We start from the raw sequence: 111,383 nt of genomic DNA, 5'->3' as shown, positions 1-111,383 counted from the left end.
GGATCGAGACCCAGTGCGACGGGCCAGTCACGGCGCACAAGCGGCTCTAATCCGGGTCGACCGAGCGGATCAGCTTGCGCTCTAGCACCCGCAGAACGGCGCGCAGGTCGTGCCCGCGTTTCAGGATGCGCCCGTCCATGCCCATCACCGAATACATCCCTTGCTTTGAACGCAGCCGGGGGTGTTTTTCAACACGATAGATCGGGTGCTCGGCGGTACGCCGGAAGATCGAGAATATGGCAACGTCGCGCAGATTTGATATTCCGTAGTCACGCCATTCTCCGGCGGCGACCATCCGTCCATAGACGGAGAGAATCTGTGACATCTCTTGCCGGTTGAAGGCCACCGGCATCTGGACCGGACTTGCAGGGTTCCGGCTGGGAGGCTGCATGTTCATGACTTCAGCCTTGCCGGAAAATGCGATCAGATCAAGCCTGTCACGACATGGTGTGGTATTTTTGAACCGCCCGTCAGGGCCGGCGCCCGACCTGGCGGCAGATCAGGATCACCGGCAGCAGCCCCACGGCCAGGATCACCAGCGACGGAACGGCCGCGCCCTCCAACCGTTCGTCCGAGGCCAGCCGATAGGCCTGAACCGCCAGCGTGTCAAAGTTGAAGGGCCGCATGATCAGCGTGGCCGGCAGTTCCTTCATCACGTCCACGAACACGATCAGCAGCGCCGTCAGCAGCGAGGGTGTGAGGATCGGCAGATGCACCCGCCGCAACGTGCCCAATGGCGTCTGCCCCAAAGATCGGGCAGCGGCATCCATGTTGGCATGCACCGTGCTCTGCCCACTTTCATAGGCACTCAGCGCGGCGGCCAAAAAACGCACCATGTAGGCCGCCACCAACAGCCAGATCGAGCCGGTGACCAGCAACCCGGTCGACACGCCGAAGGTCTGCCGCATCCTGGCGTCCAGCGCATTGTCGAACCCGGCAAAGGGTACGATCAGCCCGACCGCGATCACGCCGCCTGGCACGGCATAGCCCAACCGCGCCACATAAGCCGCCATGGCCGAAGCGCGCCCGGGTCTCAGCCGTTGGAAGAACCCGACGCAGACCGCGGCGCAGACGGTGATCACCGCCGCCGTTCCTGCCAGCGTCAGAGAGTTCCGAATGAACCCGAGATAGCGGGCCGAAAGCAGGTTCTGCTCGGACTCCAATCCCATCTGAGTCAGCACGATCACCGGAAGCAGAAAGCCGAACAAAACCGGAATGGCGCACATAACCCATGCCGCCACAGCCTGCCAACCGCTCAGCTGTGCAGCGGGCAATGCCGCATGGCGTTTGCCGGGTTGGTAGTATTTGGCCTTGCCCCGTTGGGTGCGCTCGGTCACGGCCATGACCAGCGCAAAGGCCAGAAGGCACAGCGCCAGCTGCGCCGCCGCGGCGCGATCGGCCATGGAAAACCAGCTGGTGTAGATGCCGGTGGCAAAGGTCTGAACCCCGAAATAGGCGACGGTGCCGAAATCGGCGATGGTTTCCATCACTGCCAGCAGCACGCCACCGGCAATCGCGGGCCGCGCCATCGGCAGCGAGACCCGCCAAAAGGCCGACCACGGGCTGCTGCCCAGCGCCCGCGCCGCCAGAAAGGCGGTGGCGCTTTGCTGCAGAAAGGCCGCGCGCGCCAACAGATAGACATAGGGGTACAGCACCAGGATCAGCATCACCGCCGCGCCCTCGGTCGAGCGGATCTCGGGGAACCAATAGTCGCGCGGGCCCCAGCCGGTCACCTGGCGCAGCGTGGTCTGAACGATGCCGGGATGATCGAGGATGAAGGTATAGGCATAGGCCAGCACATAGGCCGGAAAGGCCAGCGGCAGCACCAATGCCACCTCGAACAGGCGTACGCCGGGAAAACGGGTCATGGTGACCAGCCACGCGGCCCCGACCCCGATGGCGAAAGTTCCCACAGAAACCAATGAGACCAGGATCAGCGTGGTGGCCGCATAGCCGGGCAGGACCGTGTCCAGCAGATGCCGGATCGTGTCAGTGCCGCCGGTGACGGCCGCCAGCACCACGGCGACCATCGGTAACAGGCAGGCCGCCGCCACCAGATAGGCCAAGGCCCCGACGAACCGGGTGCCAAGGGCCCCGCGGTTGCGCGATCCATGTTCTGAGAATTCGATCTGGGCCATGGCCTCGGGTCGGCAAAGGTTGCGGTTCCCCTTTAATCGACCAAAAAACTCGGAAACGCCAGTGGGCAGGCACAGGATTCTGCGGCGCATTTGGCCGCAGAACCCCGGGCCGGATCAGTCGTAGACGCGCTGATCCTCGATCACCAGCCCGTCCTTGGGCAGCGAACCGGGCGGCACCACCTGAACCGTGCCCTTCAGCTTCAGGACCTCGGCCACCGACTTGGCATAGGTGCCATCATCGCCGCCGGGGCTTTCGATCTGCACGGTCATCGTGTCCATCTCGCCCTGCCGGGCAGCGATGACGCGGGCCTTGACGATCTCGTCATGCTTGGCGACCAGCGCGGCCACCTGTTCGGGGCGCACGAACATGCCCTTGATCTTGGTGGTCTGGTCGGCACGCCCCATCCAGCCCTTGATGCGCAGGTTGGTGCGGCCGCAGGGCGACTGCCCAGGCAGCACCGCCGACAGATCACCGGTGGCAAAGCGGATCAGCGGATAGTCGGGGTTGAGGGAGGTCACCACGACTTCGCCGACCTCGCCTTCCGCCACCGGTGTTCCGGTGCCGGGGGTCACGATTTCGACGATGACATGCTCGTCGATGATCATGCCCTCCATCGCGGCGCTTTCATAGGCGATGTTACCCAGATCGGCCGTGGCATAGCATTGCAGGCAGGAAATTCCGCGATCGGCATAGGCCTGGCGCAGGCTGGGGAACAGTGCCCCGCCGCCCACGACCGCCTTCGAGAAGTTCAGAACGACGCCCATCTCGTCGGCCTTGTCCAGGATCACCTTCAGGTAATCGGGCGTACCGGCATAGGCAGTGCAGCCCACGTCGCGGGCGGCGGTGACCTGAAGTTCGGTCTGGCCGGTGCCCGCGGGCAGCACGGCGGCGCCCACGGCACGCGCGCCGTTCTCAAAGATCATGCCCGCCGGTGTCAGGTGATAGCCAAAGCAGTTCTGCACGATATCGCCCTGGCCCACGCCCGCCGCATGCAGGAACCGGCCCATGCGCCACCAGTCGTGATCGACTCCGCCGGGTTCATAGATCGGCCCGGGTGACTGGAACACATGGGCAAAGCCATGCGCGGGTTTGACCGTAAAGCCGCCAAAGGGCGGGTGCTGACCCTGCGCTTTGGTCAGGTCGGACTTGCGCAGAACCGGCAGCTTGGGCAGATCCGCGATGGTCTGGATCGCGTCCAGATCGACATCGGCGAAATGGGCCGCGAAACCGGGCGCGGATTTCGCCCGCGCCAGCTGTTCGCGCAGACCAGTCGATTGCTCGGCAGCGCGCTGATCGGCCGAACGGGTTTCCAGAGCGTCGTAGAATGTCATCGCCAGATCCTCCATCCGCTCACAGCCACCTCTTGCGGCGACGATAGGACCGCACGTCGCGGAAGCTCTTGCGGCCTTCGTCGGACATGCCGAGGTAGAATTCCTTGACGTCCGGGTTCTCGCGCAGTTCGGCGGCTGGGCCGTCCATCACCACGCGCCCCGATTCCAGGATATATCCGTAATGGGCAAAGCGCAGCGCCACGTTGGTGTTCTGTTCGGCCAGCAGGAAAGACACGCCTTCCTGTTCGTTCAGGTCCTTCACGATGGTGAAGATCTCCTCGACCAGCTGCGGCGCAAGGCCCATCGAGGGCTCGTCCAGCAGGATCGTCTCGGGGCGGCTCATCAGCGCGCGGCCCATGGCGACCATCTGCTGTTCCCCGCCCGAGGTATAGCCTGCCTGGCTTCGGCGGCGCTCTTTCAAGCGGGGGAAATAGTTGTAGACCAGTTCAAGGTCCTGCTGGATGGCGGCCTTGCCGTCCTTGCGGGTATAGGCCCCGGTCAGCAGGTTTTCCTCGACGGTCAGATGTTCGAAACAGTGGCGGCCTTCCATCACCTGGATGACGCCCTTCTGCACCAGGTCGGCCGGATCGCTCTCGTGCACGTTCTGGCCGCGATACTTGATCGAGCCCTTGGTGACCTCGCCGCGTTCGGAATGCAGCAGGTTCGACACCGCCTTGAGCGTCGTCGTCTTGCCGGCCCCGTTGCCGCCCAGCAGCGCGGTGATCCCGCCCTTGGGCACGGTCAGGCTGACGCCCTTCAGCACGAGGATCACGTGGTTGTAGATCACCTCGATATTGTTGACCTCAAGCAGGGTTTCCGCCTGCACGTCAGTGGTTTGTGCCGCATCCAGCATCAGCGCGTGTCCTCATGCCTGCCCCGTTCGGGGCTTGTCCGGTTCGGGACGGCGGTCAGCCGCCGCCCCGGTGTTCGTGCCGCTTAGTTGCAGCCCTGTTCGATGTTGTTCTCAGCCGCGTATGCGCTCGAGTCTTCCTCGATCAGCGGGCCGATCACGTCCGTATCGGTAGCCTTGAACTCCGAAATCAGAGTCCAGGTCTTGCTGTCTGCATCCCACTGGGTCACGCCCACAAGGGCATCCCCGCCGTGGTTTTCACAGCTGACCGAGAAGGTCGGACCAAAGTTCGGCAGGCCCAGTTCGGCCATCTTCGCTTCGGTCATCTCAAGTGCTTCCATACCGTCGCGCATGTCGCCCGAGGTGATGTCAGCCTTGCCCGAGATTTCCTGTGCCTTCTTGGCGGCTTCGGCTGCCAGCATCGCAGCATAGAGGCCGCGGTTGTACAGGACCGTACCGACCTGATCACCGGCACCGGCGGCCTTGCCAGCGTCGATGACGTATTTCTGCAGGTCGTCATACAGCGGATAGTCCGAGCCGACGTTGTGGAAGGTCAGCGCCTTGTAGCCATTCGCGGCCGCACCGGCGGGCATCACGTCATGTTCAGCGCCCGACCACCAGATGCCGATGAAGTTCTCCATCGGGAACCGGATGTTCGCGGCTTCCTGGATGGCCACCTGGTTCATCACGCCCCAGCCCCACATCAGGACATAATCGGGACGATCGCGGCGGATCTGCAGCCACTGTGATTTCTGCTCCTGGCCGGGGTGGTCGACCGGCAGGGCCACCAGCTCGAAGCCGTGCTTCTTGGACAGCTCTTCCAGCGTGCGGATCGGCTCCTTGCCATAGGCCGAGTTGTGATAGACCAGCGCAATCTTCTTGCCGCTCAGATCACCGCCGTTTTCCTCGAGCAGATAGTTGATCGCACCCGAGGCACCGTCCCAGTAGTTGGCCGGGTAGTTGAACGTGTGGCTGAACACCTTGCCGTTCTTGGCCGAGGTGCGGCCATATCCCATCGTGTGCATCGGGATGTCGTCAGCCGTGGTTTTCGGGATCAGCTGATAGGTGATGCCGGTCGACAGCGGCTGATACACCAGCGCACCTTCGCCCTTGGTCGATTCATAGCATTCCACACCCTTCTCGGTGTTGTAGCCAGTTTCGCACTCGATGACCTTGGCCGGAACACCACCGATGCCGCCGTCCCGCTCGTTGAGCAGAGTGAAATAGTCCGCGTAGCCATCCGCGAAGGGGATGCCGCCCGCGGCGTAAGGCCCGGTGCGGTAGCTGAGCGACGGGAACACGAGGTCGGCCATTGCCGGACCTGCGGCCATCAGCGCACCCAGCGCCATTGTTGCCAGTTTCTTGTTCATCGGGTGTCTCCTCCCTTGGTTTGTCCGATGTTGGTTCGGGCTTTGCGCCCCTTTCTTGATTGGGCCAGTCCCTAGTGCGGGAAAGGCCAGAGTCTCAGTTTCTCCTTGGCGACGCGCCACAGCTGCGCCAGACCGTGCGGTTCTAGGATCAGGAACAGGATGATCAGCCCGCCCACGATCACCAGCTGCAGATGCGCGACGATATCGGTGGGCCAGCCCAGCATGTCCGCGCCCACGACCTTGAGCACAACCGGCAACAGGACCAGGAAGGCCGCGCCGGCAAAGGATCCGAAGATCGAGCCCAACCCGCCGATGATGACCATGAACAGCACCAGGAAGGATTTCTGGATGCCGAAGGCCTCTCCCACCTCGACCGCGCCCAGGTAGATGGCGAAGAACAGCGCGCCCGACACGCCCACGAAGAACGAGCTGACGGCAAAGGCGCTGAGCTTGGCGCGCAGCGGGTTCACACCGATGATTTCCGCGGCGATATCCATGTCGCGGATCGCCATCCAGGTGCGCCCGGTGGTGCCGCGGGTCAGGTTGCGGGCGATGATCGCGCAGGCGGTCAGGAAGATCAGGCAGAACAGATAGGTCGCCCAGGCCGGCGCGTTGGGGCCTGTGATGATGATGCCGAACACGTCACGTTCCGGCGCGTTGATCTGCCCCGAGGCCGAATAGTTGTAGAACCACGGCACCCGGTTGAACAGCCACACCAGGAAGAACTGCGCCGCCAGCGTCGCCACCGCCAGGTAGAACCCCTTGATCCGCAGGCTGGGCAGGCCGAACAGCACGCCCACGATGGCGGTGATGCCGCCGGCCAGGATCACATGGATGAACATCGACACGTCTGGAAAGGCGGTCATCAGCTTGTAGCAGGCATAGGCGCCCACGGCCATGAACCCCCCGGTACCCAGGGAAACCTGCCCGCAATACCCCACAAGGATGTTCAGGCCGATCGCCGCAATCGCATAGATCAGGAAGGGCAGCAGCAGCGCGTTGGCCCAATAGTCGTTGATGATGAACGGGATGATCCCGAACGCCACCACCAGCACCACATAATACCGATACCGGTCGAACTTGATCGGGAAAGTCTGGTTGTCGTCCCTGTAGGAGGTCTTGAAGTCTCCGGCCTCACGATAGAACATGTCTTACTTTCCCCATTGTTCCTGCGCCCGGTTGCGGGCTTCGGCGTCCAGTTGGTTGGACCGTTTGGCATATCCGCTCGCCTCTGAGGCGCGCACCAGTTTCATGTAGGCCAGAACACCCATCACCAGCCCGACAAAGGCCAATAGCGCGGCCACGGTCAGCTGATTGGCGGTCAGATCGTTCGAGGTCAGGGCGATGTACCCAAAGGCCCAGAACCCCGCCCACGCGATCACGTTGATGATGGCGATCAGCTTGGTCATGGCCTACACCCTCTCGATGATCTTCTCGCCGAACAGGCCCTGCGGCCGGAACACAAGGAAGATCAGCGCCAGAACATAGGCAAACCAGTTCTCGGTCGCGCCACCCACCAGCGGGCCCACGGCGAACTCGAACAGCTTCTCGCCCACGCCGATGATCAGCCCGCCGACGATGGCACCGGGGATCGAGGTAAACCCGCCCAGCATCAGCACCGGCAGCGCCTTGAGCGCGATCAGCGACAGCGAGAACTGCACGCCCGATTTGGTGCCCCACATGATGCCCGCGACCAGCGCCACGAACCCCGCCACCGACCAGACCATGATCCAGATGAAGTTCAGCGAGATGCCCACCGACAGCGCGGCCTGGTGGTCGTCGGCCACGGCCCGCATGGCGCGGCCCTGTTTGGTGTACTGGCTGAACGCGACCAATGCCGCCACCAGAAGCGCCGCGATGACCGTCGCCACGATGTCCAGGTTGTCGATGAAGAAGCCGTAGCCGAAGATGTTGTAGGTGGTCTCGTCGATCCACAGGTTGATGCCCTGCGGAAGACCCACGTCCAGCGTCTTGATCTCGGATCCCCACATCAGGTCGGCCACGCCTTCCAGGAAATAGGCCAGGCCGATCGTGGCCATGAACAAGATGATTGGCTCCTGCCCCACAAGGTGGCGCATGACAAAGCGCTGCACCGCCCAGGCCAGCAGGACCATCACGCCCATCGTCAGCAGAATGGCCAGCAGCGCCGGCACATTCCAGCCGAAGTAGTGAATATGCGTACCGAAGATCGCGTTGATCAGATGGGAGAACGGCACTTGCCCGTTCATGATCCCCACCAGCGTCATCGCCGCAAACAGGGCCATAACCCCTTGGGCATAATTGAAGATCCCCGACGCCTTGTAGATCAGCACAAAGCCCAGCGCGACCAGCGCATACAGCACCCCGGCCATGAGGCCGTTCAGAAAGACCTCCATCGCGAAAATCAACTGATCAGGCATATGCGCCTCCCCTCAATTCTGTGCGGAGCTCAGTCATGGCTGACCCCCAGATAGGCGTCGATGACTTCCTGGTTGTTGCGCACCTCGTCGGGCGTGCCGTCCCCGATCTTCTTGCCGTAATCCATCACGACCACGCGGTCGCTCAGGTCCATCACCACGCCCATGTCATGTTCGATCAGGGCGATGGTCGTGCCGAACTCGTCGTTCACATCCAGGATAAAGCGGCTCATGTCCTCTTTTTCTTCGACGTTCATGCCGGCCATCGGCTCGTCCAGCAGCAGCAGCTTGGGTTCGGCGGCCAGCGCGCGGGCCAGTTCGACGCGCTTCTTCAGGCCATAGGGCAGCCGCGCCACAGGCGTCTTGCGGATGTGCTGGATTTCCAGAAAGTCGATGATCTTCTCGACCGCCTCGCGGTTTTCCACCTCTTCCGCCTCGGCCTTGCCGCGCCAGATCGCCTGCTGCAGAATGTTTGTCTTCATGAAGTTCAGGCGGCCGGTCATCACGTTGTCCAGAACGCTCATGCCTTCGAACAGGGCGATGTTCTGAAAGGTCCGCGCGATGCCCTGTCGGGCCACCTCATAGGGTTTCATCTGCGGGCGTTTCGCCCCGTGGAACCAGACCTCGCCCTCCTGCGGGATGTAGAAGCCGGAAATCACGTTCAGCATCGAGGACTTGCCGGCACCGTTGGGCCCGATGATCGCGCGGATCTCGCCCTGGCGGATGTCGAACGAGATGTCCTTAATCGCCACCACGCCGCCGAACCGCAGGGTGATGTTCTTCATCTCCATCACCACGCCGCCGATCTTGCGGCCATCCTCAGTGACATATCCGTCGTCGGATGCATCCAGCATCGTCTACTCCTCAAACTGCGGGTGAACGGGACGGCGGGCGGGGCGATGGCCGCAGGCCGAGCGGCGCACGACCGGCCTCATTCCGCGGCCACCTTCTGATGCGACACCGGCACGACCGGCACGTCGACGATCTGCAACGTGGCGCTGATCGATCCCTTGCGCCCGTCCTCATAGGTCACCTCGGTCGTGGTCGAGACCGTCTCGGACCCGTCATAAAGCGCGGCGATGATGTCGGCGTATTTGTCCTCGACGAACTTGCGGCGCACCTTTCGGGTGCGGGTGATCTCGCCATCGTCGGGGTCCAGTTCCTTGTGCAGCACCACGAACCGGTGCACCTGGCAGCCTGACAGCATCTCGTCGGCGGCAACCGACTTGTTGACCTCTTCCACATGGCTGCGGATCGTCTCCAGCACCCGCGGATGGCCCGCCAGTTCCTGGTACGAGGCATAGGCGATGTTGTTGCGCTCGGCCCAGTTGCCCACCGCCGTCAGGTCGATGTTGATGAAGGCCACGCAGCGTTCGCGGCCATTGCCGAACAGCACCACTTCGAGGATGTCGGGATAGAACTTCAGCTTGTTCTCGACATATTTCGGCGCGAACATCGAGCCGTCAGCCATCTTGCCCACGTCCTTGGCGCGGTCGATGATCCGCAGATGGCCGCTGCTTTCCTCGATGAACCCCGCGTCGCCCGTGGCTACCCAGCCCTCGGGGTCCTTGGTCGAGGCGGTGGATTCGGGGTTCTTGAAGTATTCAACGAACACGCCGGGCGAGCGATAGAAGATCTCGCCATTCTCGGCGATCTTCAGCTCGACATCGGGCGCAGGCACACCGACGGTATCGGCGCGCACCTCGCCGTCGGGCTGGACGGTGATAAACACCGTCGCCTCGGTCTGACCATAAAGCTGCTTCAGGTTGATCCCCAGCGAGCGGTAGAAATCGAAAATTTCGGGCCCGATCGCCTCGCCCGCGGTGTATCCGACACGGAAACGGCCATAGCCCAGCGTGTCTTTGAGCGGTCCGTAAACCAGCACATTTCCGATCGCGTATTTCAGGCGATCCATTAGTCCGACCGGGTGGCCGTCCAGGATGCGCCCGCCGACCTTTTTGGCGTGATCCATGAAATAGCGGAACATCCGCTGCTTCATCGGGCTGGCATCCTCCATCCGGATCATCACGTTGGTCAGCTGGGTCTCAAACACGCGCGGCGGCGCGAAGAAATAGGTCGGCCCGATCTCGCGCAGGTCGGTCATCATCGTGTCAGCGCTTTCGGGGCAGTTCACGCAGAACCCGCACCAATAGGCCTGACCGACCGAAAAGATGAAATCGCCCACCCAGGCCATCGGCAGATAGGACAGGATATCCTCGTTCCGGGTCAGGTGGTCAAACTCGGCCGAGTTCTTTGCGCTTTCGATCACGTTGCGGTTCGACAGAACCACGCCCTTGGGCTTGCCCGTGGTGCCCGAGGTGTAGAGCATCACGCAGGTGTCGTCATAGGTGATCTCGGCGATGCGGCGGTCCAGCTCGGCATCGAACCGGTGGTGCCCGGCGCGCCCCTCAGCCATGATGTCGCTCAGCGCGTTCATCTGGCTGTGGTCGTATTTCCGCATGCCGCGCTTGTCGGTGTACAGGATGTGCTTGACCTGGTGCAGGTCCTGCTGGATCTCGATGACCTTGTCGACCTGTTCTTGGTCGCCGCAGACCACGTATTTCGCGCCGCAGTGTTCCAGCACATAGGCCATCTCTTCTGCAACCGAGTCCTGATACAGCGGCACCGGCACCGCGCCCACCATCTGGGCCGCGACCATCGACCAGTAATGCGCCGGGCGGTTGCGCCCGATCACGGCGATATGGTCGCCCTTTTCAACGCCAAGCTCCAGGAACCCCAGCGCCAGCGCACGGATCTCGGCGGCCGTTTCCGCCCAGGTCCAGCACTGCCAGATCCCGAATTCCTTTTCGCGGTAGGCCGGGGCATCCCCGAACTGCGTCGCATTGCGGTGTAGCAGCGCCGGAAGGGAGTGCATCCCCTCGGCGCCCGACTGCGTCTGAGCCAATTCTATCTCTCCTCCCCATCCGGCCCCGGGTTGGGCCGGAACGACGTCGCCGGGTCAGACCCGCGCGCCGCTGCCCCGATTAAGGACAAGGAGGACGATCAGCGTCAACTTTTTCGTGATGTTTTCTCAATTCTTACGAATTGTAACAGGGATGCCGGGGTGATGTTCCGATTTGTACGTCTTGTACAAATCGGAACATCACGCTTCAAAAAAGAGCGGCGTGGGTTTGCATTCTGCTTCTACGCCGAAACGCTAAAGAGAATATGATAACGGTCGTATATGCAGAGCGTGATAAATGGCAGCTTCGAGCTCGAAGCTGACGTTTGTCCTCGGCGACCCAAAGTAGCAGTGTTTGCGATCGTACGTTTCCAATATAAAGTTGCTGGATGCTCATTCAAAAGTGGGTGTTGAGCGGCGAAAAAGTGATCGAAAGGTACGGACCTTGGCCTTTTCTAATGATCTGATACCCGTATTCTTGCTGTGTGTCGCATGCTTCACCCTCGTCACAACTTTGCTGTACCGCCTGATGTACGCCGTGATACACAACCGAATTGCCGACGAACACATCAAGATTCTTGATTGGGGCGCATTCAGAATATCAGTGATACACTCGCTGTTGCTGACACTTGGCTTTAGCGTAACTCGAGACGACTTCACCGAATTGAGATCTGTTGCCAACCAGCAGGCCATAGAAATAGAGCGAATTTATAAAGGCTTGGGTTGGTCGAGCGACCCGGAAGCTGCGATCATAAGAGCCAAAGTGGCGGAACTGGCAAACGTCTTAGTCAATGAGGAATGGCCCCTTCTCAGGAAAGGCGAGCTTTCGTTGGCAGCAGACGCGCTAATGCGTGAGATCGGTACTGGCTTGATACATCTGCGGTCAAACGCAAACGAACCGATTGCAGAAGACCTTCTTACCAGTCATCTGGTTGTGCAAGAGACCCGTGCCACTCTCAGTTTGAATGTCCTGTCTGGCCCAACCCGGCTATTCTGGACGATCGCTTCAGTCGGTTTTGTTTTTACTGCGATTTGTTTGCTAGCATACCCCTTGAGTAGTGCTTCTACGGCGGTGATGGCGATGTTTGCGGCATTGAACGGAGCAGTGCTTTTTGGAATCGTCGTTATGGGGAATCCATTCGAGCGGATTGTTAAAGTCACACCAGTTTCACTTGAAAAGGTGATCGAAAGATCATTTTGAGGGTTAGCCTGAACACAGCTTAGATAACCGCGTAGGGCGGTTTCGTTTGTTGTTTTTGGGCGGCTCAAGCCGCTTGCCGCGAATGTCGAGTTCGTCCCGCATACAAGACATCCAGACCTATCAACTCGAACGTCCTTGGCTTTGCGCCCTACAACCAATCCCGCAAAATCGGGATCAGTGGAACATCTGCCGCCGGCATCGGATAGTTGCGCAGATCGTTCGCGCGCACCCATTTCAGCGCCTGACCTTCTTTCGACTGCGGAATGCCCTGCCATTTGCGACAGGCAAACAGCGGCATCAGCAGATGGAAATCGTCATAGCTGTGGCTGGCAAAGGTCAGCGGCGCCAGGCACGAGGCCCAGGTGTCGATGCCAAGTTCCTCGTGCAATTCGCGGATCAGGGCGGCCTCGGGGGTTTCGCCCGGCTCGATCTTGCCGCCGGGAAATTCCCACAGCCCAGCCATGGCCTTGCCCTCCGGGCGCTGCGCCAGCAACACCCGCCCATCCACGTCGATCAAGGCGACGGCAGAGACGAGAACCGTTTTCATGGTCTCAATCCCGGACGCAAAACCGGGCTCCACTTTTGCTGGAATTGCTTTGATGTCACGACCGGTAATCCGCGTTGATCTCGATATACCCGTGGGTCAGATCGCAGGTCCAGACGGTGGCCTTACCCTCGCCCAGCCCCAGATCGACGGCGATCACCAGTTCCTGGCCCTTCATGTAGGCGGCGGCGTCTTCCTCGCGATAGGTCGGGCTGACCCAGCCTTTTTCGGCCACGAGAATATCGCCGAAGGAAATGCTGAGCGTGTCGCGGTCAGCTGCCGCGCCGGATTTGCCGATCGCCATGACGACGCGGCCCCAGTTCGGGTCCTCGCCGGCGATGGCGGTTTTCACGAGCGGTGAATTGGCGATGGCCATGCCGTGCACCTTGGCATCGGCGTCCGAGGCGGCGCCGGTCACGCGGATCTCGACGAATTTGGTGGCGCCTTCGCCGTCCTTCACCACCTGATGCGCCAGATCCAGCATCACCGATTCCAACGCCCGCGCGAAATCGGCATTGCCGGTAGCCTCCACGCCCGACGCGCCGGTCGCGCACAGCAGCAGGCTGTCCGAGGTCGAGGTGTCGCTGTCCACGGTGATGCAGTTGAAGGTCCGGTCGGTCTGCTCGGACAGCATCCGTTGCAACGCCGATTGGTCGATCTTCGCGTCGGTGAAGATATAAACCAGCATCGTCGCCATGTCGGGCGCGATCATGCCCGACCCTTTGGCAATCCCTGCAATAGAGACTGTTTTGCCGTCAATCTCGACCTGCGCACTGGCGCCTTTGGGGAAGGTGTCGGTGGTCATGATCGCCCGCGCGGCCTCTTCCAAGGCGTCGGCGCGCAGGCCGGCGGTCAGTTCGTCCAGCCCGGCCACGATCCGGTCATGCGGCAGCGGCTCGCCGATCACCCCGGTGGACGAGGTGAACACGCGGTTCTGCGCCACACCGGTCGCCTGCGCCACGGCTGCAGTGATCTGCTCGACTGAGGCCTGCCCGTACTGCCCGGTAAAGGCATTGGCGTTGCCCGAGTTCACCAGGATCGCCGCCGGCCCGTCGCTGGGCCCACCGATCTTGTCCTGGCAATCCAGCACCGGCGCCGCACGTGTGGCCGAACGGGTGAACACACCGGCCACCGCGGTGCCCGGGTCGAGCACCGCCAGCATCACGTCGGTGCGGCCCTGATACCGCACCCCGGCGGCGACGGTGGCGAACCGCACACCGTCGATGACCGGCAGATCAGGAAAGGCCGCAGGGGCCAGCGGAGACACCTTGGTGATCTTGGCCACTGGGATTTACTCCTGAACCAGGTCCAGCTTGCGGACCACATCCGGGGTCAGGCCCTCGACCTCGGGGCGCTCGACGCTGCCGGCTTGGGTCAGTTCGTCGATCTTGGCCTGAATGGCCTCCTGACGAACGGACTGGGCCAGTTCATCCCGCACCGCCGCAAACTCGGGCGCTTCGGATTTGCGTTTGTCGTTCAGGATCACGACATGCCACCCGAACTGGGTCTGCACCGGGTCCGAGACCTGGCCTTTTTCCAGCCCGATCACGGCCTGTTCGAACTCGGGCACCATCTGACCCTTGCCGAACCAGCCCAACGCGCCGCCATTGGGACCGGACGGGCCGGTGGATTTCTCCTTGGCCAGCTCGGCAAAATCGGCCCCGTCATCCAGTTGCGCCTTGATCTCTTTGGCCTCGTCCTCGGTCGCAACAAGGATGTGGCTGGCGTTGAACTCGTCCTCGCCTTGGAAGTCCGCGAACTGCGCGTCATAGGCGGCCTGGATCGCGTCGTCGGTCACCTGGGCATCGGTGATCTGGTTCACCGTCTGCACCGCCTTCAGCGAGCGCTCTTCGTTGGTCAGCATCAGAGCGTTCAGGCGGGTCAGCTCGTCCTGCTCCTGGCTGAGCAATTGTTGCTGGATCAGCTGCTCGACGATGAACTGGTACAGGACCTCGTCTTCCAACTGCTGATATTGCGGCGGCAGGCCAGCCGCAGTGGCAATCACGTGACCCAAAGTGATCTCGTCGCCGTTGACGCGCGCCACAACCGTATCGGCAGAGGGTTCGGTTTCAGCGGCGACAGGCAGGGCCATCATGGCCGCAAGAGCCAGCGATGGCAGAAAAGTGAGACCTTTGGGCATGAATTCATCCTATATTCTGGCCGCGACAGGGCGTGGCGTTGACACTCTGGAACCTGCCGCTTACATCGCTTGCAGCCTTTGACAGGACCATCTTTTCCTCCCAGCTATCTATGGGTTGCGCGCAAGGTGGGCAAGCCTGTCGCAACCAAGACAAGAAAAGATCCGCTGGAGTGAACATGCTGGGACTCGGTACGCTTGCCAAAAAGGTGTTCGGAACACCGAACGACCGCAAGATCAAGGCAACCCGCCCGCTGGTCGAAAAGATCAACGCGCTGGAGCCGGAGTTCGAAAAACTCTCGGATGACGATCTGAAAGCCAAGACCGAAGAGCTGCGCAAGCGGGCCAACGAGGGCGAGGGCCTGGATGACCTGCTGCCCGAGGCTTTCGCCAACGTTCGTGAGGGCGCCAAGCGCGCGCTGGGTCTGCGGGCCTTTGACGTGCAGCTCATGGGCGGCATCTTCCTGCATCAGGGCAATATCGCCGAGATGAAAACCGGCGAAGGCAAGACCCTGGTCGCCACCTTTCCCGCCTATCTGAACGCACTGACCGGAAAGGGCGTGCATGTCGTCACGGTCAACGAATATCTGGCAAAGCGTGACGCCGAATGGATGAGCAACGTGTTCGGCGCGTTGGGTATGACCACCGGCGTGATCTGGTCGGGCCAGCCCGATGCCGAGAAAAAAGCGGCCTATGCATGTGACATCACCTATGCCACCAACAACGAGCTGGGCTTCGACTATCTGCGCGACAACATGAAGGCGGATCTGAACGAGGTCTACCAGAAGCACCACAATTTCGCGATCGTGGACGAGGTCGACTCGATTCTGATCGACGAGGCGCGCACGCCGCTGATCATCTCGGGTCCATCTCAGGACCGGTCCGATCTGTACACGGCCATTGACGGTCTGATCCCGTCCCTGCAGGACGATCACTATACGATCGACGAGAAGTCCCGCAGCGTGACCTTCACCGATGAAGGCAACGAGTTCCTTGAAGAGCAGCTGCACGCCAGCGGCCTGCTGCCCGAGGGCCAGTCGCTGTACGACCCTGAAAGCACCACGGTGGTGCACCACGTCAACCAGGGCCTGCGTGCGCACAAGCTGTTCCAGCGGGACAAGGACTACATCGTCCGCGATGGAAACGTGGTTCTGATCGACGAATTCACCGGGCGCATGATGCCGGGCCGCCGTCTGTCCGAAGGCCTGCACCAAGCGATCGAAGCCAAGGAAGGCGCGCCGATCCAGCCCGAAAACGTGACTTTGGCCAGCGTGACTTTCCAGAACTATTTCCGCCTCTATGACAAGCTGGCCGGCATGACCGGTACCGCCCTGACGGAGGCCGAGGAATTCGCCGAGATCTACGGCCTGGGCGTGGTCGAAGTGCCGACCAACAAGCCGATCGCCCGCGCCGACGAGGACGATCAGGTCTATCGCACCGCGGCCGAGAAATACGCGGCCATGATCGAAGAGATCAAGAAAGCAAATGCCAAGGGCCAGCCGGTTCTGGTGGGCACCACCTCGATCGAGAAGTCCGAGATGCTCAGCGAGATGCTGACCAAGGAAGGCATCAAGCACAATGTCCTGAACGCGCGCCAGCACGAGCAGGAGGCCCAGATCGTGGCCGAGGCCGGACGTCTGGGCGCGGTAACCATCGCCACCAACATGGCCGGCCGCGGCACCGACATCCAGCTGGGCGGCAACGTGGAAATGAGCGTCATGCAGGCGCTGGCCGAGAACCCCGACGCCGACCCGGCCGAACTGCGCGCCCGGGAAGAGGCGCGCCATGCGGAAGAAAAGCAAAAGGTGCTTGAGGCTGGCGGTCTGTTCGTTCTGGCCTCGGAACGCCACGAAAGCCGCCGCATCGACAATCAGCTGCGCGGCCGTTCGGGCCGTCAGGGCGACCCGGGCCGCACCGTGTTCTTCCTCAGCCTGGAAGACGACCTGATGCGCATCTTCGGCTCGGAACGGCTGGACAAGGTTCTGACCACCCTGGGCATGAAAGAAGGCGAAGCGATCGTCCACCCTTGGGTGAACAAATCGCTCGAACGCGCGCAGGCCAAGGTCGAAGGCCGCAACTTCGACATGCGCAAGAACGTTCTCAAGTTCGACGACGTGATGAACGATCAGCGCAAGGTGATCTTCAACCAGCGACGCGAAATCATGTCGACCGACGATCTGTCCGAAATCGTTTCGGACATGCGCGAACAGGTCATCGACGATCTGATCGACCAGTACATGCCGCCCAAAACCTACGCCGACCAGTGGGACACCGACGGGCTGCACGCGACCCTCAAGGAAAAGCTGAACATTGATGTTCCGGTGCAAGAGTGGGCAGCCGAGGATGGGGTCGATGACGACGTGGTTCGCGAGCGCCTGATCAAGGCCACCGACGAGATGATGGCCCAGAAGGCCGCCGCCTTCGGCCCCGAGAACATGCGCAACATCGAAAAGCAGGTGCTGCTGCAGACCATCGACAGCAAGTGGCGCGAGCACTTGCTGACCCTGGAACATCTGCGCTCGGTCGTGGGCTTCCGCGGCTACGCCCAGCGCGATCCGCTGAACGAATACAAGACCGAAAGCTTCCAGCTGTTCGAGAACATGCTCGACAGCCTGCGTGAAACGGTTACCCAGCAACTGGCCCGCGTCCGCCCGCTGACCGAAGAAGAGCAGCGCGAGATGCTGGCACAGATGCAGGCGCAGCAGGCACAGATCAAGAAAGCCGCCGAACAGGCCGAAGCGGTAGCCGAGGCGCAGGCCTCGGGCGATGCGCGGCCCGGCTTTGTCGAGGACGACCCGTCAACCTGGGGTAATCCGTCGCGCAACGATCCCTGCCCCTGCGGATCCGGCAAGAAATTCAAGCACTGCCATGGTCGGCTTGCCTGATCCGGTCAGATTCCCGACATAATGAGTCCGCGTCGCGGCCACATATTGGCCGCGATTGTTAAGCAGTCTCCGACTCGCTCCTTCAACTGGGGAGGGTGTCTTGTTTGTAATACGGAACTACGTGACCACAGGTGGCACGGTCGCATGCGCCTTGGCCATCGGCTACCTGATGCAGAACGGACCGGCCTCGCAGCCGGACGTGCAGGAAACACGTCAAGCGATGATCCAGCCGTCTGGAGAAGGCACCGTGATTGCCGGGTTGGAAGGTATCGTTCTGACTTCGGCGTCGCCGAATGCGTCCACGGCCCCCGAACCCTCGGCCAAGGCTCCGCCCCGGGCTGAGCCTGCCGTTCCTCAGGCGCAGGTCAACTGCGATCTCCGGGCCCGCGCAATGGCGGCCCCCAACGCGACAGCACGTTTGACCCTGAAGGCCCCCTGCAACCCCGATGAAACCGTCGAGCTGCACCACAGCGGCATGACGTTCAGCGCCCGAACCGACAAGGACGGCCGTCTGGACCTGTCCATTCCCGCCCTGTCGGAATATGCCATTTTCCTGATCTCGTTCAAAAACCAGCGCGGCACTGTCGCCACCACTCACATTCCTGATTTTTCAGACTATGACCGGGTTGCGCTGCAATGGACGGGGGACACCGATTTGCAACTGCACGCGTTGGAGTTCGGTGCATCCTACGGCGAGGCCGGGCATGTCTGGTCGAACGCCAGCGGTTCCGGCACCGGGCAGGTTGTCCACTTTGGCATGGCCGGCGAGCGCAATGTCGAGATCTATTCGATCCCTCGCAACGCAGCCGACGCAAATGGCACCGTCGCCCTGAGCATCGAGGCCGAAGTGACTCCCCGGAATTGTGGGCAGGACCTGGATCTGCAAGCGCTCGAGTTGCTGGACGATCAAGGGCTGCGGTCGCGAGAGTTGTCGATCACCCTCCCGGCCTGCGACAGCGGACAGGACTTTCTGGTGTTGAATAATCTGTTCCAAGACCTGACAATCGCCGCAAAGTAACGGCAGGCAGGTCTACAGGTCTTTATGAAGTATCTTCACGCGACGATGACGGTGTTGTCGTTGATGGCTGGCGCTTCAGGCGCCCTCGCTCAGGACATCACGCTGACCTCGCATGACGGCAAGGTCGAGATCACCGGGAACCTGTTGGGGTTTGATGGTGAGTTCTACCGTGTGGACACCCAGTTCGGCGAACTGACGGTGGATGGATCCGGCGTCACCTGCGACGGTCCGGCTTGCCCCAACCTGATCGATTTTGTGGCCGAAGTGAACTTCTCTGGCGCATCGGTGATGGCCGAATCCCTACTTCCGGCGTTGATCGAAGGCTTTGCGCAACGAGAAAACCTGAACGTGCTAAGCGAAGGCACGGACCCTGCGCAGCTTGTCTTTGCCCTGACGCAGCCGGATCGGACCGCCCCTTTGGCGCGGTTTTTCCTGCGCGTTTCGGACACCGACCGCGGTTTTGCCGATCTGACCGCCGATCAGGCAGACATTGCTTTGGCGATGCGCGAAATCCGCCCGCAGGAGGCCGCGGCGGCGCAGGAAAACGGTCTGGGCGACCTGTCCCGACCGCGCCGGTCGCGGGTGGTGGCTCTTGGCGCGCTGGTGCCGGTGGTCTCATTGGACAATCCGATCCAGCAGATCTCGGTTTCGGACCTGGCGCGGGTCATAAATGGCGAGGTCGCCAACTGGGCACAGCTCGGTGGCCCGGATGCCCCCATCGCCGTTCATCTGCCGGATGTGACAACCGGTGTTGGTCAGGCCGTGCAAGACCAGGTGATGCAGCCAGCCGGTGTGCAGGCGCATGAGGACGTGATCCGCCACACCCGCAGCGCGGAACTGGCAGCAGCGGTTGCGCGCGATCCGTTCGCACTCGGTATCGTCAGCCACGCTGACCCGCAAAACGTGCGCAATCTGCCGCTGGCCGGCGGATGCGGTCACGCATTGCGCGCCACGCGCGCCGCCATCAAGACCGAGGACTATCCGCTGACCCTGCCGATGTTCCTGTATCTTCCACAGCGGCGCCTCCCGAAGATCGCCCGCCAGTTTCTGGCGTATGTCCAAAGCCCCGAGGCACAGATGGTCATCCGGCAAGCCGGTTTCGTCGACCAGTCCCACGAACTGGTACGTCTTGGGCTTCAGGGCGACCGGTTGGCCAACGCCATCACCTCGGGTGGGTCCGAGGTGGGTCTGGAAGAACTGCAACGGATGATCGAAACTTTGCGCCCGCTGTCGCGCCTGTCGGTGTCTTTCCGGTTCGAGCCGGGATCGTCGCGGCCAGACGCGCAGTCGCGATCGAACATCCTGCAAATGGCGCAGGCGCTTGAATCGGGCCAGTATGACGGGCGCAAACTGGTCTTCGTCGGTTTCAGTGACGGAGACGGTGCTGCGGAAACCAATGCCCGCATCGCCTTGCGGCGCGCACAGACAGTGCGGAACGCGATCCTTGCCGCGATCGAAACCGCCGTCCCCGAAACCGTCGAGATCGCCGTCGAAGGTTTCGGTGAAGCCATGCCCATGGCCTGCGACGACACGGAATGGGGCCGCAAGGCCAACCGTCGTGTCGAAGTCTGGGTGCGCTAGCGGTCAGAGATGACCTTCCGAGCGGAAGCTCAGCTCGGTCGATTTGCCGATGATCAGGTGGTCGTGCAAGGTCAGCCCCAGTGCGGCGCAGGCATCGTTGATGCGGTTGGTCATGTCGATATCCGACTGCGACGGGGTTGGATCACCCGACGGATGATTGTGCACCAGGATCAGCGCCGAGGCGTTCAGTTCCAGCGCGCGTTTGGCGACCTCGCGCGGGTAGACGGGTACGTGATCGACGGTGCCCTTGGCCTGCTCCTCATCCGCGATGAGCACGTTCTTGCGGTCCAGGAAGAACACGCGGAACTGCTCGATCTCGCGATGCGCCATGGTGGTGTGGCAATAATCCAGCAACGCGTCCCAGCTGGAAATCACATGCCGCTGCATCACCCGGGCGCGGGCCATGCGATGGGCGCAGGCCTCGAGGATCTTGAGGTCGGTGATGACCGTATCGCCCACGCCCTTGATCTGACGCAGGCGTTCCACAGGGGCGGTCAGCACCCGGTTGAAATCGCCGAATGTATCCAGCAGCAGCCGCGCCAGCGGTTTCACGTCCTGCCGGGGGATCGAGCGGAACAGGACCAGTTCCAGCAACTCGTAATCCGGCATCGCCCCGGCGCCGCCCGACATGAACCGTTCACGCAGGCGCTTGCGGTGGTCCTTGATATACGAGGGCAGCCGACCCGTGGGCAGCGGCGTCACCGGCGCTTCGTCAGTTTCGAACAGCGATGGGGCTTCGGCAAAAGCGTCCTTGGTCATGCGCCCATGATTGCCCCAGAATCGGTTTCCGAATGGTTAACGCGCCTCACCGGCCATGCGGGCCGTGGCGCGGCGCACGGCCAGATGCAGCAGGATCGAGAACACCCCCAGCGTCAGCATCGCAGCGAACATCAGGTCGGTCTTGGCGCGACCATTGGCCAGCAGCATCAGGTATCCCAGCCCCTGCGACGAGCCGACCCATTCGCCGATCACCGCCCCGATCGGGGCATAGACCGCCGCCAGCCGCATCCCCGAAGCCAGCGAGGGTAGCGCCGCCGGGATGCGGATATGCCACAACACGCTGCGCGGGCTGGCCTGCATGGTGCGGGCCAAGTCCAGATAGCCGGACGGCGTGCGCATCAGCCCGTCGAAAAACGACGAGGTGATGGGGAAATAGATGATCAGCACCGCCATCGCGACCTTGGACCACAGCCCATAGCCCAGCCACAGGGTCAGCAACGGTGCCAACGCAAAGACCGGCAGCGCCTGGGTGAACACCAGCATCGGCTGCACCAGCACCCGCGCGGCGCGGGAATTGGCCAGCTGCAGCGCGGTGACGACGCCCAGCACGGTGCCGCAGGCCAAACCGATCAGCACCTCGATTGCAGTGATCCAGGTGTGTTCGGCGATCAGCCAGCGGTTCTGCCACCAGGTCTCGGCCACCAATGCCGGGCCGGGCAGGATAAACTTCGGCAGGCCGGTCAGGGTGACGATCGCCTGCCAAATGGCCAGCGCAAACAACGTCGCGGCAAGGGCCGAGAGCGTCTTCATGCCACCTCCTCGCGCAGCAGTTTCAGCAGCGCCCCCTGCGTTTCCAGCGTCTCGAGATCGTCCACCTTCCGCGGGGCCGGTGCATGGGGCGGTTGGCATGGGGTCAGGCCGTGGCGCGTCATCACCATGATCGACTGACCAAGACGCGCGGCCTCGGCCGGATCGTGGGTGACCAGCAGCACGGTGCGACCCTGCAACGCTTCGGCGGCCAGGTCCTGCATGTCTGCACGGGTGCGCGCATCCAGCGCCGAGAACGGCTCGTCCAGCAGGATGATCGGCTTGTCTTCCATCAGGGTCCGGGCCAATGCCACCCGCTGACGCTGCCCGCCCGACAGTTCCGAGGGCTTCTTGGCCATGTGATCCTGCAGCCGCATCCGTTCGATCAACCGGGCGCGGCGGTCCTGATCGACCCGTTCGCCGCGCAGCCGCGCGCCCAGCGCCACGTTTTGCGCGACCGTGGCCCAAGGCAGCAGCAGATCATCCTGCGCCATGTAGGCCACACGCTCGGCCACCGGCAGCCCGTCGCTGGCGCGGATCTCGCCGGTGAACTCTGCCCTCGTCGCCAACCCGGCGATCAGGCGCAGAACCGTGGTCTTGCCGACCCCCGATCCGCCCAGCAGACAGGTCCACTGCCCGGCCTTCAGCGACAGGGTCAGCGGCGCGAACAGAGGCGCGCCGTCGATACTAGCCTGTCCGCTGATGGTCAGATCGGGGGGCGGGGTCATGGGGTCAGACCCATCTGCCAGAAATTCACCTCGAGCTCAGTCGCGGTGCGGAAGGTCTGGCACAGACGATCCCAACGCGGTGTGGTACGGAAATCCGCCCCAAGTCGCCGTATCAGAGCCGAATCCAGCAGTTCACCCACAGCCTGACAGGCTTCCTGATATTCACTGCTGGAATAGGCGTCGATCCAATCGCGATAGGTGTCCGAGGTGGCCTCGGACGGCAGCCGTGTGCCGATTTCCCCGTATCCCATCACGCAGGGCGCCAGCGCCGCCAGCAGATCCAGCAGATCACCGCTGTAGCCGGCCTCGAGTACATAGCGTGTATAGGCCAGGTTCTCGGGGCGTTCGGGCGTGGCGAACAGCTCGTCCTGGCTGATGCCCTCGGCCTCGCAAATGCCGATATGCAACTTCATCTCTTCGCTGATCAGACCGTTCACCGTGCGCGACGCGGCCAGCATCTCGGCATGGGTTTCCGATTTTACCACCGCCAGCGCCCAGGCGCGCGAGAAATGGATCAGGAACACGTAATCCTGCCGCAAATAATGCAGAAACGCCTCGCGCGGCAAGGTGCCGTCCTTCAGCCCCTCGACAAAGGCGTGGCGGGTATAGTCCCGCCACGGCCCCTGCGCCGCATCGCGCATCAGTGCGAAGGCTTTGCCATAGTCGCTCATTGCGCGGTCACGTCGATGGTGATGTCGCTGACCGGGTTGATGCTGTCGATCATGCCGGAGTCTTTCAGAAAGGCCTCGAACCGGGCATAGCGGCCGGCGTCAAAGCCTGCAGGGCGCAGCGCGAAACGCGGCAGCGTGTCGACCCAGGCGCGGGCGTTCAACTCGTCCTGCAGCTCGGGCGAGGTGGCGGCGAAGATCTCCCAGCTTTTTTCCGGATTGTTAACGATATACTGCGTGGCCTTCTCGGTGGCGGCCAGGAAGCGGGCAATCATGTCCTTGTCCATCGTTTCGGGGTTGGCCACATAGATCAGCTCGTCATAGGGCGGCACGCCTTCTTCCTCGATGTAGAAGCAGCGGCCCGGAACGCCTTCGATATCCATCTGGTTCAGTTCGAAATTACGGAAGGCGCCGATCACGGCGTCCACTTGCCCCGTCATCAGCGACGGCGACAGCGAGAAGTTTACGTTGATCATCTCGATATCGTCCAGCGACACGCCATGCGCGTTCAGCATCGCGGTCAGGATCGCCTCTTCGACGCCGGCGACCGAAAAGCCGATCTTCTTGCCCTTGAGGTCGGCCAGCGTCTTGATCGGGCCGTCCTCCAGCACCAGCAGGCAGTTCAGCGGCGTGGCGACCAGTGTGCCGACCCGTTTCAGCGGCAGGCCCTCGTGGATCTGCAGATGCAGCTGCGGCTGGTAGGACACGGCCAGATCGGCTTGACCAGCGGCCACAAGGCGCGGCGGAGCCGACGGATCGGCAGGCGGGACGATTTCGACCTCAAGTCCCTGTTCGGCGAAATAGCCGTTTTCCTGCGCCACGATGATCGGCCCGTGGTCGGGGTTCACGAACCAATCCAGCAGGACGGTCATCTTGTCCTGCGCCCAGGCGGGCGCGGCGGCCAGCAGGGCAAGGGCGGTGATCAGTTTCTTCATGGTCTGCGTTTCCTTTTGCTTCACGACGTTGCGGCGGCGACCAGAACGATCGGGCCGCGCCAATGGGGGTGCAATTCCTCGGCCGCACGCCAGGCACGCAGCCCGGTGGCGCAGCAGAGGGCCAGCAATTTTCCTTTGTTAGGGTCTGCTTTCAGCGCCTCGACCGTCAGGCGGCGGGCGTTGGGGTGGATCGGCTTGGGCGCCTCCTCGACGCTGCGCAGATCGACAACCAGGTCGTTCGGGGTCAGTTGCGAGGGGGCAACAAAGGGGAAATGGCCGTCCGGTTCCGGCGCGGTGTCAAAGCGGAAGCCGCTGCTGGTGCAACTGCGCCCGTCCACCTGCACCATCTGGCCCAGCGGCGAGGGATCGAGGCCCAGGATCACGCCCAGCGCCATCTGCGCCTGCATCGCGCCGATCATCGCCACGACCGGACCCAGCACCCCGGCGGTGGCGCAGCTGGCCCCGCTGTCGGGCGCATCGGGGAATACAGCGCGCAGAGACGGCGCGCCGCCGCAGAACCCGCCGACATAACCCGACAGACCCAGGACCGAGGCGCTGATCAGCGGTTTACCCTGCGCCAGGCAGGTATCCGACAGCGTATAGCTGGCCGCATAGCTGTCGGCGCAGTCCAGAACCAGGTCGACCTCGGCCACCAGATCAGCAGCATTTGCCGGTGTTAGAGCCTGTTTTCGCGCTTCAACGGTGATCTCACCATTCAGCGCCCGGCAGCGTTCGGCGGCGGCTTCGGCCTTGGAGCGGCTGCAATCGGCCTCGCCGAACAACGTCTGGCGGTGCAGGTTCGACAGGTCCACCGTATCGGGGTCGACGATAGTTAGATGCCCCACCCCGGCCCCGGCCAGCAGCGGCAGCGCGGGCGCGGCCAGCCCCCCGGCGCCCACCACCAGAACCCGCGCGCGGGCAAGGCGGTTCTGCCCTTCGGCCCCGACCTCGGGCAGGATCATCTGGCGGGCATAGCGGCTCATCGCGTGACCTCGAGCCACTGGCGCACCCTGCCTTCGGGGTCGGCGTTCAGGGTGATGTCGGTCACGACCGAGACGATGTCGGCCCCGGCCTGAAACACGCCCGGCGCGCGCTCGACGCTCATGCCGCCGATGCCGACAAGGGGGATGTCGCCCACGCGTCGTTTCCACTCGGTCACGCGCGGCAGGCCCTGTTGGTGCCATTTCATCTTTTTCAGGATGGTCGGATAGACCGGCCCCAGGGCCACATAGTCCGGATCCATCGACAGCACGCGTTCAAGCTCGTCATCGTCATGGGTGGACACGCCCAGTTTCAGCCCGGCCTTGCGGATGGCGGGCAGGTCGGCGTCGTCCAGATCCTCCTGCCCCAGATGAATCCAGTCACATCCCGCGTCGATGGCCGCCTGCCAATAGTCGTTCACCACCAGCACCGCGCCGTGGTCCCGGCACAGGGCCTGCGCGGCGGCGATTTCCGTGCGCACCACCGCGTCGGGCTGATCCTTGATCCGCAGCTGCACCAGCTTCACACCCAGCGGCAGCATCCGCCGCAGCCAGTCGCTATGATCGAAGATCGGATAGAAGCGGTCGAGCGTCATGACAAAAAGGCCTTTCCGATCACCGGGGTCGAGGGTTCGGCCATGTCGCGCGGCTCGATCGGGTCGGCCTGATGCGCCAGTTGCCCGGCCTGCACCGCCAGCGCCATGGCCTGCGCCATCGCCACCGGATCGCCCGCGCGGGCGACGGCGGTGTTCAGCAGAACCGCGTCATAGCCCAGCTCCATCGCGTGGGCGGCGTGGCTGGGCAGACCGATGCCCGCATCCACCACCAGCGGCACGTCGGGAAACTCGGCCCGCATCGCGCGCAGGGCGTATTCGTTGTTCAGGCCCCGCCCCGACCCGATCGGCGCGCCCCAGGGCATCAGCACCTGGCACCCGGCGGCCAGCAGGCGTTCGGCCACGATCAGGTCTTCGGTGGTGTAGGGGAACACCTGAAACCCTTCGTCGGTCAGAATGCGCGCGGCCTCGACCAGTTGGAACACGTCGGGCTGCAGGCTGTCGGTGTGGCCGATCAGTTCCAACTTGATCCACGGCGTGTCGAACACCTCGCGCGCCATGTGGGCGGTGGTGACGGCTTCTTTGACCGTGTGGCAGCCGGCGGTGTTGGGCAGGATCAGCACGCCCAGATCGCGGATCATCGACCAGAAGGCCTGACCTGCTCCGCCCGCGCCTTCGCGCCGCAGCGAGACAGTGGCGACACCCGCGACGCTGGCCCGGAACGCCTGTTCCAGGATCGCCGGGCTGGGATATTGCGCGGTGCCCAACATCAGCGGGTTGGGCAGTTCGGTGCCGTAAAACGTCTTCATCTTCATCCCCCCTGCATCGGTGCGACGACCTCAACCCGGTCGCCCTCGGCCAGTTTATGCGCGATGCGCAGGCTTGAGGGCACGAATTCCTCGTTCACCGCGGTGGCGACGCGGCCGGAAAAGCCGCATTCGGCCAGCAATTCGCCAAGGGTTTCGGCGCGCACCTCGCGCGGCTCGCCGTTAAGCACGATCTTCATCGACCATCTCCGAATGTGTGTTGTTCAGCGCCAGATCGGCCACGCCCCGGGCCAGCGCCGGGGCCAGCAGGTAGCCGTGGCGATACAACCCGTTGGCATAGATCGTCCGCCCCAGCCGGCGGATCCGCGGCAGGTTGTCGGGAAAGGCCGGGCGCAGATCGACGCCGATCTCCAGCACTTCGGCCTCGCCAAAGGCCGGGTTCAGCGCATAGGCCGCACTGAGCAGCTCCAGCATCGAGCGCGCGGTGATCCGGCTGCTGTCCTCGGATTCGATCATCGTGGCGCCCAGCATGTAGATGCCCTCGCCCCGCGGTACGACATAGAGCGGCATCCGGGGATGCAACAGCCGCACGGGCCGGGTCAGGGTCACGTCGGGGCAGCGGATCACCAGCATTTCCCCCTTCACACCGCGCAAATCATGCAGGATGTCGCGCGCGTGCAGGCCCCGGCAGTCGATGGCGTTGTCCAGCCGCGACGGGGCCAGCTTGCGGTGGAATTCGACCCCTTTGTCCTGCAGGCCGCGATAGAGGTCCTGCAATGCCCGGCGAGGGTCCAGATGGGCCTCGTCGGCGAAGAACAGGCCTTGGGAAAACCCGTGCAGATCAGGCTCTAATTTGGCGATTTTCGCGTGATCGACCTGCGTGAATCCCTCGGTCCGGCGGGCAAAGCGGCGCAGGTCGGGCAGGTCGCGCGTGTTGGCCACGACCAGCGTTCCCTGCCGCGCGACCGGGATGCGGGCCGCCCACCAGTCGATCGCCTGCTGCCCCAGCCTCAGCACCGGTTCCTCGGCATTTTCATATTCGCACCACGGCGCCAGCATGCCGCCGGCCCACCAGGAACACCCATGCGCACCGGGCGGCCCGCCCGGATCGAACACCTGTACCTGCGCGCCCCGCGCCACCAGTTCCGAGGCCACGGCCAAGCCGGCGACGCCGGCACCTATGACCGACCAAACCGTCACGCCGGCCATACCCGGTGGAAGTGATGTACCGGCCCGTGGCCCGAGCCGACCTGCAACTCATCCGCGCGGGTGATCGCGCCTTGCAGGTAGTCATGCGCCTGCGCCACCGCATCGACCAGAGGCAGCCCCTTGGCCAGACCGGCCGCGACGGCCGAGGACAGGGTGCATCCGGTGCCGTGGGTGTTGCGCGTGTCCTGACGGGGCGCGGTAAATTCACCGATTACGCCGTTCTGATCGATCAGCAGATCATGGCAGGTATCGCCCTTGCCGTGTCCGCCTTTCATCAGGACGGCCCCAGCCCCCAGGGTGCACAGGTCATGGCCCTGCGCGACCATCTCCTCGGGCGTTTCGGCGACCAACCGGTCCAGCAGACAGGCGGCCTCGGGCAGGTTCGGGGTCAGGACGGTGGCGCGGGGCAGCAGCACCTCGCGCAACGTTTGCACCGCCTCGCGCGCCAGCAGGGCATCGCCCGATTTGGCGATCATCACCGGGTCCAGCACGATGGGCCCGGCAAAGCCGGACAGGCCGTCGGCGACGGTTTGGATGATCTCGGGCGTGGCCAACATGCCGATCTTGACCGCGCGCACGTCCAGATCGGACAGAACCGCGTCGATCTGCGCGGCAATCACGTCCAGCGGGATACCATGCACAGCGGTGACCGCCTGCGTGTTCTGGGCGGTGACCGCGGTGATGACACTGGCACCGAACACACCCAGCGCCGACATCGCTTTGAGATCGGCCTGAATACCGGCCCCTCCGCCGCTGTCGGATCCTGCGATGGTCAAAGCGATATGCGCCATGTCGCTCCCTTCTTGCATGTGGGGCAACGCGGGCATGGAAAACGTCTGAGTGTTTTAGACCGTTCCCTCCGCCGGTATTGCCCGGATCAGGTTCGATGGGTTGGCTCGCGCCTCTCAGCCCCGGTTCCGGGGCACCCCAACGGTTGGCGCGGACATTCTCAAGGCTGAGGCCGAGAATCAAGGGCCAATTCCGCGCAGTTTCGGGCCAATCTGGACTTAGAAAACAAAAAAGCCGGCGATGATACGCCGGCCTTTCGGGGTCTGGAACGCTGGGATCAGCTTTGCATCCTTTCCCAGAAGGATTTAACGGACGAGAAAAAGCTTTTCGATTCCGGGTGGTTGTCCTCTCCCAGATCGTCGAACTCCTGCAGCAGCTCTTTTTGCCTCGCGGTCAGGTTGACCGGAGTCTCGACCGCAAGCTCGATGAACATGTCACCGATACCGCCGCCCCGCAGCGCAGGCATACCCTTGCCGCGCAGGCGCATCTGCCGGCCCGACTGGCTGCCGGCCGGAATCTGCACCCGGCCGCGGCCACCGTCGATGGTGGGCACTTCTATCGAGCCGCCCAGCGCCGCCTTCGCCATGCTGACAGGCACGCGGCAATACAGGTTCGGGCCATCCCGTTCGAACAGCTTGTGCTGCGTCACCTCGACAAAGATGTAGAGATCACCCGGAGGACCGCCGCGCATTCCGGCCTCGCCCTCGCCAGCCAAACGGATACGGGTGCCGGTTTCGACGCCTGCCGGAATGTTGACCGACAGCGCGCGCTCCTTCTCGACCCGGCCCGAGCCGTGGCAGGATTTGCAGGGGTTTTTGATGATTTGCCCCAGACCCGCACAGGTCGGGCAGCTGCGCTCGACAGTGAAAAAGCCCTGTTGTGCGCGCACCTTGCCCATGCCGGAACAGGTCGGGCAGGTGGTTGGTTCAACTCCGCCCTCGGCGCCGGTGCCCTCGCAGGACGAGCAGGCCACCGCGGTCGGCACGTTGATGGTTTTCTGCAGGCCGGAATAGGCCTCTTCCAGCGAAACCCTCAGGTTGTAGCGCAGGTCCGAGCCGCGAGCGGCACGGCGACCGCCGCCGCCACGCTGTCCCCCCATGAAATCGCCGAACAGGTCATCGAACACATCGGAAAACGCGCTGGAGAAATCGCCCGATCCAAAGCCGCCACCACGCTGGCCGCCGCCCATGCCATTCTCGAACGCAGCATGGCCGAACCGGTCATACGCGGCCTTTTTGTCAGCGTCGCGCAGAACGTCATAGGCCTCGTTGGCCTCTTTGAAAAGGGCCTCGGCATCCGGGTTGTCTTTGTTGCGATCGGGGTGCAGCTCTTTCGCCTTCCGGCGAAAAGCTTTCTTGATCTCATCCGCCGAAGCACCCTTGGACACGCCGAGCACTTCGTAATAGTCGCGTTTTGACATCGGTATTTCCTTCTGCCTCAACGTAAACGGGCCGGCCCGGCATCCGGACCGGCCCGAATTGGCCCGGTTACCCGTTAGTTGCGCTTGTCATCGTCCAGGTCTTCGAACTCGGCATCGACGATGTCGTCATCGCCGGGACCCGCATCCGCGGCTGCCGGTTCGTCGCTGGCCTCTTCGGACTGCGCCTTGTAGATCGCCTCGCCCAGTTTCATGGCCGCTTCGGTCACGTTCTGGATGCCGGCCTTGATCTTGTCGGCATTGTCCGACTCGACCTCGTCCTTGAGGGCCGCCAGCGCCAGTTCGATGGCCTCGATGGTCGACGGATCGACCTTGTCGCCATGCTCCTCGATCGATTTCTCGGTCGCGTGGATCAGGCTTTCGGCCTGGTTCTTGGCTTCGACCAGCTCCTTGCGCTTGCGGTCGGCTTCGGCGTTTTCCTCGGCGTCCTTGACCATCTTTTCGATGTCTTCTTCCGACAGTCCGCCCGAGGCCTGGATCGTGATCTTCTGTTCCTTGCCGGTGCCTTTGTCCTTGGCCGAAACCGAGACAATGCCGTTGGCGTCGATGTCGAAGGTCACCTCGATCTGAGGCATGCCGCGCGGGGCCGGCGGGATGTCTTCAAGGTTGAACTGGCCCAGGATCTTGTTGTCCGCAGCCATTTCACGCTCACCCTGGAACACCCGGATGGTCACGGCGTTCTGGTTGTCCTCGGCGGTCGAGAAGACCTGGGACTTCTTGGTCGGGATCGTGGTGTTGCGGTCGATCAGGCGGGTGAACACTCCGCCCAGGGTTTCGATGCCCAGCGACAGCGGGGTCACGTCCAGCAGAACCACGTCCTTGACGTCGCCTTGCAGAACACCGGCCTGGATCGCAGCACCCATGGCCACGACTTCGTCCGGGTTCACGCCTTTGTGCGGCTCCTTGCCGAAGAACTTGGTCACCTCTTCGATGACTTTCGGCATCCGGGTCATACCACCAACCAGAACAACCTCATCCACGTCGCTGGCCGAGATGCCGGCGTCTTTCAGAGCGGCCTGGCAGGGCTTCAGCGACTTCTTGATCAGGTCGCCGACCAGCGATTCCAGCTTGGCACGGGTCAGCTTCATGACCATATGCAGCGGCTGACCGTTCGCGCCCATCGAGATGAACGGTTGGTTGATCTCGGTCTGGGTGGTCGAGCTAAGCTCGATCTTGGCCTTCTCTGCGGCTTCCTTCAGACGCTGCAGCGCCATCTTGTCCTGGCTCAGGTCGACGCCGTGTTCCTTTTTGAACTCGTCGGCCAGGTAGTTGACGATGCGCATGTCAAAGTCTTCACCACCCAGGAAGGTGTCACCATTGGTCGACTTGACCTCGAACAGGCCGTCGTCGATTTCCAGGATGGTCACGTCGAAGGTACCACCGCCAAGGTCATAGACCGCGATGGTCTGGCTGTCCTGCTTGTCCAGGCCATAGGCCAGCGCGGCGGCAGTCGGTTCGTTGATGATCCGCAGCACTTCCAGTCCGGCGATCTTGCCTGCGTCCTTGGTGGCCTGACGCTGAGCGTCGTTGAAATAGGCCGGAACGGTGATCACGGCCTGCGTGACTTCTTCACCCAGATAGCTTTCAGCGGTTTCTTTCATCTTGCCGAGGATGAAGGCCGAGATCTGGCTTGGGGAGTATTTCTGCCCGCGGGCCTCGACCCAAGCGTCGCCGTTGCCGCCATCGACGATGGCGTAGGGCACCATTTTCTTGTCCTTCTGGACTTCTGCGTCATCCACACGACGCCCGATCAGGCGCTTGACGCCAAAAATCGTGTTGTCGGGGTTGGTGACCGCCTGGCGTTTCGCCGGCTGCCCGACCAGTCGCTCGTCTTCGGTGAAGGCGACGATCGAGGGCGTAGTCCGCGCCCCTTCCGCGTTTTCGATGACCTTCGGCTGCGCGCCGTCCATGATCGCTACGCACGAGTTGGTGGTCCCGAGGTCAATCCCGATTACTTTTCCCATTTTTCGATCCCTTTCTTTTCAAGGCGATGTCCCGAGGCCGGAACCCGTTACGGCATCCCTGCCCCGATCTGCTGGGCGCGACAGGTCTACACCATCGCGCGTCCCGGCGTATATAAGGGCGAGGCCTGAGGCCTGCAAGCGTTGTGAAATGCAGGTTTTCGGGAATCTTGGGCCTTTTTTGGCAAGGATTTCGAAAGGAATGAGGTTTCTGTCATGACGCGCCTGAATTTACGGGGGTTCGACATCCGAAAAGGCCATCTGGACGGCGCTGCTCAGCGGCAGATCATCGAGCTACTGCGGCCGATTCTGAAAGCCGCTCCGCTGTTTCATCCCAGCACCGCTTCGGGGCGCAAAATGTCCGTTCGCATGACGTCTGCCGGAACCCTGGGCTGGGTGTCGGACGGGGCTGGATACCGGTACCAGGACGCGCACCCCAAGGGCATGGCGTGGCCTGCCATTCCGGACCCGATCCTGTCGATCTGGCGCGACCTTGCCGGAACCGATCGAGATCCCGATTGCTGTCTGATCAACTATTACGGCGAAGGCGCAAAGATGGGAATGCACCAGGACAAGGACGAGGCCGATTTCTCGTGGCCGGTCCTGTCGGTTTCGTTGGGCGATGACGCCTTGTTCCGGATCGGCAACACGACCCGCGGCGGCAAAACCGAGTCCGTCTGGCTGAGTTCCGGCGACGTGGTCGTCATGGGGGGTCCCGCCCGGTTGGCCTATCACGGTATCGACCGGATCCGCTTCGGCTCTTCGCGCCTGCTGCCCAAAGGGGGCCGGATCAACCTGACGCTGCGCGTGGCAACCTAACGGCGCGCATCCCAGCTTTTCGAGATGTGCTTGCGGGTAAAGAACTCTCCCAGCAACCCGATCATCATCAGGGCGATACCGACCCAAAGCGCATATTCCCAGCTGGAGTTGCGCGGAAAATAGTTGCGAAACACGAAACCGCGGCACTGATCGATCACGTGAAACAACGGGTTCCAGGCGAACATGGCCAGCATCCATCCGCCCAGCGCATTGCCCACGAACATCTTGCCCGAGAAGATCATGTTCATCCGGCGATAGACATTGCTGAGTATGGTGGAGGTCTGCGGCATCCATGGCTTGAGCGCCATGAAGACCAGACCGACCGCGCAGCCGGTGTACCAGGCAAGGATCAGCATCGCGAACGCGCCGCCCGGGTCCTGCATCTCGATCGGATTGACCGCGACGCTGTAGACGAACAGGATCACCAGGATTGAAACGACCTGCGTATACAAGGTCCCGAAGGCGGCGGCCAAAAGCAGAACCATCATGTTCATCGGCGAATGCAGCATCATGGGATTGTTGGTGCCTCCAAGCCCCGCGATCGCACCGACGGACTTGATGTGCGTCATGAAAAGAAAGATGCCGGACAGGATGTACAGGATGAACTCACCCCGGATCTTGGCCACCCGTCCGCCCAGAAACGACATGATGAAATAGAACACGGTCGCCATCAAAACGACCTGGACGATGTTCATCATGATGGCGATTACGGCATTGGAATGCTGCGAGCGGATGTTGCGGACCACGGCGTGAAACACCAGTTCCGCAAGGTTGAATGCCCCACCCACAAGGCTGCTGCTTCGCTTGTAATAGAACACTCGAACGCTCTTTCCCGGTTTTGTTCCGCCAGCGTGGCACGAATTCCTTGCCGTTCCGTATCCGGCACAGCATAAGTTCGTCAGGTTTTCGGATCAACAAACCATGGAAACGGAGCATTTTTGTGACCTATGACGACCTCATCCCCGTGATCAGACGCCTGACCCTCGAAGCGGGCGACAAGATCATGGAGATCTACGATGCCGATGATTTTGACGTGAAGGTCAAATCCGATTCCAGCCCCGTGACCGAAGCCGACGAAGCCGCCGATGCGCTGATCTCAGCCGGGCTGCGCGCGGCCTTTCCCGACATCCTGCTGGTGACCGAGGAACAGGCCGCATCGCACAGCCAGCAGGGCGACACCTTTCTGATCGTCGATCCGCTGGACGGCACCAAGGAATTCATCAACCGACGTGGCGATTTCACCGTGAACATCGCGCTGGTCGAAAACGGCGTGCCCACCCGCGGCGTGGTCTATGCCCCGGCCCGCGGGCGCATGTTCTATACCCTGGCCGATGGCCGATCGGTCGAAGAAACCGGCGCTCTGGACAAGGACAAACCGGGCGAGGTCACCCCGATTTCAGTCTCTGATCCGGACAATTCGGCGCTTTTGGTGGTGGCCTCGAAATCGCATCGCGATCAGGCCACGGATGACTACATCAACAAATACCAGGTCAAGGACAGCAAGTCGGCGGGCTCGTCGCTGAAATTCTGCCTTGTGGCCACGGGCGAGGCCGACGTCTACCCGCGTGTCGGCCGCACGATGGAGTGGGACACCGCCGCTGGCCACGCGGTGCTGGCGGGTGCCGGGGGCCATGTGGTTCGTTTTGACGACCACGCGCCGCTGACCTACGGCAAGGAAGGCTATGCCAACCCGTTCTTCATCGCCTATGCCCCCGGCGTCGAACTCAAGGAGGCCTGATGTCGGTTCTGATCGCGATCCCCGCCCGCTATGCCTCGACCCGCTATCCGGGCAAACCGCTGGTGTCACTGACCGGCGCAACGGGAAAGCCCATGACCCTGATCGAAAGGTCGTGGCGCGCGGCCATGTCGGTCTCAGACGTCGACCGGGTGGTGGTGGCCACCGATGACGACCGCATCCGCGCTGCGGCCGAGGGCTTTGGCGCCGAGGTGGTGATGACCTCAGAAAGCTGCGCCAACGGCACCGAACGCTGCGCCGAGGCGCATGACAGGCTGGGCGGCGGGTACGAGATCGTGGTCAACCTGCAGGGCGACGCCCCCCTGACCCCGCATTGGTTCATCGAAGATCTGGTCAAGGGCCTGCGCGCCGCGCCCGAGGCCGGCGTGGCCACGCCGGTCCTGCGGTGCGACGGCGAGGCGCTGAACGGGCTACTGAACGACCGCAGGCATGGCCGGGTCGGCGGCACCACCGCCGTCTTCGCGTCCGATCACAGCGCGCTCTATTTCTCGAAGGAAGTGATCCCCTTCACCGCCGACACCTATGCCGGGTCGGATCCGACGCCGGTGTTCCACCATGTGGGCGTCTACGCCTACCGCCCCGACGCGCTGGCCGCCTATCCGGGCTGGCCGGTCGGGCCGCTGGAGCAACTCGAGGGGCTGGAACAGCTGCGATTCATGGAAAACGGGCGCAAGGTTCTGTGTGTCGAGGTCGAGGCCAAAGGCCGTCAGTTCTGGGAGTTGAACAATCCGCAGGACGTGGCCAAGATCGAAAGCATGATGGCCGCGATGGGGTTGGAATAGGCGCAAATTCCCCGTTCCGCGCGGGCAGCCTGGCAGCTACCCCATGACGGGCAGACATTCGGCAGGACCACGGATGAAAAACATACTCGTGACCGGCGGCGCCGGATATATCGGATCTCATGCCTGCAAGGCGCTGGCGCAGGCGGGCTATGTGCCCGTGACCTATGACAACCTTGTCACCGGCTGGCAGGATGCGGTGAAATTCGGCCCGTTCGAACAGGGCGATCTGCTGGACCGCGCACGGCTGGATCAGGTCTTTGCCAAGTACCAACCGGCGGCAGTGATGCATTTTGCCGCGCTCAGCCAGGTCGGCGAAGCCATGAGCGAGCCGGGCCGATACTGGCGCAACAACGTCACCGGATCGCTGAACCTGATCGAGGCGGCCGTGGCCGCCGGGTGCTTGGATTTCGTTTTCTCGTCCACCTGCGCGACCTATGGCGACCACGACAACGTGGTGCTGGACGAAAACACCCCGCAGCACCCGCTGAACGCCTATGGTGCCTCGAAACGCGCGATCGAGGACATCCTGCGCGATTTCGAACAGGCGCACGGGCTGAACCACGTGATCTTTCGCTATTTCAACGTGGCCGGTGCCGACCCTGACGGCGACGTGGGCGAGTTTCACCGCCCTGAGACGCATCTGGTTCCGCTGTTGTTGGACGCGATCGACGGGAAGCGCGACGCGCTGACTGTCTTTGGCACCGATTACGATACGCCCGACGGCACCTGCATCCGCGACTATGTTCATGTCTGCGACCTGGTGGATGCGCATGTGCTGGGCCTGCGCTGGCTGGAACAGGGCAAGGGCAGCCGGGTGTTCAACCTGGGCACCGGCACCGGGTTTTCGGTCAAAGAGGTGATCGCGCAGTCGCACAGCGTGACCAACCGCGAGGTGCCCTTCAATGTCGGTCCGCGCCGGGCGGGCGATTGCACCAAGCTGGTGTCAGGCTCGACCCGGGCCGAGGCCGAACTGGGCTGGCGGCCCAAACGGTCGCGGCTGGAAGTGATGATCGCCGATGCCTGGCGCTGGCATCAGAACGGCCATTACGAAAAGTGATCATGCCATGGGCGCGGCGCACCACCATGACGAAAACGCCCCGGGCTGGGTTCGCAGATACCGTCTGCGCCTGAAGCGCAAGCGTTTGCTGTGGCGATCCTTCCGCAGCCGCCACGCTTTGACGTCGGTTTCGGACAAGACCCGGCTGATCGCGCCCACCGACATTCTGGCCTTTACCACCCTGCGCAACGAGATCGAGCGCCTGCCCTGGTTTCTGCGCCACTATCGCCGGCTGGGGGTCGATCATTTCTTGATGGTCGACAACGGCAGCGATGACGGTTCGACCACCTATCTGCTGAACCAGCCGGACGTGTCGCTGTGGCAAACGCAGGCCAGCTATCGCGAGGCGCGGTTCGGGCTGGACTGGCTGACCTGGTTGCAGATGCGCTATGGCCACGGCCACTGGACCCTGATGGTGGATGCCGACGAACTTCTGATCTATGCCCATCACGACAGCCGCGACCTGCGCGATCTGACGGGATGGCTGGACCAATTCGGACAGCCGGCCTTTGGCGCGCTTATGCTTGATCTATACCCGAAAGGCCCGTTGGGTACGGCGCCCTATGACCCCGAGACCGACCCGAGCGAAACTTTGAACTGGTTCGATCCCGGCCCTTACAGGGCCCGCCGGCAAGAGCCGTTGGGAAACCTGTGGGCGCAAGGCGGCGTTCGCGAACGCGCCTTCTTTGCCGATTGCCCGGACCGGTCTCCAACCCTGAACAAGATTCCGTTGGTGAAGTGGGACCGTCGCTATGCCTTCGTGAACTCCTGTCATTCAGCCCTGCCCCGACACCTGAATTTTGCCTATGGCGGGCCTTCCGGGCAAACCCCCTCGGGCGTCCTGTTGCACACGAAATTCCTGCCGCAAGTCGTCGAGAAGTCGCGCATCGAAAAACAAAGGCGCCAGCATTTTCATGATCCCGACCAATTCGGGCCATACTATGATGGCATCATTGCCGGGCCCGACCTTTGGACTCCACAATCAGAACGGTATTCAGGCTGGGCGCATCTGCAGAGCCTTGGACTGCTGTCAGCGGGCGGGTGGACGTGAACGGGGAATCCTGTGCCCCAAAAACCCATGCTTGGCTAACGGCTTTTAAATACATTGCTTCGCAAGGTGCGAAAATGTCATAAAACGTTAGTGTCCGGCTCCCGTCTGACCAAATGCGGACCCCGGACATGCTCGCGTATTACAAGAAGGTTGGGCAGCGCGTGAGCCTTTTGGATTCTTACCAGATGAGACTGCGGCGCAAGCGCCGTCTTGTGCGCTGCATCCGCCGAAGACGCGATCTGCGCACCGTCCGCAACAACACCCGGCAGATCCGGTCCGGTGATGTTCTGCTGATGAGCGTCGTGCGCAACGAAAAGATCCGCCTGCCCTATTTTCTGGACTATTACCGCAAGCTGGGCGTCCGGCATTTCCTGTTCGTCGACAATGACAGCACGGATGGCACGCTGGACTATCTCAAGGCGCAGCCCGATGTCTCGGTCTGGTATACGAATGCCAGCTATCGCCGTTCGACATTCGGGATCGACTGGTCCAACTACTTGCTGCGGAAATACGCCCATGGACACTGGGTCCTGACCGTAGATCCGGACGAGTTCCTGATCTATCCGTTCTGCGACACACGTCCCATCGACGCGCTGACCGACTGGCTGGACGGCACCGGGGTGCGCAGTTTCGGGACGATGCTGCTGGACATGTATCCCGAGGGGCCGATACAGGACGCCACCTATCACGAGGGGCAGGACCCGTTCGAGATTGCCGCATGGTTCGACTCGGGCAACTACATGATCACCAAGAACCCCGCCTACGGAAACCTGTGGATCCAGGGCGGGCCACGGGCAAGGGTTTTCTTTCAGGACAAGCCCGCGAAAGCGCCCGCGCTTAACAAGATCCCTCTGGTCAAGTGGGATCGGCGCTATGTCTATGTCAGCTCGACCCATGCGCTGCTGCCGCGCGGCCTGAACCAGGTCTACGACGAGTGGGGCGGCGAGAAAACCAGCGGCGCATTGCTGCATGCCAAGCTGATCAACACGCTGGGTGACAAAGCCCGCGAAGAACTGCAGCGCGGTGAACACTACCGCGCGTCCGGCGAATACAGGGCCTATGTCGACCAGTTGGAGAGCAAACCGGTTTTCTGGTGCAAATGGTCCGAGAAATACATCAATTGGCGCCAACTTGAGATTCTGGGTCTGATGTCCAAAGGGAACTGGGCATGAGCGGGACCCTGGGCATCGTGATGCTGGTCCACACTGCGCTGGACCGGGCTGAGCAGGTTGCCCGGCACTGGACCGCGGCAGGTTGTCCGGTGGTCATCCACGTCGACCGCAAGGTCGACCCGGCCGTGTTCAAAGACTTTGTCGCAGCCTGCGGGGATGATCCGCTGATCCTGTTCTGCGACCGCCAGGTCTGCGAGTGGGGCGGCTGGGGCATCGTTGCCGCTTCGCAATCGGCCGCGACGCTGATCCTGGAGCGCTTTCCCGACATACGCCATGTCTTTCTGTCATCCGGCTCTTGCCTGCCATTGCGCCCGGTTCAGGACCTGATCGATTACCTGAGCGACCGGCCCCGCGTGGATTTCATTGAAAGCGCCACCACCGCCGATGTCAGCTGGACCGTGGGCGGGCTGGACCTCGAACGTTTTACCCTGCGGTTTCCCTTCTCGTGGCGCAAACACCGCAAGCTGTTTGACCGCTTCGTCAAGCTTCAGCGCGCGGTCGGATATCGGCGGACAATCCCCAACGGGCTGATCCCGCATATGGGCAGCCAGTGGTGGTGCTTGACGCGGCAGACCCTGACCGCGATCCTGCAGGACCCCAAGCGAGAGGTCTATGATCGATATTTCCGGCATGTATGGATCCCCGACGAAAGCTATTTCCAGACGCTGGCGCGGCTCTATTCCACCCAGATCGAAAGCCGATCGCTGACCCTGTCGAAATTCGACTATCAGGGCCGCCCGCACATCTTCTATGACGATCACCTGCAGTTGCTGCGCCGATCCGATTGTTTCGTCGCCCGCAAGATCTGGCCGCGCGCCGACCGGCTGTATCAGGCGTTTCTGAACGATCAGTCCCTCGCCGGAAAACCCGCCGAGCCCAATCCCGGCAAGATCGACCGCGTTTTCTCCAAAGCGGTCGAGCGTCGTACCCGCGGCCGCGACGGCCTGTACATGCAAAGCCGTTTTCCCCGCCATGGCAGCGAAAACGGCCTGACCGCGTTTCCTTACTCCGTGTTTCAGGGTTTTTCCGAGTTGTTTGAGGGCTTTGAAAGCTGGCTGGGCAATGCGTCAGGCGCCCGCGTCCATGGGCATCTTTTCAACCCCAAGCGCGCCGAATTCGCCGAAGGAGAGACTATCCTGAACGGGTCCCTCAGCGACAACGCCATTTTGCGCGACTACAATCCGACGGCGTTTCTGTCGAACCTGATCTGGAACACCCGGGGCGAACGCCAGTGTTTTCAATTCGGCCCCGCTGACACCCAGAAGATCAATTGGTTTCTGGCGAGAGACAAGAACGCACAGGTCTGCGTGGTCACCGGTGCCTGGGCTGTTCCCCTGTTTCGGTCGAACATGAATTTCGCCGACATCCGCGCCGAAGCGGCCCGCCTGCAAAAGATTGAGACCGAACAGCTTGAGGTGCTGGATTCCGTGTGGACCAAAGCGCGCGTGCATGTTTGGTCAATGGCCGAGTTCGTTGAATCCCCGATGGAACACCTGCAAACCGTTCTTGAGGAGATGGGCGCGACGCAGCCCAGCCATCTGATCGAGGCGCCGACGATGGTTGATCTGGCCGGGTTTGGAAAGTTCCTGCAAAACCTCAAGAACCAGGGAATGCACCCTCACCTGATGGGCGACTTTCCTGCCGACGATGTATTCGGCAATCAGACCCGCCCGTATCGCAAGCCCTACCTGGTGCAATGACCCCGCATGCCGACCGACTTTGACTATTTCATCATTCTTGCCGAAATGCGCACCGGGTCGAACCTGCTGGAGGCAAATTTGAATGCGTTGGACGGCGTGCAGTGTCATGGCGAGGCGTTCAATCCGCACTTCATCGGATACCCGAAAGCAACCGAAGTGCTGGGATTTTCACTGGAAGACAGGGATGCTGCGCCGGACCGCCTGATCGAAGCGATGCGTTCCGCGCCGGAGGGTCTGCACGGGTTCCGGTTTTTTCACTCGCACGACCCGCGGGCCCTGACGATGGCGCTGAACGATCCGCGCTGCGCAAAGATCATTCTCAACCGCAACCCGTTGGACAGCTACATCTCGCTCAAGATTGCGCGGGAGACCCAGCAGTGGATGCTGACCAACGTCAAACGCAGGCGCGCCACCAAGGTTGCGTTTGATGCGGACGAGTTCCGGGACTACGTGGAGGAGCAGCAGGCGTTTCAACTGAGTTTGGTCAACCAGCTGCAAAAAACGGGCCAGACCGCATTTTACATCGGTTACGAGGATCTGACCCAACTGGATGTTCTGAACGGACTGGCGGCATGGCTGGGGGTTGAGGCGCGTCTGGATCAACTGGCCCCGGATCTCAAACCTCAGAACCCGGAACCGGCCTTGTCCAAGGTGACCAATCCCGAAGCCATGGTTGCGGCCCTTGCGGCGCTGGACCGGTTCAATCTGCACCGAACGCCAAACTTTGAACCACGACGGGGCCCGGCCGTTTCGCGTCATATCGCGGCCGCGGAAACGCCGTTGATGTATCTGCCGATCCGTGGTGGACCGGAACAGATCGTGGTTCAATGGATGTCCGAACTTGATGGCGGCGAGCTGATCACCGACCGAAACCAGAAACAGGTGCGCCGCTGGATGAAGGCGCATCCGGGTCACCGGAAATTCACGGTCCTGCGACACCCGTTGGCGCGGGCACATTCGGTGTTTTGCGAACGGATCCTGGGCACCGGGCCCGGCGCATATGCCGGAATCCGCAACCGGCTGCGCAACGGGTTCAAGTTGCCGATCCCGGGCCAGGTGCGCGATGGGAACTATTCGCTCGAGCAGCACTATCAGGCGTTTTCGGCGTTTCTTGAGTTTCTGCAGCTGAATCTTTCTGGCCAGACCCCGATCCGGGTCGACGGGCTGTGGTGCACGCAGGCCCGCATGCTGGAGGGGATTGCGGGCTTTGCCCTGCCCGATCTCATACTGCGCGAAGAAGAGATGGCCACCGCGCTACCGAATCTGGCCCGCGGCCTGGGGCACAATGCCCCGCCGAAGCCCGGCGTGCCCGCGCCGGACCAGCCCTATTCGTTGGATCAGATCTACGATGACAAGCTCGAGGCGCTGGCCGAGGAAGCCTATCAGCGCGACTATCTGCAGTTCGGATTCGGAAAATGGCGGCCTATCAGGGCCGCACGGTGATCAACGTCCCTTCGTTCACCATCGCATAGATCTCTTCGATCTCTTCGTTCTTGACGGCGATGCAGCCAGCGGTCCAATCCGGTGTCTTCTTCGCGCGCTTGAATTCCTTGCGCAGGTTCGGTTGGCCGTGAATGAAAATGTCTCCACCCGGGTCGAAGCCCATCGCCTTTGCCTTGGCGATATCCTGGCTGTTGGGATAGGAAATCCCCAGCGACAGGTGATATCGGCTGCGAGGGTTGCGGCGGTCGATCAGGTAACTGCCTTCGGGTGTGCGACCGTCTCCGCGCTTGACCTTTGTGCCGCTTGGAGCGAACCCAAGCTCGACATCATATTCGCGCAAGATCTGCTCGTGATGCAGCAGGTACATCTTGCGCGCGCCCTTGTTCACCACGATGGATGTCACCTCGGGTCCGTTATAGGTTAGAAACCGGGGGCCCGCACTTCCACAAGCCGAAAGGCTCAGTGTTGCCAGTGCACCCAATCCAAATGCTCGACGATCCATGATTTCACTGCCTGCTCGTTTTTTCGCATAATGCCAAAATCCGGCAGAAACGGAAATCACTTTTTGCTGTTCATATGCTCGGTCAGGCGGCGTTCGATCGATTCAAGCCGGTCCAGCACCTCGTCCCGATAGGCATCTGTCTTGACTTCATCCTCGGCGTGGTGGGCATCCTGCATCGAATTCACGATCAGACCGACCAGCAGGTTCACGACCGCAAAGGTCGTGACCATGATGAAGGGCACGAAGAACAGCCAGGCGTAGGGATAGACCTCCATCACCGGGCGCACGATGCCCATCGACCAGCTTTCCAACGTCATGATCTGGAACAGGGTATAGGCCGACAGACCCAGATCACCGAACCACTCCGGAAAGCTGTCCGAGAACAGTTTGGTCGAGATCACCGCGCCGATATAAAACAGGATCGCCATCAGCAGGAACACGCTGCCCATGCCCGGCAACGCCTGGATGAACCCCTCGACTACCCGGCGCAGACGCGGCGCGACCGAGATCACCCGCAGCACCCGCAGGATCCGCAGCGCACGCAACACCGAAAGACCCGCACCGCCGGGCACCAAGGCGATGCCGACGATCACGAAATCGAAGATGTTCCAACCATTGAGAAAGAAACGGCGCCCGTTGGCCACCAGTTTCACTGCGATCTCGGCCACGAAGATGGTCAGGCAGATGGTGTCGAGCAGCACGATCGCCGGCCCGAATTTCGCCATCAGGCCGTCCGAGGTTTCCATACCCAGCAGAACCGCGTTCACCAGGATGACGCCGGTGATGAATTGCGAAAACCGCGGGTTTTCGACAAAGGCCTGCAGGCGCTGCCGGATCGTCATGCGAAGGGTCTCCTGTCGGGTCATGGATTCTCTGCCAGTTTGAAGCTGCCCACCAGTTCGCTGTGGGATGACCATCGAAATTGGTCAACCACTTGGACCCATTCAAGGGCATAGCCCGCCTGAACCAGAATTTTTGCATCCCGCGCGAAGGTCACAGGGTTGCAGGACACATAGGCAATGACCGGACGGCGGGCCTCAGCCAGCTCGGCCACCTGGGCCTCGGCGCCGGCGCGCGGCGGGTCCAGAACCACGGCGTCAAAACGGCGCAGCTCGTCCGGCATCAAGGGGCGGCGGAACAGGTCGCGCGCTTCGGTCGTGACCTGTTTCAATCCCGTGGACTTGCGCCAGCCCTGATCCAGCGCACGGGTCATGTCGGCCGCGCCTTCAACGGCATGAACCTCGGCCCGTTGCGCCAGCGGCAACGAGAACGTGCCGCAGCCCGCGAACAGATCAACCACCCGTTTGGCCGGGCCGACAATCTCCAAAACTGCCTGTGTTAGAGACTGTTCCCCGTCTTTCGTGGCCTGCAGGAAGGCCCCCGGCGGCGGGACCACCGTGGCCGGACCGAAACGCTGTGCGGGTGGGTTGCGCATGGCGATCACCTCTCCATCCCAAGCCAGCCGCGCCAGCCCGTGCTGCTCGGTCGCCTGCGCAAGCGCCAATTCCAGCGGGCCATCCAGCGGCTTGCCGCCCTGCACCGCCACGTCCAGTCCGGCTTCGGACAGGGTCAGGGTGACCGACAACACGCCCTTGCGGCTGCCGCCCAGTTCGGCCAGCGTCTTGGCCACGGGGATGGCGGCAGTCAGAGCCGGGTCCAGCAGCTGGCAATCAGGAATCTCGGTGATCACGTCCGAGGCGCGCCCGTGGAACCCCGCCAGCGCGCCCTTCTTGGTGCGGCGCACAGCGATGGTGGCGCGGCGACGCGACTGCGGTGGCGACGTCAGGATCGGGCGCATCTCGGCCTGCAGCCCCTGAGCGGCCAAGGCGGTACGCACCACCTCGACCTTCCAATCGGCCACGAAGGTGTCCGAGGCGTGCTGCAACTGGCAGCCGCCGCAGCTTTTGTAGTGGCGGCAGGGAGGCTTGACCCGATCGTCCGACGGCGTCAGCACCTTGATATCGGTCAGCACCGAGCCGTCCAACGCGCCGCTGACCCGCTCGCCGGGCAGCGTTCGGGGGGCATAGACCGGGCCCTCGGCGATGCCGTCGCCCTGATGCCCGAGGCGGAGAATGGTGTATTCCTGCGTCATGGCCTGCCTGATAGCCGGGCTGATGCGCCAACAAAACCCTTATTCGGCGGCCTCGGTCTGGATGAACCCGCCCGACTGGCGGTGCCAGAACCGCGCATACAACCCGCCCTGCGCCAGCAGAGTGTCATGCGGCCCGCTTTCCACGATGCGCCCGTGATCCAGAACGATGATCCGGTCCATCTCGCTGAGGGTGGACAGGCGGTGGGCGATGGCCAGAACGGTCTTGCCCTCCATCACCCGGTGCAGCGCGGTCTGGATCGCGGCCTCGACCTCGGAATCCAGCGCCGAGGTGGCCTCGTCCAGCACGAGGATCGGCGCGTCCTTCAGGATCGCGCGGGCCAGCGCGATACGCTGACGCTGGCCACCGCTCAACTTGACGCCGCGCTCGCCCAGATGCGCGTCATAACCCCTGCGCCCCTGCCCGTCCTGCAGATCGAGGATGAAATCATGCGCTTCGGCCTTTTTGGCGGCGGCGATCATCTGGTCTTCGGTGGCATCGGGCCGACCGTACAGGATGTTGTCGCGGGCCGAACGGTTGAACATCGCGGTTTCCTGCGTGACCATGCCGATCTGGCGGCGCAGGCTGTCCTGCGTGACGCGGGCGATGTTCTGCCCGTCGATCAGAATCTGCCCATTTTCCCTGTCATAGAGCCTGAGCAGCAGCGAAACCAGGGTGGACTTCCCCGCCCCCGAGGCACCGACGATGCCCAGTTTCTCGCCCGGCTGCACCGTCAGCGTCAGGTCCGAGACTCCGCCCACGTCGCGACCATAGGCAAAGCTGACATCACGAAACTCGATCCGGCCCTCGGGCACCGTCAGCTCGGCGGCGTCCGGCGCATCCTCGACCCGGTCGGGCCGCGCCAGGGTTTTCATGCCGTTCTCGATCTCGCCCACATGGGCGTAGATCCCCATCAGGGTAAAGCTGACCCAGCCCGTCATCTGCGCGATGCGGATCGAAATGGCGCCCGCCGCCACGATATCCCCGGTGGTCGCCGACCCGCCCTGCCACAGCCACAGCGTCGCGCCCAACAGCAGAACCGGCAGAAGCCCCGCTAGTGTCATCAAAATGAACCGGAAACTGGCCGACAGTTTGCCAAAGGCCAGAGACTTGTCGCGCAGCGCAACCATCGAGTCGCGCGCGGCCTGATCCTCGAACTCGGAATGGGCAAACAGCTTGACGGTCTTGATGTTGGTGATCGTGTCCACCACCTGTCCCGACACCATCGCCCGCGCTCCGGCCCGCGCGGCCGAGCGTGTACGGATGCGCGGCAGGTACCAGCGCACCAGCAGGAAATACACAGCCAGCCAAGCCACGAAGGGCAGCATGACGAGGGGATGAATAGACCCTAACAAAAGCAAAGATCCCACGAGCGAGGCCAAGGCAAAGACGATGGCGCTGATGGTTTCCGATACGACCGAGGTCAGGGCATTGGCCGTCTGCATCTGTTTCTGGGCGATGCGGCCGGCAAAATCGTCGTCGAAATAGGTGACCGACTGGCCCAACGTCCAGCGGTTCAGCTTGGCCAGGACGAGTGGCGGGATGTTGGGCATGACGATATAATTGTTCGACACCGAGGACAGCCCGAACAGCAGCGGCCGGATCAGCATGAAGAACGCCACGGCGCCCAGGATCATCCACAGGTTTCGCGGTGTCAGAAAGTTCTCGGGGCCGCTGGCGGTCGCGATGTCGATCACCCAGCCCAGAATCCAGGCGGTTCCGGCCTCCATCGCGCCTGCCAGGGCCGAAAACAGCGCAGCGGCGAACAACATGGGCCAGGCCCCTGTCAGGCACCAGCGAATGAACGCCCCCAGCCTTTGCGGCGGGGGCGTCTGGGTGGGTTCAAACGGTTTGATCAGGTCTGCGACCGTCATTCTGCTGCCTCGTCCGCGGCCTCGGGGTTCATGAAGCCGCCAGATTGGCGCGCCCAGAACTGGGCGTAAAGACCGCCCTGCTCCAAAAGATCGCCATGAGTGCCTTCCTCGACGATCCGGCCTCCGTCCATCACCAGGATGCGGTCCATCTGGGCGATGGTGCTGAGCCGGTGCGCGATGGCGATCACGGTCTTGCCCTGCATCATACCGTATAGCGTCTCCTGGATAGCGGCTTCGACCTCGGAATCTAGGGCGGATGTGGCCTCGTCCAACAACAAGATCGGCGCGTCCTTCAGGATCACCCGCGCCAGCGTCACCCGCTGCCGCTGCCCGCCGCTCAGCTTGACGCCGCGCTCGCCCACATGGGCGTCATAGCCGGTGCGGCCCTGCGGGTCCTGCAGGTCGAGGATGAAGTCATGCGCCTCGGCCTGTTTGGCGGCGGCGATCATCTGGTCTTCGGTGGCATCGGGGCGGCCATACAGGATGTTGTCGCGCACCGAGCGGTGCAGCAGCGCGCTGTCCTGCTGAACCATGCCGATATTGCGGCGCAGGCTGTCCTGGGTGACGGTGCGGATGTCCTGCCCGTCGATCAGGATCGCACCGCTTTCCACGTCGTAGAACCGCAAAAGCAGCTTGACCAAGGTCGACTTCCCGGCCCCCGAGCGCCCGATCAGCCCGACCTTTTCGCCCGGCTGGATGGTCAGATTGACGTGATCCAGCCCGCCGGTCTCGCGGCCATAATGGTGCGACAGGTCGCGGATCTCGATCCGGCCGTCGGTCAGTTGCAATGGTTTGGCGCCCGGCGCATCCAGCAGGTCGACGGGCTGGGCGATGGTCTCCATCCCCTCGGCCACAACGCCCAGCTGGCGGAAGAAGCTGGTCAGAGCCCACATGATCCAGCCGGTCATGGCATTCAGCCGCAGCGTCAGCGCGGTGGCCGCCGCCACCACCCCGACCGAGGCACTGCCCTGCATCCACAGGTAAATGGCCCAGCCGACCACACCGATGATCAGCACGCCGTTCAGCGCGACCAGAACGGCATCCATGATGGTGAAGATACGCATTTCGGTCTGGAAGGTGCGCCGGGTCTCTTCGATCGCTTCGCGCGCATAATCGAGTTCCTGCCGGGCATGGGCGAACATCTTCACCGAATGGATGTTGGTATAGCTGTCGACCACCCGGCCCGTTACCGTAGACCGCGCATCGGACGCGGCCTGCGACGCCGGCCCCACCCGCTGCACCGTCCAGCGCACCAGCAGCGCATAGAGCGCGAACCAGATCAGCAACGGCAGCAGCAGGCGCGGATCGGCAGCCATCAGCAGGATCGCCGCACCGATCAGATAGGCCAGCGAGAACGAAATTGCATCGAACACCTGGAACACCACCTCGCCCGCGGCGGGCGGGGTTTGCATGATGCGGTTTGCGATACGCCCGGCAAAGTCATTCTCGAACCAGCCGACCGACTGGCGCAGAACGTGCTTGTGCGCCCGCCAGCGGATCAGCGTGCCGAAATTGGGCAGGATCGCATTGTTCAGCAGCAACACGTCCAGCACATGCAGGATGGGTCGCAGGAACAGGATGAACAGCGCGACCAGGACCAGCTCGGTCCCGTGGGCCTGCCAGACCTCGGACGGCGATCCGCCCAGCAGGTCGACGACCCGGCCCATGTAGTAGATCAGCCCAACCTCGACCGCGGCCACGATGATCGACATCAGCGCGGCCCAGAAGAAGACGCGCCGAAAAGGGCGGGAATAATCCAGCATGAAGGGCCACAGCCGCGTCGGCGGCCGGTCGACCTCTTCATAGGCAACAAAAGGGTCTACGAGGTTTTCGAAAAAGCGAAACATGGAGGTGCTCCGATTGAGCAGAAAAATTGAAAATGCGAAAGCAGATGGCGCCAAAACACCACCCGTACGGGTCAGGTGTTCTGGCTTTAGCCGAACCAGATCCCGTAATACATTCGCAGTCCTCCATCCATGTGACAGGCGCACCCTATCCGGAAACCCAAGGGCTTGTCATCCCCTTTTGAGACTTCCCGTCAAACTTGCAGCAGCGCGTCCCGGTCCAGCGTGAAATCCGAGGCGATCCAGCGGCTTTCCAGTTCGGCCAGTTTCGCGCCCAGCGCAGGGCCGGAGTAGCGCCCGAGCAGATCGGCGGCCTTGACCGGGAATGACTCCGCGGCCCCTTTTTCAACGGCCGCGCCCGTCTCAGCCGTCCAAGGCTGTTCCAGAAAGGCGCAGCGCAGCAGGGCCGCGTCCTGCCCGTCTTGCAGACCCAGCCGATACCCCAATTCGGCCGCCCCGGAACCGCCCTGCGCGCCGTCCCGGATCCGGGTCAGGCGGGCCAGTTGCGCCTTGCTGAGGCGCAGAGTCCCGGCAACCTCGGGCCCCGCGATGGCTGCCAGACGGCGCAGCGCGTCGGGGGCAAGTCCGGCCTGCGATTCAAGATGGATCAGGATCGGCAGCGCCCGATCGTCGGCGCCGGCCAGCAGATGGGCCAGAACGCCGATGCTGCGCATGGCGGCCACCGATGGGGCCGGGTCGGGCGCGGCCAGCAGTTTCAGCATCTCGGCCCCGACCCGTTCGCGCGACAGCCGGTCGAGCCCGTCCAGATCGGCCGCAATCGCCGCCAGCGCATCCGGGTCCATCCCGGCCTGCGCATCGCCATACCAGGCGTGGAACCGGAAATACCGCAGCGAGCGCAGATAGTCCTCGCGGATGCGATCCCCGGCCGTGCCGATGAACCGCACGCGCCGCGTCTGCAGGTCAGGCAGGCCACCCAGCGGGTCCAGAATGGCGCCGTCGGGGCGGGCATAAAGCGCGTTCATCGTAAAATCGCGGCGGGCGGCGTCCTCTTCCACTTGGTCGGAAAAGGCCACGACCGCGCGTCGCCCATCGGTTTCGACGTCGCGGCGAAAGGTCGTGATTTCATGCGGTATGCCGTCGCTGACCACGGTCACAGTACCATGATCAATCCCCGTCGGAATTGCCTTCAGCCCGGCCCGTTCGGCCAGGTCCATCACCTGTTGCGGGCGGGCGTCGGTGGCGATGTCGAGATCCGAGACCGGTGCCCCTAGCAGCGCATTGCGTACGCAGCCCCCCACGAACAGCGCCTGCGCACCGCCCTCGGTCAGCGCCGCACACACGTTCTGCGTGGCCGGGTTCGTGATCCAGTCTTCGGTGATCCGCATCATTCGTTCATCCGTGCCGCCAACCCGCGCAACATGCGGGCCGTGGCGCCCCAGATGTAGTAGGGGCCATAGGGCACCGCGAAGTAATACCGCCGTGTTCCGCGCCAGATGCGCGATTCAACCACATAATTCGCAGGGTTCAGCACATGCGCAAGCGGAACCGAAAACACCTCGTCCACCTCGCCCGGTTCGGCCACCGGGTCAAAGCCGCTCTCCAGAACCGCAACCACCGGTGTCACGGCGAATGACGTGACCGTTTCATGCACCGGCAACGTACCCAGAATGGTTGGCAGGTCCGGCGGCAGGCCGATCTCTTCCTGCGCCTCGCGCAGGGCGGTGGCGGTCACATCCGCATCGGTGTCGTCCTGCTTGCCGCCCGGAAAGGCGATCTGCCCCGGATGGTGTTTCAGGGCCGAGGACCGCTTGGTCAGGATCAGGCGCGGATCGCCGCGGGCCAGGTCCACGGCGACCAGAACACCTGCCGGGCGCAGCTTGCGCCCCGCAGGCAGAACCGTGCCGGGATTGAGGTCGAAGTCGCTGGACCCATCGCCGGGACGGGCCAGCGCCGCGCTCAGACGCGGGATCAGGTCAGCCGGCATCCGGATCTTCGGCTTCGAACCCGACCGATTTCGGATCCAGCACGTAATGCGCGCCGCAGAACTGGCAGTCGGCGGTGACGGTGCCTTCGTCCGTGGTCATCTTCTCGATGTCCTGCGCCGAGTAGATCGACAGGCTTTGACGCACGCGATCCTCGGAGCAGGTGCAGCCAAACTGTACCGACTGGGCCTCGTACACGCGGGGCTGTTCCTCGTGGAACAGACGCACCAGCAGGTCGGTCGGTGCCACGGACGGCCCGATCATTTCAAGATCCTCGACCGTGTCCAGCAGTATGTTGACCCGGCCCCAGTTCTCTTCTTCTTGGCCATCGACCAGATCGGCGGCTGTCAGAACTTCGCCCGTGCCCTCGCCGCTGGCGACAAACGGAGACGCCTTTGGCATGTGCTGCAGCATGATGCCGCCGGCGCGCCAGCGTTCGCCCACACCCGGCTCGGTCGACCGGCCAAAGCTGAGCGAGAAGCGGGTCGGAAGCTGTTCGGACTGCGCGAAATACGCCTCGGCACAGGCGCTGAGCGATCCTCCGGCCAGCGGCGTGATCCCCTGATAGGGTTGCGTCCCCTTGCCCTGGTCGATCAGGATCGCGAAGTATCCCTCGCCCACCTGATCAAAGGGTGCACCTTCGGTCAGACGGTCGCGGTCAAAGCTGGCATAGGCCCTGATCTGCGCGGGCTGGCCCTCTTCGCGCGGAGCGTAATAGTCGGTGGCGATCATCCGCACGGGCCCCTTGGACTGAACCTGCAGCGACAGCTTCCAGCGCAGTGCGACGGTCTGGCCGATCAGCGCGGTGAGCAAGGCCATCTCGGCCACCAGCGCCTCGACCTGCGCGGGGTAGTTGTGCTGCTTCAGGATGCCGTCCAGCACCCCGTCCAGCCGGGCCACGCGGCCACGCATATCCGATACATCAAGTTGAAAGGGCAGGACGGTATCGTCCCACGCGATTTTCGTTCCAAGAGACATGGGGTTTCCTTAAGCGCCGCAAGTTGGCATATCGCCACCATATAGGTCGTACATTCGGGGTTGAAAGGGTCCTTACATGATCAGACGGTTCGGCGAAACCCCGGAACCGGGACGGAAATACACGCGCCGGGTCGGCGTCTATGCGCTGCTGCCGCGCGGGGCCAGCCTGCTGCTGACCTGCCAGACCGAACCCGGACCCGACTTGCAGCTGCCCGGTGGCGGGATCGACGCCGGCGAGTCGCCAATAGTCGCCCTGCATCGCGAAGTGTTCGAAGAAACCGGTTGGTCGATCGCGGACCCGCGGCGGGTTGGTGCGTTCCGGCGATTCACCTACATGCCCGAATATGATTTGTGGGCCGAGAAGGTCTGTCTGATCTACCGGGCCCGCCCGGTGCAGCGCAAAGGACCACCGACCGAACCCTTTCACGAGGCGGTTTGGATGAACACCGGCGATGCGGTTCACATGTTGGGCAATGCAGGCGACCGGCACTTCGCGCGGCTGCACCGGCTTTAGTTTCCGTTGTACTCGAAAAACACGGCTGAAACGTCATCCTCCATCCCCGTTCCCGGCGGCATACCCTGCGTCAATCGCCAGAACATGTCGTCCAGAAACTCGGGCCCGCTGTTTGCTCCTAGGCATTCCAGCGCCATCCGTTGTAGCCCGTCCTCATCCAAAAGATCACCGTTTTTGACACGGCATTCGGTGAAGCCGTCCGAGTACAACAGCAGCTTGTCACCGCGCTGCAGATAGGTTTCGGTCTGCTGGAACGCCACATCGGGCAGCAATCCGATGGGCAGGCCGCCATCCCCAAGGAACTCTGCCCGGCCGGTCCGGCGCAACAGCAGTGGATGGGGGTGCCCAGCCTGAACCATCCTCAGGTGGCCGTTGCGCAGATCCACGATGGCGTAGACCATGGTGAAATATTCCTCGATCCCCGTGTCGGCCATCAGGCGGGCATTCAGGATGGCGGCCACCTGCTCGGGTGGCAGCAAGGCGTAGAACTTGTTGAACCGCTTCTCCATTGCGACGTTCTGATCGAAATGCTGGCTGGTCAGATACCCGCCCAACCGCGCTGTCATCATTGCTGACGTGATACCGTGGCCGGAGACGTCGATGCCGTAGAACCCGATCCGGTTCGCGCCCGGCGAAAACATCCCCACCAGGTCACCCCCGATGTGGCCGCAGGGTTTGAGCAGCAGGCTGACCCGGGACCTGCCAAATTCCCGATAGAGTTCCGGCACCAGCGATTCCTGTATCTTGCGCGCCTGGATCAGATCCTTGTCGATGGCGTCATGCGCAAGGCGTAGTTCGGCCAAAGCGGTTTCGATCAACCGGTTCTTGTCCGAAAGCTCGCGCTGCATATCAAGAATGCGGGCCCCTGCCGAAATGCGGGCCCGCAACTCGTCTGCTTCAAGCGGTTTGATCAGGAAATCATCCGCACCGGCATCCAGGCCGCGCGCGACTTCCTGCTTCTCACTTTTTGAGGTCAGAAGGATGAAATAGGTGTACTGGTCGTTCTCCAGCGCGCGAAACGCGCGGCAGAATTCCAGCCCGCCCATGCCCGGCATCACCCAGTCACTGAGCACCAGATCGGGCAGGCCCTTTTTGCAGATCTCGATCGCTTCTTCACCGCTGTCGGCCTCGACAACCGTGAATCCCCATTTCTTCAGCGACGCCACCAGAATACGGCGTTGCAGGCGGCTGTCATCGACCACCAGCACCGTCCGGATGGCTCCAAAATCCAGGTCAGCCTTGGCCTCAATTTGGCTGGACACTCGCACGCGAAACCTCTGCGCATTTTCCAACGGGGGTGGAGCAAAGCTACGGCGCTCGGCTTAACAACCGATGAAAGCTGTTCTCCGCAGCGGCTTAACCCGGATTTTACCCCTGGCCGGTAATCAGAGGCGGTACCGGTCAACATGGAGGACGGTGATGATACTCTGGCCAAGGGTGCGCCAGCTGCGTGACGAAGTCGGGTCCGAGGAGTTCGACGAGGTCGTCCGGATCTTTCTGGATGAAGTCGGTGAGGTCATGGGCCGCTTGACGTCGGACACCGACCGGTCCGCGCTTGAGCAGAACCTGCATTTCCTCAAGGGCAGTGCATTGAGCCTTGGTTTTGAGAGTCTGTCCAAACTCTGTCAGGATGGCGAACGGCGCGCTGCTGCGGGCCATGGGGCGGAAGTCGATCTGGACGCGGTCATCGCGGCTTTTGACCGCTCGCGCGCGGAATTCATGTCCGGCTAAAAGGACAACCTGTAATCGGTCAGATCACAAACTGCGCCAGCGTCTCGTCCTCGGTGATGTCGGTATAGACGAACCCGGCATCGTCGAGATGCGCAAACAGGCGCAGGAAATTGTCCGGCTTGCTGGTCTCGATCCCGATCAGGACTGAACCGAAATTGCGCGCTGATTTCTTCATGTATTCAAACCGGGCGATGTCATCTTCGGGGCCGAGGATGTTCAGAAATTCCTTCAGTGCTCCGGGACGCTGCGGCAGGCGCAGGATGAAGTACTTCTTGACGCCCGAGTAGCGCTGCGCCCGCTCTTTGACCTCGGGAAGACGCTCGAAATCGAAATTCCCGCCCGAGGTGACGCAGACGACCGTCTTGCCGCGCACAAAGCTCTGGACGTCGCCCACCGCCTCGATCGCCAGGGCCCCGGCGGGTTCCAGCACGATGCCTTCCACGTTCAACATCTCGATCATGGTGGTGCAGATGCGGTCTTCGGGCAGGACGATCACGTCCGACAGATGCCGGTCGCGCAACAGCTGGAACGGCTTGTCACCGATCCGGCCCACCGCCGCGCCGTCGACGAAATTGTCCACCTTGTCCAGCGCCACCGGATGGCCCGCCGCCAGCGCCGCGCGCAGACAGGCCCCGCCCGCGGGTTCGACGAACAGGCAATGGGTGCGGTCGCCGAACCACGTTGCCACGCCCGAGGACATGCCGCCCCCGCCCACCGGCAACACCACGTGATCGGGCAGTCGGCCCAGCTGTTCCTCGATTTCGACGGCCAATGAGGCCTGCCCTTCGATCACGTCGTCATCGTCGAAGGGCGACAGGAAATACCCGCCCTGCTGCGCGCACCAGTCCTGAGCCGCGGCAAGCGTGTGGTCGAAATAGTCGCCGGTCAGGTGGATATCGACGTTGTCGCCACCAAAGATTCGGGTCTTCTGGATCTTTTGCTGAGGTGTCGTCACCGGCATGAAAATCACGCCTTTGACCCCCATGTGCTTGCACATAAAGGCCACGCCCTGCGCGTGGTTGCCCGCACTTGCGCAAACGAACAGGTCCTGACCCTGCTGCTTGCGCATGGCGTTGAACGCGCCGCGGATCTTGTAGGACCGCACCGGGCTGAGGTCTTCGCGTTTCAGCCAGATGTCGGCATCATATTTCTCGGACAGATGGGAATTGCGCTGCAACGGTGTTGCAGGAAACACGGTGCGCATCGCCTGTTCGGCGGCGCGGGCGCGGATCATGAAATCCCTCATGCCGCATTCCCTGCCCCATCAGACCGACAAGGGCAAGGAATACATCGGTGTACGGGCGATCAGCCCAGTTCGCGCTTTTCGATGAACACGCCGTACATCGTGGTCAGGATGCTGACATTGATCATCGGCAGGATCAGAATCCCGAAAAACAGGGCGATCAATACACCCAGTACCGGAATGATCGACAAAACTCCGATCGCCAGCTGAACCAGAAACTGAAACAGGAACGAGACGACGATAAGAACGACGATTGTTCCTGCGGTGCCCGGAGTGTTGTTCCAAGCCTCGGTCAGCGTGATCGGCTGGCCGATTGCCGCAGCCGGCAGGATGATGGACAGCCGATAGAAGCAAATAGCCAGGAAAACCATGTAGCCGGTGGTCAGAATGATCGAAACGGCGATCAGTCCTTCGCCCAGCATGCCTGTCAGGATCCCCATCGGCAGGAATGCAATTGCCATCAGGATCCCGAGCGTCAGCCCGCGTCCGAAATAGGCCAGAATGCGATCGAACCGAAAGGTGGGCAGCACCCCTGAAGGATATTCTTCCAGAAGAATGTATCTGTGCCAGGCCACCGCGATCCAGCCCATGATGAGGACCATCACGACGAACAGGAGAAACGCGAACAGAACAAGGGCCCCCGGATTCACCCCCGGCGGAAGCCCGTTCGGATTGTCATCGAATGCCTCAAGTGGAATTCCGGACACCATGAACAGGCCGATGATTGCAACCGTTCCGATTACGGCCGGACCGATAACGATTTGCGCCACCTGCTTGAGATTGCCAAAAACCATCCGAAGCGAGTGGGCAAAAATATTCCATCCGAGCATTCCGAAATTTCCTTAATCAATCCATGGTTGATACCGTTTGACTGCAATTCCGCCGCCCGGTCAATCCACAGCTTCTTGCCCCCACGTCGAAAACCCGCTAGGGGCCAATCGTCTTACGCATAAGGGGAAGTCAGATGTCCGCGCCCAAGAAAGTTGTTCTGGCCTATTCCGGTGGCCTTGATACCTCGATCATCCTGAAATGGCTGCAGACCGAGTATGGCTGCGAGGTGGTGACCTTCACCGCTGATCTGGGTCAGGGCGAAGAGCTTGAGCCCGCCCGACAGAAGGCCGAGCTGCTGGGGATCAAGCCCGAGAACATCTATATCGAGGACATCCGCGAGGAGTTCGTCCGCGACTTCGTCTTCCCGATGTTCCGCGCCAATGCGCAGTACGAAGGGCTGTATCTGCTGGGCACGTCCATCGCGCGTCCGCTGATTTCCAAGCGCCTGATCGAGATCGCCAAGGAAACCGGCGCCGACGCAGTGGCCCACGGCGCCACCGGCAAGGGCAATGACCAGGTTCGGTTCGAACTGGCGGCCTATGCGCTGAACCCCGACATCAAGGTGATCGCGCCCTGGCGCGAGTGGGACCTGACCAGCCGCACCAAGCTGCTGGAATTTGCCGAGGCGCACCAGATCCCGATCGCCAAGGACAAGCGCGGCGAGGCACCCTTCTCGGTCGACGCGAACCTCCTGCACACCTCGTCCGAGGGCAAGGTTCTGGAAGACCCCGCCGTTCAGGCGCCCGACTATGTCTATCAGCGTACCGTCCACCCCGAGGACGCCCCGAACAAGCCTGAATATATCGAGATCGGCTTTGAAAAAGGCGACCCGGTCAGCATCAATGGCGAGGCGATGAGCCCCGCCACCATCCTGACCAAGCTGAACGAATACGGCGGCAAGCACGGCATCGGTCGTCTGGATCTTGTCGAAGGCCGGTTCGTGGGCATGAAATCGCGCGGCATCTATGAAACACCGGGCGGCACCATCCTGCTGGAGGCGCATCGCGGCATCGAATCCATCACCATGGACCGCGGCGCGATGCACCTGAAGGACCAGCTGATGCCGCAATATGCCGAGCTGATCTACAACGGCTTCTGGTACAGCCCCGAGCGCGAGATGCTGCAGGCCGCCATCGACAAATCTCAGGAACACGTCACCGGCACCGTCCGCGTGAAGCTGTACAAGGGTCTGGCCTCGACCGTCGGCCGCTGGTCGGATCACTCGCTGTATTCCGAGGCGCATGTGACCTTCGAAGAGGACGCCGGTGCCTATGACCAGAAAGACGCCGCAGGCTTCATCCAGTTAAACGCACTGCGGCTCAAGCTGCTGGCGGCGCGCGACAAGCGGTTGTCCAAGTGACCGAGGATGACGGCCTAGACGATGAACTGGAAATGTTCATCGAAGCGCAGGACACGGTCTGGTCCGATGTCCTGCGCGAACTGGAACAGGGACAGAAGAACAGCCATTGGATGTGGTTCGTCTTTCCGCAACTGGCCGAGTTGGGCCAGTCGCACATGGCGCAGCTCTACGGGATCGAGGATCTGGACGAGGCTGCCGCCTATCTGGCCCACCCCGAACTGCGCCGTCGCCTGACCGAGGTGGCCCGGCTGATGCTGACCCACGCGGGCAAGGACCCAGCGGAGATTCTGGGCAAGGTGGACGCCAAGAAGCTACGGTCATCCATGACCCTGTTCGCCGCCGTGCCCGATGCTCCGCCCGAATTTCAGGCGGTTCTGGATGCGTTCTATGACGGGCAGCCCTGCCCGCGCACGCAGCAGGCCCTGGGCTGAGCGGTTTCCCGTTAGGTCACGCTTGCCCCGGCCCCTGCCCTCTGTCACTCCGAACGCAAGTGCGAAACAGGGAGGCAGGGATGCTGCAGGAGATCGCCGAGGGAATCCAGAAGGGACTGGTCGACAAGCGCTTTGACGGCTCGTTGAAATTCGATTGCGGCGCCGATGGCGTGATCGTTCTGGCCGACAACACGGCCACAACCCAGGACCGCGAAACCGATTGCACCATCCGCATCTCGCGCGACAATCTGGGCAAACTGCTGACCGGCAAGCTGAACCCGATGACCGGGGTGATGATGGGCAAGCTCAAGATCTCGGGCGACATGGGCGTCGCGATGAAGCTGGGGCAGCTGCTGGGCTAGGCGATAAACTCGTCTCACCACCGCGTGACAAACGGTTTCAGCCGATTGTCAGCCGGCCCGTTGCGCGGCAGCCTGAGGCGGAAAGGAGATCCGCCATGACCCGTTGCCTCGATCAGATCAAGCTGACCCTTCTGTTTGCGCTGATTGCGCTGGCGCTGATCCTGCGCGCTCAGCCGGCCCCGGCGGCGGGAACCGAGACGTTGACCGTGGCGGGCGGCTGTTTCTGGTGCGTCGAGGCCGATTTCGAATCCGTGCCCGGCGTGATCGAGGCGGTTTCGGGTTACACCGGCGGCACGACTCCGAACCCCACCTACAGCCAGGTCACAAGTGGCGGCACCGGCCATTACGAGGCGGTGCAGATCACCTTCGACCCGGCCCGCGTTTCCCGTGAAACCCTGCTGAACCTGTTTTTCCGCTCGGTCGATCCCACCGACGCGGGCGGACAGTTCTGTGACCGGGGTGAGAGCTATCGCACCGCGATTTTCGTCTCTGACACAGGCGAAAAAGCTTTGGCCGAACGCAGCAAGGCCGATGCGCAGCGTGCGCTGGGTCAGGCCATCGTGACTCCGGTCCTGTCGCTTGGGGCGTTCTATCCGGCAGAGGCCTACCATCAGGATTACTACAAGGGCAAAAAGCTGGTGTTCACCCGGTTCGGGCCGAAACGCCAGCTGAATGCCTACAAGGCCTATCGGAAGGCCTGCGGCCGCGATGCACGGGTCAAACAGCTGTGGGGCAGCGCCGCGCCGTTTGCCGGATCTTAATCCAGCGCGGCCTCGCGCACCTCTTTCAGATCGGGAATGACGTCTGCCGTACCAGGCCGCATCACCATCAGCGCAGCGGCCCGGTTGGCCTGGGTGATGGCCTGCGCCATCGGCATCCCCCGGTCCATTCCGGCCAGGACATATCCGGTAAAGGTGTCCCCGGCCCCGGTCGTGTCCACGGCCTTGACCTTGTGGGCGGGAAACTCTGCCGCCGCCTGGCCGCGTTGATGATAGCGGGCGCCTTTTGACCCCAGCGTGACGATGACATGCTCGACCGGCAGATCGGCCGGGGCCAGCCCCGTGGCCTGTTGCAGCTGGGCGGCTTCGACCTCGTTCAGGATCAGGAAATCCAGATAGGGCAGCACCGCCTGCACCGCCGGCGCGCTGAATGGGGCTGCTGCATAGCACACCGTCAGACCCCGCTCGCGGCCCAGCTTCGCGGCCTCGACCTGTGCGGTGGTCTCGTTCTGGAAAACCAGAAGATCGCCCGTGTCAGAGTCTGCAAGCGCGGCGGAAACCTGATCGGCCCCGATCGCGTGGTTGGCGCCGGGGTACAGGATGATCAGGTTTTCGCCCTGCGCATCCACGGCGATGATCGCCTGGCCCGTGGGCTGATCGACCTGCGCGATGCGCCGCGTGTCGACCCCGTATTCGGTCAACCGATCGCGCGCCCACAGCCCGTCGGACCCCACGGCGCCGATGTGGCGCACATGCGCCCCGGCCCGTGCCGCCGCAACAGACATGTTCGCGCCCTTGCCGCCCAGAAACCGCTGCAAACCGCTGGCCGCAAGGGTTTCACCCGGCGCCGGCAGGTGCGGCAGCGCATAAACCATGTCGGCATTGATCGAGCCCAGGTTCCAGATTGCCATCGGATCACGCCATGTCGCACGAGGCCAGGATGGCCATGTTCAGGATGTCATTCGCGGTCGAGCCGGTCGAACAGATCTGGATCGGCTTGTCGATGCCGGTCAGGATCGGGCCGATCACCGTGGCTCCGGCCATCTCCTGCATCAGCTTGGTGGAAATCGAGGCCGAGTGCCGCGCGGGCACGATCAGGATGTTGGCCGGCCCGGTCAGGCGGCAGAAGGGATAGGCCTCTTGCTGGTGGGCGTTCAGCGCCACGTCGACGGTCATTTCGCCTTCGTATTCGAAATCGACGCCGCGCGCCTCCAGCACTTGCGGGGCTTTGTACAGCTTTTCGGTCCGCTCGGAGACCGGATAGCCGAAGGTCGAGAAGCTGACGAAGGCCACCCGAGGCTCCAGCCCCATGTGGCGGGCAACCGTGGCGGCGCGTTCGGCAATCGTCGCCAGATCGTTCTCGTCGGGCCATTCATGCACCAGCGTGTCGCCGATCAGCACGATCCGGCCCTTGTGCAGCAGCGCGGTGATCCCGGCGGCACCATGGGCGGCGTCGGCGTCGAACACATGGCTGATGCGGTCCAGCACATGCGCCGATTTGCGGGTGGCCCCGGTCACCAGACCGTCGCCATGCCCATGCGCCAGCATCAGGGCCGAGAACACATGCCGGTCGCGCGCGGCCAGGCGGTGGATGTCCTTGCGGTCAAAGCCTTTGCGCTGCAACCGCTGGTACAGAAAGTCCTTGTAGGCATCGAGATGCGTGGTGTTGGCGGCGTTGACCACCTCCAATTCGCGCACCGCGTCGCCCAGACCGGCGGCTTCCAGCTTGGTCTTCACGTCGTCGGGCCGGCCCACGACCAGCGCCTTGCCGAAGCCCGACCGCTGATACGTCACCGCCGCGCGCAAAACCCGCGGATCGTCGCCCTCGGCAAAGATCATCCGGCTTTGCGCCGCGCGGGCCCGGGCGTTCAGGCCACGCAGAATGCTGGCGGTCGGGTCCATACGCGACTTGAGGCTTAGCTCATAAGCCTCCATGTCAATGATCGGCCGCCGGGCCGCGCCGGTGTCCATCCCCGCCTTCGCCACGGCCGGCGGAATGCGATAGATCAGGCGCGGATCAAACGGCGTGGGAATGATGTAGTCGCGCCCGAAGGTCAGCGATTTGCCGTAAGCCAGCGCCACCTCGTCGGGCACGTCCTCGCGCGCCAGACGCGCCAGCGCGTGGGCGCAGGCGATCTTCATCTCGTCATTGATGGCGCGGGCGTGAATGTCCAGCGCCCCGCGGAACAGGTAGGGAAAGCCCAGAACGTTGTTGACCTGGTTGGGGTAGTCGCTGCGCCCGGTGGCCACGATCGCGTCAACGCGCACCTCGTGCGCCTCTTCCGGGGTGATTTCCGGATCGGGGTTGGCCATGGCGAAGATCACCGGATTGTCGGCCATGCTGGCGACCATCTCCTGCGTGACCGCGCCCTTGACGGATACGCCCAGAAACACGTCGGCGCCCTTCATGGCCTCTTCCAGCGTACGCAGCTCGGTCGAAATCGCATGCGCCGATTTCCACTGATTCATCCCCTCGGTCCGGCCCTGGTAGATCACGCCCTTGGTGTCGCAGACGATGCAGTTTTCATGGCGGGCGCCCATCGACTTGAGCAGTTCGATACAGGCAATCCCCGCCGCCCCGGCCCCGTTGAGAACGATCTTCACGTCCTCGATCTTCTTGCCCGAGATGTGCAACGCGTTGATCAACCCCGCCGCACAGATCACCGCCGTGCCGTGCTGGTCGTCGTGAAAGACGGGGATGTCCATCTCTTCCTTCAGGCGCTGTTCGATGATGAAGCACTCGGGCGCCTTGATGTCTTCCAGGTTGATGCCGCCGAAGGTCGGCCCCATCAGCTTGACCGCGCGACAGAATTCGTCGGGGTCCTCGGTGTCCAGTTCGATATCGATCGAGTTCACGTCGGCGAAGCGCTTGAACAGGACCGATTTGCCCTCCATCACCGGCTTGGACCCCAGAGCGCCCAGATTGCCCAGCCCCAGAACCGCCGTCCCGTTCGAGATCACGGCCACAAGGTTGCCCTTGTTGGTATAGTCATAGGCGGTCTCGGGGTTTTCGGCGATGGCTTCACACGGAACCGCCACGCCGGGGCTGTAGGCCAGCGACAGATCGCGTTGCGTGGTCATGGGAACGGTGGCCTGCACCTCCCACTTTCCGGGGGTGGGTTCCAGGTGAAAGGCCAGCGCCTCTTCTTTGGTGATCTTCGCTTTGGGCATTTTGACGGTCGGTTCCATGACTTCGGGGCTTTTCGCCTCATACCGCAGGCGCGGGCGCGCCTCAACGACTATGCGATTTCACCTTTCGTCGCGGTTGGGGGATTTGTAAGGTCGCGCCGGAATACGCCAGAGGGGAGCAGCCTTGTCCAACGTCACGCCGATGATGGCGCAATACCTGGAAATCAAAGAGGCCTACAAAGACGCCCTGCTGTTCTACCGCATGGGCGATTTCTACGAGATGTTCTTTGAAGACGCCGTGAACGCCGCCGAGGCGCTGGACATCGCCCTGACCAAGCGCGGCAAGCACAATGGCGACGACATCCCCATGTGCGGCGTGCCGGTGCATTCGGCCGAGGGCTATCTGCTGACGCTGATCCGCAAGGGCTTTCGCGTCGCGGTCTGCGAACAGATGGAAAGCCCGGCCGAGGCCAAAAAAAGAGGCTCTAAATCGGTGGTAAAGCGCGATGTCGTGCGCCTTGTCACCCCCGGCACCCTGACCGAAGACGCCCTGCTGGAGGCGCGCCGCCACAATTTTCTGGCCGCCTATGCCGAGGTGCGCGACGAGGCCGCGCTGGCCTGGGCCGACATCTCGACCGGGGCGTTTCACGTGATGCCGCTGACCTCGGTCCGCCTCAGCCCCGAGCTGGCCCGGCTGGCCCCGTCCGAGCTGATCGTGGCCGACGGCACTGAGGCCGGTCTGCGCGACACGGTCCAGGACCTGGGTATCGCGCTCACCCCCATCGGGCGGGCCAGTTTCGACAGCACTGCGGCAGAAAAACGCATCTGCGGGTTGTTTCACGTGGGCACGCTGGACGCGTTCGGCAGCTTTGGCCGGGCCGAGATCTCGGCCATGGGCGCGCTGATCGACTATCTGGAGATCACGCAAAAGGGCAAACTGCCGCTGCTGCAGACGCCGATGAAAGAATCCGAGGATCGCGTCGTGCAGATCGACGCGGCCACCCGCCGCAACCTTGAACTTACGCGATCTTTGTCGGGCGGACGGGCCGGATCGCTGCTGTCGGTGGTGGATCGGACCGTGACCCCGGGCGGCGCGCGCCTGTTGGAACAACGGCTGTCCAGCCCCTCGCGCAACCTGGATGTGATCCATGCGCGGCTGGACGCGGTCGATTTTGCCGCGCAGGACAGCCTGATCGCCGCCGATCTGCGCGAAGCCTTGCGCAAGACGCCCGATCTGGACCGCGCCCTGTCGCGCCTGTCGCTGGAGCGCGGTGGCCCGCGCGACATAGCCGCCATCCGCAACGGGCTGGCGCAGGCGCAGGCGATTGCCGAGATTTGCGCCGGTCAGGACCTGCCGGTGCTGCTGGCGACCGCGGTGCAGAACCTCGTGGGCTTCGACGATCTGCTCGACCTGCTGGATCAGGCGCTGGTCGCCGACCCGCCACTGCTGGTGCGCGATGGCGGCTTCATCGCCCCCGGTTTCGACGCCGAGCTGGACGAGGCCCGCACCCTGCGCGACGAAGGCCGCTCGGTCATTGCCGGGTTTCAGCAGAAATACGCGGAACATACCGGCATCGCCTCGTTGAAGATCAAGCACAACAACGTGCTGGGCTATTTCATCGAAACCACGGCCACCCATGCCGAAAAGATGCTGAACCCGCCGTTCAGCGAGACCTATATCCACCGCCAGACAACCGCCAACCAGGTGCGGTTCACTACGGTTGAGCTCAGCGAGATCGAAACCCGCATCCTGAACGCCGGCAACCTGGCGCTTGAGATCGAAAAGCGGCTCTATCAAAGGCTGTCTGACGAGATTCTGGCGCATGCTGCCCGCATCAATCAAGCCGCGCGAGGGCTGGCCGAGCTGGACCTGACCACCGCGCTGGCCGATCTGGCGCGGGGCGAGAACTGGTGCCGCCCTCAGGTGGACAGCTCGCGCGCCTTCGACATCGTCGCGGGCCGCCACCCGGTGGTCGAGCACGCGCTGCGCCAGCAATCCGGTGATGCCTTCATCGCCAATGACTGCGACCTCGGTGCCGAGGACGGCGCCGCCATCTGGCTGCTGACCGGCCCCAACATGGCGGGTAAGTCGACCTTCCTGCGCCAGAATGCGCTGATTGCCCTGCTGGCGCAGATGGGCAGTTTCGTTCCGGCCGAACGCGCCCATATCGGGCTAGTCAGCCAGTTGTTCAGCCGCGTAGGCGCCTCGGACGATCTGGCGCGGGGCCGGTCAACCTTCATGGTCGAGATGGTCGAAACCGCGGCCATCCTCAACCAGGCCGATGACCGGGCGCTGGTGATCCTCGATGAAATCGGGCGCGGCACCGCCACCTATGACGGCCTGTCCATCGCGTGGGCCACGCTGGAACATCTGCACGCCGCCAACCGCTGCCGGGCGTTGTTCGCCACCCATTACCACGAGCTGACCGCGCTGGCCGGCAAGCTGGAGGGCGTCGAAAACGCCACCGTCGCGGTCAAGGAATGGGAGTGCGAGGTGATTTTCCTGCACGAGGTCCACAAGGGCGCAGCCGACCGGTCCTATGGTGTGCAGGTCGCGCAACTGGCCGGCCTGCCGGCTTCGGTCGTCGAACGCGCACGCGTGGTTCTGGACCAGTTGGAGAAGACCGAGCGCGAGGGGGGCAAGCAAAAAGCGCTGATCGATGATCTGCCGCTGTTTTCCGCCGCAACGCCCCCGCCGCCACCGGCTGCGAAAGCCTCGCCGGTCACCGACATGCTGGACCAGATCCTGCCGGACGAGTTGACCCCGCGCGAAGCGCTGGACCTGATCTACAAACTGAAAGAGGCGGCCAAATCCTGACCGCCCCATTCAATTGTCAGTGAAGCACTGGCCCGTCAGCTGGCCGGGGTCGAGCTGACCCCCACCTGCGCCGGACGCAGCAGGCGGTCATGCAGCATGAACCCTTCGGCCGAGACCTGGATGATCTCGCCCGCTTTGGTGCCCGGCACAGGGGCTTCGAACATGGCTTCGTGCAGATTCGGGTCGAACTTGTCGCCGACCTCGGGTGTGATGACCTCGATCCCGTGTTTCTGGAATACGTCCTTCAACACGCGCATGGTCAGCTCGACACCTTCGATCAGGCCGGCCGCAACCTCTTTCTGCTCGTCCGTAGCCGCCTCGAGCGCTCGTTTCATGTTGTCGTAGACCGGCAGCATGTCGCGCGCCAATTTGGACCCGCCATACTGTTCGGCCTCACGGCGGGCCCTGTCGCCACGCTTGCGTGCGTTTTCCGCATCCGCCAGGGCGCGCATGAACTTGTCGCGCAACTCGTCGCGCTCGGCCTTCAGGGCATCCAGTTCCAGCGCTTCTTCGCTGATCTCGGCCATCTCCTCGGCCAGTTCTTCCGCCTCGGCAGTTGCAATGTCGTCCAGAAAGTCTTCGTTCTTCGGCTCTGCCATCTTTTACCCTCTAGCTCCGATCGGAAATCAGTTTCCCAACCAGTTGCGCCGTATAGTCCACGATCGGCACGATCCGCCCATAGTTCAGACGAGTCGGCCCGATCACGCCAACGGCGCCGATTATCTTTCGATCAGCGTTCATATAAGGAGACACCACCAAAGAGGAACCCGAAAGTGAGAAAAGTTTGTTCTCCGAGCCGATAAAAATGCGCACGCCTTCGCCTTCCTCGGTCAATTCGAGGAATTCGGCTATGTCACGCTTGCGTTCCAGATCGTCAAACAGGACCCGGATTCGCTCCAGCTCCTCTTCCTGACCGGTGTCGCCCAGCAGATTCGCCCGACCACGCACGATCAGACGCGCCGAGTCCGAAGCCTCGCCCTCCCAGGCCGCAAGGCCGCTTTCCACAAGCTCGCGGGCCAGCACGTCGATCTCTTGCCTGCGCGCCGCAATCTCGGTCTGGATCATCCGGCGCACATCGGACAGTTTCCGGCCCTCGATCAGGGCGTTCAGGAAATTGGCCGCCTCACGCATCGAACTGGGCGTCTGACCCGGTGGTGGCGTGAACAGCCGGTTCTCCACATGGCCATCTGCGAAAACCAATACCACCAGGGCCCGGTCATGGCCCAGGGAAACGAACTCGATATGCTTGATTTCGGATTCGTGCTTGGGTGTCAGCACCAGCGACGCGCCATGCGTGACGTTCGACAAGGCGGCCCCGACGCGATCCAGCATACCGCTGACATCACCGGAATTGCTGCCCAGCGTCTCATCCAGCTTCTTGCGGTCGTCCTCGCCCAGGTCGCCAACTTCCAGCAGACCGTCGACGAACATGCGCAGCCCAACCTGTGTGGGCACCCGGCCGGCGCTGACATGCGGACTGCCCAAAAGGCCCAGAAACTCGAGATCCTGCATGACATTGCGAACCGTTGCCGCGCTGACTTTTTCACTGAGCGACCGGCTGAGGGTGCGGCTGCCGACAGGCTCGCCGCTTTCCAGATAGCTTTCGACGATCAGGCGAAACACTTCCCGCGACCGGTCGTTCAACTCGTCCAGAATTTTGCTCGCTTCACTCATCGGTGGTTCCCTTGCTGGGTGGTCATTAAATAGCTGCCAACAGAAAGGTCAATCGGGGTTGCATCGCTGCCATGCCGGGCGTTATCCCCAAGCCAGCAGACAAAGGATATCTCATGCGACCCTCTGGACGAGATTTAAGCGAAATGCGCCCGGTTTCAATCGAGACCGGGTTTACCAAACATGCCGAAGGTTCCTGCCTGATCAAGATCGGCGACACCCATGTTCTGTGCACCGCCACGATCGAGGATCGCGTGCCGCCTTTTATCAAGGGGTCGGGCCTGGGCTGGGTCACCGCCGAATACGGCATGCTGCCCCGCGCGACAAACACCCGGATGCGGCGTGAGGCCGCCAGTGGCAAACAGGGTGGCCGGACCGTCGAGATCCAGCGCCTGATCGGCCGCGCCCTGCGCGCCGGGGTCGACCGCGTCGCCTTGGGCGAACGCCAAATCACCGTGGATTGTGACGTGCTGCAGGCCGATGGCGGCACCCGCTGCGCCTCGATCACCGGCGGCTGGGTCGCGCTGCGGCTGGCGGTGAACAAGCTGATGAAGGCCGGTGACGTGATCTCGGACCCGCTGGTCGATCCGGTCGCCGCCGTATCCTGCGGCATCTATGCCGGCCAGCCCGTTCTGGACTTGGACTATCCCGAAGACAGCGAGGCCGGCGTTGACGGCAACTTCATCATGACCGGCTCGGGCAAACTGATCGAGGTGCAGATGAGCGCCGAAGGTTCGGTCTTCAGCCGCGCGCAGATGGATCAGCTGATGGAACTGGCCGAAAAAGGCGTGTCCGAGCTGGTGGCCGCGCAAAAGGCCGCAGCCGCATGACCCGCCGGTTCGAAGGTGATCGGCTGCTGGTAGCCACGCACAACAAAGGCAAGCTCGAGGAGATGGCCCATCTGCTCGAGCCCTTTGGCGTGACCGTCGTGGGCGCGGCCGAGATGAACCTACCCGAACCCGAAGAGACCGAGGACACGTTCGTCGGCAACGCGCGCATCAAGGCCCACGCCGCCGCACAGGCCACCGGCCTGCCCGCCCTATCCGACGATTCCGGCATCACCATCGATGCGCTGGACGGTGCGCCGGGCGTGTACACCGCCGACTGGGCCGAAACTGGAAATGGCCGCGATTTCATGATGGCCATGGCCCGCGCCCACACCGAGCTTGAGGCGCGCAACGCTCCGCATCCTCGCACTGCCCAGTTCCGCTGCACGCTGGTGCTGGCCTGGCCCGACGGCCATGACGAGGCGTTCGAGGGCGTCGCACCCGGTCATCTGGTCTGGCCGATCCGTGGCAAGAACGGGTTCGGCTATGATCCGATGTTCGTCCCTGAAGGATTCGATATTACCTTTGCCGAGATGGATCGCTGGGAAAAGAACAAGATCAGCCATCGTGGTCGCGCGGTGGAACTGTTCGTGAAAGGCTGCTTTGGCGGATGATTGGCGCAACGGGGGCTTTGGCCTGTACGTGCATTGGCCCTTTTGCGAGGCCAAGTGCCCCTATTGCGATTTCAACAGCCATGTTTCCAGAAATATTGATCAAAAACAATGGCTTGACTCCTATCTGTCCGAGCTGAAGCGCTCGGCCGCCGAAGCCCCTGACCGGGTTCTGAACACGATCTTCTTCGGCGGCGGCACCCCATCGCTGATGGCGCCCGAAACCGTCGCCGCCGTGATCGACACCGCCCGCAGCCTTTGGCGGCCCGCCAACGACATGGAAATCACACTCGAGGCCAATCCCGGCTCGGTTGAGGCCGGACGGTTCGCCGCTTATCGCGATGCCGGTGTGAACCGGATCTCGATGGGCATTCAGGCGATGAATGACGAAGATCTGCGGCGGCTGGGCCGAATCCACACCGTGGCCGAGGCGCGCGCCGCCTTCGACATTGCCCGCACCTGTTTCGACCGGGTCAGCTTTGACCTGATCTATGCCCGCCAGTACCAGACGCTTGAGGCCTGGCGCGCCGAGCTGACCGAGGCGCTGTCGATGGCGATCGACCATCTGTCGCTGTACCAGTTGACCATCGAGACCGGCACGGCCTTCGGCGACCGCTATTCTGTCGGCAAGCTGCGCGGCCTGCCCGAGGACGACAGCGCCGCCGACATGTATCTGGCCACGCAAGAGATCTGCGAAGCCCACGGCATGCCCGCCTACGAGGTGTCGAACCACGCCGTCCCCGGGGCCGAGTCGCGGCACAACCTGATCTATTGGCGCTATGGCGATTATGTTGGCATCGGACCGGGCGCCCATGGGCGGATCACGGTGAACGGCCAACGGATCGCAACCGAAACCCGTTTGGCACCGAACGCATGGCTGAATGCTGCCACGCAAGGAAATGGCGAAAAGCTGCGGACCCCGCTGACCGCCGAAGAACAAGCGAATGAATACCTCATGATGTGTCTTCGCTTAACTGAAGGTCTAGATATGGACCGCTTCAATCGCCTGTCCGGGCACCCTTTGCCTCAACCCAAACTGGACTATCTGCAAGACATCGGAATGATCACCCAAGACGGCCCCCGCGTTTCCGCCACTGCTGACGGCCGCGCGGTTCTCAATGCGGTGATCCGTGAGTTGCTGGATTAGTCATGCACTATTTGTGGGCCACATTGGGATTGCTCTGCGTCGCGTTGGCCATGATCGGTGTTGCCCTGCCCCTGCTGCCCACCGTTCCGTTCCTACTGTTGGCCGCCTTCTGTTTCGCGCGCTCTTCTTCCCGGCTGCACGACTGGCTGATGTCTCACCGAACCTTCGGCCCGTTGATCCTTGATTGGCAAACCTCGGGCGCGATCCGGCCAGCCGCAAAAAAGGCGGCCACCCTATCGGTTGCCGCCGTCTTTGGTTTGTCGGTTCTGGTCTCTGTGCCCAGCCATGTCCTGATTATTCAGGCCGTGACCTTGGGCGCGGTGATGATCTTTATCTGGTCACGCCCTAACGGCTGAGCTTGGCGCAGAGATCATCCAGTTGATCCAGGTTTTCATAGGTCAGCACGACCTGCCCGGTCTCGGTTCCGGGCTTGTGGTTGATGACCACCTTCATCGCCAGAATCGCGGAAAGGTCTTTTTCCAAGGCCCGCGTGTCCGCGTCCTTGCCTGCATTCAGGTCACGCGACCGCGGTGCGGGACGATCTTTGTCGCCCTGTTGCTGCTTCTTGACCAGCGCCTCGGTCGCGCGGACTGACAAGCCGTCTTTCACGACAATTTTCGCCAGTTCGGACGGGTTATCCGCCGTGATAAGGGCGCGCGCGTGTCCGGCTGAGAGTTTGCCTTCAATAACAAGGGCTTGAACGTCACTTGGCAGGGACAGCAGCCTCAGAAGATTGGCAATGTGACTGCGGCTCTTACCCAGGGCTTCGGCCAGCTTTTCCTGGGTGTGACCGAACCGATCCATCAACTGCTTGTAGCCAGCGGCCTCCTCCACTGCGTTTAGATCAGCGCGCTGGATATTCTCGATGATGGCGACTTCAAGTACTTCGGTGTCGTCAAATTCGCGCACGACGACCGGAATGTCGTGCAACTGTGCCATCTGCGCGGCGCGCCAGCGGCGCTCACCCGCGACGATTTCATATTCGCCGCCGCCGACCGGGCGAACGATCAGGGGCTGGATGATCCCTTTCTCTTTGACCGAGGCAGCAAGCTCGTCCAGTTGATCCTGTGAAAATGTGCGGCGCGGCTGATTCGGGTTTGCCCGCAGCTTCTCGATCGGAACCTTCATGTCTGGCCGACGTGGTTCAGCTGTGACCCGGCCTTCAGGATCCTGTGATACATCCGCCATCAAGGCGGACAAGCCGCGCCCCAATCCGCGAGGTTTTCCTTTTCTGGCGCTCACTTCGCCCTCCTGACAGCCGCTCAGGCAGCCACTTTTTTGTTCTTTTGCATGATTTCGCGTGCCAGATGCCGGTACGCCATCGCCCCCAGAGACCCCGAGTCATATTGAAGGACCGGAAGTGCAAATGACGGCGCTTCGCTGACCCGGACATTTCTGGGTATCTTGGTTTTAAATACCATCTCTCCCAGATTGTCACGCGCATCCTTTTCGACCTGCCGGGACAAGTTGTTGCGGTTGTCATACATGGTCAACACAATACCTTCGATTCTGAGGTCTGGATTCGCAGACTGGCGAACCTCTCGAATCGTCAGCATCAGTTGCGACAGGCCTTCCAGCGCAAAGAACTCGCTTTGCAACGGAACCAACACCGAGTGCGCCGCCACCATCGCGTTGACTGTCAGCAGATTGAGGGACGGCGGGCAGTCGATCAGAACGAAATCAAAACCGAACTTGTCGATCGCCGGTTGCCTGAGCGCGTCGTGCAGCAAGTAGCTGCGTTTTTCATTCGAGATCAGCTCAATATCGGCCGAGCTGAGGTCAACCGTGGCCGGAACGATACTGAGGTTTTCGATTTCGGTTTCCTGCACGACGGCCTCCAAGGGCGCCTCGTCCAGGATCAAATCATACGTGGTCCAATCACGATCCTCGACCCCAAGCCCGGTGGACGCATTTCCCTGCGGGTCCAGATCCACGACCAGAACCTTGCATCCTGCCTCGGCCAAACCCGCCGCCAGATTGATTGCTGTCGTAGTCTTGCCGACCCCACCCTTCTGATTGGCAACCGCCATGATACGAGGTCCTGCAGGGCGCGACAGATCAACCACGTGAGACTCCTTTGATCTTCAGGATGACAGCCTGGGGGTCAGTTAAACTATTAGCCGTCTCCGTGGTGAAATTCCATTCCCGTTGTGCCGCGTCGATTTCTTTTTTCCAGGTGGCGCCTTTGGGAAACACAGCCACTCCATCTTCCTTTAAATGCCTGTCACAGAATGACAATAAAGTCGTCAGGTCTGCGAGCGCCCTTGCGGACAGGACATCAGCGCCCAGGGGATCGATAGCCTCGATCCGCTTTGAAATTACCGAGCAGTTGGCCTTGGTTTCGCGGATGACGGTGCGCAAAAACGCCGATTTTCTCTGATCGCTCTCAACCAGGGTAAATTCCGTCTCAGGCGAAGCTTCAGAGGCCAGTATCGCGCAGACCAGCCCCGGAAGTCCTCCACCGCTTCCCAGATCGACCCAGTGATTCTTTGGTTCAACCAAGTGAAAGACCTGGATCGAGTCCTTTACGTGCCGCGACCAAACTTCTGGCAGAGTGCTGCGCGAAACCAAGTTAATCTTTGGATTCCACTTCCGCAGAAGATCGACAAAGACTGACAGCTTTTCGAATGTTTCACGTGAAACATTCAAGCCATCGGGCGAAGCGCACGAGTCGCCGTTCATGCCTTTTTTGCTCTCTGACTGCTTCTGAGTTTTGCCAGTACCAAGGTCAAAGCAGCAGGCGTAACACCCTCCACGCGACTCGCCTGGGCAATGTTCGCCGGTCGCGCGGCTGACAGCTTCTGCTTCAACTCATTCGAAAGACCTGTGAGCGAGGAATAGTCAAAATCCGCGGGTATGGCATGGGTTTCGTCGCGCTTCATGGCTTCGACGTCTCGTTGTTGCCGAGCTATGTAATTGGCGTACAGCGCGTCCCTTTCGATCTGCCGACGGGTGTCTTGGTCGACATCCTCCAGCTGCTGGATCAGCGGCACAAGGTCCTCGAAGCAAACGTTCGGAAACGCCAAGATTGCCATTCCGTCCCTGCGGTTACCATCCTGATTTACTTCGATGCCAGCTGTGCGGATTTCCTTGGGCGTAAAGGTCCGTTCGGTCAGTACTGACTTCACAGCACCCAGCCTTTCCATTTTGGTTTCAAAAGCCAGGCGACGGTGATCCGATATACACCCAATTTCCAGGCCTTTCGGCGTAAGGCGTTGATCCGCATTGTCCGCGCGCAAGGACAGACGGAATTCGGCGCGCGAGGTAAACATCCGATACGGTTCCGCTACACCCCGTGTGGTCAGATCGTCAATCATGACACCAATATAGCTATTGGCTCGAGTAAAATGAATCGCATCTCGCCCTTGAACTTCCAACGCGGCATTCAGGCCCGCGATCAGGCCCTGAGCAGCCGCCTCCTCATATCCTGTGGTTCCATTGATCTGCCCTGCAAGATATAGCCCCGGGATCTCCGGCAAGGCCAGGGACGCGCTCAACACACGCGGGTCCACATAGTCGTATTCAATGGCGTAGCCCGGCTGCAGGATTTCTGCCGACTCAAGGCCTTTGATGGATCGAACATACTCGACTTGGACATCCTGCGGCAGCGAAGTCGAAATCCCGTTTGGATACACCGTGTGATCATTGACGCCCTCAGGCTCCAGAAAAATCTGGTGAGAGTCCTTATCCGCAAACCGAACGATCTTGTCTTCGATCGAAGGGCAATATCGCGGCCCCACTCCCTCGATATGCCCCCCATACATCGCAGAGCGGCTCAGGTTCTTCTCGATGATTTCATGGGTTTGCGCGTTCGTGTGAGTGATGCCGCAAGATATCTGCGGCGCCACCGGTGTTTTGGACAAGAATGAGAACATGGTCGGATCATCATCACCGTCCTGCCGTTCCAATCCGTCCCAGTCGATCGTGCGCCCATCTAGGCGCGGAGGCGTCCCGGTTTTCAGCCGCGCCATCGGCAGGTCATAGCTATCCAACCGCTCAGCCAGTCGTACAGACGGCCTGTCGCCCATGCGGCCTCCGGGCCTCTGAACATCGCCGATATGGATCACGCCCCGCAGAAACGTTCCCGAGGTCAGAATAACCGCTTTCGCCGGAATTTCAGATCCGTCGGACAGAACCACCCCGGCAACGCGATGACCGTCCATTCGGAAATCTATGACTTCTCCGGTAATGACTTCGAGGTTCTTTCGCGCCTTTGTTTCCTGTTGCATTGCAGCCCGGTACAGCGCGCGGTCGGCCTGCGCGCGGGGCCCTTGAACGGCGGGCCCTTTACGGCGATTCAGAAGGCGGAACTGGATTCCCGCCCGGTCTGCAACCCGCCCCATAACGCCGTCCAGGGCGTCGATCTCACGAACCAAGTGGCCTTTTCCAAGTCCACCGATCGCCGGATTGCACGACATGACACCGATGTCGGTTTCCGAAAGTGTCACCAAAGCTGTCTGCGCACCCATCCGGGCCGCGGCATGGGCCGCCTCGGCCCCCGCATGCCCCGCTCCGATAACGACGACGTCAAACTCCGAATGTTTCACGTGAAACACTCCTCATTTACCCAAACAAAAGCTGGCGAATATTTCGTCCAGCAGATTTTCCACATCTACTCGGCCGACCAAAGACTCCAACGCGCGGATGGCGATCCGCAGCTCTTCTGCTGCAATATCGTACAGGTCCGGGCCGGAATCCAGAACTCTGAGTGCTTCGGACAGAGCGGCCGAGGATTTCAGCATTGCAACACGATGGCGTTCCCGGGTGGCAATACCAGAACTTGCGGTTCGCTCCCGCAAGACTACCGATATGTTGTGGATCAGGCGGTCTATTCCCTGACCTGTCTTCCCCGACACACCCTCGGTCCCATCTGAACGAAGGTCGGACTTCGGCAGAACCTGGATGTCGCCGGATTGCATACCGATTCCCAACGCTTCCGGGTCCTCGGTCAGAAAAACGCGAAGGTCGGCATTTTCCGCCCGCTTTCTGGCCAGAGCGATCCCAAGACCCTCTACGTGGTCCTCTGTTTCGCGCAACCCGGCCGTATCCAGCAACGTGACCGGCAAGCCTGCCAGGTCCATCCGCACCTCGATAATATCGCGGGTGGTGCCAGCATATTCCGAAGTAATTGCCGCCTCCCGGCCCGCAAGCGCATTCAGCAAGGTCGACTTGCCCGCGTTCGGTGGGCCGACAATAGCCACTTCAAAGCCGGTGCGAATCCGCTCGGCAATCCTCACGCCCTTCGCCTCCCGCTCCAGATCCGCCATGACAGCAGTCACAAGCGATCGGACTTCGGGTGACACATCCGTTGGCACGTCTTCATCGGCAAAATCAATGACGGCCTCCAGCAATGAGGCCGCCCGGATCAAATCCCGCCGCCACCGTTCCGCCAAGTCGCCCAATTCGCCGGCCAGGATGGTCTGAGCCTGCTTGCGCTGTGCATCGGTCTCTGCGTCGATCAGATCGGCCAAGCCTTCGACCTGGGCAAGGTCCATCTTCCCGTTTTCAAGAGCACGCCGGGTGAACTCGCCCGGCTCAGCCAGTCGCAGATCCGGCATTTCTGACAAGACGCGCAGAACCGCGTTGACCGAAGCCGTGCTGCCATGGATCTGCAACTCGGCCACATCCTCGCCGGTAAAGCTTGACGGACCGTGGAAGGTCAGGACCAGCCCGTCATCCAGGCGCGACCCGTCAGGTGCCCGCAACTCACGCAGGCACATGCCACGCAACGGCAAATCTCCACCTGACAGAACCTTGGCCGCTTGGTGCGACTGCGGTCCTGACAGGCGGATCACAGCGACCCCTGCCTTGCCTTGCGCGCTGGCCAAGGCGAATATCGTATCCATTCGAAGGCCTCGCGTCGGTTACAAGACCGTATCAGGTATTCATCGAGTCGAAGAACTCGGAATTGGTCTTGGTCTGTTTCAACTTGGACAACAGGAACTCGATCGCGTCGGTTGTGCCCATCGGGTTGAGGATACGGCGCAGAACGAAGGTTTTGGCCAGATCGCCCTTGTCGACCAGCAGGTCCTCTTTCCGGGTGCCGGACTTGAGGATGTCGATGGCCGGGAACACCCGCTTGTCTGCGATCTTGCGATCCAGAACGATCTCCGAGTTACCTGTGCCCTTGAATTCTTCAAAGATCACTTCGTCCATCCGGCTGCCAGTGTCGATCAGCGCGGTGGCGATGATGGTCAGCGAACCGCCCTCTTCAATGTTCCGGGCCGCACCGAAGAACCGCTTGGGCCGCTGCAGGGCGTTGGCGTCGACACCACCGGTCAGAACCTTGCCCGAAGACGGCACCACGGTGTTGAACGCTCTACCAAGTCTTGTGATCGAGTCCAGAAGAATAACAACATCTCGTTTGTGCTCGACCAGGCGCTTGGCTTTTTCGATCACCATCTCGGACACGGCGACGTGGCGGGTCGCCGGTTCATCAAAGGTCGAGGATACCACCTCGCCCTTCACCGAGCGCTGCATGTCCGTCACCTCTTCGGGGCGTTCGTCGATCAGCAGGACGATCAGGTAGCACTCCGGGTGGTTCCGCTCGATCGAGTGCGCGATGTTCTGCAGGATCACCGTTTTACCGGTCCGCGGCGGCGCCACGATCAGCGACCGCTGGCCCTTGCCGATCGGCGCGACCAGGTCGATCACACGAGCGGATTTGTCCTTGATGGTCGGATCTTCGATCTCCATCTTCAACCGCTCATCCGGATAGAGCGGCGTGAGGTTGTCGAACAGGATCTTGTGCTTGGCCTTTTCCGGATCTTCGAAGTTGATCTTGGTCACCTTCGTCAGCGCGAAATAGCGCTCATTCTCGTCCGGAGCCTTAATCTCACCCTCGACCGTGTCGCCGGTACGCAGCGAATGCTGGCGGATCATGTCGGGCGAGACATAGATGTCGTCCGGGCCGGGCAGATAGTTCGCCTCGGGCGAGCGCAGAAAGCCGAAGCCGTCCTGCAGCACCTCAAGCACGCCGTCGCCGCCCACGGTCCAGCCCTCGTCCGCGCGTTCGCGCAGGATCTGGAACATCATCTCGCCCTTGCGCATGGTCGAGGCGTTTTCGATCTCGAGTTCTTCGGCCATGGCCAGAAGGTCTTTGGGGCTTTTCGCCTTCAGATCGGACAGGTTCAGGGATTCGATTGTCATGATGATACGGACCTTGGCCGCAGAGGTGCGGCACAGCGTTGAATTTCAAACAGGAAGATGCGCCATCCGGACGGATGGGTTGACCCCTACATAAGGCCGGTCGCCGCCCGAGTCAAACCGGTGCGGAAATAGCCCTCAGAACTTCAGAATGACCGCCAGAACGATGATGACCATCAAAACGGTCGGAACCTCGTTCATCATGCGGTACTGGCGCCCTGTGAGCGTATTGCGGCCTTCGACGAAATCCTTGCGCCGGGCCATCAGCCAGTGATGGAACCAGGTCATGCCGATCACCGCAGCACCCTTGACCCAAGGCCAGGACCAGTCCCACCCGACGATGCCGGGCGTGAACACCATGATGAGGCCACAGACCCAGGCCACGATCATTGCCGGCCGCATGATCACGCGCAGCAGTTTTTCTTCCATTTCAAAGAAGATCTCGGGAGCGCCGTCTACCGCTTGTGCCTTTTCGACGTGATAGACGAACAGACGCGGGAGATAGAACAGCCCCGCCATCCACGAGATCACCGCCATGATGTGCAGCGATTTCACCCAAGGGTACAGTGTGAAGAGAAGATCGGTCATCGGGTTTCCCGGCACTGGTCGGACCCTCCCTAATAAAAAAAATAGAAAAGAGAAAGGATGATGGTTTTGTAGGGTGGGCAAAATCCGTGGATTATTGTTTTGTCCGCCAGTTTTCCCCAGGTGGATGAATAAATTCCAAAACTGGGTGATTCTGGTGATTTCATTTTTTACATAATAAAAACAAGCATTTAAACTATACATCGCGGACCTGTCTTGGGGATAACTCAAGGGACATCTTTTGATGAATAGGAAGTCCCAAGATCCCGAGTTATCCTTGTCCCGACCGGACAGTCTTTGAGCGACTCAGGGAAGTTTCAGGCCTAAATCGCGGGCTTGCGTGTCAACCGGAAAACCATACAAACCGTTCAAGACCAATGATCCACTTGCCCACGGGGTTTTCCACATGACTGTCCCCATCGTTCTTGCCTCGGGGTCCGAGATCCGCGCGCAGTTGCTGCGGAACGCCGGAGTGCCGTTTTCCGTCCAGGTCGCCCGCGTGGACGAGGATACCGCCAAACGCGCGCTTCTGGCCGAGGGCGCGCCGCCCCGCGACATCGCCGATGCACTGGCCGAGCTCAAGGCGCGCAAGATCAGCGACAAGACGCCCGGAGCGATGGTTCTGGGTTGTGACCAGGTTCTGGATTTCGACGGACGGCTTCTGTCGAAACCCGAAACGCCCGAAGACGCGCTGGCGCAGTTGAAGGCGATGCGCGGCAAGCGTCACATGCTGCTGTCGGCGGCGGTGATCTATCAGAATGGCGAACCGGTCTGGCGCCATGTCGGACAGGTGCGGTTGCGGATGCGCGCCAGTTCGGATGCCTATCTGAAGGGTTATGTCGCGCGCAACTGGGACAGCATTCGCCACGCGGTCGGGGCCTACAAGCTGGAAGAAGAAGGCGTGCGCCTGTTCTCCAGCATTGACGGCGACTATTTTAACGTCTTGGGTATGCCCCTGCTGGAGCTGCTCAGTTTTCTTGCGGTCCGAGGGGTGATCGAACAATGACCGACAACCGCATTCCACTGGCCGGAGTGATCGGACACCCGATTGCCCATTCCCGATCGCCCGCGCTGCATGGCTATTGGCTGAAGACCTATGGTTTGCCGGGCCATTATGTGCCGATGGATGTTGCGCCCGCAGATCTTGAAACGGTCCTGCGCAGCTTGCCCAAGGCCGGGTTCGTCGGGACCAATGTCACCGTTCCGCACAAAGAGGCCGCGTTGCGCCTGGCCGATCACGTGTCGGACCGCGCCTCGGTGATCGGGGCGGCGAATACGCTGGTGTTCCGGGCCGATGGCTCGATCCACGCGGACAATACCGACGGGTACGGGTTCATGCAGAACCTTCGCGCGGGCGCGCCGGATTGGGTGCCGCAGGATGGTCCGGCTGTGGTATTCGGCGCGGGCGGTGCTGCGCGGGCGGTGCTGCAGGCGCTGGCCGAGGCCGGCGTACCCGAGATTCTGCTGACCAACCGCACGCGGTCGCGCGCCGATCACCTGAAAGAGGAATTCGGCCAGCGCATCTCCGTAGTCGACTGGGTCCAGGCCGGAAACGTGATCGAAAACGCCGAACTGGTGGTGAACACCACGTCGCTGGGTATGCAGGGTCAGCCCGAGCTGCGCGTCCCGCTGGACGGGTTGCAGCCGGGAACGGTGGTGACTGATCTGGTCTACACGCCGATGAAAACCCGCCTTCTGGAACAGGCCGAGGCTGCCGGCTGTACGGTCGTCGATGGGCTGGGCATGTTGCTGCACCAGGCGGTCCCGGGGTTCGAGCGGTGGTTCGGCCTGCGCCCCGAGGTTACGGAAGAAACCCGCGCAGCGGTTCTGGCATGAGCTTTGCGCTGGGTCTGACCGGGTCGATCGGCATGGGCAAAAGCACCACCGCCGACCTGTTCGCGCAGGAAGGTTGCGCCGTGTGGGATGCCGACGCCGCGGTGCATCGGCTGTATGCGGAAGGCGGTGCGGCGGTCGCGCCGATCCGCGCGGCATTTCCCGACGCGATCGAGGATGGGGCCGTCAGCCGTGACGCGCTGAAACGGATCATCGGCGCCGATCCGACCGCCTTGAAACGGATCGAAGCCATCGTGCACCCGCTTGTGGCCCGAGATCGCGAGGCGTTTCGACAGGCAGCCAAGTCGGACATCCTTGTCTTTGACATCCCGCTGCTTTTCGAAACCGGCGGTGACGCGCTGATGGATGCGGTGGCCTGCGTTTCGATCCCCCCGGACGAGCAGAAGCGCCGTGTCATGGCACGGGGCACGATGACCGAGGCGCAGTTCGAGCAGATCCGCGCCAAGCAGATGCCGAATGACGAAAAATGCGCGCGGGCGGATTTCGTGATCGTCACCGACACTCTGGACCATGCCCGCGCACAGGTGCAGGATGTGGTCAGGCAGATCAGGGCAGGACTGACAGATGCGTGAAATCGTACTGGATACGGAAACCACCGGATTCGATCCCGAAAGCGGCGACCGGATCGTCGAGATCGGGGCTATCGAGCTGTGGAACCACGTCGCCACGGGCGAGACCTATCACGTCTACATCAACCCCGAACGCTCGATGCCGGCCGAGGCCTTCGGCGTGCACGGCATCGGCCCTGACCTGCTGGAGCCGCCGCAACCTGCCGAACCGGGCCAGATCACCCTGAAGGACAAACCTGTCTTTGCGAAGGTCGGGCAGGCCTTCCGCGATTTCGTGGGGGATGCACGGCTGGTGATCCACAACGCTTCATTCGACATGAAGTTCCTCAATGCCGAGTTGGGATGGATGGGCCTGCCCCCGATTCCGATGGAGCAGGCGCTGGACACGCTGGCGATCGCGCGCAAGCGGTTTCCCGGCTCGCCCGCCTCGCTGGATGCGCTGTGCCGGCGGTTCAACATCGACAATTCGAACCGGGTTCTGCACGGTGCGTTGCTCGACTCGGAAATCCTGGCAGAAGTCTATCTGGAGCTGATCGGCGGGCGCCAACCCGATTTCGGCCTGTCCTCGGCGTCTGCCGAAAGTTCAACCGGTGGCGACATCTGGCGCCCCGGTCCTCGGCCCAACCCACTGCAGCCCCGGATTACCGAGGATGAGCGTGCTGCGCATGATGCATTTGTCGAAAAGCTGGGCGAAAACGCCCTGTGGTCCCGCACCTGACCTGGGTCAGATGCGGGTTGCCTAGTCACGCTTCGGTTTTGTCGGACGCTTCGGCCTGACGGCGCATCAACTCGTTGCGGTACAGGCCGACGAAATCGATGTTGTCGAGGTTGACCGGCGGGTAGCCACCGTCGCGGGTGATGTCGCTGACGATGCGGCGCAGGTACGGGAACAGCATCCGCGGACATTCGATCATCAGGAACGGGTGCAACTGATCATTCGGCACACCTTCTACGTGGAACAGGCCGCAATAATCGATCTCGCACAGGAACAGGATGTCCTCCAGACCCTTGGCCTTGGACTTGAGGTTCAGCTTGATCGACACCTCGTATTGGTGGTCGGCCGAGCGCTTTTTCGCATCCAGGTTCACCTGGACCGAGATCTCGGGCTGCACGTCGCCCGAGACGCCTTTTTGCGCCATCACGTTTTCAAAGGACATGTCCCGGATGAACTGTCCCAGAATGCGCATCTGGATTTGGGGGGCTGCCTGAGGCTCGGTTGTGCCGGCGGCGGTTTCTTCGGTCATGGATCCGCTCCAAAATTTAAATTCGCCACTGCTTATCAAGTTGGGCCGGGCACCTCAATGCTGGTGCGGCCCTTCCACCCATTTCGATGGTTGCGCGGGTTTTGTGCGCACTTCCGAATACTCTCCATCTATGATGTCATCCCCACCGAACGGATCGCGCGCCGCCCCGTCTTGCGGGCTGGGGCCCATCTGGAACTGGGTAATCGTGACCCGCGACTTGAGATACCGAAAAACCGCGGCCCGCACCCCGGGAACCAGCAGCGCAAAGCCGATTGCGTCGGTGAAGAACCCGGGTGTCATCAGCAGAACACCCGACAGCAGGATCATCGCACCATTGGCCAGCGGTTCGGTCGGGTCGTCCAGTTCGGAAAAGGCGCGCTGTAGCTGACCCATCGCCATGCGACCTTGTGTCCGCACCATCGCAGTACCCAGAAAGGCGGTCAAAACCACGATTGCCAGCGTCGGCCACAGGCCGATCAGACCGCCGACCTGGATAAAAAGGGCGATTTCGATGATCGGCACCAATAAAAATGCCAAGAACAGATACATATGCGCTATCCTTTCCCATAGGCCGGGCTGTGGACTTGCCACCAACTGTCACCTACATAGTGACACGAGGCCGCGTGTACAAAGTCTCGGTGCTGAAAAGAGGACGAAATGAACTCACCCCTGATCCAGCTTCTGGTGCTGGCTGGCATAGCCATCTTCCTGATCCTGCGTCTCAGAAGCGTGCTGGGCACGCGCGAAGGCTTTGAAAAACCACCGGTGCCGCAGCAACCCGACACCGGGAAGTCGCGTCGTGATTTCGAAGTGATCGACGGCGGTCCGGATCGTGACATTACCGACCATGTTCCCGAAGACAGCGAATTGGCGCAGACGCTGGCTGCGATGAAGCGTGTCGAGCCGAGCTTTTCGGTCAGCGAGTTTCTGCAGGGCGCCCGTGGCGCCTATGAGCTGATCGTCATGGGGTTCGAGCGGGGCAACCTGGATGAAATCCAACCCTTCCTGTCCGAGGAAGTTTTCGAAACCTTCGTGTCGGTTGTCGCCGATCGCGAAGACAAGGGCCTGACGATCGAGGCCGAGTTCATCGGTGTCCGTGAGATGGGCCTGGTGGATGCACAATTCGACAAGGATTCCAACCGCGCCGAGATCACCGTGCGGTTCGTCGGCGAGCTGACGTCGGTCGTGCGTGACCGGGGCGGTGACATCATCGAAGGCAGCCCCAACACGATCAAGCGCCAAAAGGACAGCTGGACCTTTGCTCGCGTCATGGGCGCGGATGATCCGAACTGGCTGCTTGTCGCCACGGACGCATGATCGGAACGCTCCGGTCGCTAATGCTGGTGGCGGTTCTGACCGCCGCCAATGCCGCCGGAGCTGAGGCGACGCGATCCATCCTGTCATTTGCTGACCTTGATGGCTGGGCCGAGGATGACCACGGCGCGGCTTTGTCCGTTTTTCTGGACACTTGCGGGGATCTGGACGATCCGGACTGGCGTTCGTTGTGTGCAGCCGCACGGACATACGAGCCCGATGCCGCGCGCGCCTTTTTCGAACTGTTCTTCCGGCCCATCCTGATCGAGGATGAAAAGGCCCCGCTGTTCACCGGATATTTTGAACCGGAATTGAACGGCTCGCGGATGCGGACTGAAACCTACAGATACCCGGTCTACAAGATGCCGCCCGAGGCGCGGGCGGCCGGGCAATGGCTCAGCCGGCGCGAACTGCTGACCAGTGACGTGATGAAGGGCCGGGGCTTGGAAATCGCCTGGGTCGATGACCCGGTCGAGTTGTTCTTTCTACAGATTCAAGGCTCGGGGCGCATCCGTTTGCCGGATGGCAGTTCGGTGCGTGTCGGATATGGCGGGGCCAACGGCCACCCCTATAGGTCGGTTGGGGTTGAGCTGGTCCGGCGCGGTATTCTGGGTGCGCATGATGTGAGCGCCCGAATGATCCAGTCCTGGGTGCGCAAGAACCCCGAGATTGGGGCCGAGCTGTTGATGCACAACCCGTCCTACGTCTTTTTCCGCGAGGTGTCGCGGGTGGCTGCAGACCGCGGTCCTTTGGGCGCAATGAACCGGTCGATCACCGCAATGCGCAGCATCGCCGTGGACCCGGCCTATACCCCGTTGGGTGCGCCGGTCTGGGTCGAAAAAGACGGCAAGACTCCGCTGCGGCGCTTGATGATCGCACAGGACACCGGCTCGGCAATCAAGGGCGCACAACGGGCCGACATCTTTTTCGGAACCGGGGACGCCGCAGGACAGGCAGCAGGCCGGCTCAAGGATCCCGGTCGCATGATCGTTCTGCTGCCGATCCAACGCGCTTATGCCATGCTGCCGGATGAGTTCTGATGACCCGCCGCAAGCTGACTGAAAACGAGATTGAATTGTGGCACAAGGTGACCCGGCAGACCGAGCGGCTGCACCCGGAGATTCCCCAATCCGTTCACCCATCGACATTGCCGAAACCCAAGCCGCGAAAAACCCCAAAAGCGCGGATAGACGCCTTTGAACTGGGTCAGAATGCACCGACAAATGGGCGCGGCCACAGCTTGAAGCCCGCAATCGGCGATAGCCTGCGTGCCGCTCCCGTACAGATGGACAGCAAGGCCTTTGCGCGGATGAAACGCGGCAAGCTGAAGCCCGAAGGTAAGCTGGATCTGCACGGAATGCGGGTCGACACGGCCCATCCTGCTTTGATCCGGTTCATCCTGTCGGCGCAGGCATCGGGAAAACGACTGGTTCTGGTGGTCACCGGCAAAGGCAAGGACAGAGACGAACCGGGCCCGATCCCGACGCCCCGCGGCGTGCTGCGCAACCAGGTGCCTCAGTGGTTGAACTTGCCGCCCTTGGCCCAAGCGGTTCTTCAGGTCAGTCCGGCCCATATCAGTCATGGCGGTGATGGGGCTTACTACGTGTATCTGAGGCGGATCCGCTAAAGCAGCCGCCGGGCTCTGTGAACACCGATCCAGACTATGCCGCAAGTTGCCACGAAGAACCAGGCGATCCACAGGAACTGCGCGCTGAGCGGCACGCCCAGATCGATCAACCCGCCAGTCAGACCGGGCCCGACAGCAGACCCCAGCACCATGACGGCGGCAGCCATCGCCTTGATCGCGCCGATGTGACGGGTGCCGTAGAACTCGGCCCAGAACGCGGCGGGCAGCGTGCTGTTGGCGCCGACCGAAATGGCAAGACAGGACAAACCGACTACGGCGCCGGGGATTGTCTGGACAAAGGCAAACAGGGCAAACCCAGCAGCCATCGGAAGCTGATAGAACGGCATCATCCGCGCCGTGCCCCATCTGTCCAGCGCCCAGCCCGAGGCGAACATCGCCAGGATCGACACCCCGGTATAGACCGGAAACAACGCAACCAGTTGGATATGGGCCCAGCCCTTGGTCTGCGCCAGATGGACCTGGTGAAAGAAGAACGCGGTAATGAATGCCGAAGGCCCCATGAGCGCAGGCATCATGAACCAGAAAAGCGGGTTCAACAACGTTTCGCGCCGGGTCCAGTGCCGCCCAAGCATCCCGGTCGCGCTGGTTTCCCGGGCCAGGCTTTGCGGTGTCCGTTCTTGACGCAGCATCCGCATTAACGCCGGTATTCCCAACAACGCGATGGCGGCGGAGAGCGCCCAAAGAAAATGCCAGTCGACAAAGGCCATGGCGGCGACGAACAGCACGGGCAGCAGGGCCTCACCGACGGCAAATCCTAGCGTTGCGATGGAGAGTGCCCTGCCCCGCGTGGCAGTGAACCACCGGGCCATCGCAACCATGGCAATGTGGCTGCACATGCCCTGGCCGAACAGACGCAGCAGAAAGATCACCACGGGCAACAGGATCACCCACTGATTGACCGCCATCGCCAGCGCGGCACACGCAAGCCCAAGCAGGACAGCCGGGCCCAGCACTCGGACACGATAGATATCGGTCAGCCCTCCGGCCCAGATCATGACAATCGCGGAAACAGTCGTGCCCAATGAATAAAGACCGCCCCATGCGCCGTGGCTGAGGCCGAACTCAGCCCGGATCTGCCCGGCGAAGATCGAAATGAAAAAAGTCTGCCCGAAACTGGACATGAAGGTCAGCAAGACCCCCGCGCCCAACCACGGAGCATTGTCCGCAAGGAATAGGCGGACCCCTCGCCCTATCACGGAGTGCTGACCCGCACCTGCCCGGTTTCGGTCAGAACAACCTCGGTCGCGCCGGCATCGTTTCGCACGGCCGGCGGCACCAGAAGATCAATGCCGCCTTGATCCCGGCCAAACGTCCTGCTGACCCGGCCCGCCGCGTTGAGAATCGACAGAAGTGCCGGAGATGTGGCGGCCACGAAATGCGAGGATTCCGCATCTTTGTTGAAGGCCGTGGTGTCGATAATGCTGACCGGGTACTGCGCCAGCTTCTCGGTCGAGCTGATGTTGCCCAGCCGCTCGCCTTTGGCAGTTCCGCGCAGGCGTCCGGACACGTTCAAGATCTTGTCTTTCCGCGAGACCATGATCACGAATGGCTCGGGCGGAGACTTGATCACCGCCATTTGCGACCGGAACACGTCAACGTCGAGATCGGGCGAGATCAGCAACACACCTTCCAGATTGCGCCGCGACCAGCCTGGCTCGCGCAGCTCGGCCTGGCGCATCATCTCCATGGTCAGCGCGCCTCCCATCGAGTGCGCAACGATCAGCACGCGCGGGACGCCCAGGGATTTCAGCGTAGATATGGTTTGTTGCAGCCCGTCGCGGGCAAACAGCATACTGTCCAGATCATAGGCATAGCCCGACCCGGCCCCTCGGCTGGGCCAGGAATAGACCAACGTCTTGCCGGGCAGGCCGATGTCGTGAGCCAACTGAGCCGCGCGAAAAACGGTTTCGGTCTGGGTGGCGTTGTAGCCATGAACAAATATCGTGACTTCCTTGGCGCCGTTCAGCCGTGCTTTCAGATCCTGCTCGGACGGAAATTCGCGCACACCGGCCAAAACGAACTGCCGGCTCGGGTTAGGGTCCGAATAGGAAAACTCAAGCGTCCCGGGGCGGTGGTTCGGCGGGATCGAGACGGTGGTTTCGAGGAATTGCAGGCGGTCAGCGCGACGATACCCGTATGAGCCATCGGCCTCGCGTGCGCGGGTGGTGGCCGCGAACACGGTCTGCGCCGTTCCGACGTCCAACGCTTCGGGCAAGGTGACCGAGATGGATCGATCAACGCAGCCTCCCAAAACGGAAACCGTGACGAAAATGATCAGATAGCGCAGCACGGATCGATCCCAGACCAACAGTTACGTGCTACGCATAGCGTAACCTGCCGACGCGTCCAGATAATTGCGCAGGATCAACCGGCGAAAACCGGCTGATCATGTTACAGAACGTAACGGCTCAGGTCCGTGGATTTGGTCAGCTCACCAAGGTTTTCATCCACAAAGGCCGCGTTGACCACGATTTCCGCGCCGGCACGGTCCGGCGCGACAAAGGACAGATCTTCGAAAACGCGCTCCATCACGGTGTACAGGCGCCGGGCGCCGATATTCTCGACGCTCTGGTTCACCTCGGCGGCGATCCGGGCTAGCGCGGCGATCCCGTCCTCGGTAAAGCTGACGGTAACGTTTTCGGTGCCCATCAAAGCCGTATACTGGCGGGTCAGCGCGTTGTCCGTCTCGGTCAGGATGCGAACGAAATCCTCTTCGGTCAGCGCACGCAGCTCGACCCGGATCGGCAGACGCCCCTGCAGTTCCGGCAACAGGTCCGAAGGCTTGGCGATATGGAACGCGCCGCTGGCGATGAACAGAATGTGGTCGGTCTTGACCGGGCCGTGCTTGGTGGAGACGGTGGTGCCTTCGATCAGCGGCAGCAGGTCGCGCTGCACGCCTTCGCGGCTGACATCCCCTCCGCGGGTTTCTGCCCGTGCGCAGACCTTGTCGATCTCGTCCAAAAATACGATGCCATTCTGCTCGACCGATTCCAGCGCCGCGCGGGTGACGGCCTCGTCATCCAGCAACTTGTCGGCCTCTTCCCCGATCAGGATGTCATAGCTTTCGGCAACGGTCATGCGACGCTTGACGGTGCGCCCGCCGAAAGCTTTGCCGAAAATGTCGCCCAGGTTCATCATGCCCATCTGACCGCCCGGCTGGCCGGGAATGTCGAACATCGGCATCGGGTTGGACGTGTCGGCCAATTCAAGCTCGATCACCGTGTCGTCCAGCTCGCCGGATTTCAGCTTCTTGCGGAACATCTCGCGGGTGCTCTCGCGGGCGTCCGAGCCGGCGATGGCCTCGATCACGCGGTCCTCGGCAGCCTGATGCGCCTTGGCCTTGACCTCTTCGCGCATGTATTCACGGGTCTGGATGATAGCGGCATCGGCCAGATCGCGGATGATCTGTTCAACATCGCGGCCGACATAGCCGACTTCGGTGAATTTGGTCGCTTCGACCTTGATGAAAGGCGCGCGGGCCAGCTTGGCCAAGCGGCGGCTGATCTCGGTTTTGCCCACGCCGGTGGGCCCGATCATCAGGATATTCTTGGGATAGACCTCGTCGCGGATGTCGTCCGGCAACTGCTTGCGCCGCCAGCGGTTGCGCAGGGCCACGGCGACAGCGCGCTTGGCATCCTTCTGCCCGATGATGAAACGATCCAGTTCCGAGACGATCTCGCGCGGGGTCAGGTCGGTCACAGGGCAGTCCTTTCGATGGTCGGCAGTCAGCTGCGGCTTAGGTAAGCACGGGGTCGGCAAAAACAACCGAGACCGCACATTTGGCCGCGTTGGTTAACAATGACCCGGCGCCAATGCAATTCTTTCCTGACCTCCGTGTTGGGAGATTTCGGTGTCCTCTGATAGGGTTGGCGGAATGTGCGCGGGACCCGGAGAGTGAAATGTCCAAGATTGCCAAGATTACCCTGCTGTTCGTGGTGTTCGTGGACTTGATCGGCCAAGGGCTGGTTTTTCCGATCATCAACTCGCTGATCATGGAGACGAAATCGGGCTTTCTGCCGGAAAGCACGCCAATGGGCAGCCGGCACTTCTACTACGGTCTGGTGATCGGGTGTTTCTTCCTGTCCTGGTTTCTGGGCGTCGTCTATGTCTCGAAAGTTTCGGACTCCATCGGGCGCAAGAATGCACTTCTGGTCTGCCTGGGCGGCGCGCTGGCCGGCTATGCGATCACCATTGCGGCGCTGTATCTCAACAGCCTGATCCTGTTGATCGTGGGCCGGTCGATCACCGGGTTCACGGCCGGAAACCAGCCCATTGCGCAGGCGGCCATGATCGACGGCAGCACGGATGCGGCCGATCGTGACCGGAACATGGGTTATATCGTGACAGGGGTCAGCTTTGGCCTGGTCGGCGGCCCGATCATCGGAGCGGTCCTGTCGGATGCGGCGCTGTTGGGCAGCGTTGCCACGCTCAAGACCCCATTCTACGGCGCGTTTGTCCTGGTGCTTATCGCGATCCTGCTGGTGCTGTTCTTTTTCAAGGATACCCGAACCGAACGCGAACCCTTCGTCTTTCGCCCCCGCGATGTGACCGACAGCCTGGTCGCCGTACGTGGCCACCCCATGGTTCTGAAGATCCTGCCCGTCTACGCGTTCTTCATGATCGCGAACGTCACCTTCTACGTGTTTGTGGACAATTTCTTGACCAGCGCTTTTGGTTACGGCGTGATCGGCGGCAGCATGGCCATGGTCGTCATTGGTGTGGCGCTGGCCTTCTCCAGTACGTTTCTCGTGAAACCCGCGCAGGAACGGTTCAGCAAGCACAACATCATATATGTTTCGCTGATCGTCATGGTGATCTGCGGCTTTGCCTTTGCCTTCAGCCCCAGCGGCGTGCTCAGCTACGTGCCGGTGTTCCTGTTCTATTTCCTGTTCGGCGTGGCCTACCCGACCCTTCTGGGCCTGTTCTCCTCGTCGGTCAGCGAGGCGGATCAGGGCTGGGTCATGGGCGTAACCACGGCCGTGTTCTGCCTGGCGGGTGGAATCATGTCGATGATCGGCGGCGGGTTGATGAGCATCGATATCCGCCTGCCCTATTACATCGTGATCGCCTCGGCCATTCTGGGGCTGATCGGGATGCATCGCCGGTGGAAGGGCAAGGAGATTTCGGCCCTGCTGGCCTGACCCCTAGCCCGAAATGCTCTCAACCGTCAGGTTGCCGTTGGTGTAGACGCAGATGTCGGCGGCAATTGCCATGGCCTCGCGGGCAACCTCCTCGGCCGACTTGTCGCTGTCCATCATCGCGCGCGCGGCTGCCAGGGCAAAGTTGCCACCCGACCCGATCGCCGCCACGTCATGTTCCGGCTCGAGCACGTCCCCGGCCCCGGTGATCACGAACAGGTCACGGCCGTCGGTGACGATCAGCATCGCCTCAAGCTTTTGCAGGTACTTGTCGGTGCGCCAGTCCTTGGCCAGTTCGACCGAGGCGCGGGCCAGTTGACCGGGCGTGGCCTCCAGCTTGGCTTCCAGCCGTTCCAGCAGTGTGAAGGCATCGGCGGTCGATCCGGCAAATCCGGCGACGATCTCGAACCCGCCGGGCGACAGGCGCCGCACCTTGCGGGCGGTGCCCTTGATCACGGTTTGGCCCAGACTGACCTGCCCGTCACCCGCGATGACGATCTGGCCGCCTTTCTTGACGCCGATGATCGTGGTGCCGTGCCAACCGGGAAAGTCGTTCTCCGCCATTCAAGCCTCCGTATCCGTTGATGCCCTATATGGGCCGGGGGCGCGATCCGCGCAACCCGTTCTCAAACTGCCCAAAAGATATGCAATCCGTGCATCACGGGGTTGTCGGACCAGCAATTGTGAGTCGCCTGTCGCAAGACTAGATGAGGCTTACAACCGACACAGGGTCGGCTGTTTCAAAAAAGGAATGCGCAAATGGCAACCACCGCAAACATCCATGCGCCGCTCGGAGCAGCTACCATCCTGCGTGTAGTGGACGGCATCTCGCACGCGTTCGAAGCTGTCGCCGAATGGAACACCGCCCGCAAGACCCGCAAGCTGCTGTCGCAACTGAGCGATGCCCAGCTGGAAGATATCGGTCTGGTCCGCGAAGATATCGCTAAAATCTGAATTCAAACCGAATTCGACAAAGGGCGAATGGCCGCTTGGATTTCCGGGCGGCTTTTTCTTTTTGCGCAGACCATGTACAAAAAAAGGCGCCCGATGAGGAGCGCCTTCTTTTGTTGAGTTCCGTTCGGTATCAGATGGATTCGTCGATCCAGCTTTGCAGGGCGGCCTTCGGGGCAGCGCCTGCGCGGTTCGAAACCACCTGACCGTCCTTGAAGATGAACAGCGCGGGAATACCCCGCACACCCATGGCTGCGGCCGAGTTTGGGTTGCTGTCCACGTCGACCTTGGCGATCTTGACCTTGCCGCCATATTCGGCCGCCAGCTCTTCCAGAGCGGGCCCGATCTGCTTGCAGGGTCCGCACCACTCGGCCCAGAAATCCACCACGACGGGGACGTCCGAGTTCTTGACTTCGGCGTCAAAGGTTTCGTCGGTTACGGCTACGGTCGACATATTCTGTCTCCTGAATGACATGCGGTTGGGAGTCGAACGTAGGTGCGCCCATTGGGGAGGTCAAGATATCTGGGCCCGCACCAGCGCATCTGTCACAAGATCGTGTGGCAGCCACATCAGGCGCGCCGTCCGGGTCCACAGGATCGCGGTGCGGATCTCGCGGCCGGGATAGATCTGCGACAGCGCGGCGGAATAGGCGCCCATCTGGCGCAACAGGCCCTCGGGGCAGGTCTCGGCCCGATCGGGAACCGTGGCGTTTGATTTGAAATCAATGACTTGCACCACGTCATCCGTCACGATCAACCGGTCGATCACCCCGTGGATCCGGCGACCGTCCAGAGTGGCCGAGACCGGCACCTCAGCCAGCGCGTCCGGGGCAAAGACGGGGGTCAGGTCCGGTGCGGTCAGCACGCCCGACGCCTCGGCCAGAAGGTCGCGGCGGTCACCGTCCTGCATATCGGGCAGAAGCCGGGCGCAGAGCTGATCCCACCGGTCGCGTGGCGCCTGGGCCAGATGTTCGAGCAGTAGGTGCAGGCGGGTGCCGCGCAGCTTGGCGGCCTCTTCCTCAAGCCCGGTTTCGCCCGGCAGGGCCTTGGCCCCGCCCAGATCGGACGGGCTGAGCGTCTCGGCATCGGGCGTCGGCTCGGGCGCGGGCCGGTGGAACAGGTCCGGCAGGGTATCCTGCACCGGTTCCGGGGTCTGGCGATGGTCCAGTGGCAGACCCTCCCAATCACCATGCGCCAGACGGCGGATGCCGGTGCCGGGGATCTCGGTGGCCCCTGCCCAGCCCATCGCGTCTTCAACCAGCTGGTACCAGCTGGACCCGTCCCGACCCAGATCGCCGGCCGCCGCCGCGATCAGCCATTTCTCGGCCCGGGTCAGCGCGACGTACAGCAAACGCAGCCGTTCGTTTTCTTCGCGTTTGCGCGCGTCTTCGCGGGCACGGGTGACAAGGCTGGGCGACAGGTCGGCGGGCACTTTCCACAGCGGCGTTCCGTCGGCGACCATGATCTCGGCATCGCGAGGCGGCTGCCGCTTGCCGGTGTCCGGCAGGATCACGATCGGCGCCTCCAGCCCTTTCGAGCCATGCACCGTCATCACCCGGATCATGTTACCCACGCCGGTCATCTGGCGCTTGATCTCAAGGTCGTCGGTCTGCATCCAGACCAGGAAGCCAGTCAGGCTGGGAATGTCCGACCGCTCATAGGCCAGCGCCTGTGACAGCAACGCGTTGATGCCGTCCTCGGCCTCGGCACCCAGACGGCCCAAGAGTTTGCGGCGGCCGTCATGGCGGGTCAGCACCCGTTCGATCAGGTCATAGGGGCGCAGAAAGTCCACCTGCCCACGCAGATCGTTCAACACAGCTAGCGTTTCGGGAAAATCCCCGGCGCGTTGGCGCAGCGCCGCCCACAGGTACCTTTCCTGCCGCCGATGGGCCAGGTCGAACAGCATCTGCTCGGACCAGCCGAACAGCGGCGATTTCAGCACCGTGGCCAGTGACAGGTCATCCTCGGACGTGGCGAGAAAGCTCAGCAGCGCGGCCAGATCCTTGACCGCCAGTTCCGCGCCCACCTTCAGCCGGTCGGCCCCTGCGATCGGCAGACCCTGGGCCTTGCACGCGCGGATGATCTCGGCGAACAGGTCCGAGCGGCGCTGCACCAGGATCAGGAAATCCCCCGGCCGCACCTTGCGGCGCACGAATATCCCGCGCGTGGGGCCATCTTCGGGGATGGTTTCGCCGGCGTCGATCATGGCCTTGATGCGCGCGGCGATCTGGTTGGCCAGGATCACCGTGTGATGCTGCGCCGCGGGCCGATCGACCGGGTCGGTCCATTCGCCCTCGTCCGCGTCCTCGACCTTTTCCACCGCCGGCCACAGATCGACCCGGCCCGGCAGATCGGCCTTGAAGGCGCGGTGCTGGGATTCTTTCTGAAACCCCGCCTCGGCGCGGTTTTCGAACAGGATATCGACCAGCGACAGGATGGCGCTGGAGGAGCGGAACGAATATTCCAGCGTCCAATCCCACAGTTTAGAGCCTGATTCCTGCAGTTTCCGCCCAAACTCGGCCTGCATCCGGTCAAAGGCCTGCGGGTCGGCCCCCTGGAAGGAATAGATCGACTGTTTCTTGTCGCCGACCACGAAGATCGTCCGCTCGACCCCGGACCGCGCGCCCTCGCCGCTGGTGAATTCCTGCGCCAGTTTCTCGACCACGTCCCATTGATCGGGGCTGGTGTCCTGCGCCTCGTCCACCAGGATGTGGTCGATGCCGCCATCCAGCCGGTACAGAACCCAAGCGGCCACCGCCGGATCGTTCAGCAACAGGCGCGCGCGCAGGATCAGGTCGTCGAAATCCAGCCAGCCGCGCAGTTGCTTGCGGCGCTCGTATTCCGGCAGGAACGCCGCCGCGAAGCGGTGCAGCACCATGGACTTGCGTGCGGCTGCCAGCGCCAGTCGCCCTTCCCTTGCAGCCTCGACCCGCCGCATCAGCGCCTCGAGCGGACCCATCTGCCCCGCCAGGACCCCCTCGCGCAGCGCCTTGGTGGGAAAGCTGTTGATCTTGGCGGTAAAGGGCTCTTTGGCGGATTTGCCGGTCAGGAACACGTCTTCCAGCACCGGCAACTGACCCAAGGCGGGTTCGGTGAAGCCCGACAGTTTCTCGGCCGCCTTGGCGTCGGTCTTGCCGCCGCCCGCCAGCGCCGGAAGGATCGAACGGATCAGCTCGACTTCGCCGCCCAGAAACACCTGCGCCAGCAGCGCGTCCTCGTCGAACCCCTCGGGCAGGCCAAAACGGGCCAGCAGGTCGGGCCATTGCAGCGCGGGCGTGAACAGGGTGCGCTTCTGGGCGATCGCGGCGGTCAGCTTGTCAAAGCCGGTATCGGTGATGTGGCGGGCCACGTCCTCGATCATGCGGGCCTGCGGGCCTTCGGCGAAATCCTCGACGATTTCCTCGCGCAGCAGGGCCGCGGCACGGTCTTCCATCTCGGAAAACTGCGGGCTGACCCCGGCCTCGAGCGGGAACCGCCGCAGCAGCGAGGCGCAGAACGAGTGGATCGTCTGGATCTTCAAACCGCCCGGCGTTTCGATCGCGCGCGCGAACAGGGTGCGGGCACGGGCCAGGCGGTCGGGGTCGATCACCCCTTCGACGCCCAGTTCGGTCAGTTGCCGCAGCAACGCCGCGTCGTCCAGCATCGCCCACTCGCCCAGCCGTTTGAACAGGCGGTTCTGCATCTCGCTGGCGGCGGCCTTGGTGTAGGTCAGGCAAAGGATGTGCTGCGGCTGAACACCGTCCAGCAGCAGCCGCGCCACGCGGTCGGTCAGAACCCGCGTCTTGCCCGAGCCCGCATTGGCCGCCAGCCAGGTCGACGCATCGGGCCGCGCCGCCTGAACCTGCCGTTCGGTCGCTTCGTCGCGCGGGGTCATGTCAGATCCTCGGGCCTGGTTTCGGCGGTGCGGTCCCATTCGCCGAACCGTGCCAGGTGGTCATAGTCGCCCACGTCGCTGTCCTTGTGCATCATCCGGCGCGAGGAGAAACCCTGATCAGGCTCTAAATAGGCGGAAATCAGCTCTTTCAGCTCGGCCAGAACCTTGTCGGGCGGCTCTTTGTCCAGGGGTGCCGGGACCTCTTTGTAGGTGCCGCCCATGCCGATGAACACGGCGCTGGCCACGGCCATCGGGTCAAATCCGTCGATCCCGCCCTGCTCGGCCATCGCGGCCTCGATCAGCAGCTGTTTGTCGAACTTGGCCTGCTGCGATTCCGAGGGCGGCGTGCCGGTCTTGTAGTCGATGATGGTCAGCGCGCCGCGGCTGTTGCGGTCGATCCGGTCGGCGCGACCATTCAGGGTGAACCCAAGCGGTTCCAGCGTCAGGCGCATCTTGGCTTCGAACGCGATCGGGCCGCCATCGCTGCGGCGGCTGATCTCGGCGCGCAGAAAGTCGTCGGCGATCCGCTCCAGCCGCGCCAGCCACAGTTTTCGAGCGGTGGGCCAGGCGACATGCTGATCCAGCAGCGCCTCGGCCCGTTTCAGGAAGTTGTCGCGGGTCAGCAGCGCCCCGTCCAGCACGCTGTCCTTGACGAAATGTTCCAGGATCTCGTGGATCACGATGCCGCGCAGCAGGGCGTCGGGCGCCTGCACCAGCGGGTCCAGCGGTTTCAGGCGCAGGACGTGCTTGGCATAGATCGCATATGGGTCGCGGATCAGCCGCTTGATCTCGGTCACCGACAGGCGGCGCGGGCGCGCGGCCACCGGCGGGCGTGGCGAGGGACGCGGTGCGGCGGCGATCCGAGGCGCCTGTTCCAGCATCTCGGACCAGCGCAGCCATGTCCGGCCCCGGTCGCGCATCTGTTCCAGCGCCGCGCGGCCGCCCTGATCCGGCAGGCCCTGCAACAGGTTGGTCAATCGGTTCAGCCAGCGTGACGGCACGGTTTCGGCATCATCCGAGCGGACCGCGCGGGTCAGCCAGACCTCGGGCGCGCCGATGGCCTGCTGGAAATCATGGGCCGACAGGCCGATGCGCCGTTCCGGCAGCAGCAGGCCGGCACGGTCGCGCATCTGGCGGTTCAACCAGGGGTCGGGCGCGGGGGCCTCGGGCCAGCTGCCCTCGTTCAGCGCGCCCAGAATCAGCAGGTCGGCACCCTGCACGCGCGCTTCGAGCGTGCCCCAGATCATGATCCGCGGGTGGGGGGCGTCGCGGTCGCGGACCTCTTGCCCGGCCAGCAGCGCGCCCAGCAGATCGGCGAAATCCAGCGCCGTCATCTCGCCGCCATGCTCGGCCTCGTCGGCAAGGCCCGAGATCACCTCCAGCGCCGCTTGGCCTGCGTTCTTGTCCCACAATTCGCCCGCGTTGCCGGAGCCGGCACCGGCAATTGTTTCGGCCAGATCGCGCAGGCGCTGCACCCAGTCGGTCAGGGGCAGGGTACCGCTGATCTGCTGGTCGCAGAAATTGCGGATCAGCCACCGGACCCACGTGTCGGGCACGTCTTTTTCGACGGCAAAACCTGTCAGGCTGTCGCTGTCGGGAAAGGGCGGGCCATTGCGGCGCAGGTGCAGTTCCAGATCGCGGCTGTGCAGCAGATGGGCACCGCGGTCGCCCGCGCTGTGACACAACGGGTGTTTCAGCAGGGTCAGCAGCGCCTCGGCATCCAGACGGTGCGCGAACAGCCCGGCCACATGACGCAGGAACCGGCCCGGCGGCGACAGTTGCAGCGGCAGGCCGGCGCTGTCATCGGGCAGGAGGTTCCAGCGGTCCAGTGCGGCGCTGACCTGGCGCGCCAGCATCCGGTCGGGGGTGATCAGGGCGGCGGTCTGTCCGGTCTCGACCGCCTGCCGCAGGCGCAGGGCGATGGCCAGCGCCTCGGCCCGCGGCGATTGCGCCTCGACCAGGGTGATGTCGCGCGTAGCGGCATCAAGATCGCGCAGCTGCGGACCTTCGCTCATCCAGGCATCGGTGATCGGGGCCGGACGCAATGCCAATGAAGCCAGACGGTTGCGCGCGGGCGAGGGGGGCTGGTCCGGGGTCCAGGCTGCGATCTGATCCGGCCCTATCCCCAGTTCGGTCATCAGTTTGCGGAACCGATATTGCGGGTGATCCTCCGAGGTCATTGCCGAATCCAGCCGCTCCCAAACGTGGGCGGGCTGGTCGAAATCGTACCCCGGCAGGATCAGCGCCCCCTGCGGTAGGCGCGCCACCGCCTGCATCAGCATCAGCGTGGTCCCGCGCGAACCGGTGGACCCGGCCAGGATCACCGGGTGTTGCGGCGGAGCGTCCTGCCAGCGGCCGATCAGGTTCTCGACCACGCGGCGCTGTCGGGCCTGAACGTCCAGACTGCCATCCTCGGTTTTCAGGAACTGGTCGGCGATGCCGATGAAGGCCTGCGCCCGTGCCCAATGGCCTGACAGGTCGGTCACATCCAGTTGCCGGATCGCCTCGGGCGAGACGCCTTCGCCCTGCATCTCTTCGATCAGGGCGGCGAGGCTGTCGGACAGGTCAAACAGCGACGACCGCGCGGCCAGATCCGGTTGCTGGTCCAGCAGTCGCGCCACCAGCTGCGTCAGTTCCAGCCGGCGACGCAAGGGCGGTACGGCGGGCGGTACACGATCAAGATCGACGCTTTCGCCCAGATCGGTGACCAGCGAAATGCGGGGCAAGAGGCAGGGCGGACCCTGATCGAACAGCTCGCGCACGCGGCGGGCCATGCGGCGGGTGTTCAGCACCAGTTGCACGCGGGCCAGTGCCTCGGGCGGGTGGCCGTCGCAGCGCGCCCGCAGCCCACGCACCAGTGCCTGCGGAAAATCCGCACCGGGCGGCACCGCAAAGACCCGGGGGGTGGCGCTGGGGTCAAACATCGGCCAGGATCTCCTCGGCCAGGGCGATGCCTTCGGGCCGGCCCACATCGCACCAGCGCCCGGGATACTGCAGACCGTACAGCCGGCCATCGCGGTGCATCCGGTCCCACAAGATATTGAGCGAGAACGCTTTTTCCGGAATGTCCGCCAGACCGTCGGTCTTCAGGATCTGAATGCCGCCATAGACGTGACCCGGCCCGCGTTCAAGCCGGCCTTGGGGGTCGATCCTGAAATCTCCGAGGCCTGCATGTCCGATCGTCTGTGCGATCGGCACGCAGATCAACAGAGCGTCCATCCGCGCCGGATCCCAAGCCGCCTTCAGCAACTCCAAAGGGTTGGGCCCGGACCAGATCGCATCGGTGTTCATCGTGAAAACCGGCCCCGGACCCAGCAGCGGCAGGGCCGCGCGCAATCCGCCGCCGGTTTCCAGGATGTCCGGCTGTTCGTGTGAAAGCAGGACACCACGTGGCGCCAAATGATCTGTCAGCTGATCAGCCAGGTAATGCAGGTTCGCGACCACCCGGCGCGGCCTTAGCGCATCCGTCAGGTCCAGCGCATGGTCGATCAGCGGCCGTCCGGCCACTGGGATCAGCGGCTTGGGTCGGGTGCGGGTCAACGCGCCCATGCGGGTGCCGAAACCGGCGGCAAACAGCATGATGGCCTCGGGTGTATCGGTCATCCGGCCCTCAGCCTTGCAAGGTTTTCGGGCGTTGGGGATGGCAGCGCCTGCCGAACCAGATCCGCGACCGAGACCAGCGCCGGATGCTCGAGATCGCGCATCAGATGAGCCCAGGCCGCCGGGATAAGATCCACGTAATGCGGTTTGCCATAGTCGGTGGCAAGGCGGGCAAATCCCCCCAGTATCCGCAGGTTGCGTTGGGCGCCGAGGACACTGTACGCCGTGCGGAAATCATGGTCATCCACACCTGTTGCCGTGATGTAGCGGTTGACCATGCTCATTTCGATTGCGGCGGGCACAGTGCGGCGGACATCCTGCAGCAACGACATCAGGTCATAGGCGGGATGGCACAGCATTGCGCTTTGAAAATCCAGGAGACCGACCCGGCGGACCCCGTCGCGCTCAGGCAGCCAGATCAGGTTCTCGGCATGGTAGTCCCTTAGGGTCACCACCCGCGTGCCCGAGGTTTCCTGCAGCAATATGTCGGCGAACCGATGCTGAAAACGATCATAGGCGTCTTTGTCATAGGCGCCTTGTATCCCTTGGGCATATTTGGTGAAGGCAAGGGACGACAATTCCGCCATGAGGGACGGGTCATAGCTGTCCAACGAGGGCAGGGGTCCAGAGTGCAGATGGATCAGCACGTCGGTTGCGGCCTCGTACAATTCACGCTCGACCTCCGGCTGCTTCTCGATCAGGCGGGCAAACAGATCGTCGCCGAAATCCTCCAGCAGGAGGAACCCGCTCTCGGCGTCCTCGGCAAGAATCTCGGGCGCGCTCAGACCGACGGACCGCAAGTATTCGGCCACCCTGACAAACGGTTCCACGTCTTCACCCTTGTCCGGGGGCGCGTCCATCAAAACGGCGGTCTGCCCGGTGTCCGGGTCGGTCAGACGTTCATACCGGCGGTTCGAGGCGTCTCCAGCCAGCGGCGCGCGAGAGGCTTTGGCCCAAGGGGTCCGTGCGATCAGCGCCTCGGCCAGAACTGCGCGGTTGCTCATGCGATCCTCTTCAGTTTTTCGGTCCACTTGGGGTCGGACCACGTCAGGGTCAGGTGTCGGGTTTCTTCGGCAGCGGGGTCGGCATGAAACTGCACCAACAAGGCCGAGGCCGGTTGTAGCGGACCCAGCCTGTCAGGCCATTCCACAAGGCAGATCGCCGTATCAAAGGCCTCGGTCAGGCCCAATTCCTCGATCTCATCCACCGAGGTAAGCCGGTACAGGTCGGAGTGCCAGATTTCGCCGGCTTCACCATCGTAAACCTGAATCAGCGTGAATGTGGGCGATGGCACATCTTCGGGCACAGGCAGGGCCGATTGGATCAGATTGCGTGCAAAATGGGTTTTGCCACTGCCGATTGGGCCGTCCAGCAAAATAACGTCGCCGGGCGCCAAATGGGCGGACAGGCGGCTGGCCAGATCGGCGGCTTCTTCCGGTGATGTCAGAGTGATCGAAGCGGGCGAATTCATGGCGCCACAATGAACGGGGGCCGAACCCTCTGCAACCCGGTTCAGGCGGTGATCTGCAACATATCCGGCGTTTCTCCACGCGCGTGTTCGATCGTGAACCGGACGATGGTTGCGCCATTCTGGATAGGGCTGACCGTACACAAGAGCCGGGTGCCGTCGCGCTTGTACAGATCAGAGCTCCACTCGGCCCGGTTGTTGCGCATTTCCACGAAGTCCCGAATGTCACCCAGAATTGGATTGGCCTGGCATCGCGACTGCCACTGGCGCGTGACGTCCAGAACCGTGGCTGGTTCAAAGCCGACCTCGTCCGAGTCTCCCCACAGCAGCTGGTAGGCGTAGTTGGTGAAAGCCAGTGTCCCGTCATCGGCAAAAACTGCGACGGCGTCCGCAAGCTTGTCGAGGATTGACTGCATAAGGTCCATCTCGGACCGGAACCGGCGGGTCAGGGTGATCTCGGCCGTGATGTCCTCGAACAGAAAGGCGACGGCGCCGTCGGGATGGGGGCGACCGCTGACCGAATAGACTGAGCCCGACGGTAGTGACCAGGTTTCCTGATAGTTTCCGTCCTCGGCTGCTTCCAGAAGATCGTTCATCTGCCGGCGCCAACTGCGGTAGTTCTTGGGTTCGGGCATCATGTGCTGATCCCGAAGGCGGTCAAAGAAGCTTGAGATATTCGGCCGGCAACTCAGGAAGTCGGGCGGCAATGCGGTCAGGTCGATCAGGGCGGGGTTGAACAGCGCCAACTGGCGGTTTCGATCAAAGATTGCCAGGCCGATCGACAGCTGCGCGAAGGTTTTCGTCATCGTCTGGACGAATTTGCGCTGGGCGGTCTCGGCCTCGACAATGGCGTTTACGTCGACCGCGTAATGCAGGTGACCTTCGTCCAGCTCCACAAGCGTCAGATCGAACCACAGCTTGCTGCTGCTGTCCTTCACCGGAATTGACACGCGGGTCTTCTTGCCGGGCCGCGCGTCTTCGGTCAGTTCAGGGAACATGGGTTGGGTCAGATCCGTGTCCTGCCCGCGCGCCTTGCGGGCCAGTGCAACATAGGCGGCGTTGCACCATCTTACCTTGTTGGCATGATTTAGAAGCCACACGGGATAGGGCGCGCGGTCCATGGCGAGGCGGATCGGATCGTTCGGATCCCTCCTTGTCGGTTCGGTGATGCCGGTCAGATCACGCAACTGCACCCGGACGATGCCGTCGATCCATTCACACCGAACCTCGCGCTCGACCGTACAATCCATGGCCGAAACCACGATATTGCCTTGCTGGCGGACGGTTTCGTAAGTCTCGGGGAAGGCCGGAAAGTCGCGCTGGAGCAGGCGCCTGAGATCATCCCAGTCATTCACCGCCTCGAACCCGGACAAGGCGATGTCGGAATGGCTGATCAGGCGGCTTCCGTTGAACAGAAACACCGCATCCAACAACGAAGCCGGCGCAGACAAACCAAAATTGTCACCGCGCCGCGGACGGCGCGGCATGAGCCACTGCAGGGCAAAGCCCGACGAAACCAGGCTGATCGACGCAAGTATGATCCAGTCGGCCACAGTGCCGCCTACCCCAAAAACAAACCGGACCCGACTTTGCGCTTAAATAGTTAACGGTGTCTTAACTCAGACCTGGAACCGTTCGTTCACGCCCGACGGAACCGGGTTGTCGCCTGTCTGCGCATCGATCAGCTTGCGCGGCCATGTCACCAGCACGATTGCGCCGCGTCGCTCGGCCTGGTCCGTCACCGCCTGGTAAGGGTCAGACCCATTTGCAAATTTCAGTTCGGCGCCGCTGCGCTCCAAGAGCGTCTTTGCGATGAATAGGCCCAACCCCATACCCTCGTATTCGGGGCGTGTGCGCAGATCGCTTTCGGCGCGTCTGCGGCGCATGAACGGGTCACCGATACGGCCGATGATGTGTGACGGATAACCGCGCCCGTCATCCATGATGCTGACGGTGATCCGGTCCGGCGTCCATTCGGCCTCGACCCAGACTTGTGCGCGGGCAAAGTCCACGGCGTTCTGGATCAGGTTTCGCAGGCCATGAATGATCTCGGGCTTGCGTAGGATCGAGGGCTGCTGGACATCCCCGTCAGGCCCGGGGCCTTCGTCAAAATGCACCTGTTTGCCCCTGTGTATGTGGGGCTCGGCCGCCTCGTGGATCACGGCGGACAAAGGTGCCTGGCGCAGGTGTAGGTCATCTTTGCCGGCCCGACCCATGTCGCGCAGGATGTCCCGGCACCGGTCGGCCTGCTCGCGGATCAGGGCGGCGTCTTCCTTCAGGTCGGGGCGGTCGTCCAATTCTTCGATCAGTTCCGAGCTGGTCAGCTTGATGGTGGCCAGTGGGGTCCCCAACTCGTGCGCGGCGGCGGCGACAACGCCGCCGAGGTCGGTCAGCTTCTGCTCGCGCGCCAGAGCCATATGGGTGGCGGCCAGCGCCTCGGACATCGACTGAACCTCGGCGCTGATGCGGTGCGAGTAGGCGCCGATGAATACGATCGCGATCACGATGGCGGCCCAGTTGCCGAACAGCAGGATGTCGGGGATGTCCAGAACAAGGCCGAGATCGGTGCGCAGCGGCAGGTGAAACTGGGCCAGAAGCGTCGCCAGCACGATTGCGGCGCCCCCGATGATCAAGGTCGACCGGGTGCTCATGACGTTGGCCGCAATCGTCACGGGGCCCAGCAAAAGCAGGGCAAACGGGTTGTTCAGACCGCCTGTGAGATACAGCAGGAAAGCCAGCTGCAGCAGGTCGAACATCACCATGAGGAAGTTTTCGAATTCCGACAGGCGCTTGTTCTGCGGGAACAGCAGGATGGCGGTCAGGTTGCCCATGACCGAAACACCGATGGCAAGGTAGCACAGCCCAAGCTCCAGCTGGACGTGATAGGTCTGCTGGGCAACGGTGATGGCCGTGATCTGGCCGATGATTGCCACCCACCGCAGCAGGATCAGCGTGCGCAGCCGGATCCAGCTGCTGCGTTCCTGTCCGCGCCAGAGGCTGGTGTTGGAATCCGTCATCGGGCGATTATGTCCTGTTGCGTCCGCTGGTCAACTTGATAGGTGTCCCGGCCGAACCGATCAACAACCCCATGTGTCAGGAATTTCGCCATGACCCGCCTTTATGCCATTCTTGCAACCGTCGTGCTGGCCGTGGGCCTGGGCGCCATGTGGCTGATGACGCGCGGCGGCGGTTCTGACGACAAGTTTGCGCAGTGCCGGTCCAGCCAGATTGCAGGCGGTACCGCAACCATCGGCGGCCCGTTCGAGTTGATCAACTCCAAGGGTGAAACCGTGACCGACAAGGACGTGATCACCGAGCCCTCGCTGATCTATTTCGGCTATACCTTCTGCCCCGATGTCTGTCCGCTGGACACCACCCGCAATGCCGAGGCCGTCGACCTGCTGACCGAGCGCGGTTATTCGGTCACTCCGATTTTCATCTCGGTGGACCCGGACCGGGACACCCCCGACGTCGTGGGGGATTTTGCCTACAACCTGCATGAAAAGATGATTGGCCTCACCGGTACGCCGGAACAGGTCAAGGCCGCAAGCCAGGCCTACAAGACCTATTACAAGGCTCAGGACAAGAGCGACGAGTACTACCTCGTCGACCATTCGACATTTACCTACCTCGTCACGCCGCAGGACGGGTTCCTTGAGTTTTTCAAACGCGACGCGACGGCCGAGCAGATGGCCGACACCGTTGCCTGCTTTGTGGACCAGGCGGCAGAGTAACCGTCGGTTTGACCTTTGGTGTGGCGCTGCTATTACTCATCTTAAAGCCTATCGGCATGAAATAGCAGAAAGACCACACTATGGCAGACAGTGCCCAGCTTGACATCGGCCCCGACAAATCCCTGCTTTTGGTGGATGATGACGAGCCGTTTCTGAGACGTCTCGCCAGGGCGATGGAGAAGCGTGGGTTCGAGGTGGAAACTGCCGGATCCGTCGCCGCCGGCCGCGCGATCGCCACCGCCCGCCCGCCCGCCTTTGCCGTGGTGGACCTGCGGCTCGAGGACGGCAACGGGCTGGACGTGGTCGAGGTGCTGCGGGAAAAGCGCCCCGACAGCCGGGTCGTGGTTCTGACCGGGTACGGTGCAATTGCGACTGCCGTGGCGGCGGTGAAAATCGGCGCCACCGACTATCTGTCGAAACCTGCCGACGCCACCGACATCACCAATGCGCTGCTGGCCAAGGGCGACGAACTGCCCCCGCCCCCCGAAAACCCCATGAGCGCCGACCGCGTGCGGTGGGAGCACATCCAGCGGGTTTACGAGCTGTGTGACCGAAACGTCTCGGAAACAGCGCGGCGTCTGAACATGCACCGCCGGACCTTGCAGCGGATTCTGGCGAAACGCAGCCCGCGGTAGCGTTTTGCCGATCGGCACTGTTCTGGCGACAGGCTTGGGAAATCAAGAAATTAAGGTTCGCCTACAACTTCCACCGAACCTTCGCCAATAAGGTCCTGAAGTTCTGTAGTGGAACGCCTACCGGTCCGTCTGCTTGTGCGGATTGCTTCACCAGCAATTCGAACAACCTCAGGGGACGAAGCAAATTTCGAGTGACTTGTGCTTTGAGAGTCCTGTACTTGGCTGAGATCAATAACGGTGACTCCTGACCTTGCGAGTTCGGCGGCATCGGCCGCGCCAACACGGTCGACTCCGCCAGAAATGAACTTCGAAAAACTCAAGGCTCCGTCGTCCGAGGATACGAGAACAAAGATCTTCTGATTGTCGTGGGTGATAGTTGAGAGCTGGCTTTCGAATACCGCCAAATCGATATCGGGTGCCGCCAGAATTATGTTTCGAATTTTCTTGTTGGGATTGAACTCGCCAGCAATTTCGGCTTGTGAGATGGCTTCCATCGTAAGGAACGCTCCCATCGAAAACGCGAGTATGTCAAATTGTTGAGCCTGTGATCGCGAAATGATCTCACCGGCTTTCAAAAAGTCTGATCTGGCAGCGAGGGCGCTGTTGATATCGTAGACGTATTTCAGAGTCTCTGCAGCAGACGCCCATGACATCAATACGGGGATCCCGTCATACTCGGTATCCTCGACAAACTGTGCCAATCTAAGGATGGCATCGCTCAGGGTCGTGTTGTAGCCGTGCACAAAGACCAGAACGTTTCTGTCGGAAACGCCGAGGTTCAGTAATTGATTGTCAATTTCAGAAACAAAGGCGGCTTCCGAAACATAGACTTTTGGTTCAACTATGGTGAAGTGCTTTGAGGCAATAGGTGGCAGAGAGCTGGCTCTTTCAATTTTCCCTGCTTTGTGAATTGGCGGGATGGTGACGACTACTGAAGCCAAACCCAAACCCTCACCGCGGTCACCGGAAAAGAAGACCCCTTCTGCACCGGACGCTTGACGCGTCGTGGCAATGAAGACTGTTTGGCGCTTGGCCTCTTTTACCTCAGATGCAGGAAGTCTTGGATTATCGATCCCTACCAATTCCGGCGGGCGGCCGCACGAAGCCGCTCCCAGCAACATCATCGTGGATAAACACAGAAGCCGGAATGCGCGCGGTAGATCCGAAGTTCCAATTCTGAGGCGTTTCATACAACTACGATCACTCGGCTCGGTTGCGCCTCATTAGACTGACGGTACTGTTCTTCTGTCAACCGACGAGCGCTGGAGCCGCTCTTTTTGGCTCAAGCAGTGTCTTCTCTGCGGTACGATATTGAGTAAATGAGGCCGTTCTTCGGAGTTTAGACACACGGACTGCGTGGGCGCCGCAAAGGCAAATATGCGGCTGGGGGCAAGCAAGATTCCGCTACCATTCGAGTTTCATAGCTCCGCCAACAGCTCCGCGTGCCGCGCCGTATATGCCTGCCGAACCTCAACCGGTGGCCTGAGTGTGATCTGCAACCTCTCCATCACCGCCGCGTCCGGTCGGCCAAAGAACTTGGTTGCTTCGGCCTCGGAAAACCCCGCGATCTGGGTGGCCTCCATCCACGCGCTGATTTTGTCGGCTTTCTTGATCTGACGTTTCACCGTTTTCGGCACCGCGGCGGGCAGGCCGAAGCGGATGTGGATTGCCGCCGCCAGTCGGTCGTCCAGCGCGCCATAGCCGGGGCCGACCGCAGCCTTCACCGGCGAGATCATGTCACCGATCACATATTCCGGCGCATCGTGCAGCAGCGCCGCCAGCCGCCATTTCACCGGCGCCGTGGGGGCGATCCGGCCGAACAGTTCTTCGACCAGCAGGGAATGCTCGGCCACGGAATAGGCGAAATCGCCCGCCGTCTGGCCGTTCCAGCGCGCCACGAAAGCCAGCCCATGGGCGATATCCTCGATCTCGATATCCACAGGTGTCGGGTCCAGCAGGTCCAGCCTGCGGCCCGACAGCATCCGTTGCCATGCCCTGGGTTGTGTTGCCATTCCGCCATGCCCCATCTTGTCCACCGTGCCCGAGACCCGGCTTTATGCTATGCTTAAGCCATCCTGATCACCGGCTGCCAACAATTTCTTGAGCAATCGTGCTTTGAACCGGCACCTTGTGATCACGATATGAAGACTGAGGGGGGCACGCGCTCCTCCCAGTGTGCCCCTCTCGGATCGAAACCCGAACCGAAAGGAGCTTGTCATGTTCAAGCGTTTATTGGGAATGGCCCTTGTCTTTGGAATGGCTGCGACCGCGCCGCCTGCACTGGCCCAAAACTGCGCCCTGCGCGCGGATGTAATCGCCAAGCTGCAGCAGATCTATTCCGAAGAGCTGGCCTTTGGCGGATTGCAGAACACGCGGGGCGGTCAGACGGTCATGGAGGTATGGGCCTCGCGCGAAAGCGGCACCTATACCGTGTTGATGACCCACGCCAACGGCATCAGTTGCATTGTCGCCGCTGGCACCGATTTCTTCGAAGTGACGCCCAGGGCCCCGGCCGAAGGGGCGCCCAGTTGATTTGACGCCCACGCCCCAATCGCCATCCACGTTGCCACTTTTCCTCAACGGTGTTAGGGGCTGCCCAAACCGTTGTTGATCGGAATGGAGCATCTGATGGCTGGCGACTACATCGTCAAAGACATTTCACTGGCCGGGTTCGGCCGCAAGGAACTGGATATCGCGGAAACCGAAATGCCGGGCCTGATGGCTCTGCGTGCGGAATACGGCGACAGCAAGCCGCTGAAGGGCGCGCGCATCGTCGGGTCGTTGCACATGACGATCCAGACCGCCGTTCTGATCGAGACGCTGGTCGCGCTGGGCGCGGACGTGCGCTGGGCGTCGTGCAACATCTTCTCGACCCAGGACCACGCGGCGGCGGCCATCGCCGAGGCGGGTATTCCGGTCTTTGCCATCAAGGGCCAGACTCTGGAAGAGCACTGGGACTATCTCGACAAGTCTTTCCTGTTCGAAGATGGCCCGAACATGATCCTGGATGATGGCGGCGACGCCACGCTGTACATCCTGCTGGGCGCGCGCGCCGAAGCGGGCGAGGACATCATCCCCGTCCCGTCCTCGGAAGAGGAAGAGGTCATCAAGGCGCAGATCAAGAAGCGGATGGCCGCAAGCCCGGGCTGGTTCACCAAGGTGCGCGATCAGATCAAGGGCGTGTCCGAGGAAACCACCACCGGCGTCAACCGCCTGTATCAGCTGGTCAAGGACGGCCACCTGCCATTCCCGGCGATCAACGTGAACGACAGCGTCACCAAGTCGAAATTCGACAACAAGTACGGCTGCAAGGAATCGCTGGTCGATGGCATCCGTCGCGCCACCGACACGATGATGGCCGGCAAGGTTGCCGTGGTCTGCGGTTATGGCGACGTGGGCAAAGGCTCGGCCGCGTCCCTGCGTGGCGCCGGTGCCCGCGTGAAAGTGACCGAGGTTGACCCGATTTGCGCCCTGCAGGCCGCCATGGACGGATATGAGGTGGTTCTGCTGGAAGACGTGGTTTCGACCGCCGACATCTTCATCACCACCACCGGCAACAAGGACGTGATCCGCATCGAGCACATGCGCGAGATGAAGGACATGGCCATCGTCGGTAATATCGGCCATTTCGACAACGAAATTCAGGTGGCCAGCCTGAAAAACCACAAATGGACCAACATCAAGGACCAGGTGGACATGATCGAGATGCCCTCGGGCAACCGCATCATCCTGCTGTCCGAAGGCCGTCTGCTGAACCTCGGCAATGCCACCGGTCATCCGTCCTTCGTGATGTCGGCCTCGTTCACCAACCAGGTTCTGGCCCAGATCGAACTGTTCACCAAAGGCGACCAGTACGAGAACAAGGTCTATATCCTGCCCAAGCATCTGGACGAGAAGGTCGCACGCCTGCATCTGGATCGGATCGGCGTCAAGCTGACCAAGCTGGACAAGGAACAGGCGGACTACATCGGCGTCACGCCCGAAGGCCCGTTCAAGCCCGAGCACTACCGGTATTGATCCGTCAGAAATTCGCGGAAAAGGCGGCCATCCGGGCCGCCTTTTTTGTTGCGGTCAGCGGAGCGGCGGCACGAAATCGCCGCGCCCCTGCGGCGTCAGGTCCAGAATGTTCCACAGGGGCCATGCTGTATCGACATGGCGTGGATGCCAGTCGCTGGGCTGAAAGAACAGCTCGGAGCTCCAGAAATGGTGGATTCCCTGCGCATCGCGTTGAAACACGTTCAGAATCGGCAACTGGTTTCCGTCCTCGGTCTCGGCCAGATAGTCTTGCTGGTACAATGTATCCAACGCGGAATAGAGCGGCAGATCCTGCCAGCCCATGCGCCGGCTCAGCGCAGCCAGGGCATCCGGTGTATTCTGCGCCACGACCGCAAAGGCGGTTTTTCGGGTCAGATGTGCGACCTGCCCGGTCAGCCCGTCCAGAAAGGCCGAGCACATGGGGCAGGGGTTTTGCGCCTTGGGGCCAAACATCAGCGAATACACGACCAGAGTGTCATGATCACCGAACAGGCTTGAAATCGGGGCAATTTTGCCCTCGAGATCCCGAAAGGCGTAATCCTGCGGGATTTGGCCGCCCTTGGGCAAGGTCCGGCGCAGCGCGGCCACTTCCTCGACCCGCGCACGCAGATCGGCTTCGGCGGCCAACAGGGCATTTCGGGCGGTTCGGTACTCGGCGCTTTCGTTCGGTAGGGCGATGGTCATGGCAGTCTCCTCGACTCAATGATTAACTAAAATGTTAAATAAAAGTGAAACAATGATCAACCCGCAGGTGCGCGTATCCCTGCCTTGGGGGGAAACCGTCGGATTTTTCCCTTTGTTGAAAAGCTGTCAACCGTTACCGTTCAGCCAGCGCCGCAAAGGCCGGAACCCAACCCACACAGGAGAGGACAATGGGAAAACGTGACGAGTTGATCGCCAAATACGCGGATGATCTGAAGAATAAATGCGGTATGACGCCGGACATGGACCTGCTGACCAAGGTTACCATTGGATGCGGCCCGGCCATCTATGACGCGGATGCCGCGACCGTCGCCGCCAGCCAGGAAGGTGAGCTGGAAACGGTCAAGAACAACTTCCTGATCAAGAAACTGGGCCTGTCGGATGGCCCCGAGCTGATGGCAGCGATCAACAAGGTCATGGAGACCTATGGCATGTCCGAGCGCAATAAATACCGCGCAGTGGTCTATTACATGCTCATCAAACATTTCGGCAAAGAGTCCGTCTACGGCTGATCCCGCCGCGACATTCGGAAACGCCCGCCCGACTGGTTCGGCGGGCGTTTTGCATTTGAATCATAATCTATTGATTTCACGTTTGAAAAATCGGCCCGCCTTGGGCTACATTCAGCCCGTGACCAGGACGGTCAGAACCAGAGATTTCTTTGCGTGTGGTGAGTAGGGAGCACGCGGGGTAGGGAAGGTTCTGCATCGTCAGGGCCTTCCCTTTTTTCTCAATCCGCCTGGGTCTGGCCCAGTTCGCAGATCACCGCCCATTCGGCATCCGAGACGGGCTGCACAGACAGGCGCGAGTTTTTCACCAGCACCATGTCGGTCAGTCGCGGATTGGCCTTGATCTGGTCCAGCGTGACCGGTTTGGCGAAGGGGCGCACCGCCTTGATGTCCACGCAGTCCCACCGGTCGTCGTCGGTGGTGCTGTCGGGGTGGGCCTCGGCGCAGACCTCGACGATGCCGACGATCGCCTTGTCCTTCTGCGAATGATAGAAAAACCCCCGGTTGCCCAGCTTCATCTGCCGCATGAAATTGCGAGCCTGATAGTTGCGCACCCCGTCCCATTCCTCGCCCGCGTCGCCCTTGGCGACCTGCTGGTCCCAGCTCCAGGTCGAGGGTTCGGATTTGAACAGCCAATACGCCATCAGCCGATGACCTTCTTCCACGGGATCAGTTCGACCGACTTGAACAGACCGGCCTTGGCATAGGGGTCGTTGTCGGCCCAGGCCTGTGCGGCGGACAGATTCTCGACATCCAGGATGACCAGCGACCCGATCATGGCATCGCCGTCCAGCAGCGGCCCGGCCTGTGCGACTACGCCTGTTTCTTCGATATAGGCCAGGTGCGCGGCGCGATTGTCCAGCCGGGTCTGCAGGGCGCCGTCCTTGTCGCGGGCGATCAGGGCGATAAGCATGTCATTCCTCCTTGAGTGGGCGATTGAGCAGGGATTGCAGGGCCTCGGCGACACTGTAGGCGCCACGGCTGAGCTGCGCCACCGTCTGGCAGATGGGCATGTCCAGCCCTTCGGCCGACGCGATGGCGGCCATGGCATTTGCCGTGGCCACGCCTTCGACGGTGGTCGCGGCGTCAAAGGACTCGTTGCGGCCCAGCGACAGGCCGAACCGGAAGTTGCGCGACAGCTCGGACGAGCAAGTCAGAACCAGATCGCCCAAACCCGACAGGCCCATCAGGGTCTCGGGCCGGGCACCGCGCATTGCGGCAAAGCGTTGCATCTCGGCAAAGCCGCGCGTCATCAGGGCCGCGCGGGCGCTGTCCCCCAGACCGGCGCCGATGCAGGCCCCGCAGGCGTTGGCCATCACGTTCTTCAGCGCCCCGCCCAACTCGGCCCCGGTCACGTCGGTGGTCCGGTAGAGCCGCAGGTTGGCGGTGGTCAGCGCCTGTTGCAACCGGGCGCCGAGCTTTGCGTCGCCGCAGGCCAGGGTCAGCGCCGTGGGCAACCCGCGCGCGATGTCATCGGCAAAGCTGGGCCCGGTCAGCAATGCAGTGCGGGCGCTGGGCAGCACCTGTTCGATCACGGCAATCGGACCGAGGCCGGTGGATAGCTCGATACCCTTGCAACAGGCCACAAGGGTGCGACCCTGCAAGTCCGCCGCATGGTCCGACAGGACATCGCGCAGCTTTTGCATGGGCACAGCCAACAACACCACGTCGCTCTGACAGGCCAGCGTGATTTCAGCGGTCACCGTGATGGCGTCGGGCAGGGTGACACCCGGAAGGCGGGTGTCATTGCGGCGGGTCGCCTGCATCGTCTGCGCCTGTTCGCCTGACCGGGCCCACAAGGTGACCGGACCCTTGCCCGCCAGCGAGATCGCCAGCGCGGTGCCGAAGGCGCCCGACCCAAGGACCGAGACGTTCATGCCTTGGCCCCCTTGCGCCCGCCGCCCAGCATGGCCGGGCTGGTCTGGTCCAGCGGCCAGCGGGGCCGGGCGGTCAGGCCCAGCCCGTCACGCGCGCCCAGCCGGAACCGCTCCAACCCGGCATAGGCGATCATCGCCGCATTGTCGGTGCACAGGTGCAGCGGCGGGGCGGTAAACCGCGCGCCGGCATCGGCCGAAACAGACTCTAAAGCGGTCCGAATGGCCGTATTGGCCGCAACGCCACCCGCCACGGCGATGACCGGCTCGGCAGGGTTGGTTTCAAGATACAAGGCGATGGCACGGCGGGTCTTTTCGGCCAGCGTATCCACGACCGCCTGCTGGAACCCGGCGCACAGATCGGCGCGGTCCTGACGCGTCAGCCCGCCCTTTTCGGCCACGATCTGGTCGCGCATCCGCATCAAGGCGGTCTTGAGCCCGGAAAAGGACAGATCGCATCCGGGCCGGTCCAGCAGCGGCCGCGGAAAACGAAAGCGTTTGGGGTCGCCATCGCGCGCCTCGGCCTCGACCGAGGGGCCGCCGGGCTGGGGCAGGCCCAGCAGGCGCGCGGTCTTGTCGAATGCCTCGCCCGGGGCGTCGTCGATGGTGCCGCCCAGTCGGGTGAACCGCTCGGGACCGTGGGCGATCAGGTATTGGCAATGCCCGCCGGACACCAGCAGCATCAGGTAGGGAAAGGCGATCCCGTCCGTCAGCCGCGGGGTCAGCGCGTGGCCGGCCAGGTGGTTGACGCCGATCAGCGGCAGGCCGGTGGCCGCGCTGATCCCCTTGGCGCACATCACGCCCGACATGACCCCGCCGATCAGTCCCGGCCCGGCGGTCACGGCGACTGCGTCCATGTCCTGCAGGGTCAGGCCCGCCTGCTCCAACGCCTGCTGCACGCAGACATCCAGCTTTTCGGCATGCGCGCGGGCCGCAATCTCGGGCACCACGCCGCCGAAGGCACTGTGCAGGTCCGTCTGGCCATGCACGACCGAAGACAGAACCTGCGCCGGTTCGCCCTCGGTTTGCTGCACCACGGCCGCCGCCGTGTCATCGCAGCTGCTTTCCAATCCCAGAACGGTAAGTGTTTGCACCATTGGCCTGAACCATTGCATCATGATCTGGTCGCGGGGTATCACCCCGCGCCGCAGCAAACAATCCTCAAGGCCCGAACGCCCGCCCGTGTACCTGTTGATGACCCGTCCCCGCGCCGCCTCGGAAAGGTTCGTCGCGCAGCTTCCCGAACGCATACGGTCGCGGGTTCAGGTGGTCTATTCCCCGCTGCTGGATATCCGACCGATGGAACAGGCGGTGGACACGACCGGAATCCGGGGCCTGATCTTCACCTCGGCCAATGGCGTGGCGGCCGCCGCGGCGCAGGGTGTGCGCCGGGATCTGCTCGCCTATTGCGTGGGGCCGGCCACCACCGAAACGGCCCGCCAGGCCGGGTGGGAGGCTCGGATGGCCGGCGAAACCGCCGAAGAGCTGGTGGCCAAACTGCTGAAAGAGCGCCCGGACAGCCCGCTGTTGCATCTGCGCGGCGAACACAGTCGCGGAAATATAGCGGCCCGGCTGACCGAACTGGGGCTGACCGTGCGGGAACAGCCGGTCTATCGCCAGCATTTGCTGCCTTTGACGCCCGAGGCCCAGGCGGCTGCGGCCGGATCGGCCCCGGTGATTGCCCCCTTGTTCTCGCCGCGGACCGCGCGACAATTTGCCGACCTTTGGCCCGGACCGGCACCGCTTTTGGTCGCCGCGATGAGCGGACCGACCGCCGAGCCCCTTGAAAACTTGGCGATTGCCCGTTTGCGGATTGCCAAACGCCCGACGCCCAAGAAAATGCGGAAAGCCGTGAAAAAACTCGTTAAATACGCGATCCGGCTTGAGGGCGCGATGGGCGCGGATTAACTTGGTTGCGTCTGCGCGTCAGGTTTTATGGGAATCGACAGGGGGAAGTGACGGTGGCTGCCAAGAAAGACACAGACCAGAAACCGGCCGACGACCCGAAGGTCGATGAGGTGCCCGACGCGGTCGACGCCAAGACTGACGCCTACACGCTTGACCCGGAAGATCGGGTTGAACAAAGCCCTTCCGAAGCCGAAGCCGAAGCCGAAGCCGAAGCCGAAGCCGAAGCCGAAGCCGAAGCCGAAGCCGAAGCCGAAGCCGAAGCCGAAGCCGAAGCCGAAGC

General features: G+C 62.3%; 109 protein-coding genes, 1 pseudogene and 1 riboswitch (1 of these 111 running past the window's edge). Of the genes and pseudogenes, 40 read left to right on the top strand and 70 right to left on the bottom strand.

The features are described 5' to 3' along the window. On the top strand, positions 1 to 50 hold the 3' portion of the coding sequence (locus ACR0JC_RS10875) for a C40 family peptidase (protein ID WP_170342746.1). The gene continues 688 nt to the left of window position 1, outside the view; the window shows 50 of its 738 coding nt (coding positions 689-738); the start codon falls outside the window, past its left edge; it ends in the stop codon at positions 48 to 50. On the opposite strand, the gene ACR0JC_RS10870 is transcribed toward ACR0JC_RS10875, so the two are convergent. From ACR0JC_RS10870 to ACR0JC_RS10825, 10 genes are all read right to left on the bottom strand, one after another. Beyond that, complete coding sequence (locus tag ACR0JC_RS10870) at positions 47 to 397, bottom strand: DUF2794 domain-containing protein (protein ID WP_170342743.1); 351 nt, start codon at positions 395 to 397, stop codon at positions 47 to 49. The two genes, ACR0JC_RS10875 and ACR0JC_RS10870, sit on opposite strands and share 4 nt — an antisense overlap. A 73-nt stretch (positions 398 to 470) precedes the next feature. Continuing rightward, on the bottom strand, positions 471 to 2,138 hold the full coding sequence (locus ACR0JC_RS10865) for an ABC transporter permease (protein ID WP_170342741.1): 1,668 nt from the start codon (positions 2,136 to 2,138) through the stop codon (positions 471 to 473). A 114-nt stretch (positions 2,139 to 2,252) separates the two neighbouring features. Beyond that, positions 2,253 to 3,470 carry a phenylacetate--CoA ligase family protein gene (locus ACR0JC_RS10860; RefSeq protein WP_170342740.1) on the bottom strand — a complete coding sequence of 406 codons (1,218 nt, stop codon included), beginning with the start codon at positions 3,468 to 3,470 and terminating at the stop codon, positions 2,253 to 2,255. A gap of 19 nt (positions 3,471 to 3,489) precedes the next feature. Further along, complete coding sequence (locus tag ACR0JC_RS10855) at positions 3,490 to 4,323, bottom strand: ABC transporter ATP-binding protein (protein WP_170342738.1); 834 nt, start codon at positions 4,321 to 4,323, stop codon at positions 3,490 to 3,492. Between the two features lie 83 nt (positions 4,324 to 4,406). Beyond that, complete coding sequence (locus ACR0JC_RS10850) at positions 4,407 to 5,690, bottom strand: ABC transporter substrate-binding protein (protein WP_170342736.1); 1,284 nt, start codon at positions 5,688 to 5,690, stop codon at positions 4,407 to 4,409. Between the two features lie 71 nt (positions 5,691 to 5,761). Then, on the bottom strand, positions 5,762 to 6,838 hold the full coding sequence (locus ACR0JC_RS10845; RefSeq protein WP_170342734.1) for a branched-chain amino acid ABC transporter permease: 1,077 nt from the start codon (positions 6,836 to 6,838) through the stop codon (positions 5,762 to 5,764). A gap of 3 nt (positions 6,839 to 6,841) precedes the next feature. Next, positions 6,842 to 7,099 carry a hypothetical protein gene (locus ACR0JC_RS10840; RefSeq protein ID WP_170342731.1) on the bottom strand — a complete coding sequence of 86 codons (258 nt, stop codon included), beginning with the start codon at positions 7,097 to 7,099 and terminating at the stop codon, positions 6,842 to 6,844. Between the two features lie 3 nt (positions 7,100 to 7,102). Continuing rightward, complete coding sequence (locus ACR0JC_RS10835; protein ID WP_170340766.1) at positions 7,103 to 8,089, bottom strand: branched-chain amino acid ABC transporter permease; 987 nt, start codon at positions 8,087 to 8,089, stop codon at positions 7,103 to 7,105. Between the two features lie 29 nt (positions 8,090 to 8,118). Continuing rightward, entirely contained in the window at positions 8,119 to 8,940 is an 822-nt protein-coding gene (locus ACR0JC_RS10830; protein WP_093963943.1) for an ABC transporter ATP-binding protein, read from the bottom strand. A 77-nt stretch (positions 8,941 to 9,017) separates the two neighbouring features. After that, the gene (locus tag ACR0JC_RS10825; protein ID WP_170342905.1) at positions 9,018 to 10,961 is read right to left on the bottom strand and encodes an AMP-binding protein; all 1,944 of its coding nucleotides are present in this window, start codon (positions 10,959 to 10,961) and stop codon (positions 9,018 to 9,020) included. A 409-nt stretch (positions 10,962 to 11,370) separates the two neighbouring features. On the opposite strand from ACR0JC_RS10825, the gene ACR0JC_RS10820 reads away from it, so the two are divergent. Then, positions 11,371 to 12,189 carry a bestrophin-like domain gene (locus ACR0JC_RS10820; protein ID WP_170342728.1) on the top strand — a complete coding sequence of 273 codons (819 nt, stop codon included), beginning with the start codon at positions 11,371 to 11,373 and terminating at the stop codon, positions 12,187 to 12,189. Between the two features lie 148 nt (positions 12,190 to 12,337). Here ACR0JC_RS10820 and mutT read toward each other — a convergent pair whose 3' ends face one another. Genes mutT through ACR0JC_RS10805 form a run of 3 tightly spaced genes read right to left on the bottom strand, consistent with a single transcriptional unit; the run spans position 12,338 to position 14,873 of the window. Beyond that, on the bottom strand, positions 12,338 to 12,736 hold the full coding sequence (gene mutT, locus ACR0JC_RS10815; RefSeq protein ID WP_005979926.1) for an 8-oxo-dGTP diphosphatase MutT: 399 nt from the start codon (positions 12,734 to 12,736) through the stop codon (positions 12,338 to 12,340). A gap of 55 nt (positions 12,737 to 12,791) precedes the next feature. Continuing rightward, positions 12,792 to 14,018 (bottom strand): bifunctional glutamate N-acetyltransferase/amino-acid acetyltransferase ArgJ, encoded by a 1,227-nt coding sequence (argJ, locus tag ACR0JC_RS10810; RefSeq protein ID WP_170342726.1) that lies wholly within the window; start codon positions 14,016 to 14,018, stop codon positions 12,792 to 12,794. A gap of 6 nt (positions 14,019 to 14,024) precedes the next feature. Further along, complete coding sequence (locus ACR0JC_RS10805) at positions 14,025 to 14,873, bottom strand: peptidylprolyl isomerase (protein ID WP_170342723.1); 849 nt, start codon at positions 14,871 to 14,873, stop codon at positions 14,025 to 14,027. 176 nt (positions 14,874 to 15,049) lie between these two features. Between ACR0JC_RS10805 and secA the strand changes: the two genes are divergently transcribed. From secA to ACR0JC_RS10790, 3 genes are all read left to right on the top strand, one after another. Then, positions 15,050 to 17,755, top strand: coding sequence for a preprotein translocase subunit SecA (secA, locus tag ACR0JC_RS10800; protein ID WP_170342721.1), 2,706 nt, complete (start codon positions 15,050 to 15,052; stop codon positions 17,753 to 17,755). A 100-nt stretch (positions 17,756 to 17,855) separates the two neighbouring features. Further along, positions 17,856 to 18,773 carry a hypothetical protein gene (locus tag ACR0JC_RS10795; protein WP_170342719.1) on the top strand — a complete coding sequence of 306 codons (918 nt, stop codon included), beginning with the start codon at positions 17,856 to 17,858 and terminating at the stop codon, positions 18,771 to 18,773. A 24-nt stretch (positions 18,774 to 18,797) separates the two neighbouring features. After that, positions 18,798 to 20,354: a phosphate ABC transporter substrate-binding/OmpA family protein gene (locus tag ACR0JC_RS10790; protein ID WP_170342717.1), complete on the top strand. Its 1,557-nt coding sequence runs from the start codon at positions 18,798 to 18,800 to the stop codon at positions 20,352 to 20,354. 3 nt (positions 20,355 to 20,357) lie between these two features. Here the strand turns inward: ACR0JC_RS10790 and radC are convergent, their stop codons facing one another. The 13 genes from radC to dnaK all read right to left on the bottom strand — a co-directional run bounded on the left by radC (position 20,358) and on the right by dnaK (position 31,913). Beyond that, positions 20,358 to 21,113, bottom strand: coding sequence for a RadC family protein (gene radC / locus ACR0JC_RS10785; RefSeq protein ID WP_170342714.1), 756 nt, complete (start codon positions 21,111 to 21,113; stop codon positions 20,358 to 20,360). A gap of 36 nt (positions 21,114 to 21,149) precedes the next feature. Beyond that, entirely contained in the window at positions 21,150 to 21,884 is a 735-nt protein-coding gene (locus ACR0JC_RS10780) for an ABC transporter permease (protein WP_170342712.1), read from the bottom strand. Beyond that, complete coding sequence (locus tag ACR0JC_RS10775) at positions 21,881 to 22,609, bottom strand: ABC transporter ATP-binding protein (protein ID WP_480763932.1); 729 nt, start codon at positions 22,607 to 22,609, stop codon at positions 21,881 to 21,883. Before ACR0JC_RS10775 ends, ACR0JC_RS10780 begins: the two co-directional genes overlap by 4 nt. Continuing rightward, positions 22,606 to 23,280, bottom strand: coding sequence for a thiaminase II (tenA, locus tag ACR0JC_RS10770; RefSeq protein ID WP_170342708.1), 675 nt, complete (start codon positions 23,278 to 23,280; stop codon positions 22,606 to 22,608). The genes ACR0JC_RS10775 and tenA overlap by 4 nt, the downstream gene beginning before the upstream one ends. Next, the gene (locus ACR0JC_RS10765) at positions 23,277 to 24,212 is read right to left on the bottom strand and encodes an ABC transporter substrate-binding protein (protein WP_170529527.1); all 936 of its coding nucleotides are present in this window, start codon (positions 24,210 to 24,212) and stop codon (positions 23,277 to 23,279) included. The genes tenA and ACR0JC_RS10765 overlap by 4 nt, the downstream gene beginning before the upstream one ends. Before the next feature lie 20 nt (positions 24,213 to 24,232). Further along, a complete protein-coding gene (locus ACR0JC_RS10760; protein WP_480763931.1) occupies positions 24,233 to 25,195 on the bottom strand; it encodes a ThiF family adenylyltransferase in 963 nt (320 codons plus the stop codon). Beyond that, positions 25,192 to 25,788 (bottom strand): thiamine phosphate synthase, encoded by a 597-nt coding sequence (locus tag ACR0JC_RS10755; RefSeq protein ID WP_170342702.1) that lies wholly within the window; start codon positions 25,786 to 25,788, stop codon positions 25,192 to 25,194. The genes ACR0JC_RS10760 and ACR0JC_RS10755 overlap by 4 nt, the downstream gene beginning before the upstream one ends. Further along, positions 25,785 to 26,555: a thiazole synthase gene (locus tag ACR0JC_RS10750; RefSeq protein ID WP_170342700.1), complete on the bottom strand. Its 771-nt coding sequence runs from the start codon at positions 26,553 to 26,555 to the stop codon at positions 25,785 to 25,787. The genes ACR0JC_RS10755 and ACR0JC_RS10750 overlap by 4 nt, the downstream gene beginning before the upstream one ends. 2 nt (positions 26,556 to 26,557) lie before the next feature. Further along, positions 26,558 to 26,752, bottom strand: a complete 195-nt coding sequence (gene thiS / locus ACR0JC_RS10745; RefSeq protein ID WP_170342698.1) for a sulfur carrier protein ThiS — start codon at positions 26,750 to 26,752, stop codon at positions 26,558 to 26,560. Then, positions 26,736 to 27,713: an FAD-dependent oxidoreductase gene (locus tag ACR0JC_RS10740; RefSeq protein WP_170342901.1), complete on the bottom strand. Its 978-nt coding sequence runs from the start codon at positions 27,711 to 27,713 to the stop codon at positions 26,736 to 26,738. Before ACR0JC_RS10740 ends, thiS begins: the two co-directional genes overlap by 17 nt. After that, positions 27,710 to 28,513 carry a bifunctional hydroxymethylpyrimidine kinase/phosphomethylpyrimidine kinase gene (gene thiD / locus ACR0JC_RS10735; RefSeq protein ID WP_170342696.1) on the bottom strand — a complete coding sequence of 268 codons (804 nt, stop codon included), beginning with the start codon at positions 28,511 to 28,513 and terminating at the stop codon, positions 27,710 to 27,712. Before thiD ends, ACR0JC_RS10740 begins: the two co-directional genes overlap by 4 nt. Before the next feature lie 46 nt (positions 28,514 to 28,559). Beyond that, a riboswitch (TPP riboswitch) is annotated at positions 28,560 to 28,662 on the bottom strand. Positions 28,663 to 28,788: 126 nt separating this feature from the next. Further along, positions 28,789 to 29,931 carry a molecular chaperone DnaJ gene (gene dnaJ, locus ACR0JC_RS10730; protein WP_170342694.1) on the bottom strand — a complete coding sequence of 381 codons (1,143 nt, stop codon included), beginning with the start codon at positions 29,929 to 29,931 and terminating at the stop codon, positions 28,789 to 28,791. Between the two features lie 74 nt (positions 29,932 to 30,005). Further along, positions 30,006 to 31,913: a molecular chaperone DnaK gene (gene dnaK / locus ACR0JC_RS10725; protein WP_170342692.1), complete on the bottom strand. Its 1,908-nt coding sequence runs from the start codon at positions 31,911 to 31,913 to the stop codon at positions 30,006 to 30,008. Between the two features lie 213 nt (positions 31,914 to 32,126). On the opposite strand from dnaK, the gene ACR0JC_RS10720 reads away from it, so the two are divergent. Beyond that, the gene (locus ACR0JC_RS10720) at positions 32,127 to 32,729 is read left to right on the top strand and encodes an alpha-ketoglutarate-dependent dioxygenase AlkB family protein (RefSeq protein ID WP_170342689.1); all 603 of its coding nucleotides are present in this window, start codon (positions 32,127 to 32,129) and stop codon (positions 32,727 to 32,729) included. Here ACR0JC_RS10720 and ACR0JC_RS10715 read toward each other — a convergent pair. Then, positions 32,726 to 33,547, bottom strand: a complete 822-nt coding sequence (locus tag ACR0JC_RS10715; RefSeq protein WP_093963926.1) for an ABC transporter permease — start codon at positions 33,545 to 33,547, stop codon at positions 32,726 to 32,728. The genes ACR0JC_RS10720 and ACR0JC_RS10715 overlap by 4 nt on opposite strands. Positions 33,548 to 33,669: 122 nt before the next feature. On the opposite strand from ACR0JC_RS10715, the gene cysQ reads away from it, so the two are divergent. From cysQ to ACR0JC_RS10680, 7 genes are all read left to right on the top strand, one after another. Continuing rightward, entirely contained in the window at positions 33,670 to 34,467 is a 798-nt protein-coding gene (gene cysQ / locus ACR0JC_RS10710) for a 3'(2'),5'-bisphosphate nucleotidase CysQ (RefSeq protein ID WP_170342686.1), read from the top strand. Continuing rightward, the gene (locus tag ACR0JC_RS10705) at positions 34,467 to 35,267 is read left to right on the top strand and encodes a 3-deoxy-manno-octulosonate cytidylyltransferase family protein (RefSeq protein ID WP_170342683.1); all 801 of its coding nucleotides are present in this window, start codon (positions 34,467 to 34,469) and stop codon (positions 35,265 to 35,267) included. Before cysQ ends, ACR0JC_RS10705 begins: the two co-directional genes overlap by 1 nt. A gap of 73 nt (positions 35,268 to 35,340) precedes the next feature. Beyond that, positions 35,341 to 36,324: a UDP-glucose 4-epimerase GalE gene (gene galE / locus ACR0JC_RS10700; protein ID WP_170342681.1), complete on the top strand. Its 984-nt coding sequence runs from the start codon at positions 35,341 to 35,343 to the stop codon at positions 36,322 to 36,324. A gap of 7 nt (positions 36,325 to 36,331) precedes the next feature. Then, positions 36,332 to 37,375 carry a glycosyltransferase family 2 protein gene (locus tag ACR0JC_RS10695; RefSeq protein ID WP_170342678.1) on the top strand — a complete coding sequence of 348 codons (1,044 nt, stop codon included), beginning with the start codon at positions 36,332 to 36,334 and terminating at the stop codon, positions 37,373 to 37,375. Positions 37,376 to 37,560: 185 nt separating this feature from the next. Then, positions 37,561 to 38,547, top strand: a complete 987-nt coding sequence (locus ACR0JC_RS10690; RefSeq protein ID WP_093963921.1) for a glycosyltransferase family 2 protein — start codon at positions 37,561 to 37,563, stop codon at positions 38,545 to 38,547. After that, positions 38,544 to 40,247 carry a DUF5927 domain-containing protein gene (locus tag ACR0JC_RS10685; protein ID WP_170342676.1) on the top strand — a complete coding sequence of 568 codons (1,704 nt, stop codon included), beginning with the start codon at positions 38,544 to 38,546 and terminating at the stop codon, positions 40,245 to 40,247. The genes ACR0JC_RS10690 and ACR0JC_RS10685 overlap by 4 nt, the downstream gene beginning before the upstream one ends. 6 nt (positions 40,248 to 40,253) lie before the next feature. Further along, positions 40,254 to 41,690, top strand: coding sequence for a nodulation protein NodH (locus ACR0JC_RS10680; RefSeq protein ID WP_170342674.1), 1,437 nt, complete (start codon positions 40,254 to 40,256; stop codon positions 41,688 to 41,690). Here the strand turns inward: ACR0JC_RS10680 and ACR0JC_RS10675 are convergent. The 8 genes from ACR0JC_RS10675 to hslO form a co-directional block, all read right to left on the bottom strand. Further along, entirely contained in the window at positions 41,674 to 42,192 is a 519-nt protein-coding gene (locus ACR0JC_RS10675) for a L,D-transpeptidase family protein (RefSeq protein WP_170340715.1), read from the bottom strand. The two genes, ACR0JC_RS10680 and ACR0JC_RS10675, sit on opposite strands and share 17 nt — an antisense overlap. 56 nt (positions 42,193 to 42,248) lie before the next feature. Continuing rightward, a complete protein-coding gene (locus tag ACR0JC_RS10670; RefSeq protein WP_170342671.1) occupies positions 42,249 to 43,034 on the bottom strand; it encodes an ion transporter in 786 nt (261 codons plus the stop codon). Positions 43,035 to 43,054: 20 nt separating this feature from the next. After that, entirely contained in the window at positions 43,055 to 44,284 is a 1,230-nt protein-coding gene (locus tag ACR0JC_RS10665) for a class I SAM-dependent RNA methyltransferase (protein WP_170342670.1), read from the bottom strand. Between the two features lie 39 nt (positions 44,285 to 44,323). Continuing rightward, positions 44,324 to 46,156, bottom strand: coding sequence for an ABC transporter ATP-binding protein (locus ACR0JC_RS10660; RefSeq protein WP_170342669.1), 1,833 nt, complete (start codon positions 46,154 to 46,156; stop codon positions 44,324 to 44,326). Then, on the bottom strand, positions 46,153 to 48,003 hold the full coding sequence (locus tag ACR0JC_RS10655) for an ABC transporter ATP-binding protein (RefSeq protein WP_170342668.1): 1,851 nt from the start codon (positions 48,001 to 48,003) through the stop codon (positions 46,153 to 46,155). The genes ACR0JC_RS10660 and ACR0JC_RS10655 overlap by 4 nt, the downstream gene beginning before the upstream one ends. 191 nt (positions 48,004 to 48,194) lie before the next feature. After that, complete coding sequence (locus tag ACR0JC_RS10650; RefSeq protein ID WP_170342667.1) at positions 48,195 to 49,349, bottom strand: CCA tRNA nucleotidyltransferase; 1,155 nt, start codon at positions 49,347 to 49,349, stop codon at positions 48,195 to 48,197. After that, the gene (locus ACR0JC_RS10645) at positions 49,346 to 49,945 is read right to left on the bottom strand and encodes a CoA pyrophosphatase (protein WP_170342666.1); all 600 of its coding nucleotides are present in this window, start codon (positions 49,943 to 49,945) and stop codon (positions 49,346 to 49,348) included. Before ACR0JC_RS10645 ends, ACR0JC_RS10650 begins: the two co-directional genes overlap by 4 nt. Further along, a complete protein-coding gene (hslO, locus tag ACR0JC_RS10640) occupies positions 49,935 to 50,921 on the bottom strand; it encodes an Hsp33 family molecular chaperone HslO (RefSeq protein ID WP_093963913.1) in 987 nt (328 codons plus the stop codon). Before hslO ends, ACR0JC_RS10645 begins: the two co-directional genes overlap by 11 nt. Positions 50,922 to 50,997: 76 nt before the next feature. Here hslO and ACR0JC_RS10635 point away from each other — a divergent pair, with 76 nt between their 5' ends. After that, entirely contained in the window at positions 50,998 to 51,435 is a 438-nt protein-coding gene (locus tag ACR0JC_RS10635; RefSeq protein ID WP_170342665.1) for an NUDIX hydrolase, read from the top strand. Here ACR0JC_RS10635 and ACR0JC_RS10630 read toward each other — a convergent pair. After that, positions 51,432 to 52,697, bottom strand: coding sequence for a PP2C family protein-serine/threonine phosphatase (locus tag ACR0JC_RS10630; RefSeq protein ID WP_170342664.1), 1,266 nt, complete (start codon positions 52,695 to 52,697; stop codon positions 51,432 to 51,434). The two genes, ACR0JC_RS10635 and ACR0JC_RS10630, sit on opposite strands and share 4 nt — an antisense overlap. A gap of 157 nt (positions 52,698 to 52,854) precedes the next feature. On the opposite strand from ACR0JC_RS10630, the gene ACR0JC_RS10625 reads away from it, so the two are divergent. Further along, positions 52,855 to 53,166 (top strand): Hpt domain-containing protein, encoded by a 312-nt coding sequence (locus ACR0JC_RS10625; RefSeq protein ID WP_170342663.1) that lies wholly within the window; start codon positions 52,855 to 52,857, stop codon positions 53,164 to 53,166. Positions 53,167 to 53,185: 19 nt separating this feature from the next. On the opposite strand, the gene ilvA is transcribed toward ACR0JC_RS10625, so the two are convergent. Continuing rightward, positions 53,186 to 54,412, bottom strand: coding sequence for a threonine ammonia-lyase IlvA (ilvA, locus tag ACR0JC_RS10620; RefSeq protein ID WP_170342662.1), 1,227 nt, complete (start codon positions 54,410 to 54,412; stop codon positions 53,186 to 53,188). Positions 54,413 to 54,471: 59 nt separating this feature from the next. Then, a complete protein-coding gene (locus tag ACR0JC_RS10615; protein WP_170342661.1) occupies positions 54,472 to 55,239 on the bottom strand; it encodes a hypothetical protein in 768 nt (255 codons plus the stop codon). A gap of 134 nt (positions 55,240 to 55,373) precedes the next feature. Between ACR0JC_RS10615 and ACR0JC_RS10610 the strand changes: the two genes are divergently transcribed. The 4 genes from ACR0JC_RS10610 (at position 55,374) to msrA (ending at position 58,154) form a co-directional block, all read left to right on the top strand. Further along, positions 55,374 to 56,600 (top strand): argininosuccinate synthase, encoded by a 1,227-nt coding sequence (locus ACR0JC_RS10610; RefSeq protein WP_170342660.1) that lies wholly within the window; start codon positions 55,374 to 55,376, stop codon positions 56,598 to 56,600. A 32-nt stretch (positions 56,601 to 56,632) separates the two neighbouring features. Further along, positions 56,633 to 57,031: a DUF1810 domain-containing protein gene (locus tag ACR0JC_RS10605; RefSeq protein WP_170342899.1), complete on the top strand. Its 399-nt coding sequence runs from the start codon at positions 56,633 to 56,635 to the stop codon at positions 57,029 to 57,031. 80 nt (positions 57,032 to 57,111) lie between these two features. Then, positions 57,112 to 57,393, top strand: a complete 282-nt coding sequence (locus ACR0JC_RS10600; RefSeq protein ID WP_170342657.1) for an SCP2 sterol-binding domain-containing protein — start codon at positions 57,112 to 57,114, stop codon at positions 57,391 to 57,393. Positions 57,394 to 57,488: 95 nt separating this feature from the next. Continuing rightward, entirely contained in the window at positions 57,489 to 58,154 is a 666-nt protein-coding gene (msrA, locus tag ACR0JC_RS10595) for a peptide-methionine (S)-S-oxide reductase MsrA (protein WP_170342655.1), read from the top strand. Here msrA and ACR0JC_RS10590 read toward each other — a convergent pair. Continuing rightward, on the bottom strand, positions 58,151 to 59,023 hold the full coding sequence (locus tag ACR0JC_RS10590) for a ribokinase (protein ID WP_170342653.1): 873 nt from the start codon (positions 59,021 to 59,023) through the stop codon (positions 58,151 to 58,153). The genes msrA and ACR0JC_RS10590 overlap by 4 nt on opposite strands. Before the next feature lie 4 nt (positions 59,024 to 59,027). Further along, the gene (locus tag ACR0JC_RS10585; protein WP_170342651.1) at positions 59,028 to 61,283 is read right to left on the bottom strand and encodes an NADP-dependent malic enzyme; all 2,256 of its coding nucleotides are present in this window, start codon (positions 61,281 to 61,283) and stop codon (positions 59,028 to 59,030) included. A gap of 160 nt (positions 61,284 to 61,443) precedes the next feature. Between ACR0JC_RS10585 and mutS the strand changes: the two genes are divergently transcribed. Next, positions 61,444 to 64,059: a DNA mismatch repair protein MutS gene (mutS, locus tag ACR0JC_RS10580; RefSeq protein ID WP_170342897.1), complete on the top strand. Its 2,616-nt coding sequence runs from the start codon at positions 61,444 to 61,446 to the stop codon at positions 64,057 to 64,059. Positions 64,060 to 64,094: 35 nt separating this feature from the next. Here mutS and ACR0JC_RS10575 read toward each other — a convergent pair whose 3' ends face one another. Both ACR0JC_RS10575 and hrcA read right to left on the bottom strand, forming a co-directional pair. After that, positions 64,095 to 64,658 (bottom strand): nucleotide exchange factor GrpE, encoded by a 564-nt coding sequence (locus ACR0JC_RS10575; protein ID WP_093963902.1) that lies wholly within the window; start codon positions 64,656 to 64,658, stop codon positions 64,095 to 64,097. A 10-nt stretch (positions 64,659 to 64,668) separates the two neighbouring features. Continuing rightward, positions 64,669 to 65,733 carry a heat-inducible transcriptional repressor HrcA gene (gene hrcA / locus ACR0JC_RS10570; protein ID WP_170342649.1) on the bottom strand — a complete coding sequence of 355 codons (1,065 nt, stop codon included), beginning with the start codon at positions 65,731 to 65,733 and terminating at the stop codon, positions 64,669 to 64,671. Between the two features lie 113 nt (positions 65,734 to 65,846). Here hrcA and rph point away from each other — a divergent pair, with 113 nt between their 5' ends. From rph to ACR0JC_RS10550, 4 genes are read left to right on the top strand one after another with little or no spacing between them, the layout of a single operon-like run. After that, entirely contained in the window at positions 65,847 to 66,560 is a 714-nt protein-coding gene (rph, locus tag ACR0JC_RS10565; protein ID WP_170342647.1) for a ribonuclease PH, read from the top strand. Continuing rightward, a complete protein-coding gene (rdgB, locus tag ACR0JC_RS10560) occupies positions 66,557 to 67,171 on the top strand; it encodes an RdgB/HAM1 family non-canonical purine NTP pyrophosphatase (RefSeq protein WP_170342643.1) in 615 nt (204 codons plus the stop codon). The genes rph and rdgB overlap by 4 nt, the downstream gene beginning before the upstream one ends. Then, on the top strand, positions 67,161 to 68,315 hold the full coding sequence (gene hemW / locus ACR0JC_RS10555; RefSeq protein ID WP_170342639.1) for a radical SAM family heme chaperone HemW: 1,155 nt from the start codon (positions 67,161 to 67,163) through the stop codon (positions 68,313 to 68,315). Before rdgB ends, hemW begins: the two co-directional genes overlap by 11 nt. Positions 68,316 to 68,317: 2 nt before the next feature. Beyond that, the gene (locus ACR0JC_RS10550; RefSeq protein WP_170342635.1) at positions 68,318 to 68,671 is read left to right on the top strand and encodes a YbaN family protein; all 354 of its coding nucleotides are present in this window, start codon (positions 68,318 to 68,320) and stop codon (positions 68,669 to 68,671) included. Here ACR0JC_RS10550 and ACR0JC_RS10545 read toward each other — a convergent pair. From ACR0JC_RS10545 to ACR0JC_RS10515, 7 genes are all read right to left on the bottom strand, one after another. Then, complete coding sequence (locus ACR0JC_RS10545) at positions 68,661 to 69,557, bottom strand: ParB/RepB/Spo0J family partition protein (protein WP_170342632.1); 897 nt, start codon at positions 69,555 to 69,557, stop codon at positions 68,661 to 68,663. The two genes, ACR0JC_RS10550 and ACR0JC_RS10545, sit on opposite strands and share 11 nt — an antisense overlap. Before the next feature lie 20 nt (positions 69,558 to 69,577). Then, a complete protein-coding gene (locus ACR0JC_RS10540) occupies positions 69,578 to 70,381 on the bottom strand; it encodes a ParA family protein (protein ID WP_315901682.1) in 804 nt (267 codons plus the stop codon). Further along, positions 70,374 to 70,997 carry a 16S rRNA (guanine(527)-N(7))-methyltransferase RsmG gene (gene rsmG, locus ACR0JC_RS10535; RefSeq protein ID WP_170342630.1) on the bottom strand — a complete coding sequence of 208 codons (624 nt, stop codon included), beginning with the start codon at positions 70,995 to 70,997 and terminating at the stop codon, positions 70,374 to 70,376. The genes ACR0JC_RS10540 and rsmG overlap by 8 nt, the downstream gene beginning before the upstream one ends. After that, a complete protein-coding gene (mnmG, locus tag ACR0JC_RS10530; protein WP_170342628.1) occupies positions 70,994 to 72,871 on the bottom strand; it encodes a tRNA uridine-5-carboxymethylaminomethyl(34) synthesis enzyme MnmG in 1,878 nt (625 codons plus the stop codon). Before mnmG ends, rsmG begins: the two co-directional genes overlap by 4 nt. Positions 72,872 to 72,874: 3 nt before the next feature. After that, complete coding sequence (gene mnmE, locus ACR0JC_RS10525) at positions 72,875 to 74,161, bottom strand: tRNA uridine-5-carboxymethylaminomethyl(34) synthesis GTPase MnmE (protein ID WP_170342625.1); 1,287 nt, start codon at positions 74,159 to 74,161, stop codon at positions 72,875 to 72,877. 31 nt (positions 74,162 to 74,192) lie between these two features. Next, complete coding sequence (gene rho, locus ACR0JC_RS10520) at positions 74,193 to 75,464, bottom strand: transcription termination factor Rho (protein WP_170342621.1); 1,272 nt, start codon at positions 75,462 to 75,464, stop codon at positions 74,193 to 74,195. Between the two features lie 135 nt (positions 75,465 to 75,599). Then, positions 75,600 to 76,049 (bottom strand): CopD family protein, encoded by a 450-nt coding sequence (locus ACR0JC_RS10515; RefSeq protein WP_170342619.1) that lies wholly within the window; start codon positions 76,047 to 76,049, stop codon positions 75,600 to 75,602. Positions 76,050 to 76,452: 403 nt separating this feature from the next. Between ACR0JC_RS10515 and ACR0JC_RS10510 the strand changes: the two genes are divergently transcribed. The 4 genes from ACR0JC_RS10510 to dnaQ are packed head-to-tail and all read left to right on the top strand — an operon-like array spanning position 76,453 to position 79,187. Beyond that, a complete protein-coding gene (locus ACR0JC_RS10510; protein WP_170342616.1) occupies positions 76,453 to 77,052 on the top strand; it encodes a Maf family protein in 600 nt (199 codons plus the stop codon). Beyond that, positions 77,049 to 77,882 carry a shikimate dehydrogenase gene (locus ACR0JC_RS10505; protein WP_170342615.1) on the top strand — a complete coding sequence of 278 codons (834 nt, stop codon included), beginning with the start codon at positions 77,049 to 77,051 and terminating at the stop codon, positions 77,880 to 77,882. The genes ACR0JC_RS10510 and ACR0JC_RS10505 overlap by 4 nt, the downstream gene beginning before the upstream one ends. After that, the gene (gene coaE / locus ACR0JC_RS10500) at positions 77,879 to 78,472 is read left to right on the top strand and encodes a dephospho-CoA kinase (RefSeq protein WP_170342612.1); all 594 of its coding nucleotides are present in this window, start codon (positions 77,879 to 77,881) and stop codon (positions 78,470 to 78,472) included. Before ACR0JC_RS10505 ends, coaE begins: the two co-directional genes overlap by 4 nt. Continuing rightward, the gene (gene dnaQ / locus ACR0JC_RS10495) at positions 78,465 to 79,187 is read left to right on the top strand and encodes a DNA polymerase III subunit epsilon (protein ID WP_170342610.1); all 723 of its coding nucleotides are present in this window, start codon (positions 78,465 to 78,467) and stop codon (positions 79,185 to 79,187) included. Before coaE ends, dnaQ begins: the two co-directional genes overlap by 8 nt. Positions 79,188 to 79,212: 25 nt before the next feature. Here dnaQ and secB read toward each other — a convergent pair whose 3' ends face one another. Next, the gene (gene secB, locus ACR0JC_RS10490) at positions 79,213 to 79,713 is read right to left on the bottom strand and encodes a protein-export chaperone SecB (RefSeq protein ID WP_170342607.1); all 501 of its coding nucleotides are present in this window, start codon (positions 79,711 to 79,713) and stop codon (positions 79,213 to 79,215) included. A gap of 54 nt (positions 79,714 to 79,767) precedes the next feature. Further along, positions 79,768 to 80,262, bottom strand: a complete 495-nt coding sequence (locus ACR0JC_RS10485; RefSeq protein ID WP_170342605.1) for an FxsA family protein — start codon at positions 80,260 to 80,262, stop codon at positions 79,768 to 79,770. Between the two features lie 108 nt (positions 80,263 to 80,370). On the opposite strand from ACR0JC_RS10485, the gene ACR0JC_RS10480 reads away from it, so the two are divergent. The 3 genes from ACR0JC_RS10480 to ACR0JC_RS10470 are packed head-to-tail and all read left to right on the top strand — an operon-like array spanning position 80,371 to position 82,654. After that, a complete protein-coding gene (locus tag ACR0JC_RS10480; protein WP_170340666.1) occupies positions 80,371 to 81,030 on the top strand; it encodes a Tim44/TimA family putative adaptor protein in 660 nt (219 codons plus the stop codon). Next, the gene (gene mltA / locus ACR0JC_RS10475) at positions 81,027 to 82,067 is read left to right on the top strand and encodes a murein transglycosylase A (protein ID WP_480763909.1); all 1,041 of its coding nucleotides are present in this window, start codon (positions 81,027 to 81,029) and stop codon (positions 82,065 to 82,067) included. Before ACR0JC_RS10480 ends, mltA begins: the two co-directional genes overlap by 4 nt. Further along, positions 82,067 to 82,654 (top strand): Smr/MutS family protein, encoded by a 588-nt coding sequence (locus ACR0JC_RS10470; protein WP_170342600.1) that lies wholly within the window; start codon positions 82,067 to 82,069, stop codon positions 82,652 to 82,654. Before mltA ends, ACR0JC_RS10470 begins: the two co-directional genes overlap by 1 nt. Here the strand turns inward: ACR0JC_RS10470 and ACR0JC_RS10465 are convergent. The 3 genes from ACR0JC_RS10465 to hslU form a co-directional block, all read right to left on the bottom strand. Beyond that, complete coding sequence (locus ACR0JC_RS10465; protein WP_170370400.1) at positions 82,651 to 83,796, bottom strand: MFS transporter; 1,146 nt, start codon at positions 83,794 to 83,796, stop codon at positions 82,651 to 82,653. The genes ACR0JC_RS10470 and ACR0JC_RS10465 overlap by 4 nt on opposite strands. A 71-nt stretch (positions 83,797 to 83,867) precedes the next feature. After that, on the bottom strand, positions 83,868 to 84,965 hold the full coding sequence (locus ACR0JC_RS10460; protein WP_170342596.1) for an alpha/beta hydrolase: 1,098 nt from the start codon (positions 84,963 to 84,965) through the stop codon (positions 83,868 to 83,870). 101 nt (positions 84,966 to 85,066) lie between these two features. Beyond that, positions 85,067 to 86,374 (bottom strand): ATP-dependent protease ATPase subunit HslU, encoded by a 1,308-nt coding sequence (hslU, locus tag ACR0JC_RS10455; protein WP_170342594.1) that lies wholly within the window; start codon positions 86,372 to 86,374, stop codon positions 85,067 to 85,069. A gap of 200 nt (positions 86,375 to 86,574) precedes the next feature. Here hslU and ACR0JC_RS10450 point away from each other — a divergent pair, with 200 nt between their 5' ends. Next, entirely contained in the window at positions 86,575 to 87,816 is a 1,242-nt protein-coding gene (locus ACR0JC_RS10450; protein ID WP_170342592.1) for an MFS transporter, read from the top strand. Between the two features lie 3 nt (positions 87,817 to 87,819). Here the strand turns inward: ACR0JC_RS10450 and hslV are convergent, their stop codons facing one another. After that, the gene (gene hslV / locus ACR0JC_RS10445; protein ID WP_093963878.1) at positions 87,820 to 88,377 is read right to left on the bottom strand and encodes an ATP-dependent protease subunit HslV; all 558 of its coding nucleotides are present in this window, start codon (positions 88,375 to 88,377) and stop codon (positions 87,820 to 87,822) included. Between the two features lie 195 nt (positions 88,378 to 88,572). On the opposite strand from hslV, the gene ACR0JC_RS10440 reads away from it, so the two are divergent. Next, positions 88,573 to 88,767: a DUF1127 domain-containing protein gene (locus ACR0JC_RS10440; RefSeq protein WP_093963877.1), complete on the top strand. Its 195-nt coding sequence runs from the start codon at positions 88,573 to 88,575 to the stop codon at positions 88,765 to 88,767. A gap of 130 nt (positions 88,768 to 88,897) precedes the next feature. Here ACR0JC_RS10440 and trxA read toward each other — a convergent pair whose 3' ends face one another. The 8 genes from trxA to regB form a co-directional block, all read right to left on the bottom strand. After that, positions 88,898 to 89,218 (bottom strand): thioredoxin, encoded by a 321-nt coding sequence (gene trxA, locus ACR0JC_RS10435; protein WP_093963876.1) that lies wholly within the window; start codon positions 89,216 to 89,218, stop codon positions 88,898 to 88,900. A gap of 60 nt (positions 89,219 to 89,278) precedes the next feature. Continuing rightward, positions 89,279 to 92,638, bottom strand: a complete 3,360-nt coding sequence (addA, locus tag ACR0JC_RS10430; protein WP_170342590.1) for a double-strand break repair helicase AddA — start codon at positions 92,636 to 92,638, stop codon at positions 89,279 to 89,281. Next, a complete protein-coding gene (gene addB / locus ACR0JC_RS10425; protein WP_170342587.1) occupies positions 92,635 to 95,562 on the bottom strand; it encodes a double-strand break repair protein AddB in 2,928 nt (975 codons plus the stop codon). Before addB ends, addA begins: the two co-directional genes overlap by 4 nt. Further along, positions 95,555 to 96,241 (bottom strand): nucleotidyltransferase family protein, encoded by a 687-nt coding sequence (locus ACR0JC_RS10420; protein WP_170342585.1) that lies wholly within the window; start codon positions 96,239 to 96,241, stop codon positions 95,555 to 95,557. The genes addB and ACR0JC_RS10420 overlap by 8 nt, the downstream gene beginning before the upstream one ends. After that, entirely contained in the window at positions 96,238 to 97,242 is a 1,005-nt protein-coding gene (locus ACR0JC_RS10415) for an aminoglycoside phosphotransferase family protein (protein ID WP_170342583.1), read from the bottom strand. Before ACR0JC_RS10415 ends, ACR0JC_RS10420 begins: the two co-directional genes overlap by 4 nt. Further along, on the bottom strand, positions 97,239 to 97,709 hold the full coding sequence (gene tsaE, locus ACR0JC_RS10410; RefSeq protein ID WP_170342581.1) for a tRNA (adenosine(37)-N6)-threonylcarbamoyltransferase complex ATPase subunit type 1 TsaE: 471 nt from the start codon (positions 97,707 to 97,709) through the stop codon (positions 97,239 to 97,241). Before tsaE ends, ACR0JC_RS10415 begins: the two co-directional genes overlap by 4 nt. A gap of 41 nt (positions 97,710 to 97,750) precedes the next feature. Beyond that, entirely contained in the window at positions 97,751 to 99,259 is a 1,509-nt protein-coding gene (locus tag ACR0JC_RS10405; RefSeq protein WP_480763903.1) for a PAS-domain containing protein, read from the bottom strand. Between the two features lie 66 nt (positions 99,260 to 99,325). Next, positions 99,326 to 100,723, bottom strand: a complete 1,398-nt coding sequence (regB, locus tag ACR0JC_RS10400) for a sensor histidine kinase RegB (protein ID WP_093963869.1) — start codon at positions 100,721 to 100,723, stop codon at positions 99,326 to 99,328. A gap of 90 nt (positions 100,724 to 100,813) precedes the next feature. Here regB and ACR0JC_RS10395 point away from each other — a divergent pair, with 90 nt between their 5' ends. Both ACR0JC_RS10395 and ACR0JC_RS10390 read left to right on the top strand, forming a co-directional pair. Continuing rightward, the gene (locus ACR0JC_RS10395; protein ID WP_170340640.1) at positions 100,814 to 101,440 is read left to right on the top strand and encodes an SCO family protein; all 627 of its coding nucleotides are present in this window, start codon (positions 100,814 to 100,816) and stop codon (positions 101,438 to 101,440) included. Between the two features lie 80 nt (positions 101,441 to 101,520). Next, a complete protein-coding gene (locus ACR0JC_RS10390) occupies positions 101,521 to 102,075 on the top strand; it encodes an ActR/PrrA/RegA family redox response regulator transcription factor (protein WP_093963867.1) in 555 nt (184 codons plus the stop codon). 50 nt (positions 102,076 to 102,125) lie between these two features. Here ACR0JC_RS10390 and ACR0JC_RS10385 read toward each other — a convergent pair whose 3' ends face one another. Continuing rightward, a complete protein-coding gene (locus tag ACR0JC_RS10385) occupies positions 102,126 to 103,199 on the bottom strand; it encodes an alpha/beta hydrolase (RefSeq protein ID WP_217361084.1) in 1,074 nt (357 codons plus the stop codon). Positions 103,200 to 103,493: 294 nt separating this feature from the next. Beyond that, entirely contained in the window at positions 103,494 to 104,087 is a 594-nt protein-coding gene (locus ACR0JC_RS10380; protein ID WP_170342575.1) for an HD domain-containing protein, read from the bottom strand. A 205-nt stretch (positions 104,088 to 104,292) separates the two neighbouring features. Between ACR0JC_RS10380 and ACR0JC_RS10375 the strand changes: the two genes are divergently transcribed. Both ACR0JC_RS10375 and ahcY read left to right on the top strand, forming a co-directional pair. After that, complete coding sequence (locus tag ACR0JC_RS10375; RefSeq protein WP_093963865.1) at positions 104,293 to 104,607, top strand: hypothetical protein; 315 nt, start codon at positions 104,293 to 104,295, stop codon at positions 104,605 to 104,607. Between the two features lie 96 nt (positions 104,608 to 104,703). Next, positions 104,704 to 106,092: an adenosylhomocysteinase gene (gene ahcY, locus ACR0JC_RS10370; RefSeq protein WP_170342574.1), complete on the top strand. Its 1,389-nt coding sequence runs from the start codon at positions 104,704 to 104,706 to the stop codon at positions 106,090 to 106,092. A 54-nt stretch (positions 106,093 to 106,146) separates the two neighbouring features. Here the strand turns inward: ahcY and ACR0JC_RS10365 are convergent, their stop codons facing one another. After that, positions 106,147 to 106,794 (bottom strand): DUF899 family protein, encoded by a 648-nt coding sequence (locus tag ACR0JC_RS10365; protein ID WP_170342572.1) that lies wholly within the window; start codon positions 106,792 to 106,794, stop codon positions 106,147 to 106,149. A 188-nt stretch (positions 106,795 to 106,982) separates the two neighbouring features. On the opposite strand from ACR0JC_RS10365, the gene ACR0JC_RS10360 reads away from it, so the two are divergent. Next, positions 106,983 to 107,324 (top strand): DUF2853 family protein, encoded by a 342-nt coding sequence (locus tag ACR0JC_RS10360; RefSeq protein WP_170342569.1) that lies wholly within the window; start codon positions 106,983 to 106,985, stop codon positions 107,322 to 107,324. A 218-nt stretch (positions 107,325 to 107,542) separates the two neighbouring features. Here the strand turns inward: ACR0JC_RS10360 and ACR0JC_RS10355 are convergent, their stop codons facing one another. From ACR0JC_RS10355 to tsaD, 4 genes are read right to left on the bottom strand one after another with little or no spacing between them, the layout of a single operon-like run. After that, the gene (locus ACR0JC_RS10355; protein ID WP_170342567.1) at positions 107,543 to 107,965 is read right to left on the bottom strand and encodes an EVE domain-containing protein; all 423 of its coding nucleotides are present in this window, start codon (positions 107,963 to 107,965) and stop codon (positions 107,543 to 107,545) included. Next, positions 107,965 to 108,234: a YciI family protein gene (locus ACR0JC_RS10350; RefSeq protein ID WP_093963861.1), complete on the bottom strand. Its 270-nt coding sequence runs from the start codon at positions 108,232 to 108,234 to the stop codon at positions 107,965 to 107,967. Before ACR0JC_RS10350 ends, ACR0JC_RS10355 begins: the two co-directional genes overlap by 1 nt. 1 nt (position 108,235) lies before the next feature. After that, positions 108,236 to 109,198, bottom strand: coding sequence for an NAD(P)H-dependent glycerol-3-phosphate dehydrogenase (locus ACR0JC_RS10345; RefSeq protein ID WP_170342565.1), 963 nt, complete (start codon positions 109,196 to 109,198; stop codon positions 108,236 to 108,238). Then, positions 109,195 to 110,292, bottom strand: a complete 1,098-nt coding sequence (gene tsaD, locus ACR0JC_RS10340) for a tRNA (adenosine(37)-N6)-threonylcarbamoyltransferase complex transferase subunit TsaD (RefSeq protein WP_170342562.1) — start codon at positions 110,290 to 110,292, stop codon at positions 109,195 to 109,197. The genes ACR0JC_RS10345 and tsaD overlap by 4 nt, the downstream gene beginning before the upstream one ends. Before the next feature lie 19 nt (positions 110,293 to 110,311). Between tsaD and ACR0JC_RS10335 the strand changes: the two genes are divergently transcribed. Next, positions 110,312 to 111,103: a uroporphyrinogen-III synthase gene (locus ACR0JC_RS10335; protein WP_254430795.1), complete on the top strand. Its 792-nt coding sequence runs from the start codon at positions 110,312 to 110,314 to the stop codon at positions 111,101 to 111,103. Positions 111,104 to 111,156: 53 nt separating this feature from the next. After that, positions 111,157 to 111,383, top strand: a pseudogene (locus tag ACR0JC_RS10330) (hypothetical protein); the annotation flags it as partial.

It is taken from the genome of Ruegeria sp. CH5 (assembly GCF_056537025.1).
The sequence above is the reverse complement of the archived record's forward strand: the minus strand, read 5'-3'. Positions and strand labels throughout refer to the sequence as shown.

Excerpts from the sequence above, each read along its gene's own strand:
- ACR0JC_RS10830 (WP_093963943.1), bottom strand. The coding sequence starts at position 8,940 with ATGCTGGATGCATCCGACGACGGATATGTCACTGAGGATGGCCGCAAG.
- ACR0JC_RS10365 (WP_170342572.1), bottom strand. The coding sequence starts at position 106,794 with ATGACCATCGCCCTACCGAACGAAAGCGCCGAGTACCGAACCGCCCGA.
- ACR0JC_RS10585 (WP_170342651.1), bottom strand. The coding sequence starts at position 61,283 with ATGCCCAAAGCGAAGATCACCAAAGAAGAGGCGCTGGCCTTTCACCTG.
- ACR0JC_RS10680 (WP_170342674.1), top strand. The coding sequence starts at position 40,254 with ATGCCGACCGACTTTGACTATTTCATCATTCTTGCCGAAATGCGCACC.
- ACR0JC_RS10655 (WP_170342668.1), bottom strand. The coding sequence starts at position 48,003 with ATGTTTCGCTTTTTCGAAAACCTCGTAGACCCTTTTGTTGCCTATGAA.
- ACR0JC_RS10650 (WP_170342667.1), bottom strand. The coding sequence starts at position 49,349 with ATGATGCGGATCACCGAAGACTGGATCACGAACCCGGCCACGCAGAAC.
- ACR0JC_RS10870 (WP_170342743.1), bottom strand. The coding sequence starts at position 397 with ATGAACATGCAGCCTCCCAGCCGGAACCCTGCAAGTCCGGTCCAGATG.
- coaE (WP_170342612.1), top strand. The coding sequence starts at position 77,879 with ATGAGCTTTGCGCTGGGTCTGACCGGGTCGATCGGCATGGGCAAAAGC.
- ACR0JC_RS10375 (WP_093963865.1), top strand. The coding sequence starts at position 104,293 with ATGTTCAAGCGTTTATTGGGAATGGCCCTTGTCTTTGGAATGGCTGCG.
- ACR0JC_RS10660 (WP_170342669.1), bottom strand. The coding sequence starts at position 46,156 with ATGACGGTCGCAGACCTGATCAAACCGTTTGAACCCACCCAGACGCCC.
- mutT (WP_005979926.1), bottom strand. The coding sequence starts at position 12,736 with ATGAAAACGGTTCTCGTCTCTGCCGTCGCCTTGATCGACGTGGATGGG.
- ACR0JC_RS10590 (WP_170342653.1), bottom strand. The coding sequence starts at position 59,023 with ATGGCAATCTGGAACCTGGGCTCGATCAATGCCGACATGGTTTATGCG.
- ACR0JC_RS10645 (WP_170342666.1), bottom strand. The coding sequence starts at position 49,945 with ATGCCGGCTGACCTGATCCCGCGTCTGAGCGCGGCGCTGGCCCGTCCC.
- ACR0JC_RS10440 (WP_093963877.1), top strand. The coding sequence starts at position 88,573 with ATGGCAACCACCGCAAACATCCATGCGCCGCTCGGAGCAGCTACCATC.
- radC (WP_170342714.1), bottom strand. The coding sequence starts at position 21,113 with ATGACCAAGGACGCTTTTGCCGAAGCCCCATCGCTGTTCGAAACTGAC.
- ahcY (WP_170342574.1), top strand. The coding sequence starts at position 104,704 with ATGGCTGGCGACTACATCGTCAAAGACATTTCACTGGCCGGGTTCGGC.
- ACR0JC_RS10395 (WP_170340640.1), top strand. The coding sequence starts at position 100,814 with ATGACCCGCCTTTATGCCATTCTTGCAACCGTCGTGCTGGCCGTGGGC.
- ACR0JC_RS10685 (WP_170342676.1), top strand. The coding sequence starts at position 38,544 with ATGAGCGGGACCCTGGGCATCGTGATGCTGGTCCACACTGCGCTGGAC.
- ACR0JC_RS10845 (WP_170342734.1), bottom strand. The coding sequence starts at position 6,838 with ATGTTCTATCGTGAGGCCGGAGACTTCAAGACCTCCTACAGGGACGAC.
- ACR0JC_RS10485 (WP_170342605.1), bottom strand. The coding sequence starts at position 80,262 with ATGTATCTGTTCTTGGCATTTTTATTGGTGCCGATCATCGAAATCGCC.
- hslV (WP_093963878.1), bottom strand. The coding sequence starts at position 88,377 with ATGGCGGAGAACGACTTTCCCGGTTGGCACGGCACCACGATCATCGGC.
- ACR0JC_RS10840 (WP_170342731.1), bottom strand. The coding sequence starts at position 7,099 with ATGACCAAGCTGATCGCCATCATCAACGTGATCGCGTGGGCGGGGTTC.
- ACR0JC_RS10765 (WP_170529527.1), bottom strand. The coding sequence starts at position 24,212 with ATGAAGAAACTGATCACCGCCCTTGCCCTGCTGGCCGCCGCGCCCGCC.
- regB (WP_093963869.1), bottom strand. The coding sequence starts at position 100,723 with ATGACGGATTCCAACACCAGCCTCTGGCGCGGACAGGAACGCAGCAGC.
- dnaK (WP_170342692.1), bottom strand. The coding sequence starts at position 31,913 with ATGGGAAAAGTAATCGGGATTGACCTCGGGACCACCAACTCGTGCGTA.
- ilvA (WP_170342662.1), bottom strand. The coding sequence starts at position 54,412 with ATGAGGGATTTCATGATCCGCGCCCGCGCCGCCGAACAGGCGATGCGC.
- ACR0JC_RS10360 (WP_170342569.1), top strand. The coding sequence starts at position 106,983 with ATGGGAAAACGTGACGAGTTGATCGCCAAATACGCGGATGATCTGAAG.
- ACR0JC_RS10835 (WP_170340766.1), bottom strand. The coding sequence starts at position 8,089 with ATGCCTGATCAGTTGATTTTCGCGATGGAGGTCTTTCTGAACGGCCTC.
- ACR0JC_RS10335 (WP_254430795.1), top strand. The coding sequence starts at position 110,312 with ATGATCTGGTCGCGGGGTATCACCCCGCGCCGCAGCAAACAATCCTCA.
- ACR0JC_RS10695 (WP_170342678.1), top strand. The coding sequence starts at position 36,332 with ATGGGCGCGGCGCACCACCATGACGAAAACGCCCCGGGCTGGGTTCGC.
- addA (WP_170342590.1), bottom strand. The coding sequence starts at position 92,638 with ATGACCCCGCGCGACGAAGCGACCGAACGGCAGGTTCAGGCGGCGCGG.
- mutS (WP_170342897.1), top strand. The coding sequence starts at position 61,444 with ATGATGGCGCAATACCTGGAAATCAAAGAGGCCTACAAAGACGCCCTG.
- ACR0JC_RS10760 (WP_480763931.1), bottom strand. The coding sequence starts at position 25,195 with ATGAGCCGCTATGCCCGCCAGATGATCCTGCCCGAGGTCGGGGCCGAA.
- ACR0JC_RS10855 (WP_170342738.1), bottom strand. The coding sequence starts at position 4,323 with ATGCTGGATGCGGCACAAACCACTGACGTGCAGGCGGAAACCCTGCTT.
- ACR0JC_RS10615 (WP_170342661.1), bottom strand. The coding sequence starts at position 55,239 with ATGCTCGGATGGAATATTTTTGCCCACTCGCTTCGGATGGTTTTTGGC.
- secB (WP_170342607.1), bottom strand. The coding sequence starts at position 79,713 with ATGACCGAAGAAACCGCCGCCGGCACAACCGAGCCTCAGGCAGCCCCC.
- dnaQ (WP_170342610.1), top strand. The coding sequence starts at position 78,465 with ATGCGTGAAATCGTACTGGATACGGAAACCACCGGATTCGATCCCGAA.
- tsaE (WP_170342581.1), bottom strand. The coding sequence starts at position 97,709 with ATGAATTCGCCCGCTTCGATCACTCTGACATCACCGGAAGAAGCCGCC.
- ACR0JC_RS10780 (WP_170342712.1), bottom strand. The coding sequence starts at position 21,884 with ATGAAGACGCTCTCGGCCCTTGCCGCGACGTTGTTTGCGCTGGCCATT.
- ACR0JC_RS10610 (WP_170342660.1), top strand. The coding sequence starts at position 55,374 with ATGTCCGCGCCCAAGAAAGTTGTTCTGGCCTATTCCGGTGGCCTTGAT.
- ACR0JC_RS10575 (WP_093963902.1), bottom strand. The coding sequence starts at position 64,658 with ATGGCAGAGCCGAAGAACGAAGACTTTCTGGACGACATTGCAACTGCC.
- ACR0JC_RS10670 (WP_170342671.1), bottom strand. The coding sequence starts at position 43,034 with ATGACGATCCGGCAGCGCCTGCAGGCCTTTGTCGAAAACCCGCGGTTT.
- ACR0JC_RS10635 (WP_170342665.1), top strand. The coding sequence starts at position 50,998 with ATGATCAGACGGTTCGGCGAAACCCCGGAACCGGGACGGAAATACACG.
- ACR0JC_RS10480 (WP_170340666.1), top strand. The coding sequence starts at position 80,371 with ATGAACTCACCCCTGATCCAGCTTCTGGTGCTGGCTGGCATAGCCATC.
- ACR0JC_RS10625 (WP_170342663.1), top strand. The coding sequence starts at position 52,855 with ATGATACTCTGGCCAAGGGTGCGCCAGCTGCGTGACGAAGTCGGGTCC.
- ACR0JC_RS10550 (WP_170342635.1), top strand. The coding sequence starts at position 68,318 with ATGCACTATTTGTGGGCCACATTGGGATTGCTCTGCGTCGCGTTGGCC.
- ACR0JC_RS10705 (WP_170342683.1), top strand. The coding sequence starts at position 34,467 with ATGTCGGTTCTGATCGCGATCCCCGCCCGCTATGCCTCGACCCGCTAT.
- hrcA (WP_170342649.1), bottom strand. The coding sequence starts at position 65,733 with ATGAGTGAAGCGAGCAAAATTCTGGACGAGTTGAACGACCGGTCGCGG.
- ACR0JC_RS10420 (WP_170342585.1), bottom strand. The coding sequence starts at position 96,241 with ATGACCGATACACCCGAGGCCATCATGCTGTTTGCCGCCGGTTTCGGC.
- ACR0JC_RS10790 (WP_170342717.1), top strand. The coding sequence starts at position 18,798 with ATGAAGTATCTTCACGCGACGATGACGGTGTTGTCGTTGATGGCTGGC.
- ACR0JC_RS10510 (WP_170342616.1), top strand. The coding sequence starts at position 76,453 with ATGACTGTCCCCATCGTTCTTGCCTCGGGGTCCGAGATCCGCGCGCAG.
- ACR0JC_RS10450 (WP_170342592.1), top strand. The coding sequence starts at position 86,575 with ATGTCCAAGATTGCCAAGATTACCCTGCTGTTCGTGGTGTTCGTGGAC.
- thiD (WP_170342696.1), bottom strand. The coding sequence starts at position 28,513 with ATGGCGCATATCGCTTTGACCATCGCAGGATCCGACAGCGGCGGAGGG.
- ACR0JC_RS10825 (WP_170342905.1), bottom strand. The coding sequence starts at position 10,961 with ATGCACTCCCTTCCGGCGCTGCTACACCGCAATGCGACGCAGTTCGGG.
- hslO (WP_093963913.1), bottom strand. The coding sequence starts at position 50,921 with ATGTCTCTTGGAACGAAAATCGCGTGGGACGATACCGTCCTGCCCTTT.
- ACR0JC_RS10605 (WP_170342899.1), top strand. The coding sequence starts at position 56,633 with ATGTTCATCGAAGCGCAGGACACGGTCTGGTCCGATGTCCTGCGCGAA.
- ACR0JC_RS10505 (WP_170342615.1), top strand. The coding sequence starts at position 77,049 with ATGACCGACAACCGCATTCCACTGGCCGGAGTGATCGGACACCCGATT.
- ACR0JC_RS10470 (WP_170342600.1), top strand. The coding sequence starts at position 82,067 with ATGACCCGCCGCAAGCTGACTGAAAACGAGATTGAATTGTGGCACAAG.
- ACR0JC_RS10720 (WP_170342689.1), top strand. The coding sequence starts at position 32,127 with ATGACGCGCCTGAATTTACGGGGGTTCGACATCCGAAAAGGCCATCTG.
- dnaJ (WP_170342694.1), bottom strand. The coding sequence starts at position 29,931 with ATGTCAAAACGCGACTATTACGAAGTGCTCGGCGTGTCCAAGGGTGCT.
- secA (WP_170342721.1), top strand. The coding sequence starts at position 15,050 with ATGCTGGGACTCGGTACGCTTGCCAAAAAGGTGTTCGGAACACCGAAC.
- galE (WP_170342681.1), top strand. The coding sequence starts at position 35,341 with ATGAAAAACATACTCGTGACCGGCGGCGCCGGATATATCGGATCTCAT.
- ACR0JC_RS10690 (WP_093963921.1), top strand. The coding sequence starts at position 37,561 with ATGAGACTGCGGCGCAAGCGCCGTCTTGTGCGCTGCATCCGCCGAAGA.
- trxA (WP_093963876.1), bottom strand. The coding sequence starts at position 89,218 with ATGTCGACCGTAGCCGTAACCGACGAAACCTTTGACGCCGAAGTCAAG.
- ACR0JC_RS10350 (WP_093963861.1), bottom strand. The coding sequence starts at position 108,234 with ATGCTTATCGCCCTGATCGCCCGCGACAAGGACGGCGCCCTGCAGACC.
- ACR0JC_RS10675 (WP_170340715.1), bottom strand. The coding sequence starts at position 42,192 with ATGGATCGTCGAGCATTTGGATTGGGTGCACTGGCAACACTGAGCCTT.
- msrA (WP_170342655.1), top strand. The coding sequence starts at position 57,489 with ATGACCCGTTGCCTCGATCAGATCAAGCTGACCCTTCTGTTTGCGCTG.
- tsaD (WP_170342562.1), bottom strand. The coding sequence starts at position 110,292 with ATGGTGCAAACACTTACCGTTCTGGGATTGGAAAGCAGCTGCGATGAC.
- ACR0JC_RS10850 (WP_170342736.1), bottom strand. The coding sequence starts at position 5,690 with ATGAACAAGAAACTGGCAACAATGGCGCTGGGTGCGCTGATGGCCGCA.
- ACR0JC_RS10750 (WP_170342700.1), bottom strand. The coding sequence starts at position 26,555 with ATGAAGACGTTTTACGGCACCGAACTGCCCAACCCGCTGATGTTGGGC.
- tenA (WP_170342708.1), bottom strand. The coding sequence starts at position 23,280 with ATGAGCGACTATGGCAAAGCCTTCGCACTGATGCGCGATGCGGCGCAG.
- ACR0JC_RS10390 (WP_093963867.1), top strand. The coding sequence starts at position 101,521 with ATGGCAGACAGTGCCCAGCTTGACATCGGCCCCGACAAATCCCTGCTT.
- ACR0JC_RS10805 (WP_170342723.1), bottom strand. The coding sequence starts at position 14,873 with ATGCCCAAAGGTCTCACTTTTCTGCCATCGCTGGCTCTTGCGGCCATG.
- rph (WP_170342647.1), top strand. The coding sequence starts at position 65,847 with ATGCGACCCTCTGGACGAGATTTAAGCGAAATGCGCCCGGTTTCAATC.
- ACR0JC_RS10755 (WP_170342702.1), bottom strand. The coding sequence starts at position 25,788 with ATGACGCTCGACCGCTTCTATCCGATCTTCGATCATAGCGACTGGCTG.
- ACR0JC_RS10380 (WP_170342575.1), bottom strand. The coding sequence starts at position 104,087 with ATGGCAACACAACCCAGGGCATGGCAACGGATGCTGTCGGGCCGCAGG.
- mnmE (WP_170342625.1), bottom strand. The coding sequence starts at position 74,161 with ATGGATACGATATTCGCCTTGGCCAGCGCGCAAGGCAAGGCAGGGGTC.
- addB (WP_170342587.1), bottom strand. The coding sequence starts at position 95,562 with ATGTTTGACCCCAGCGCCACCCCCCGGGTCTTTGCGGTGCCGCCCGGT.
- ACR0JC_RS10600 (WP_170342657.1), top strand. The coding sequence starts at position 57,112 with ATGCTGCAGGAGATCGCCGAGGGAATCCAGAAGGGACTGGTCGACAAG.
- rsmG (WP_170342630.1), bottom strand. The coding sequence starts at position 70,997 with ATGAACGGCGACTCGTGCGCTTCGCCCGATGGCTTGAATGTTTCACGT.
- rdgB (WP_170342643.1), top strand. The coding sequence starts at position 66,557 with ATGACCCGCCGGTTCGAAGGTGATCGGCTGCTGGTAGCCACGCACAAC.
- ACR0JC_RS10860 (WP_170342740.1), bottom strand. The coding sequence starts at position 3,470 with ATGACATTCTACGACGCTCTGGAAACCCGTTCGGCCGATCAGCGCGCT.
- rho (WP_170342621.1), bottom strand. The coding sequence starts at position 75,464 with ATGACAATCGAATCCCTGAACCTGTCCGATCTGAAGGCGAAAAGCCCC.
- ACR0JC_RS10385 (WP_217361084.1), bottom strand. The coding sequence starts at position 103,199 with ATGATGTTGCTGGGAGCGGCTTCGTGCGGCCGCCCGCCGGAATTGGTA.
- ACR0JC_RS10775 (WP_480763932.1), bottom strand. The coding sequence starts at position 22,609 with ATGACCCCGCCCCCCGATCTGACCATCAGCGGACAGGCTAGTATCGAC.
- ACR0JC_RS10345 (WP_170342565.1), bottom strand. The coding sequence starts at position 109,198 with ATGAACGTCTCGGTCCTTGGGTCGGGCGCCTTCGGCACCGCGCTGGCG.
- thiS (WP_170342698.1), bottom strand. The coding sequence starts at position 26,752 with ATGAAGATCGTGCTTAACGGCGAGCCGCGCGAGGTGCGCGCCGAAACC.
- ACR0JC_RS10665 (WP_170342670.1), bottom strand. The coding sequence starts at position 44,284 with ATGACGCAGGAATACACCATTCTCCGCCTCGGGCATCAGGGCGACGGC.
- ACR0JC_RS10515 (WP_170342619.1), bottom strand. The coding sequence starts at position 76,049 with ATGACCGATCTTCTCTTCACACTGTACCCTTGGGTGAAATCGCTGCAC.
- mltA (WP_480763909.1), top strand. The coding sequence starts at position 81,027 with ATGATCGGAACGCTCCGGTCGCTAATGCTGGTGGCGGTTCTGACCGCC.
- ACR0JC_RS10865 (WP_170342741.1), bottom strand. The coding sequence starts at position 2,138 with ATGGCCCAGATCGAATTCTCAGAACATGGATCGCGCAACCGCGGGGCC.
- ACR0JC_RS10355 (WP_170342567.1), bottom strand. The coding sequence starts at position 107,965 with ATGGCGTATTGGCTGTTCAAATCCGAACCCTCGACCTGGAGCTGGGAC.
- ACR0JC_RS10415 (WP_170342583.1), bottom strand. The coding sequence starts at position 97,242 with ATGAGCAACCGCGCAGTTCTGGCCGAGGCGCTGATCGCACGGACCCCT.
- ACR0JC_RS10465 (WP_170370400.1), bottom strand. The coding sequence starts at position 83,796 with ATGTCCAGTTTCGGGCAGACTTTTTTCATTTCGATCTTCGCCGGGCAG.